The sequence below is a fragment of the Acinetobacter brisouii CIP 110357 genome (genome assembly GCF_000488275.1).
Lineage (GTDB): Bacteria > Pseudomonadota > Gammaproteobacteria > Pseudomonadales > Moraxellaceae > Acinetobacter > Acinetobacter brisouii.
Window position 1 is genome coordinate 57,672 of record NZ_KI530763.1, and the last position, 115,343, is coordinate 173,014.

The 115,343-nt window shown below is 43.3% G+C and carries 101 protein-coding genes, 1 tRNA gene, 1 pseudogene and 1 riboswitch (2 of these 104 cut by a window edge); of the genes and pseudogenes, 43 read left to right on the forward strand and 60 right to left on the reverse strand.

Going from position 1 to position 115,343, the window contains the following annotated elements:
* On the reverse strand, positions 1-224 hold the 5' portion of the coding sequence (ilvN, locus tag P255_RS11150; protein WP_004902274.1) for an acetolactate synthase small subunit. The gene continues 268 nt to the left of window position 1, outside the view; the window shows 224 of its 492 coding nt (coding positions 1-224); it begins with the start codon at positions 222-224; the stop codon falls past the left edge of the window.
* Positions 221-1,948 (reverse strand): acetolactate synthase 3 large subunit, encoded by a 1,728-nt coding sequence (locus tag P255_RS11155; RefSeq protein WP_004902276.1) that lies wholly within the window; start codon positions 1,946-1,948, stop codon positions 221-223. The genes ilvN and P255_RS11155 overlap by 4 nt, the downstream gene beginning before the upstream one ends.
* A gap of 484 nt (positions 1,949-2,432) precedes the next feature.
* Here P255_RS11155 and P255_RS11160 point away from each other — a divergent pair, with 484 nt between their 5' ends.
* From P255_RS11160 to P255_RS11190, 7 genes are all read left to right on the forward strand, one after another.
* Positions 2,433-2,798, forward strand: a complete 366-nt coding sequence (locus P255_RS11160) for a DUF4124 domain-containing protein (RefSeq protein ID WP_004902279.1) — start codon at positions 2,433-2,435, stop codon at positions 2,796-2,798.
* Between the two features lie 133 nt (positions 2,799-2,931).
* Positions 2,932-5,556 carry a leucine--tRNA ligase gene (gene leuS / locus P255_RS11165; protein ID WP_004902282.1) on the forward strand — a complete coding sequence of 875 codons (2,625 nt, stop codon included), beginning with the start codon at positions 2,932-2,934 and terminating at the stop codon, positions 5,554-5,556.
* A gap of 17 nt (positions 5,557-5,573) precedes the next feature.
* The gene (locus P255_RS11170; protein WP_004902286.1) at positions 5,574-6,155 is read left to right on the forward strand and encodes an LPS-assembly lipoprotein LptE; all 582 of its coding nucleotides are present in this window, start codon (positions 5,574-5,576) and stop codon (positions 6,153-6,155) included.
* Between the two features lie 12 nt (positions 6,156-6,167).
* On the forward strand, positions 6,168-7,157 hold the full coding sequence (gene holA / locus P255_RS11175) for a DNA polymerase III subunit delta (RefSeq protein WP_004902288.1): 990 nt from the start codon (positions 6,168-6,170) through the stop codon (positions 7,155-7,157).
* A 91-nt stretch (positions 7,158-7,248) separates the two neighbouring features.
* Positions 7,249-8,544, forward strand: coding sequence for an efflux RND transporter periplasmic adaptor subunit (locus P255_RS11180; RefSeq protein ID WP_004902289.1), 1,296 nt, complete (start codon positions 7,249-7,251; stop codon positions 8,542-8,544).
* A complete protein-coding gene (locus P255_RS11185) occupies positions 8,544-10,520 on the forward strand; it encodes a MacB family efflux pump subunit (RefSeq protein ID WP_004902292.1) in 1,977 nt (658 codons plus the stop codon). The genes P255_RS11180 and P255_RS11185 overlap by 1 nt, the downstream gene beginning before the upstream one ends.
* 9 nt (positions 10,521-10,529) lie before the next feature.
* Positions 10,530-11,957 carry an efflux transporter outer membrane subunit gene (locus tag P255_RS11190; protein WP_004902293.1) on the forward strand — a complete coding sequence of 476 codons (1,428 nt, stop codon included), beginning with the start codon at positions 10,530-10,532 and terminating at the stop codon, positions 11,955-11,957.
* A 24-nt stretch (positions 11,958-11,981) separates the two neighbouring features.
* Here the strand turns inward: P255_RS11190 and P255_RS11195 are convergent, their stop codons facing one another.
* The 4 genes from P255_RS11195 to orn all read right to left on the reverse strand — a co-directional run bounded on the left by P255_RS11195 (position 11,982) and on the right by orn (position 16,430).
* Positions 11,982-12,782 carry an enoyl-ACP reductase FabI gene (locus tag P255_RS11195; RefSeq protein WP_004749773.1) on the reverse strand — a complete coding sequence of 267 codons (801 nt, stop codon included), beginning with the start codon at positions 12,780-12,782 and terminating at the stop codon, positions 11,982-11,984.
* 144 nt (positions 12,783-12,926) lie between these two features.
* A complete protein-coding gene (locus P255_RS11200; RefSeq protein WP_004902295.1) occupies positions 12,927-13,655 on the reverse strand; it encodes a Bax inhibitor-1/YccA family protein in 729 nt (242 codons plus the stop codon).
* A gap of 316 nt (positions 13,656-13,971) precedes the next feature.
* Positions 13,972-15,387 (reverse strand): NAD(P)/FAD-dependent oxidoreductase, encoded by a 1,416-nt coding sequence (locus P255_RS11205; RefSeq protein ID WP_004902297.1) that lies wholly within the window; start codon positions 15,385-15,387, stop codon positions 13,972-13,974.
* A 488-nt stretch (positions 15,388-15,875) separates the two neighbouring features.
* On the reverse strand, positions 15,876-16,430 hold the full coding sequence (gene orn / locus P255_RS11210) for an oligoribonuclease (RefSeq protein ID WP_004902299.1): 555 nt from the start codon (positions 16,428-16,430) through the stop codon (positions 15,876-15,878).
* 120 nt (positions 16,431-16,550) lie between these two features.
* Between orn and rsgA the strand changes: the two genes are divergently transcribed.
* The 7 genes from rsgA to P255_RS11245 all read left to right on the forward strand — a co-directional run bounded on the left by rsgA (position 16,551) and on the right by P255_RS11245 (position 22,345).
* Positions 16,551-17,609, forward strand: coding sequence for a ribosome small subunit-dependent GTPase A (gene rsgA, locus P255_RS11215; RefSeq protein WP_004902303.1), 1,059 nt, complete (start codon positions 16,551-16,553; stop codon positions 17,607-17,609).
* Positions 17,610-17,701: 92 nt separating this feature from the next.
* A complete protein-coding gene (locus tag P255_RS11220; RefSeq protein WP_004749778.1) occupies positions 17,702-18,112 on the forward strand; it encodes a rhodanese-like domain-containing protein in 411 nt (136 codons plus the stop codon).
* A gap of 13 nt (positions 18,113-18,125) precedes the next feature.
* The gene (gene grxC, locus P255_RS11225; protein ID WP_035365490.1) at positions 18,126-18,383 is read left to right on the forward strand and encodes a glutaredoxin 3; all 258 of its coding nucleotides are present in this window, start codon (positions 18,126-18,128) and stop codon (positions 18,381-18,383) included.
* A 29-nt stretch (positions 18,384-18,412) separates the two neighbouring features.
* Positions 18,413-18,865, forward strand: a complete 453-nt coding sequence (gene secB / locus P255_RS11230) for a protein-export chaperone SecB (RefSeq protein ID WP_004902308.1) — start codon at positions 18,413-18,415, stop codon at positions 18,863-18,865.
* A gap of 224 nt (positions 18,866-19,089) precedes the next feature.
* Positions 19,090-20,460, forward strand: coding sequence for a sensor domain-containing diguanylate cyclase (locus tag P255_RS11235; RefSeq protein ID WP_004902310.1), 1,371 nt, complete (start codon positions 19,090-19,092; stop codon positions 20,458-20,460).
* Positions 20,461-20,537: 77 nt separating this feature from the next.
* On the forward strand, positions 20,538-21,839 hold the full coding sequence (locus P255_RS11240; RefSeq protein WP_004902312.1) for an ABC1 kinase family protein: 1,302 nt from the start codon (positions 20,538-20,540) through the stop codon (positions 21,837-21,839).
* A 173-nt stretch (positions 21,840-22,012) separates the two neighbouring features.
* On the forward strand, positions 22,013-22,345 hold the full coding sequence (locus tag P255_RS11245; RefSeq protein WP_004902314.1) for a HopJ type III effector protein: 333 nt from the start codon (positions 22,013-22,015) through the stop codon (positions 22,343-22,345).
* A gap of 331 nt (positions 22,346-22,676) precedes the next feature.
* Here the strand turns inward: P255_RS11245 and P255_RS11250 are convergent, their stop codons facing one another.
* The 5 genes from P255_RS11250 to P255_RS11270 all read right to left on the reverse strand — a co-directional run bounded on the left by P255_RS11250 (position 22,677) and on the right by P255_RS11270 (position 25,914).
* Complete coding sequence (locus P255_RS11250) at positions 22,677-22,997, reverse strand: DUF190 domain-containing protein (protein ID WP_004902316.1); 321 nt, start codon at positions 22,995-22,997, stop codon at positions 22,677-22,679.
* A 13-nt stretch (positions 22,998-23,010) separates the two neighbouring features.
* Positions 23,011-23,394: a fluoride efflux transporter CrcB gene (crcB, locus tag P255_RS11255; RefSeq protein ID WP_004749785.1), complete on the reverse strand. Its 384-nt coding sequence runs from the start codon at positions 23,392-23,394 to the stop codon at positions 23,011-23,013.
* 115 nt (positions 23,395-23,509) lie between these two features.
* Positions 23,510-23,576, reverse strand: a riboswitch (Fluoride riboswitch).
* Between the two features lie 50 nt (positions 23,577-23,626).
* Entirely contained in the window at positions 23,627-24,034 is a 408-nt protein-coding gene (locus tag P255_RS11260; protein WP_004902319.1) for a GFA family protein, read from the reverse strand.
* A 58-nt stretch (positions 24,035-24,092) separates the two neighbouring features.
* A complete protein-coding gene (locus P255_RS11265; protein ID WP_004902323.1) occupies positions 24,093-25,286 on the reverse strand; it encodes a TIGR03862 family flavoprotein in 1,194 nt (397 codons plus the stop codon).
* Entirely contained in the window at positions 25,276-25,914 is a 639-nt protein-coding gene (locus P255_RS11270) for a class I SAM-dependent methyltransferase (protein ID WP_171063636.1), read from the reverse strand. The genes P255_RS11265 and P255_RS11270 overlap by 11 nt, the downstream gene beginning before the upstream one ends.
* 82 nt (positions 25,915-25,996) lie before the next feature.
* Between P255_RS11270 and P255_RS11275 the strand changes: the two genes are divergently transcribed.
* Complete coding sequence (locus tag P255_RS11275) at positions 25,997-26,182, forward strand: DNA gyrase inhibitor YacG (protein WP_004749790.1); 186 nt, start codon at positions 25,997-25,999, stop codon at positions 26,180-26,182.
* Positions 26,183-26,292: 110 nt separating this feature from the next.
* On the opposite strand, the gene P255_RS11280 is transcribed toward P255_RS11275, so the two are convergent.
* The 5 genes from P255_RS11280 to P255_RS11300 form a co-directional block, all read right to left on the reverse strand.
* A complete protein-coding gene (locus P255_RS11280; RefSeq protein WP_004902328.1) occupies positions 26,293-26,937 on the reverse strand; it encodes an MBL fold metallo-hydrolase in 645 nt (214 codons plus the stop codon).
* Positions 26,938-26,945: 8 nt separating this feature from the next.
* Positions 26,946-27,962, reverse strand: coding sequence for a ferrochelatase (gene hemH, locus P255_RS11285; RefSeq protein ID WP_004902330.1), 1,017 nt, complete (start codon positions 27,960-27,962; stop codon positions 26,946-26,948).
* 32 nt (positions 27,963-27,994) lie between these two features.
* Entirely contained in the window at positions 27,995-29,002 is a 1,008-nt protein-coding gene (locus P255_RS11290; protein WP_004902331.1) for a DUF4062 domain-containing protein, read from the reverse strand.
* A gap of 80 nt (positions 29,003-29,082) precedes the next feature.
* On the reverse strand, positions 29,083-29,949 hold the full coding sequence (gene murI / locus P255_RS11295; protein ID WP_004902336.1) for a glutamate racemase: 867 nt from the start codon (positions 29,947-29,949) through the stop codon (positions 29,083-29,085).
* 45 nt (positions 29,950-29,994) lie between these two features.
* On the reverse strand, positions 29,995-30,606 hold the full coding sequence (locus P255_RS11300) for a DUF1285 domain-containing protein (RefSeq protein WP_004902339.1): 612 nt from the start codon (positions 30,604-30,606) through the stop codon (positions 29,995-29,997).
* Between the two features lie 166 nt (positions 30,607-30,772).
* On the opposite strand from P255_RS11300, the gene P255_RS11305 reads away from it, so the two are divergent.
* The gene (locus P255_RS11305) at positions 30,773-32,485 is read left to right on the forward strand and encodes an electron transfer flavoprotein-ubiquinone oxidoreductase (protein WP_004902340.1); all 1,713 of its coding nucleotides are present in this window, start codon (positions 30,773-30,775) and stop codon (positions 32,483-32,485) included.
* Between the two features lie 112 nt (positions 32,486-32,597).
* Here P255_RS11305 and P255_RS11310 read toward each other — a convergent pair whose 3' ends face one another.
* Positions 32,598-33,533 carry a DMT family transporter gene (locus P255_RS11310; protein ID WP_044450461.1) on the reverse strand — a complete coding sequence of 312 codons (936 nt, stop codon included), beginning with the start codon at positions 33,531-33,533 and terminating at the stop codon, positions 32,598-32,600.
* Positions 33,534-33,670: 137 nt separating this feature from the next.
* Here P255_RS11310 and P255_RS11315 point away from each other — a divergent pair, with 137 nt between their 5' ends.
* A complete protein-coding gene (locus P255_RS11315) occupies positions 33,671-34,525 on the forward strand; it encodes a LysR family transcriptional regulator (RefSeq protein ID WP_035365573.1) in 855 nt (284 codons plus the stop codon).
* Positions 34,526-34,663: 138 nt separating this feature from the next.
* Here P255_RS11315 and P255_RS11320 read toward each other — a convergent pair whose 3' ends face one another.
* From P255_RS11320 to tusA, 4 genes are all read right to left on the reverse strand, one after another.
* Positions 34,664-35,398 carry an HvfC family RiPP maturation protein gene (locus P255_RS11320; RefSeq protein WP_004902353.1) on the reverse strand — a complete coding sequence of 245 codons (735 nt, stop codon included), beginning with the start codon at positions 35,396-35,398 and terminating at the stop codon, positions 34,664-34,666.
* Positions 35,382-36,209, reverse strand: coding sequence for an HvfB family MNIO-type RiPP peptide maturase (locus P255_RS11325; protein ID WP_004902357.1), 828 nt, complete (start codon positions 36,207-36,209; stop codon positions 35,382-35,384). The genes P255_RS11320 and P255_RS11325 overlap by 17 nt, the downstream gene beginning before the upstream one ends.
* Positions 36,210-36,265: 56 nt before the next feature.
* Positions 36,266-36,529, reverse strand: coding sequence for a hypothetical protein (locus P255_RS11330; protein WP_004902359.1), 264 nt, complete (start codon positions 36,527-36,529; stop codon positions 36,266-36,268).
* Between the two features lie 357 nt (positions 36,530-36,886).
* Entirely contained in the window at positions 36,887-37,144 is a 258-nt protein-coding gene (gene tusA, locus P255_RS11335) for a sulfurtransferase TusA (protein WP_004749802.1), read from the reverse strand.
* Between the two features lie 174 nt (positions 37,145-37,318).
* On the opposite strand from tusA, the gene P255_RS11340 reads away from it, so the two are divergent.
* Positions 37,319-38,158, forward strand: a complete 840-nt coding sequence (locus tag P255_RS11340) for a CBS domain-containing protein (RefSeq protein ID WP_004902362.1) — start codon at positions 37,319-37,321, stop codon at positions 38,156-38,158.
* Complete coding sequence (gene lnt / locus P255_RS11345) at positions 38,155-39,714, forward strand: apolipoprotein N-acyltransferase (protein WP_004902365.1); 1,560 nt, start codon at positions 38,155-38,157, stop codon at positions 39,712-39,714. Before P255_RS11340 ends, lnt begins: the two co-directional genes overlap by 4 nt.
* Positions 39,715-39,762: 48 nt before the next feature.
* On the opposite strand, the gene P255_RS11350 is transcribed toward lnt, so the two are convergent.
* Positions 39,763-40,098 (reverse strand): hypothetical protein, encoded by a 336-nt coding sequence (locus P255_RS11350; protein ID WP_004902368.1) that lies wholly within the window; start codon positions 40,096-40,098, stop codon positions 39,763-39,765.
* Positions 40,099-40,353: 255 nt separating this feature from the next.
* On the opposite strand from P255_RS11350, the gene P255_RS11355 reads away from it, so the two are divergent.
* The 6 genes from P255_RS11355 to P255_RS11380 all read left to right on the forward strand — a co-directional run bounded on the left by P255_RS11355 (position 40,354) and on the right by P255_RS11380 (position 47,462).
* The gene (locus P255_RS11355) at positions 40,354-42,555 is read left to right on the forward strand and encodes a primosomal protein N' (RefSeq protein ID WP_004902371.1); all 2,202 of its coding nucleotides are present in this window, start codon (positions 40,354-40,356) and stop codon (positions 42,553-42,555) included.
* A gap of 135 nt (positions 42,556-42,690) precedes the next feature.
* Positions 42,691-44,532 carry a monovalent cation:proton antiporter-2 (CPA2) family protein gene (locus P255_RS11360; RefSeq protein WP_004902374.1) on the forward strand — a complete coding sequence of 614 codons (1,842 nt, stop codon included), beginning with the start codon at positions 42,691-42,693 and terminating at the stop codon, positions 44,530-44,532.
* 50 nt (positions 44,533-44,582) lie between these two features.
* Positions 44,583-45,458 carry an Hsp33 family molecular chaperone HslO gene (hslO, locus tag P255_RS11365; protein ID WP_004902377.1) on the forward strand — a complete coding sequence of 292 codons (876 nt, stop codon included), beginning with the start codon at positions 44,583-44,585 and terminating at the stop codon, positions 45,456-45,458.
* Positions 45,459-45,797: 339 nt separating this feature from the next.
* On the forward strand, positions 45,798-46,727 hold the full coding sequence (locus tag P255_RS11370) for a DnaJ C-terminal domain-containing protein (protein WP_004902379.1): 930 nt from the start codon (positions 45,798-45,800) through the stop codon (positions 46,725-46,727).
* Between the two features lie 11 nt (positions 46,728-46,738).
* The gene (locus P255_RS11375) at positions 46,739-47,071 is read left to right on the forward strand and encodes a chaperone modulator CbpM (protein ID WP_004902381.1); all 333 of its coding nucleotides are present in this window, start codon (positions 46,739-46,741) and stop codon (positions 47,069-47,071) included.
* Positions 47,072-47,243: 172 nt separating this feature from the next.
* A complete protein-coding gene (locus tag P255_RS11380) occupies positions 47,244-47,462 on the forward strand; it encodes an HP1242/YdcH family protein (protein WP_004902383.1) in 219 nt (72 codons plus the stop codon).
* A gap of 95 nt (positions 47,463-47,557) precedes the next feature.
* Here P255_RS11380 and P255_RS11385 read toward each other — a convergent pair whose 3' ends face one another.
* From P255_RS11385 to P255_RS11415, 7 genes are all read right to left on the reverse strand, one after another.
* Positions 47,558-48,403, reverse strand: a complete 846-nt coding sequence (locus tag P255_RS11385; RefSeq protein ID WP_004902386.1) for a Cof-type HAD-IIB family hydrolase — start codon at positions 48,401-48,403, stop codon at positions 47,558-47,560.
* A 248-nt stretch (positions 48,404-48,651) separates the two neighbouring features.
* Positions 48,652-49,875, reverse strand: a complete 1,224-nt coding sequence (locus P255_RS11390; RefSeq protein ID WP_004902389.1) for a magnesium transporter CorA family protein — start codon at positions 49,873-49,875, stop codon at positions 48,652-48,654.
* 90 nt (positions 49,876-49,965) lie between these two features.
* Positions 49,966-52,053: a polyribonucleotide nucleotidyltransferase gene (gene pnp, locus P255_RS11395; RefSeq protein WP_171063638.1), complete on the reverse strand. Its 2,088-nt coding sequence runs from the start codon at positions 52,051-52,053 to the stop codon at positions 49,966-49,968.
* 247 nt (positions 52,054-52,300) lie between these two features.
* A complete protein-coding gene (gene rpsO, locus P255_RS11400) occupies positions 52,301-52,570 on the reverse strand; it encodes a 30S ribosomal protein S15 (protein ID WP_004749819.1) in 270 nt (89 codons plus the stop codon).
* A gap of 895 nt (positions 52,571-53,465) precedes the next feature.
* A complete protein-coding gene (recD, locus tag P255_RS11405; RefSeq protein WP_035365496.1) occupies positions 53,466-55,208 on the reverse strand; it encodes an exodeoxyribonuclease V subunit alpha in 1,743 nt (580 codons plus the stop codon).
* Positions 55,209-55,309: 101 nt separating this feature from the next.
* On the reverse strand, positions 55,310-59,044 hold the full coding sequence (locus P255_RS11410; RefSeq protein ID WP_004902393.1) for a UvrD-helicase domain-containing protein: 3,735 nt from the start codon (positions 59,042-59,044) through the stop codon (positions 55,310-55,312).
* Positions 59,044-62,706 carry an exodeoxyribonuclease V subunit gamma gene (locus P255_RS11415; protein ID WP_004902395.1) on the reverse strand — a complete coding sequence of 1,221 codons (3,663 nt, stop codon included), beginning with the start codon at positions 62,704-62,706 and terminating at the stop codon, positions 59,044-59,046. The genes P255_RS11410 and P255_RS11415 overlap by 1 nt, the downstream gene beginning before the upstream one ends.
* A 167-nt stretch (positions 62,707-62,873) precedes the next feature.
* On the opposite strand from P255_RS11415, the gene P255_RS11420 reads away from it, so the two are divergent.
* Positions 62,874-63,383: a hypothetical protein gene (locus P255_RS11420; protein WP_004902398.1), complete on the forward strand. Its 510-nt coding sequence runs from the start codon at positions 62,874-62,876 to the stop codon at positions 63,381-63,383.
* 11 nt (positions 63,384-63,394) lie between these two features.
* On the opposite strand, the gene pap is transcribed toward P255_RS11420, so the two are convergent.
* The 8 genes and pseudogenes from pap to P255_RS11460 all read right to left on the reverse strand — a co-directional run bounded on the left by pap (position 63,395) and on the right by P255_RS11460 (position 71,403).
* Complete coding sequence (gene pap, locus P255_RS11425) at positions 63,395-64,813, reverse strand: polyphosphate:AMP phosphotransferase (RefSeq protein ID WP_035365499.1); 1,419 nt, start codon at positions 64,811-64,813, stop codon at positions 63,395-63,397.
* A 171-nt stretch (positions 64,814-64,984) separates the two neighbouring features.
* A complete protein-coding gene (locus tag P255_RS11430; RefSeq protein ID WP_004902402.1) occupies positions 64,985-65,773 on the reverse strand; it encodes an ABC transporter ATP-binding protein in 789 nt (262 codons plus the stop codon).
* A 10-nt stretch (positions 65,774-65,783) separates the two neighbouring features.
* Complete coding sequence (gene ssuC / locus P255_RS11435) at positions 65,784-66,563, reverse strand: aliphatic sulfonate ABC transporter permease SsuC (RefSeq protein ID WP_004749826.1); 780 nt, start codon at positions 66,561-66,563, stop codon at positions 65,784-65,786.
* Complete coding sequence (gene ssuD / locus P255_RS11440) at positions 66,560-67,735, reverse strand: FMNH2-dependent alkanesulfonate monooxygenase (RefSeq protein ID WP_004902404.1); 1,176 nt, start codon at positions 67,733-67,735, stop codon at positions 66,560-66,562. Before ssuD ends, ssuC begins: the two co-directional genes overlap by 4 nt.
* 46 nt (positions 67,736-67,781) lie before the next feature.
* Positions 67,782-68,774: an aliphatic sulfonate ABC transporter substrate-binding protein gene (locus P255_RS11445; protein ID WP_004902407.1), complete on the reverse strand. Its 993-nt coding sequence runs from the start codon at positions 68,772-68,774 to the stop codon at positions 67,782-67,784.
* 11 nt (positions 68,775-68,785) lie between these two features.
* A complete protein-coding gene (locus tag P255_RS11450) occupies positions 68,786-69,781 on the reverse strand; it encodes a sulfonate ABC transporter substrate-binding protein (protein ID WP_004902408.1) in 996 nt (331 codons plus the stop codon).
* A gap of 963 nt (positions 69,782-70,744) precedes the next feature.
* Positions 70,745-71,022, reverse strand: a pseudogene (locus tag P255_RS15645) (ABC transporter permease); the annotation flags it as partial.
* 150 nt (positions 71,023-71,172) lie between these two features.
* Entirely contained in the window at positions 71,173-71,403 is a 231-nt protein-coding gene (locus tag P255_RS11460; protein ID WP_004902412.1) for a hypothetical protein, read from the reverse strand.
* A 226-nt stretch (positions 71,404-71,629) separates the two neighbouring features.
* On the opposite strand from P255_RS11460, the gene P255_RS11465 reads away from it, so the two are divergent.
* Complete coding sequence (locus P255_RS11465; protein WP_004902415.1) at positions 71,630-72,094, forward strand: hypothetical protein; 465 nt, start codon at positions 71,630-71,632, stop codon at positions 72,092-72,094.
* A gap of 305 nt (positions 72,095-72,399) precedes the next feature.
* Here P255_RS11465 and P255_RS11470 read toward each other — a convergent pair whose 3' ends face one another.
* The 5 genes from P255_RS11470 to tpiA form a co-directional block, all read right to left on the reverse strand.
* Entirely contained in the window at positions 72,400-73,737 is a 1,338-nt protein-coding gene (locus P255_RS11470; RefSeq protein ID WP_004902416.1) for a D-serine ammonia-lyase, read from the reverse strand.
* Between the two features lie 18 nt (positions 73,738-73,755).
* Positions 73,756-75,006, reverse strand: a complete 1,251-nt coding sequence (locus P255_RS11475) for an NAD(P)/FAD-dependent oxidoreductase (RefSeq protein WP_004902418.1) — start codon at positions 75,004-75,006, stop codon at positions 73,756-73,758.
* A gap of 525 nt (positions 75,007-75,531) precedes the next feature.
* Positions 75,532-75,616 (reverse strand) — tRNA-Leu (locus P255_RS11480).
* Positions 75,617-75,668: 52 nt separating this feature from the next.
* Positions 75,669-76,001 carry a preprotein translocase subunit SecG gene (secG, locus tag P255_RS11485; RefSeq protein WP_004749838.1) on the reverse strand — a complete coding sequence of 111 codons (333 nt, stop codon included), beginning with the start codon at positions 75,999-76,001 and terminating at the stop codon, positions 75,669-75,671.
* An 11-nt stretch (positions 76,002-76,012) separates the two neighbouring features.
* Positions 76,013-76,810, reverse strand: a complete 798-nt coding sequence (gene tpiA / locus P255_RS11490) for a triose-phosphate isomerase (protein WP_004902420.1) — start codon at positions 76,808-76,810, stop codon at positions 76,013-76,015.
* A gap of 292 nt (positions 76,811-77,102) precedes the next feature.
* Between tpiA and pilB the strand changes: the two genes are divergently transcribed.
* From pilB to coaE, 4 genes are read left to right on the forward strand one after another with little or no spacing between them, the layout of a single operon-like run.
* Positions 77,103-78,809, forward strand: coding sequence for a type IV-A pilus assembly ATPase PilB (gene pilB, locus P255_RS11495; protein ID WP_004902424.1), 1,707 nt, complete (start codon positions 77,103-77,105; stop codon positions 78,807-78,809).
* Between the two features lie 31 nt (positions 78,810-78,840).
* Positions 78,841-80,067, forward strand: coding sequence for a type II secretion system F family protein (locus tag P255_RS11500; protein WP_004902427.1), 1,227 nt, complete (start codon positions 78,841-78,843; stop codon positions 80,065-80,067).
* On the forward strand, positions 80,067-80,927 hold the full coding sequence (locus tag P255_RS11505) for a prepilin peptidase (RefSeq protein ID WP_004902430.1): 861 nt from the start codon (positions 80,067-80,069) through the stop codon (positions 80,925-80,927). The genes P255_RS11500 and P255_RS11505 overlap by 1 nt, the downstream gene beginning before the upstream one ends.
* Position 80,928: 1 nt before the next feature.
* A complete protein-coding gene (gene coaE, locus P255_RS11510) occupies positions 80,929-81,537 on the forward strand; it encodes a dephospho-CoA kinase (RefSeq protein ID WP_004902433.1) in 609 nt (202 codons plus the stop codon).
* Here coaE and P255_RS11515 read toward each other — a convergent pair.
* The 3 genes from P255_RS11515 to ppnP all read right to left on the reverse strand — a co-directional run bounded on the left by P255_RS11515 (position 81,529) and on the right by ppnP (position 83,650).
* On the reverse strand, positions 81,529-82,452 hold the full coding sequence (locus P255_RS11515; RefSeq protein ID WP_004902434.1) for a DMT family transporter: 924 nt from the start codon (positions 82,450-82,452) through the stop codon (positions 81,529-81,531). The genes coaE and P255_RS11515 overlap by 9 nt on opposite strands.
* An 18-nt stretch (positions 82,453-82,470) precedes the next feature.
* Positions 82,471-83,220, reverse strand: a complete 750-nt coding sequence (gene rlmB, locus P255_RS11520; protein WP_004902437.1) for a 23S rRNA (guanosine(2251)-2'-O)-methyltransferase RlmB — start codon at positions 83,218-83,220, stop codon at positions 82,471-82,473.
* 106 nt (positions 83,221-83,326) lie between these two features.
* A complete protein-coding gene (ppnP, locus tag P255_RS11525; RefSeq protein ID WP_004749847.1) occupies positions 83,327-83,650 on the reverse strand; it encodes a pyrimidine/purine nucleoside phosphorylase in 324 nt (107 codons plus the stop codon).
* A gap of 589 nt (positions 83,651-84,239) precedes the next feature.
* Here ppnP and recN point away from each other — a divergent pair.
* The 3 genes from recN (at position 84,240) to ruvX (ending at position 86,994) form a co-directional block, all read left to right on the forward strand.
* Entirely contained in the window at positions 84,240-85,916 is a 1,677-nt protein-coding gene (gene recN / locus P255_RS11530) for a DNA repair protein RecN (RefSeq protein ID WP_004902439.1), read from the forward strand.
* A gap of 93 nt (positions 85,917-86,009) precedes the next feature.
* Positions 86,010-86,564 carry a YqgE/AlgH family protein gene (locus P255_RS11535; RefSeq protein WP_004902440.1) on the forward strand — a complete coding sequence of 185 codons (555 nt, stop codon included), beginning with the start codon at positions 86,010-86,012 and terminating at the stop codon, positions 86,562-86,564.
* Positions 86,557-86,994 (forward strand): Holliday junction resolvase RuvX, encoded by a 438-nt coding sequence (ruvX, locus tag P255_RS11540; protein ID WP_004902442.1) that lies wholly within the window; start codon positions 86,557-86,559, stop codon positions 86,992-86,994. The genes P255_RS11535 and ruvX overlap by 8 nt, the downstream gene beginning before the upstream one ends.
* Before the next feature lie 101 nt (positions 86,995-87,095).
* Here the strand turns inward: ruvX and P255_RS11545 are convergent, their stop codons facing one another.
* The 3 genes from P255_RS11545 to P255_RS11555 are packed head-to-tail and all read right to left on the reverse strand — an operon-like array spanning position 87,096 to position 90,418.
* Positions 87,096-88,112 (reverse strand): HlyD family secretion protein, encoded by a 1,017-nt coding sequence (locus tag P255_RS11545; protein ID WP_004902444.1) that lies wholly within the window; start codon positions 88,110-88,112, stop codon positions 87,096-87,098.
* 30 nt (positions 88,113-88,142) lie between these two features.
* Positions 88,143-88,349, reverse strand: coding sequence for a DUF1656 domain-containing protein (locus P255_RS11550; RefSeq protein WP_004902446.1), 207 nt, complete (start codon positions 88,347-88,349; stop codon positions 88,143-88,145).
* Between the two features lie 2 nt (positions 88,350-88,351).
* A complete protein-coding gene (locus P255_RS11555; RefSeq protein WP_004902449.1) occupies positions 88,352-90,418 on the reverse strand; it encodes an FUSC family protein in 2,067 nt (688 codons plus the stop codon).
* Positions 90,419-90,846: 428 nt separating this feature from the next.
* Between P255_RS11555 and P255_RS11560 the strand changes: the two genes are divergently transcribed.
* Entirely contained in the window at positions 90,847-91,635 is a 789-nt protein-coding gene (locus P255_RS11560) for an IclR family transcriptional regulator (RefSeq protein ID WP_004902451.1), read from the forward strand.
* 68 nt (positions 91,636-91,703) lie between these two features.
* On the opposite strand, the gene P255_RS11565 is transcribed toward P255_RS11560, so the two are convergent.
* From P255_RS11565 to lpxO, 5 genes are all read right to left on the reverse strand, one after another.
* Complete coding sequence (locus P255_RS11565) at positions 91,704-93,893, reverse strand: solute carrier family 23 protein (RefSeq protein ID WP_035365501.1); 2,190 nt, start codon at positions 93,891-93,893, stop codon at positions 91,704-91,706.
* A gap of 359 nt (positions 93,894-94,252) precedes the next feature.
* Positions 94,253-94,840, reverse strand: a complete 588-nt coding sequence (gene pgsA, locus P255_RS11570; protein WP_004902453.1) for a CDP-diacylglycerol--glycerol-3-phosphate 3-phosphatidyltransferase — start codon at positions 94,838-94,840, stop codon at positions 94,253-94,255.
* Positions 94,841-95,020: 180 nt separating this feature from the next.
* The gene (uvrC, locus tag P255_RS11575) at positions 95,021-96,820 is read right to left on the reverse strand and encodes an excinuclease ABC subunit UvrC (RefSeq protein ID WP_004902454.1); all 1,800 of its coding nucleotides are present in this window, start codon (positions 96,818-96,820) and stop codon (positions 95,021-95,023) included.
* A gap of 73 nt (positions 96,821-96,893) precedes the next feature.
* Positions 96,894-97,478 (reverse strand): DUF8200 family protein, encoded by a 585-nt coding sequence (locus P255_RS15730; protein WP_004902455.1) that lies wholly within the window; start codon positions 97,476-97,478, stop codon positions 96,894-96,896.
* Between the two features lie 132 nt (positions 97,479-97,610).
* Positions 97,611-98,528: a lipid A hydroxylase LpxO gene (lpxO, locus tag P255_RS11585; RefSeq protein ID WP_004902456.1), complete on the reverse strand. Its 918-nt coding sequence runs from the start codon at positions 98,526-98,528 to the stop codon at positions 97,611-97,613.
* Positions 98,529-99,233: 705 nt separating this feature from the next.
* Here lpxO and fadB point away from each other — a divergent pair.
* Together fadB and fadA are read left to right on the forward strand one after the other, a co-directional pair.
* Positions 99,234-101,387: a fatty acid oxidation complex subunit alpha FadB gene (gene fadB / locus P255_RS11590; RefSeq protein WP_004902457.1), complete on the forward strand. Its 2,154-nt coding sequence runs from the start codon at positions 99,234-99,236 to the stop codon at positions 101,385-101,387.
* 12 nt (positions 101,388-101,399) lie between these two features.
* The gene (fadA, locus tag P255_RS11595; protein ID WP_004902458.1) at positions 101,400-102,572 is read left to right on the forward strand and encodes an acetyl-CoA C-acyltransferase FadA; all 1,173 of its coding nucleotides are present in this window, start codon (positions 101,400-101,402) and stop codon (positions 102,570-102,572) included.
* A gap of 42 nt (positions 102,573-102,614) precedes the next feature.
* Here fadA and P255_RS11600 read toward each other — a convergent pair whose 3' ends face one another.
* The 3 genes from P255_RS11600 to P255_RS11610 form a co-directional block, all read right to left on the reverse strand.
* Entirely contained in the window at positions 102,615-103,091 is a 477-nt protein-coding gene (locus tag P255_RS11600; RefSeq protein WP_004902459.1) for a super-infection exclusion protein B, read from the reverse strand.
* Between the two features lie 118 nt (positions 103,092-103,209).
* A complete protein-coding gene (locus P255_RS11605) occupies positions 103,210-103,713 on the reverse strand; it encodes a GNAT family N-acetyltransferase (RefSeq protein WP_004902460.1) in 504 nt (167 codons plus the stop codon).
* A gap of 39 nt (positions 103,714-103,752) precedes the next feature.
* Entirely contained in the window at positions 103,753-104,844 is a 1,092-nt protein-coding gene (locus P255_RS11610) for an SLAC1 family transporter (protein ID WP_004902461.1), read from the reverse strand.
* Positions 104,845-105,262: 418 nt separating this feature from the next.
* Here P255_RS11610 and P255_RS11615 point away from each other — a divergent pair, with 418 nt between their 5' ends.
* The 5 genes from P255_RS11615 (at position 105,263) to P255_RS11635 (ending at position 109,693) form a co-directional block, all read left to right on the forward strand.
* Positions 105,263-105,958 carry a DsbA family oxidoreductase gene (locus P255_RS11615; protein ID WP_004902462.1) on the forward strand — a complete coding sequence of 232 codons (696 nt, stop codon included), beginning with the start codon at positions 105,263-105,265 and terminating at the stop codon, positions 105,956-105,958.
* A gap of 171 nt (positions 105,959-106,129) precedes the next feature.
* Positions 106,130-106,315 carry a hypothetical protein gene (locus P255_RS11620; RefSeq protein ID WP_004902464.1) on the forward strand — a complete coding sequence of 62 codons (186 nt, stop codon included), beginning with the start codon at positions 106,130-106,132 and terminating at the stop codon, positions 106,313-106,315.
* Positions 106,316-106,325: 10 nt separating this feature from the next.
* Complete coding sequence (locus tag P255_RS11625) at positions 106,326-107,603, forward strand: hypothetical protein (RefSeq protein ID WP_004902466.1); 1,278 nt, start codon at positions 106,326-106,328, stop codon at positions 107,601-107,603.
* 66 nt (positions 107,604-107,669) lie between these two features.
* Positions 107,670-108,602 (forward strand): hypothetical protein, encoded by a 933-nt coding sequence (locus P255_RS11630; RefSeq protein ID WP_228127516.1) that lies wholly within the window; start codon positions 107,670-107,672, stop codon positions 108,600-108,602.
* Between the two features lie 179 nt (positions 108,603-108,781).
* A complete protein-coding gene (locus P255_RS11635) occupies positions 108,782-109,693 on the forward strand; it encodes a cation diffusion facilitator family transporter (RefSeq protein WP_004902470.1) in 912 nt (303 codons plus the stop codon).
* A 70-nt stretch (positions 109,694-109,763) separates the two neighbouring features.
* Here the strand turns inward: P255_RS11635 and htpG are convergent, their stop codons facing one another.
* The 4 genes from htpG to P255_RS11655 form a co-directional block, all read right to left on the reverse strand.
* On the reverse strand, positions 109,764-111,686 hold the full coding sequence (htpG, locus tag P255_RS11640; protein ID WP_004902471.1) for a molecular chaperone HtpG: 1,923 nt from the start codon (positions 111,684-111,686) through the stop codon (positions 109,764-109,766).
* 100 nt (positions 111,687-111,786) lie between these two features.
* Positions 111,787-112,134 carry a lysozyme inhibitor LprI family protein gene (locus P255_RS11645; RefSeq protein ID WP_004902474.1) on the reverse strand — a complete coding sequence of 116 codons (348 nt, stop codon included), beginning with the start codon at positions 112,132-112,134 and terminating at the stop codon, positions 111,787-111,789.
* 162 nt (positions 112,135-112,296) lie between these two features.
* A complete protein-coding gene (locus P255_RS11650; RefSeq protein ID WP_004902476.1) occupies positions 112,297-112,923 on the reverse strand; it encodes an OmpW/AlkL family protein in 627 nt (208 codons plus the stop codon).
* 614 nt (positions 112,924-113,537) lie between these two features.
* Positions 113,538-113,894 (reverse strand): YMGG-like glycine zipper-containing protein, encoded by a 357-nt coding sequence (locus P255_RS11655; protein ID WP_004902478.1) that lies wholly within the window; start codon positions 113,892-113,894, stop codon positions 113,538-113,540.
* Positions 113,895-114,133: 239 nt separating this feature from the next.
* On the opposite strand from P255_RS11655, the gene P255_RS11660 reads away from it, so the two are divergent.
* Positions 114,134-115,343 carry the 5' portion of an amino acid permease gene (locus P255_RS11660; protein ID WP_004902479.1) on the forward strand. The gene runs 164 nt beyond the window's last position, so 1,210 of the gene's 1,374 nt are visible here — the first part of the coding sequence; the start codon lies at positions 114,134-114,136; its stop codon lies beyond the right edge, outside the window.

Here is a 115,343-nt window from a genome sequence, read left to right on the forward strand (position 1 = left end):
TCAACCACTTTTACAACTTCAATTAATTTATTCAGTTGTTTGGTAATTTGCTCAATTTTATGATCATCACCATACGTGGTTAATGTTAAACGAGACAAAGTTGGATCTTCAGTCGGTGCTACATTTAAGGTTTCAATATTATAGCCACGCTGACTAAACAAACCGACTAAACGAGAAAGCGCACCTGATTCATTTTCAATGAGTACAGAAATAATGTGTCTCATTTTGTACGCTCCCCTTTATGTAACCACATGTCCTTCATAGACTGACCAGCGATCTGCATTGGGTAAACATGCTCAGAACGGTCAACCATCACGTTAATAAACACGCACTTATCGTTAATCGCCATTGCTTCTTCAAGTTTGGCTTCTAACTCATCGGCATGATTAATTTGAATACCTACGTGTCCGTAAGCTTCCATTAACTTGGTAAAGTCTGGCAGTGATTCAACATATGAACTTGAGTGACGACCTTCATAGTTCATGTCTTGCCATTGTTTTACCATACCAAGCGCACGGTTATTCAAGCATAGAATCTTAACGTTTAAACCATATTGCTTACAGGTTGAAAGCTCTTGGATACACATCTGAATTGAAGCTTCGCCTGTGATACACACCACTTGCTGTTCAGGTTTTGCCAATTTGGCAGCCATGGCATATGGTAGACCCACACCCATCGTTCCTAAACCGCCAGAGTTGATCCATTGACGTGGCTGATCATACTTATAATAAAGTGCAGCAAACATCTGATGCTGACCAACGTCAGAGGTAATAATCGCCTCACCGTTCGTGATTTTATATAAAGTTTCAACCACTTGTTGCGGCTTCATACCACCGTCAACCGCAGGAGCATATTTCAGACCATGAACTTGACGCCATTCATTGATTTGATTCCACCACTGAGCTAAAGACTCTGGATTTGGCTTAGAGATATTGAGCTGTTTCAACTGACTCAACATTTCCTGCAATACAGGTTCAACTGCACCCACAATTGGAATATGCGCTGAAATAGTTTTAGAAATGGTCGCAGGATCAATATCAATATGCACAACTTTGGCATTTGGACAGAATTTTGCAGGGTTATTGGTAACACGGTCATCAAAACGTGCGCCTACTGCAAAAATCACATCGGCATTGTGCATCGCCATGTTGGCTTCATAGCAACCATGCATACCCAACATCCCGATAAACTGAGGATCAGTTCCAGGGAAACCACCCAAGCCCATAAGGGTATTGGTGACTGGGTAATTCAGCAAATGTGCAAGTTCAGTCAATAACTCGGCAGCATTGCCTTGTACAACCCCACCACCACTATAAATGACTGGGCGTTTTGCCAAGAGCAACTCTTCAACTGCTTTACGAATTTGCCCAGTATGTCCACGGTAAGGTGGCTGATAAGAGCGCATCTTCACCTTTTCAGGATATTCGTAAGCAAATTTTTCTGCTGGATTGGTTGCATCTTTTGGAATATCAACTACAACAGGTCCTGGACGGCCACTTGCAGCAATATAAAATGCTTTTTTGATAATGCCAGGAATTTCACTTGCATGACGAACTTGGAAGCTATGTTTTACGATTGGACGTGACACACCCACCATATCTGTTTCCTGGAAAGCATCTTCCCCGATAAGATGAGAAGCAACTTGTCCAGACAGAATCACCATAGGAATCGAGTCCATATAGGCTGTCGCGATTGGTGTAACAGTATTGGTTGCACCAGGGCCTGAAGTAACAAGTACGACCCCTGTTTTGCCTGTGACTCGCGAATATGCATCTGCCATATGCCCAGCAGCCTGTTCGTGGCGTACTAGGTAATGCTGAATTTTATCTTGTTTAAATAGCGCATCATAGATGTGCAAAACTGCGCCACCAGGATATCCAAAAACGTGTTCAACACCTTCGTCCGCAAGTGCACGAACGAGCATTTCACCACCAGATAGAAGTTCCAACGTGATTCACCCTAAATATCTTTTTTCTATGTAATGGGAGACATTACATATGTGTTTAATTCATACAAACTGTACTCTTATAGCACAAATTTCACGCCTAGGCGCTGCAATAGGATAAAAATCGGATGCAACAGCGATATAAGCTGTAAATACTGCATCTTTAAGGTAAAAACATGCTGGGATAAACATATTTTTAATTCAACATATAGCTCGGCTAGAGGATATATGCCTATTGCACAATTCGTTTACTTATCCGAAGGGTGATCAGATAAATAAGTGTAGCATTTTTCTTGTTTCATCCCCGATTGTCAAGACTTCTATGTGTTTTTTCACAAATTGCTTAGTGCCACAGACATGCTCACCGTTGATCTGAAGATAAAAAATCTGAAGTTAATCCCAATTTGACCATAGAAATTCATATTTTCAGTCAAAAAACACGCTAAAATTTAGGATGTGTGACTATTTAAAATCAACAAGGGTTTCTATGAAAACGCTAAAACAAATAATGATCTCAAGTATGATTGGATTGGGCTTAATGGGGTTAAGTCAGATCAGTTCGGCTCAGCCAGATTACTATAAATGGGTTGATGCTCACGGTTCGACTCATTACACCACCACACCACCGCCAAAAGCCAAAGGTGTAAAAACTCGCGGTAAAATTCAAACGCATGGTTGGGCAACTACTCCAGCACCAGCAACAACAAATACGAATAACAATAATACGTCTCAGAAAAATACGTCACAACCTGCGACAAATCATGCATCATCGACTCAAAATCAACCAGCAAATCAACAAGCACCTCTCAATAATCAAGAAAATTCACCCGTAAGCGCTCCTAAAGCACAGTAATCCATAAATTTGACTGCTGTTTTCTCGTATTTATGGATAGACAGACGAGTTTTTCTTGCGCAAAATTCACTTTTAGGTGCATTTTGCGCTATGCTTTGCGACAAACTATTTCCACATTGTTCTTATTACGTTTATGACTACACCTCATATTGACCCTGAATATCAAGCCAGTGCGATTGAACCTCAAGTCCAACAAGATTGGGAAAATCGTAAAGTCTTTAAAGTTGCTGACACAGTAGAAGGCAAGCATCGCTATATTCTGTCTATGTTTCCTTACCCAAGTGGTAAGCTGCATATGGGTCATGTGCGTAACTATACAATTGGGGATGTCATTAGCCGTTTCCACCGCTTAAAAGGCGAACAGGTTCTACAACCGATGGGTTGGGATGCTTTTGGTTTACCTGCGGAAAATGCAGCAATTGCCCACAAAGTTGCTCCTGCAAAATGGACATTTGAAAATATTGATTACATGCGTAATCAGCTAAAAAGTTTAGGGCTTGCGATTGACTGGGATCGTGAAATTGCGACCTGTACCCCTGAATACTATCGCTGGGAACAATGGTTATTTGTTCAGCTTTATAAGAAAGGTCTGATTTACCGTAAATCTTCAACTGTAAACTGGGATCCCGTCGATCAAACTGTACTTGCTAACGAACAAGTGGTTGATGGTCGTGGCTGGCGTTCGGGCGCATTGGTTGAAAAACGTGATATTCCAATGTACTACTTCCGCATTACTGACTATGCGCAAGAATTACTGGATGATTTAGAACAATTAAAAGCAGGTTGGCCTCAACAGGTTCTCACCATGCAGCGTAACTGGATTGGTCGCTCAGAAGGTATGGAAATCATCTTCCCTTCTGCCGACGAAAGCATTTATGCTGACAGCTTGATGGTATATACCACTCGCCCAGATACCTTAATGGGTGTGACGTATGTTGCAGTTGCAGCCGACCATCCTTTAGCGAAAAAAGCCGCTGAACTTCGCCCTGAACTCAACGACTTTATTGAAGAATGTCGTCATGGTTCAGTTGCTGAAGCAGATTTGGCAACCGCTGAGAAAAAAGGTCGTGCGACTGGTTTATTCGTAAAACATCCTTTAACAGGCGAAAATGTTGAAGTCTGGATCGCCAACTATGTGTTAATGACCTATGGTTCTGGCGCAGTCATGGCTGTTCCTGCACATGATGAACGTGATTTTGAATTTGCCAATAAATTTAACTTGCCAATTAAACAAGTGATTGATGCTCAAGGCAAAGATGATGCTGAGTTCAATGCAACCGAATGGCAAGAATGGTACGGTTCTAAAGAAGGTAAACTGGTTAATTCAGGTGAATTTGACGGTTTAGATTTCCAAGGTGCATTTGATGCTTTCCTTGCCAAACTAGAACCACAAACTTTAGCCAACAAAAAAGTTCAGTTCCGTTTACGTGACTGGGGTGTTTCTCGTCAGCGTTACTGGGGTTGCCCAATCCCGATGATCAACTGTGACGACTGTGGTCAAGTGCCAGTTCCAGAAGAACAACTTCCAGTGATTTTGCCAACTGATGTCGTTCCAGACGGTTCAGGTAACCCATTGGCAAAAATGCCAGAGTTCTATGAAACCACTTGCCCATGTTGTGGCAAAGCTGCAAAACGTGAAACCGATACCCTAGATACCTTCGTTGAGTCGTCTTGGTATTATGCACGTTATGCTTCACCAGATTACACCGATGGCATGATCAAACCTGAAGCTGCTCAAACTTGGTTACCCGTGAACCAATATATCGGCGGTGTAGAGCATGCGATCTTGCACTTACTTTATGCACGTTTCTTCCACAAATTGATGCGTGATGAAGGTGTGGTACAAGGCAACGAACCATTTGCAAACTTGCTTACTCAAGGCATGGTGTTGGCTGACACCTTCTACCGTGAAGATGAGTCTGGCAAGAAAACATGGTTTAACCCTGCTGATGTTGAACTTGAGCGTGATGAAAAAGGCCGTATTCTGTCTGCGACATATACAGCAGATGGTCAGCCTGTGATCATTGGCGGTCAGGAAAAAATGTCAAAGTCGAAAAATAACGGGGTTGATCCTCAAGCGATTATTGACCAATACGGTGCCGATACTGCACGTGTGTTCATGATGTTTGCTGCTCCACCTGATCAATCTCTTGAATGGTCAGATGCGGGTGTTGAAGGTTCAAACCGTTTCTTGAAGCGCGTATGGCGTTTAAGCAGCAACTTCTTTGAACAAGGCTATACAACAGTTGAGCTGGATAAAGCCAATTTATCTAAAGAAGCACAAGACTTGCGTCGTAAAGTGCATGAAACGATTGCTAAAGTGAGTGATGATATTGAACGTCGTTACGCATTTAATACGGCGATTGCAGCACAAATGGAATTGCTGAATGCAATTACCAAGTTTGAAGTAAAATCTGACAATGATGCAGCGGTTGCACGTGAAGCAGTGATTACTTTACTGACTTTACTTGCTCCATTTGCACCGCATTTAAGTCAAACCGTTTTGGCTCAGTTTGGCATCGACTTAACCACAACTGCGTTCCCAAGTGTAGATGAGTCAGCATTGACCCGTAATACACAAACGATTGTGGTACAAGTGAATGGTAAACTTCGTGGTAAATTAGAAGTGAGTGTCGATATTTCTAAAGAAGATCTATTGGCACAAGCCAAAGCTTTACCTGAAGTACAGCAATTCTTGACAGGTGAGACCAAAAAAGAAATTGTTGTGCCAAACAAATTGGTGAACTTAGTCGTTTAATTATTTGAGGAATACGCATGCACTTAGTCCCACGTTTAGCATCTGTCGTTTTAACTCTTGGCCTAAGTGCAAGCTTAGTCGGCTGTGGCTTTCATTTAAAAGGTCTCAGCCCGACCTCAATTCCTGTCGCTTACCCTCACATGAAGCTGAACTTGCCAAGTGAAGCCATGCATGTAACCGACAGCAACAACAATATGATCCCTCAAAAGAACACATTACAAATCAAGCTTAAAAGCTATTTATCGGGATATGGCATTCAGTTTGATGATGCCAAAGAAGCTTATACACTACACGTTTTGGACTATCATTATCGTCGTCAAAAACTCAGCGGCCGTGTAGCTGAGGTTATTTTATATTTAAATGTAACCTTCCAGATTGAAGATGCACAGGGCCGCCCTGTGACAACTCCACGAAGCATTAATGGTGTAAAAAGCTATCAATACAATGTCGCTAGTGTAAACGTGGATGATAACGAACAAGATGCTGTGATTAGTCTCTTGATTGATGATGTTGCTCAGCAAATGGCTCGTCAGATTGCAACCAATCGCCTTCCACACCTTCAACCTGCACCTGCTTCTACACCCACTGTAACACCTTAATTCAGTGTTGTTATGAAACTCGATTATCTCCAAGCCCTCAAACGCGTGACTGAAGCACAAGGGGCTTGGGTCATGCATGGTCAGGAACCTCTGCTTGAACAAAACCTGTTAGATGCGCTGCGCCGCCATTGGCAAAGTCAGGAAATTGAACGACAACGCTATGAAATTCAAAGTGTTCAGGACTGGAAAAATGTCTTTAATGCCTTAAATAGCCTGTCACTCTTTTCTCAACAACTGGCGATTGAAGCACATGGTAATATTAAACCCGATGCGGCGAGCTTAAAGTTACTCAAAGAGTATTTGCAATATAATGAGCAAAACCTGCTGGTCGTGGTCATGCCCAAGCAAGATACTCAAAGTTTAAAATCCAGCTTCTTTCAAACCATTGAAGCCAATGGTGTGCTGGTTTCCTTACAAGCCAACTACCCACAAGACCGTCAACGGATTTTAGCGACAGAAGCTGAAAAACTGGGAATTACCCTTAATCAAGATGCTTGGCAGTGGTTGCTTGAGCATCATGAACATAACCTGCTTGCTGCCAAAAACAGCTTGATTCGGGTCAGTGATACTTTCTCAGACTTACAACATATTGGTATTGATCAGCTCTATGCATGTTTACAAGATCAATCGCGTTATAGCACGTATGATCTCAATGACAGCATGCTACAAGGTGATTTGGCTCAATCTGTAAAAATTTATCAGTATTTATTGGCAACAGGTGAAGCCATGAGCCTGATTTTATGGTCGATCAGTAAAGAAATGCGTTTACTCATGCAACTGTATGAGCAGCCACAAAATGCCCTGCAACTTGGTATTTGGAAAACGCGCGTATCTTACTATCAGCAAGCTTTGCGGCGTTTATCACCACAGCGTTTTTTAGGCTGGTCAAACTTACTTTTACGAATTGATGCGGCAATTAAAGGTATCTCTGAAGAAAACGCTGAGCATTTATGCTTGCAAGCGGTTGCTGAGCTGTGCGGCAAGCAACTGTTTGACGGTTAACAAAATCACTGTAATAAAGCGCTAAAAACCGCATTTTTTCCCCTCCTTCACTCTTATACTAAAAATATTTTTTAATTTTTTTCAAACGTCCATGCAAATAAAAAAATCTGTCAAAGTGACGACCTTGGCAATCCTCTTGATTGCATGTGCCACAGCCAGTTGGTGGTATTTCAAACCCAAACAGACTCAGCCACAGTATATTACTGCAACAGCAACCCATACTGATCTTGAAGATGCGGTACTGGCAACCGGCACACTCGAAGCCAAGCAAATGGTCAGTGTGGGCGCACAGGCCTCCGGACAGGTCAAAAAAATGTATGTCCAGCTAGGTGACCATGTCAAACAGGGACAATTGATTGCCCAAATTGACTCGATTCGGCAACAAAACGACTTAAAAACAGCCGAAGCCAATATCAAAAACCTGCAGGCACAACTTGCTATCAAGGAAGCCAATCTGGCCAAGGTGGATGCCGAATATCAGCGCCAGCAGGCCATGTATGCTCAGGATGCCAGTTCCAAGGCAGACCTAGAAACAGCTTTAGCCAATTACCGTACCGCCAAGGCCGACATTGCTGCCACTCAGGCACAAATCGAACAATCAAAACTCAGTCTGGCCACTGCCCGTGAGAACCTGAATTACACTCGGATTGTCGCACCCTTAGATGGCACGGTAGTCGCCATCGTGGCGGATGAAGGTCAAACCGTCAATGCCAATCAAAGCACACCAACCATTGTTAAACTGGCACAACTGGACATCATGACCGTACGCGCACAGGTTTCTGAAGCCGATGTCATGAAAGTTAAGGAAGGTCAGACCGTCTACTTCACCACCTTAGGCAATAGCGAGCAGAAACATTACGCCAAATTACGCCAGATTGAACCTGCGCCTGATTCCATCAACACCGAAGGCAACTCCAAATCAACCACCACAACCAGCAGCAGCGCAATCTACTACAATGCCCTGTTTGATGTGCCTAATCCGGACAACAAGTTACGTATCGATATGACAGCCCAAGTGTCTATCGTACTTGCCAATGCTAAAAATGTTCTGACCATTCCTGCTGCTGCATTACAAAGCAAAAATCGCCCAAAAACGCAGAAAAATAGCCAGACCAGTAACGCAAAAACATCGGCTACACCACTGCAGTTAACAACGGCAGAAAAACAGCTGCTACAGAGTGGTCAGGTCAGTCTGGCAACGGTTCGAGTCGTTCAAGCTGATGGCTCGACCCGCCCTCAGTCAGTCCTTATCGGTTTGAATAATCGGGTCAATGCCCAGATTTTACGTGGTCTCAAAGAAGGTGATCAGGTGGTACTAGGGGATACCTCGGACACCTCCAACAATGCTGCCAAAAGCAGTACCCGCACAGTTGCGAGACTAATGTAATGCAAGCCATTCAACCAGAACCATTACTTGAAGTCCAAAATCTGACCCGTGAATTTCCTGCCGGAGAAGGCACGGTGCAGATTCTCAAGGGTATTGATTTAAAAATATATCCAGGTGAACTGGTGGCTATTGTCGGGCAATCCGGTTCGGGTAAATCCACTTTAATGAATATTTTAGGCTGTCTCGACAAAGCGTCCTCGGGGAGCTACAAGGTTCAAGGTCGTGAAACCAATACGCTCACGCCCGATGAACTCGCTGCACTGCGGCGTGAATATTTTGGTTTTATTTTTCAGCGTTATCATTTACTCGGAGATTTATCCGCAGCGGGAAATGTCGAAGTTCCTGCCATTTACGCCGGTGTAGATGCTGCTGAACGACGTAAACGCTCCAGCAAATTACTGACTAATTTAGGTTTAGGTGAACGATTACATCACCATCCGAGCCAGCTCTCAGGCGGTCAGCAACAACGGGTTTCCATTGCCCGGGCATTAATGAACGGTGGTGATGTCATTCTGGCAGATGAACCAACCGGTGCACTCGATAAAAACAGCGGCATTGAAGTGATGCGGATTTTACGCGAACTAAATGCTCAGGGTCACACCATGATTCTGGTCACCCACGACCATACCGTGGCTAAAAATGCGACACGGATTATTGAAATCAGTGACGGGAAAATCATTTCAGACCAGCCCAATATTCCCGAAAGTGAGCCAGAACAAATCCAGACGTTAAATCGTAACAAACAAAAGAAAATTTCTGCATGGCGCTCTGTACTTGACCGTTTAAATGAAGCCTTCCGTATGGCCATCTTTGCCATGAGTGCCCACCGGACACGAACTTTTCTGACGATGCTGGGCATTATTATCGGAATTGCCTCAGTCGTTTCGGTTGTTGCCTTAGGCAATGGTTCACAGAAAAAGATTCTGGACAACATTAGCAGTCTGGGCACGAACACCATTACGGTGTTTCAGGGTCGCGGCTTTGGTGACAATTCTAAAACTGCACAGAATAAAACACTCGTTCCTGCCGATGCTGATGCGCTGGCAGACCAGCCTTATGTGCAGGCTGTCAGCCCCAGCGTCTCGACCAATATGACCATTCGTTATAAAGAAATGGATGCTTCAGCAACCATTAATGGTGTCAGCGAGCAGTTTTTTGATGTCCGAGGTCTGACCTTTGAATCTGGACAACCTTTTGACAAGCAAGGCATCACAGAACGGACTCAGGATGTGGTCATTGACACCAATACTCGCGATACTTTTTTCAGTGACGGTCAAAACCCTTTGGGTCAGGTGATTCTGCTCGGCAATGTCCCGAGCCGGATTATTGGTGTGGTCTCGACACAGAAAACCGTGATGGGAAATTCCGACAGTCTGAATGTGTATCTGCCTTATTCGACAGTTCTTAGCCGAATGGTGGGACAGGCCAATGTGCGTAGCATTATTGTCCGCATTAAAGATGAATACCCGAGTACCGCAGCAGAAAATGCCATTTTGAGTTTACTGATACAACGCCATGGTGCACAGGATATTTTCACTCAGAATGTCGACAGCATTCGTGAAACGATTGAAAATACTACTCAAACCATGACCCTGCTGGTGTCTACCATTGCCGTGATTTCACTGGTCGTTGGCGGTATTGGTGTAATGAACATTATGCTGGTTTCCGTCACCGAACGGACACAGGAAATTGGGGTGCGCATGGCGGTTGGTGCACGTCAAAGCGATATTTTGCAACAGTTCCTGATTGAAGCTATTTTGGTTTGTATCCTCGGTGGGGTTCTGGGGGTATTGCTATCCCTTGCGATTGGGCAAATTTTTGGTCATTTTTCTGGCAACACCTTCCAAATGTCGTACTCACTCACTTCGATTATTGCAGCTTTTATCTGCTCCACCCTGATTGGCGTGTTATTCGGTTTCTTGCCTGCGCGGAATGCTGCGCAACTTGATCCGGTGACAGCACTGTCACGAGAATAGGGCTTATTTATGCATCAAAATATGATTCGAATGACTGCACTGCTTCTGCTGGCGGGGACATTTTCCGGCTGTGTAGCTGTGATTCAAACACCCTATCAACAACCTAAAGTGCAGATTCCAGAAAAGTTTCAATATGAAAAAAGCAGAAATCAGCAGCTCAATGCCAACCAGTATGCTGATCAATGGTGGACGTTATTTGCTGATGCACAACTCAACCAACTGGTTGAACAAGTCATTCAGCGCAATAGCAACCTGGCTGTTGCCGGCATAACGCTGCAACAAGCACGTTTACAGGCGGGCTTGGCTCACAATCAGGAATTGCCTCGGGTTAATGCGAATATTGCTACCGGACATAATATTGACCTGAATTCTGGTCAGCAGAACTCGCAAGGGATCACATTAACAACTGGGATCAGCTATGAGCTGGATTTATTCGGCAAACTTGCCCGCCAGACGGAAGCTGCTCAATGGGAAGCTGCTGCAACAACTGAGGATATACAAGCAACAGCACAAACTTTAATTGCGACCACTGCAACCTTGTACTGGCAATTAGGTTATTTAAATGATCTTTATAGCAGTGCACAGCAAAGTTTAAACAGTACACAAAAATTGTTTGCACTGGTTCAAGTACAGTACCGTGTAGGTGCGGTATCTGGCTTGGAACTCACACAAGCAGAACAATCGGTACAAAGTCAAAAAGCCAATTTAAGCCAGATTCAACAGCAGCGTGTTGAAACCCGGACTGCATTGGCCGTGTTGCTGCATCAGCCCGTGCAGCAGTTGAGCCTTGTTGAACCACAACATTTACCCATTGCGAGCTTACCGCCTATTTCTGCAGGCTTACCTGCTGAACTGCTGTCGCGCCGCCCAGACTTACGTGCTGCAGAACTACGATTACGCAAGGTTTTGGCCAACAAAGATGCAATGAAAGCCCGCTATTATCCTTCCATCAGCTTAACGGGGTCACTGGGATCAAGCAGTACGTCCTTAACCGAATTACTGAAAAATCCTGTACTGACCTTGGGTTCAAATCTCAGTTTGCCTTTCCTGCAATTCAACGACATGAAACGAAATATTAAAATCAGTGATTTGGATTATGAAAAAAGTATTTTGAATTATCGTCAGACCTTATATAAAGCATTTGGCGACGTTGAAAATGCGCTGTCTGCACGAACCGAACTCGACCAACAAATCCGCTTTCAGGAAAAATCGCTCGGTTTGGCTGAAAAAAGTGAACACCTAAATGAAGTGCGTTATCGTCATGGTGCCATTGCACTGAAAAATGTGCTCGATGCACAAGAAATTACCCGGAATGCACGCATTGCCTTGTTACAAACTCGAAAAAATCAATACAATGCCTATGTCACACTGATGCAGGCTCTCGGTGGCTCGCCTCTGCAAAATATCGCTGCAACAGAGATGAAAAAAGCACCCTAAGGTGCTTTTTTCAGGACAAGATACTTAGTCGTTACCCATCATCTCAGGGCTCATACCTACGGTATTGAAACCTGCATCTACATACATGATTTCACCAGTGATACCTGAAGCCCAAGGTGAGCATAGGAACAATGCTGCATTACCGACTTCATCAATGGTTACATTACGTTTAAGCGGAGAAATTTTTTCGTTCGCATCTAACATTTTACGGAAAGATTTGATCCCAGAAGCCGCCAAAGTACGGATTGGACCAGCTGAAATCGCATTGACACGAATGCCATCTGGACCAAGGCTTGATGCCAAATAACGTACGCCCGCTTCCAAAGATGCTTTTGCCATGCCCATAACGTTGTAGTTTGGCATTACGCGTTCAGAACCTTGATAAGTCAATGTCAACAAACAGCCTTGACGTGCTTGTAACAGTGGCTTAGCTGCACGTGCCATTGCAATAAAGCTATACGCACTAATGTCATGTGCAACACGGAAACCTTCACGATCCGTCACGTCAGTAAAGTCACCATCTAAAGTATGCGCTGGCGCAAAACCAATTGAGTGAACCACACCGTCTAAACCATCCCAGTGCTTTGCAAGATCAGCAAATGCTTGATCAATCTCTGCATCTACAGCAACGTCACAAGGAAACACCAATTTTGAATCAAATTGCTCAGCAAATTCATCCACACGTTTTTTTAGTTTTTCATTTGGGTAGGTAAATGCCAATTCAGCGCCTTCACGGTGCAAGGCTTGAGCAATACCAAATGCGATGGATAGTTTGCTTGCAACACCAGCAATTAAAAAGCGTTTTCCTGCTAATAGTCCTGCCATGAATTTTCTCTCATCAAGATGATTTATACATGCATAATGCCAATTCTTCAGACTTTTAGAAATTGCATAATGCGCCTATTTTTACGATTCCCCATAAAAAACGCACCTGATTTCGGGTGCGTTTTTTCTCAAAAATACAGTGCATTAATCACGTGACATACCAATCAGACGTAAAAATGAAATATACATCCAGACCAAAGTTGCCAATAACGCAATTGCACATGTCCATTCAAATGCTTGTGGAGCACGTTGAGCGGCTGCACTTTCAATCAAATCGAAGTCTAAAATCAGATTTAAAGATGCAATAACCGCAACAAATGCAGCAAAACCAAGACCTAATGCATTACTTTCAAACACATAAGGAATGCTTGAGCTAAAAATCATGCTCATCATCATTTGTACAACGAACACAATGCAGATTGCTAAAGTTGCTGAAAGCACAATCGCCTTAAATTTTTCAGTCGCGCGAATGATCCGCATTTTATACAGACCAAACAACACAAGTGTGGTGACGAAAGTTGCCAATAATGCCTGTAATGGTGCGCCAGGATATTTGGCTTGGAACACAAAGGAGATCCCGCCTAGAAATGCACCTTCAAACAAAGCATAAGGAATTGCGAGTGTACGGGCTGTTTCTGGCTTAAAAGTGGTAATCAGTGCCAAAATGAAACCACCAATGGCACCGACCATTGCACCCACACTGGCTAAACCAAAATTCATGCTCATCGCGCAGTAGAAAAAGAACACGAGGCCTAAACCCGCGGCAATACAGGTGAGCATGACTGACTTGTTAACAGCACCCTGAATGGTCATCGGGTGCCGATAATCGCTGTAGGTTTCTACACGCGTTAAAATAGGGTTATTACTTTGCATCATTGAACTCATTGTTATATTTAAATGGATACCCTTCAATTTTAATCGTTAACGCTGATTGAATATAGATTTTACGATGTATTTTTGTAACGATACTTGTATATTTTATTTTTTAAAATCAATGAATAACCATAAATCAAATACCTCGTTCATGCTTATTTAAAATAAAATTTCACATCTACATATAACGCAAAAAACCGCCCAATGTGGCGGCTTCGCTGCATTTATTCTGATGCATTCACAGTGACTTAAGAAGCAGGTTGCTTTTAAGCCAGCTTAAAAATTGGAATATATCCGCAGCTTTTATATTCTCCGATTAGAATGAAATCAGTTTCGCTGGATTAAAAAAGGCATTAATTTCATAAGCACCTTTTGCCAGAGGAATGGCTAAAGGCGCCAATTCGCGACCAAATAACATGTCTTTATGTGGAATTTTGGTCAGCATTTCATAATCATGCGATATACCAATAAAATCATCTGCGATGGCTTTCCCGATCCGTACAGTTTGCGCAACACCATGCCCGCTCCAGCCATGTACAGCATAAATCGGGTAAGTTTCACCAAACTTGCGGCAATCTGTTGCACCATTGTAGGTTAAATCAGTTTCACCACTCCAAACAAAATCCAGCTCAACGGATTTAAGTTGTGGAAAGACATACTGAATCCGTCTTTTCAAATATTGATAAGCACGATGTGGATTCCAGCATCGTCCTGTGCCCTCTCCACCAAACAACAGGCGGTTTTTAGGCACTCCACGGTAAAAATCGAGTGCAAATTGCGTATCATAAACGGCATAGCCCGATGGAATAATTTCTTTTAAATCAATTTCCAGAGGGGCTGTGGTACAGACATAAGTAAACAACGGAATGGTGGTATGATTATGCGACTCAAGTAATTTAAACGAAGCGTGATGCACTGCCAACACGACACTTTTACGCGCCTTAATTACCCCATGCGTTGTATGCACATAAACACCATCAGCCTGCGTTTTTAATTCTATAACTTCTGTCTGCTCAAAAACCTGACCACCATTTTTAGAGAAGCCATAAATTAAACCACGAGTCAGTGCCAACGGATGAATTTGCCCACCTAGGCTATCAATTAGCCCACCATAGTACGCTTCGCTGTTTACATAGTTATGTACTTCATGTTTCCCTATAATTTTGGTGTGATCTTCACCAAGAAACTTACGTGCATCTGCACCTTGTGTCAGCGCAATCAAGTGCCCTTCATGTACTGCTGTTGTGATATGCCCCCGCTTGCGGTCAAGCCCCAAATCATACTGATCAATAATATCATCAATGAGCTGCATGGCTTCATCGGCGGTAAAACGCCAAAGTTTTTTGGCATCTTCCACATTCATATGCTGCAGCATTTCGGAGGCTTCCCAACGTGCCAAACCTGGGGTAAGTTGCCCACCATTTCGTCCTGAAGCTGCGCTGCCAATTCGGTTTTTTTCCACCAAAATGGTATCAATACCGAGTTCAGACAAATGCAATGCCGTAGATGATCCCAGTAATCCACCACCAATCACAACAACATCACATTCCTGATCCGATGCTAAGGTGTCGAACGAGTGCCATTCTGCCAGTGAACTTTCATAATAATTGGCAGGTTGATCAATATCGGCACACTCAGGATTTAACCAAGTCCATTCCTTATCGAGTTGGTTATGAATACTTCGCTTATATTCAACATCCTCTAAAATGAGAGGTTTATCTATCTTTTGCATGTCGGACTCCAAATCTAGAATTTGCTTTTTTGATTGAGAGTTTTCTTCAAGAGGGTTCAATAGTTAGAAAACCAAAGAAACTATAAAGTGAACAGCTTTTTTATGACGTTCAGAAATAAAAAATGAGTGTACTGAACCATTAAATCGCTAATTGTTGACTGGGACTTAAACTTGCCTGACTGTCTCCATACATCTCAATGAAATGGCATTGAATGCTATTTATTGCGGCTTAAAGTATCCTGTAAATTTGAGTGTTTATTGCAAATGGAGCAATTCATATATCAGTAGTCCACTAACATTTGCTGTGATTTGGTTTCGCTTGGCTGACACTCAAAAATCACTATATGGCTCTATATTGTCGTATTTACATAGAATTTTCCATATATGACAATATTTTTATAGATACAGACAATCGCTCAGCCGACTCAATCTCCACAAAAAAGCCTGTCATCTAAAAGACAGGCTTTGACAGACTTCAATCATCTGAATTACTTGTTCATAATAAAGAAATATTCACGATAATATTTCAATTCACGAATTGAATCACGAATATCATCTAAAGCTAGATGTGAAGCTTCTTTTTTCAAGCCAGACATAATTTCAGGGCGCCAGCGTTTAGCCAACTCTTTAACAGAAGAAACATCCAAATTACGATAATGGAAGAACTGTTCTAATTCAGGCATTAAACGGTGTAAGAAACGGCGGTCTTGGCAAATCGAGTTACCACACATTGGCGATGCTTTAGCATTGACCCATTTTTTCAAAAATTCGATGGTTTGCACTTCAGCATCACGCGCCGTGAGCTGACTACGACGCACACGATTAATAAGACCAGACTGCCCATGCTGACGAGTATTCCATTCATCCATCGCGTTAATGACTGGGTCAGATTGATGTATCGCGAGCACAGGCCCTTCCGCCAGCACGTTTAAATGATCATCTGTAATAATTGTTGCAATTTCAATGATTTGATCATTATCTGTATCGAGACCTGTCATTTCAAGGTCAATCCAAATTAAACGTGTATCAGGGGTGCTGCTCATCGAGTCAATTCTTATCTGTTTAAAAATTCTCATCTTAGCAAATTTCTTGCAACTTCGCTGTAATTCATCAGGGCTTCATGCTATTTTTGCCATTCTCTTGTGTTGGTCTTTAGGATATGCATGGCTCTCATCCGTAAACGTCGCTTAACTGAGCAACAACAGCGACGGATTCAAAAACAGCATCAATCACGCCAAGAAGATATTGATACATCAAATGATCTCGAAGGCCTCGTGGTGCAACATTATGGACGTCAGTTAGAAGTCAAAGCATTATCCACTCCTGAACCACACCCTGAAAAACCGCATGTTGCTGAAGGTGAACCTGAACCTTTCTGGAAACCCATTGAACTGGGTAGCGTCTGGCGTTGTCATACACGTACCAACCTCGAATTGCTGGTTACAGGTGATCGGGTCAAATGGCAAGCTGACCCCAATACAGGTTTAGGCATTATTACCGCAATTCATCCGCGTCAGTCTTTACTGACCCGCCCTGACCGTTATCATAAAGTTAAGCCTGTTGCTGCCAATGTCAGTTTAATTGTGGTTGTATTTGCTGCCTTGCCTGAACCTGCGCCAATGCTCATCGACCGCTATCTGGTGGCTTGTCAAAACGCCGAAATTCCAGCGTTACTGGTACTCAATAAAACCGACTTATTAAAAGAAAATGACCCCATTTTAACACTGGTCGCAGAGTATGAAGCGCTAGGCTATGAAGTCATGCAAACTTGTCTAACAGGCGACATTTCAGCGCTAGCACAGCGTTTAGACAATGAAACCGTTGCATTTGTTGGGCAATCTGGGGTTGGAAAAAGCTCCCTGATTAACATCATTGCGCCTGAAGCAGCGCAAAAAACCAATATTATTTCGGAAAATTCAGCGCTTGGTCAACACACGACCACATCAACCCGCCTGATCAGTTTCGGTGAAACAGGCGCATTGATCGATTCTCCTGGAATTCGTGAATTTGGCTTATGGCATTTAACTTTAGATGCTGTTGAACAAGGTTTTCCTGAGATTGCCAATCTGCTCGGATCTTGTCAGTTCCGTAACTGTACGCATAAGCATGAGAAAAACTGTGCACTGCGACAGGCAGCCGATGCAGGTGAAATTTTGCCGCGACGTCTGGAAAGTTTTTTACGTTTATGCGACGAGATTCAAGAAGCGCAACAAAAAAATTAAGTTTGTTGAGATTTACCCTTGAAGCGAGGTTTTTGATCACTATTAATATAGGCTATACTCTAGCTCAATTTCTGATGGTTATAAGGTGAATTGTGGAACGTTGGTTTGAATTCATGGGGAACCACCCCTTTCTATTTGGTATTCTTGCCGTTCTTATCGTATTGTTTTTCGTATTTGAAGGACGACGCAGCGGTCGAAAAATCTCACCACAATCCCTTGGTATTTTAGTCAAAGTTAAAAATGCCATTCTCATCGATTTACGTGATGCTAAAGATTTCCGTGAAGGGCATATCAGCGGTAGCCGTAACATTCCGTACAGCCAATTATCTAGCCATATTGAAGAATTGAAAGGCTCAGATCGTCCATTGGTCTTTATTTGCAATTTAGGTCAGGTTGCGGGAAGTGCGTTACAACAAGTTGGGCACGCTGACAGCTATCGTTTAGATGGCGGTGTTTCCAACTGGAAAGCACAAGGTTTACCACTTGTAAAAGCAAAAAAATAATTTTGAGGAGAATATGATGGCTGAAGTAGTAATCTATTCAACAACCGTTTGCCCATACTGTATTCGTGCAAAACAGTTACTCGAACGCAAAGGCGTGGCATATAAAGAAATCAATCTTTCCAATGAAGCACCTGAAGTACGTGTGGAATTGATGCAGCGTACCAACCACCGCACTGTGCCACAAATTTTTATTAATGATCAATTTATTGGTGGGTTTGACCAACTTTACGCTTTAGAGCGTGAAGGTAAACTTGACCAGTTACTGGCATAATTTCTATCACACGAAGGATTTAACTTAAAATGAGTGAAGAACAACAAGCTCAATTGGCTTTAGAGCGTATTTATACTAAAGATGTTTCTTTTGAAGTTCCTGGTGCACAAGTTTTTACCAAAGAATGGCAACCAGAATTAAATATCAATCTTTCATCTGCTGCGGAAAAAATTGACCCAACTCACTATGAAGTTTCATTAAAAGTGGTTGTAGAAGCGCAAAATACAGGTGAAACTGCATTTTTAGTGGATGTGACTCAATCAGGCATTTTCCTGATTAGCGATATTGAAGATGAACGTCTTCCTTACATTTTAGGTGCATACTGCCCAAATATCTTGTTCCCGTTCTTGCGTGAAGCAGTGAATGACCTTGTGACTAAAGGTAGCTTCCCTCAATTGTTGTTGACCCCGATCAACTTCGATGCTGAGTTTGAAGCGAACATGCAGCGTGCGCAACTGGCTGCTGCTGAAGGTCAAGCATAAGTTTTATTCTAAATATAAATAAAAGCCACACTCTGTGTGCTTTTATTTATATATAAGTTAGCTATATAATTATTACGATTGTGACTATATTCACTTTCTATTGTTTTTACACGAACAAATATTATTCATTATTACAAATATATCCATTACAATCACTGTATAGAAATAGATCCATGGATGCGTGGCTATAAATACATTTTTCGTCTAGGTCAAAATAAATTAGAATGTCTAGTACCTCCATACGTACTCTTGATTCAACAGAGCTTTTAACCTTAGTAAACCAGCTGACCGATGCGATTCAGCAAAGTATTACGCCCAGTACTCTCTTAGAATATTGCTGTGCACAACTACAGACCAGTGAAGCATGGCTATTTGAACAATATCACCTTTGGGATGAATGCCATTTTTTTCACACGCCTGACAGCTCATTTTCAGAAAATGAGAGTCAGCAGCATATTTCCCAACATGAGTTTAAGCCATGCCATCCTCATATTGCGATGGCCTCAACAAGTAATTCGGCATCGAATTACTGTTCAAAGCTAACTTTTAAACTCACCACGCGTGAAAATCTGACCAGCATTTATTTATATTTACAATTTACAATACCGCAGCCACGGACGCTGTTCACCAGTATGGAATTTGTGTTGTTTCTCAACATTGTCCGTATGTACTTTTCAGAGCGGGCAAGTTTTAAAAATAATTTTTTTCATTCTTTAAATATTAGCGAGTTTTATCAAGATATTGTCGATAATGCGCCTGTCATGATTTACGCGCTTGATGAACAGCAGCGAATTGTGATGTGGAATAAACAATGTGAACACGTCTTCGGCTGGTCAAAACAAGAATTACAACAAGTTGAGCAACCACTAAAACTGTTCTATCCAGATAAAAAATACCGAGATCGGGTCTTAAAACAAACCACAGAAAATACAGGCTCAAAAAAACTCAAGGAATGGAATCCGCTACACCGTGATGGCAATATGCTCACCACCCTTTGGGCGCAGTTATTGCTACCTGACCAGACCACTTTAAATTTCGGAATCGACATTACCGAGCAGCGTAAAACTGAAAAAATCCTGAAAACCCGTGCCAGTATAGATGGATTGACCCAGTGCTTTAACCGTGATGAAATTTTGCATCAGCTTGAGCAACTGCTCGAAGATAGCCCAAATCAGCAGCAGCTTTTGCCTTTTTGTGTCTTTATGCTGGATCTGGATCATTTCAAAAACATTAATGATACTTGGGGGCATTTGGCAGGTGATGAATCCCTGATTCACTTTAGCCAGCTCCTGCGCTCTGCTCGCAAACAAAATATGACTGTTGGGCGTTTTGGTGGTGAAGAGTTTTTACTGATCATGAAAGTTTCGTCGTTGGATGAAGCAATGGAATTTGACAGCAGACTAAGAACAACCCTGCAAAACAATCCATTGACGTATCACGACCAGGCCATCAAACTTAATTACAGTGCAGGTGTAGTACTGATTGAGCAAGGATGCTGTAATTTAACCCACCTACTGACCAGTGTTGATCAAGCTTTATACCATGCAAAAAAAACAGGTCGTGGACGTACCATTCAAGCTGAAGAACATTTTTAAGTTAACAATTTTCTATCACACTGGGCAGAAAAGCGCTCTATGATCTAATTTTGTACAACAATAAGGTTTTTTTAAATATGGCAAATTCAGCAAACTCCCCGACTCGGCGTTTTTTAAAACTTGCAGGGATGACAGCGAGCATTGCCACCAAAACAGTTTCAAATAGCCTGCGCAGCCTAAATGCAGATCAAGACCAAAAAAATGCGGCCAAGTCTAAACTTTTTCAGGAAATTGGAATCCAAATTGCCGATACTCTCGGGCAAATGAAAGGTGCGGTCATGAAAGTGGGGCAAATTGCCTCGCAATACAAAGATATTTTCCCTCCTGAAGTTGCCCAAGCCATTAGTAAATTGCAACGCCAAGCCCCTGCCATGCCTTTTGCTGAAATTAAAATGCAGGTGGAATCGGAGCTAGGACAACCACTTGAAAAAATATTTACTTACTTCAGTGAAACGCCTTTTGCCGCAGCATCAATCGGGCAAGTGCATCGGGCAACCCTAAATAACGGTCAAGACGTAGTAGTCAAAGTCCAATATCCTGGCGTTGATCATGCCTGTGAGAGTGATCTGAAACAGATTCGGCTGGCGCTACGCATGATGGGAATGCTAAAAATTGATAAAGACTTGCAAGATCAGTTATTTAATGAAATTCAAGAAAGCCTTGCCAATGAACTCAACTATGAACTTGAAGCACAAAATCTTGAGATTGCACGAGCATTCCATAAAAAACTAGACTCAAAAGTTATTATTCCACAAGTATTTAAAGAATACTCGACTCGGCATATTTTAACCCTCAGCTTTGAAGCAGGTGAGAGTATTGAACATGCCAGTACATGGTCACAAGAGCTACGGAATGAGTTGGGTAAACGCCTGTTTACTGCTATGGGACAGGAAATTTTTTATTTAAAACGTTTTCACTGCGATCCTCATCCTGGCAATCTGGCATTTCGTCCCGATGGCAGTGTGGTCGTTTATGACTATGGCGGTGTCAAACAGCTTAGCACTGAGCAGGTGCAGTATTTCAAAAAACTGATCTATGCCGCCAGACAGAGCAATATTCTCGAACTGGAAAATGCGCTCACGGAGTTACAAGTCCTGACCGAAAAACAGCGCTTTCCAAACGAGTTGTATCATGATTGGTTAGAAATTCTATTACGCCCGTTAATCCAGCATTATGATTTTGCAGAAAACAGCGCACATCATGATGGGATGTTACTCATGAAGGCTTCTTTAAAATATTGGGATATTTTTAAGCCTTCACCAAACACCTTAATGTTAAATCGAACATTTACAGGGCATTACTGGAATCTGGTGCATTTGAAGGTAAAAGATGATCTCAACAGCCTATTTCATGAGCTAATTCCTGATAACATGTCATAAATCTCTTCTAGAATAAATCCATCTATTCAGAATTGGTTCATCTGATTTTAAACGAGTCGATTGAAACTCAATTTATTGCGAAGCCTAAAATCTATCCTCCTTTTAGGCTTCTTTTTTTATGTGTCAGAACAATGCTATGCTTCGCTGTATTTTGAAAAATCATCGAGGTTACTATGGCTCAAGCCCTGTTAGAGCAATTAAAAAATGGACAAGCTAAATTTGCAGATGTGATGAGTTACATCGAACAGCATTACACCCATACCCCAACCGCTTTTCAAAATGGCGCACAGCATAATGCCAGCACTGAAAATCAAGGCAGTGCTAAAGTCTTTTCGTTTGCACAGTTGAATGGCTTAAACCCAGAAGATACACTTGCATTGTTTGCGGAACATTATGCTGTGGTCTTAGCAACGCCTGAAAGCACTGACCATCAAAACATCCGTCAGTTTATGCAGCATGGCTGGCAAGGGATTAAATTTGAAGGTCAAGCTTTAGCAGCAAAATAATCCTGTATCGCTTTTTCATCAAAAGATAGGCGCTCAGTTGAATGCTGATCAGTTAAGGAGATGATCAATGATCTCCTTAACTTTTTGAAAAAAATAAAAAATAAATACTTAAATCTATGCTATTTTCTAATTTTTACGAATAATAAGCGAAGCCTCGCAAGGAAAGCTGCTTGAAGTGCGGTACTTCCTACCCTAAAACAGTTTTTTCTAAAGTGTTGTCACATTAAAGCATTGCCGAAACATCGCCACAAAATATATCACCACATCAGTTTAAAACTAAAATGCCAGCCAATTTCTTAACCGACCAGCATTCCGTTTTTAAGCGAGTCTTTTATGTTAATTGTCCAAGCGAACCAAATTCGACAGGAATTTTGACATAAAACAAGGACAGCTCTTGCTGCTGCAAATAATCCAGCAACTCATCTGCCTGCTGGGCAGTCACAACCAGCTCAACTTGAATCGGCTGATCTGCAAGCTCAAAAAAACGGCTCGAATGGCTTTCCCCTTGCCGACCTACACTTTCTAATGCACTCAAGATTGTTGCCCCTTGGATCTTAAACTGTTGGGCGACTCCAAGTAACCATTTAGACAACGGCTTACCTCGATATTGAACTTTTTGTTCCGTATAAAAACGCAATAAATAGCCTTGCATATCTGCCTCCAATTCAAGCCTGTGCGGTCAAATAATGATGTGCTGCCATTCCCAGAAAGGTACACAGTAATGAACCGATCAAATGCACCGAGATTGCAAGACACGCTAGGCTGAGTTTGCCATTTTGTAACAAATTCATAATTTCAGCAGAAAAAGTTGAAAATGTTGTCAGTGCACCACAGAACCCTGTAATGACAAATAATTTATAGTTTGGACTCAGGCTACTTTGTGCAAAAAATGCAATCGAAAAGCCAATAATAAAACCACCAATTAGATTGACTGCTACTGTTCCAAGTGGAATTTCTGGGTAAATCGCATTGAGTTTTAAGCCTAAAAACCAGCGTGTCCACGCACCAAGGACAGAGCCTAATGCAATTGAAATGAGCGAATAATACATAATGATCTGTCTCCTTTAGCACAGATCTAAAAGAGCATAAGCAAAGAATGGGTAACGCATAGAAGTACTCCTGACAGAGTACGTACACGAACCTACGTACCCTGTCTAGATGAAGGGTGACGTAGGCATCATTAGCCGATATGGCGGTTTGTTACAGGAGGAATGCCATCTCCTGATCAGGTTATCTTAGACGATTTTTCAACAACATGAAAAATCGTTTTTCCCGATCTTTTTACGGGCGCTCTGCATACTGTGGCAATGCATCACAAATATCATCCCACTCCGCTTTTGATGCTGCAAAAATATGCATGGTTGGTTTTTGTTGTAAAGGCGTATCCAGTGTTCCGATCCGCAAGCGATATAAGTCTGGAGTTTCTGCTTTGACACTGATAATCGGTGAACCACATTCACTACAAAAACAGCGCTGTGTCGTTGCAGTTGACTGATATTTTTTCAGTAAGTGTTCACCCTGCAAAATTTTGAAGTCCGCAACACGAATCGGGGCATTGACTGCATAAGCACTACCATTGGCTTTACGGCAACGCTGGCAATGGCATTCGACTAGATCACCAATTGCACCATGTATTTCGTATTGAATGCCTTGGCATAAACAGCTGCCACGATAGATCGTTTCAGACATTTGTTCTTCCCTCATGTTGTACTTATCATCGCGTCAGCATAACAAAAAAATGTAGGCTTTAGCTTAAAAACTCAACCACGCCTTGTGCCGCAGCACGCCCTGTTGCAAAACAGGCTGTCAGCAAATAACCGCCTGTTGGTGCATCCCAATCCAGCATTTCACCACAGCAAAAAATGCCTGCATGTTGTTTGAGTTGTAAAGCATCACTGAGAACATCTTGCTTCACTCCGCCTGCACAGCTAATCGCTTCATCAATCGGGCGAAAGCCTGTTAAACCAATCGGGAGTTGTTTAATCTGGGCGGCTAAAGCTTCAGGTTGTTGCCACAAGGCTTTCGGCACAAGCTCACGAACTAGATTGGCTTTTGCTGCGTCTAAACCCGCTTTACGCCAGATATTTGCCATGGACTGTTTTTTATGCGGCTGTAGCTTTTGAACCAATTCAACCTGCGTCAATTCGGGCAACAAATCCAAGTAAAGCTGCATGGCAGGCTGCTGGCGCAAGGCACGGTTAAATTTATAAATCAGCCCGCTTTCCAGACCATATTGGGTAATCACAATATCGCCAAGACTAGCCTGCTCAGCATGATCTACCCAAGCTTTAACCCGTTTTAAAGGCTGACCAAACACAGGTTGCATATAGCTTGACCAAACACGTTCCACACCCGCATTACTGGCTTGAAAAGGTTGAATTTCTTCAGGTTTCAGCCATGTTTGCCATACACCGTCACTGCCTAAACGTGACCATGACACTGCGCCACAGGCCAAAATAATCGCCGAGAATTTTTGTTCAATCACAGGAGCATCGGGTGTTTGAGTGTTCTGAAAACACAGCACTTGCTCAGGCTGAATGCCGACACAACGATGCCGATAATGAAACACCACACCTGCATTAGTTAAACGTCTGAGCCACGCACGAAGCAATGGTGCAGCTTTCATTTCAACAGGAAAAATCCGCCCCGACGTACCAATATAAGATTCGATGCCTAAACCACTCATCCATTGACGAATCCAAGTCGCATCCCATTGTTCTAGCCATGGTTTGAGCCAATCGGCATGGTCATAACGCTGAATAAATTCGGGTAAGGCTTCGGCATGGGAAATATTCAGCCCTGTTTTGCCAGCCATCAGAAATTTGCGTGCCGCCGAAGGCATCTGTTCAAACATTTCAACTGCATAACCTGACTGGCTCAACACTTCGGCTGCCATCAACCCCGCAGGCCCTGCCCCGACAATGGCAACTTTAGCCTGCATGGCTTTGTCCCAATAGCGGCATAAAATCATCAAAACGGGTGGTATAATCAGCGGGCTTGCGAATAATCAATTGCTGACACAATTCACCACGCTCCAAATATTTGACTTCAAAATGCGTGCGTGCTGAGTCAGAAGCAATCACCTGTTTTTCATACGGTAATTTCCAAATCTCTTTTAACTGCTGCTCTGCTTCCTCAATATATTCAGGAATATTGCTGGCCAGAGTGATTTGTCCTTCAAACTGTAAACGCGACAGAATGAACTCGAAAAATGGCATGTTCAACCAGCGCTGTGCGGGATTATGCGGTTCAGGATTTGGATACAAAATAAAGAACTGTTCCACCTGTGCAGGATACAGCGCGTGAGTAATCCACGGTAATGCATCGGCATGGATTGGAAATAAATTGTTTAAATTAGATAATTGATGCTGTTTTTGCATCGCTTCAAATTTTTCGCGAGTTCGTTCAATCGCATACAGCTTGGATTGAGGTTGCTGCTGGCCAAACAAAACCGCATGTTTTCCTTTACCTGCACCGATTTCCACACAAACAGGCTGATTTTCAATGGCTTGAAAATCACGGGGCGCTTGCATACGCTGGGCTTGAAATTGACGAAGATGCATAATCAGATCAAACTATTCACAAAATGGCACAAGTCTAACAAGTGCTTGCTCAAATGCCTACCCGAAAACGCTTTTGTAGGAGCTTCTCATGCCTCGTACCTTTCCTTGCCCACGCTGCGGTGAACCCAGTCAATGGGAAGACAATCCCTATCGTCCATTCTGCTCAGAGCGCTGCAAACTGATTGATTTAGGGGCATGGGCAAATGAAGATTATCGTCTGCCCACTCAAGATTCACCACAATCCGATATTTCGCAACAGGACGATGAATTTTAACCGATCATAGATTTCTTTCATCATGCTTCACATCCTCTTTATTTTTCTCTCAGAGAGCAAAATAGAATTGACTGATGAAAGATGCCGCCGATAAAAGCACAAAGCAGGTTTTAACCTGCTTTACTGGCAACAAAAGGATTGAATTGCTTTTCATAGCCAATGGTGCTGATTGGTCCATGCCCTGAAATAAACTGGGTGTCATCGGGCAGGCTAAAGCATTCACGCTGAATCGAATCCAGTAATTGCTGATGATTGCCACGTGGAAAATCAGTGCGACCAATCGAGCCTTTAAACAGGACATCGCCTGTCCAAAGTAGACCATATTCGGCACTATAGAACATCACATGACCTGGTGTATGCCCAGGCGCATAACGCACCTCAAACTGATGTGACCCCAAACTTAAGGTTTCCCCACCTTCAAGCCACTGCGTTACATGAACAGGCTCTGGAATCGGGAAACCATAGCGTGCTGAAACATCCTGCAAGGAATCCAGCCAGAACTGGTCTTCTTGCTGTGGGCCAATCACAGGAACTTGCCACACACGCGCCAGCTCTCCCACCGCACCAACATGATCTAAATGTCCATGCGTGACCCAAAGGGCTTGTACGGTTAGACCAAGTGCTTCGACTTCTTGTTGCAATTTTTGCGCATCACCACCCGCGTCAATCAACACAGCTTGTTTACTATCATCATCCCAAACAATTGAACAATTTTGTGCAAATGCGGTGACAGGAACAATTTTAACTTGAAGCATGGCGATTCTCAGTAACTGGCAAAGGTCTGTTGCAAAGCGGTAAGATGCGCCGACAACAATTGTTCAAACAACTGCAAATGCAGAGGCTGAGTATTTAAAGCAGGAATATAGGCATAAGACTGTCCGCCCTGGGCTTTGAACAGCTCGGCATTTTGAATGGCAAGCTCTTCCAAGGTCTCCAAACAATCTGCCGAAAAAGCAGGGCTGAGTACTTGTACAGATTTGACCCCTTGCTGTGCCCATTCAGTCAGCAAGGCATCGGTATAAGGTTTGACCCACTCTTGCTTACCAAAGCGAGACTGGAAACTGATGGCCCATTGTTCATCACTTAAACCCAAAGCCTGTGCCACTTTGTCTGCGGTGATGCGACAGCGCTCAGCATACGGATCGCCCTTGTCGGCATAAGGCTGTGGAATACCATGAAATGACATGAGCAGTTTTTCAGTGCGACCATGTTCAGCCCAGTAATTGCGTACACTTTCCGCCAATGCCTGAATATATAGTGGGTGCTGATAATAATCGCGAATAATTGTCAAGCCAGGTAAATTACGTTGCTGCATCACCCATTCTGCTAACTGGTCGTACTGCGGTGCAGTCGACGTTGCTGAATACTGCGGAAATAATGGCAAGACCAGCAAATGTTCTTGTGGTGGAAGTTGCTGTAACAGTGCTTTTAGTCCCGGATTGCCATAGCTCATGGCAGGCACAACATTCAGTTCAAAGTCAGGGTACGCCGCTTCAAGTCGTGGCTTTAACCATGCCACTTGCTGAAACATAATTTCTCGCATCGGCGAGTCTTCACCCCAAACAGAGGCATAAGCATGTGCCACCCGTTTTGGGCGAAATGGCAAAATAAAAGCCCGCAAAATAATTTGCCAAAGCAGTTTGGGGATTTCAATAACTCGAGAATCTGACAAAAACTCTTTTAGAAATTCACGTACTGCTGGTACGGTTGCCGCATCTGGCGTGCCTAAGTTGGCTAAAATGACAGTAATCTTGGGTTTATTCACACTGAACCTATCCATTCATGCGCTGATTGTACACTGCTTGCAACATATCATAAGGATGCTTTGTTTGCTGTCATTTTATCGAGCAAACTCAAGCCTTTCTCGGTAAATTTCCACAAGGTGCGTTGACGGTCATCACGCCCAACTGGGACAATCCAGTCACTTTGCCGTAACTGCTGCTTAATGTTTTGCAAGACTCGAAAATTAATCTGAGAACGCGCCACCGCGTGCGCACGTAACATTTGTAGCTGTGCATCCTTTAAACCAGTTTCGTTCAAATAATCATTGATGCGAATGGCAAAATATTCTTCTGGCGTTGGATTTTTGAAGACGCTATATAAGACCTGTAAAATGTCGAGCCACGTCATTCGGCGGCTTAATTTCAGCTCTTTAAAATTACCATCCTGATAAGCATGTAACTGATATTCACACTCAAAAGTGTCTTGACTGGTAATTTTAGGATAACTTAACAATGGATCTGGGGCTTTTTGTGCCAACTGCGTTTCAAGCCCTTTTATTTTTTCTTTAAGCGCAGCGATTTCATTATTTAAAGTTTGTGTATTTTGTGGGCGAACCCATCCCCAAGCAGGGTAGCGAATCAACATATTTGACATGTTCATTCGGACGGTCAATTCAAGCTCACGCGTATTGCGAAAATAAAAAATATGCTCCACTTCCTGCAACAGAATCTTGCGAAAGGCATGAAATTTTTCCTGCACGATATCTGGTTCTTTGGGCAAAAGATCGCGGCGTGACTCAGGGTCTGAATGTACAAAAACAATAATCGGTTTATCTTTACTGACCGCATAAATATATTCGAGCTGCATATAGCTCACGCCAGACATAGACTGCTCACCATAATGGCTGCCCAGCAACATAATCACGTAGTCACAGTCATCAATTTGGCGGCGTGCCAAAGCGGTACTTAAAGGGGTTCTTTGTTCGAGTCCCCAAGCAAAAAAGCCCATTCCAACCAAGGTCTGACACAGTACACTCCGTTCGGGTAACATTTCCTGCCCCGAAGTTGAAATAAACACTTGATATCGTTTATCGACCATAATTATGCTCTTGAGTGTACTGTAAGAAATAAAACAGACTTAATTATAATTCAGCTAAAAAAATAACGATTCAGTATAAATCACAGTACAGGATTTGCAATCTCCCAACGTAAATGTAACGGCATTAAGTGCTCAATCACTGTGACCAACTGAGGAGTCTTGCCACCACTGGCATAGCAGTAAATTTGCGTCCCAGACATCGGTTGATTATTGAGTAAGGCATGTTTGCTTAAAATACGTGATGTTTGTCGGGCTACAGCGACACCCGAATCAATCAGCTTAAGCTGGTTGCCAAAGACCTGCCGAATCGCTTCACTCAAAAATGGATAATGTGTACAGCCCAACACCAAGCAGTCTGCGCCCTGCTCAACGGCAGGAGTCAAACATTGCTTTAATACATCCAAGCAATGCGGAGTCATTTGCTGCCCTGCTTCAATTAAAGGAACCAGTTCCAAAGAGGTGACAGGCAAAACTTTAACGCCTGCCGGCTCTGCAAAATGCTGCATGACATCTTTAATCAGTTGTCCGCGAAAAGTCGCAGGCGTTGCAAGTACAGCAACCACTCTGCTTTTGGTTTGCAGGACTGCAGGCTTCAGTGCAGGGACTAAGCCAATAATCGGAAAATTTTCACCATAGTGTTCACGCAAATAGTCCAGACTAAACGCAGAAGCTGTGTTACACGCCACCACTACAGCTTTACATCCCTGACGATATAGCCATTCGATTGCATTTGCAGTCAACTCACGAATTTCCTGCCCTGAGCGTGGCCCATACGGTACATGTGCGGTGTCCGCAAAATACATAATACGTTCGTTGGGTAAATGTTTGGCAATTTCCTGTACAACAGATAACCCGCCAATTCCTGAATCAAAAATCCCGATAGGCGCATGGGCATCGGCTTTGGGCATGGCTTGGGAAACAAGCGGTCGAGGCTGTATTGCGGTCATGGTCAGACTTCAATGGCAATCAAATATATCTATAAAGCTTAAACCTCAGCTACGTAATTGCAAGAGTAAATCACCACTTTGTAAAGACAAAATGCTGTCCCCTTGCTCAGTTTCACCCAATATTCCATAGTCTATTAAATGATAAAAACAGCTGCGTTGAATCAGCGCATTTAAGCCAAAGCGCAGATGCACATAAGCACGCCACTCACCCTGATACTGCTGCATAAAAATCGGGTGTTCGGCATCCACAATCACAATATCCTGATTGGTGGTGGTCAATTGCAAATAACTTTTTCCATCAAGATTGACCTGATCGACCTGACTGATTTGTAACGGTGCATCCTCAACGGTAATCTCAATCTGCTCGGCAGGCGTCTTTAAAAAAAATGTATCGTTTTCTTTCCAAAGTACACTGGAAAACAGGTCAATCAGGCTTTGGCGCGTGATGCGTTGACCTTCGTGCCACCATTCTCCGTTGGATTTTATGGTTAAATCCATTTTGCCACAATGCTTTGGATGCCATTGGTCAAGAGGGGGAATTGACCTTTTGTGACTTTGCTGTCCATCTTTTAAGTATTGAGTAATCTGTTTAAAATTTTTATCATCGTGACTTGATGTTTTTTTGCTCATATCGGGGGAAATCTTTTGATTTGCCATCGCTTTTATGCCCTATTTGACAGAAAATACAGCCCTCTCAGTCAGTGGACTGAATGCGGTTTAAATCTATACTAACCGAAAATACTGATCTACACCCAAAGAACGCTCATGGCAGCACCAGCTTACAGATTTGGTTGCCACCTTTTTGCAATATGAGGAGTCCTACATGGAGCACATCGAACGTGAATCGATGGAATTTGACGTCGTGATCGTCGGCGCGGGACCTTCTGGTCTTTCTGCCGCAATCAAAATTCGTCAACTCGCAATTGAAAACAATTTACCCGATCTTTCCGTTTGTGTTGTCGAAAAAGGCTCCGAAGTTGGCGCGCATATTCTCTCTGGAGCGGTGCTTGAGCCACGCGCACTGAATGAACTTTTTCCAAACTGGAAAGAAGAAGGTGCTCCGCTGAATGTCCCTGTGACTCAGGACAAAACCTATTTCTTGCTATCAGACAGTACACATAAAGAAGCCCCGCACTGGATGGTACCAAAAACCATGCATAACGATGGCAACTATGTGGTGTCTTTGGGCAATGTAGTACGCTGGTTAGGGCAAAAAGCCGAAGAACTCGAAGTTTCAGTATTTCCAGGCTTTGCTGCATCTGAGATTTTGTTCCATGAAGATGGTTCGGTCAAAGGCATTCAAACAGGTGACATGGGCATTGGCAAAGACGGTCAGCCAACCCATAACTTTGCGCCAGGCTATGAGCTACATGCCAAATACACGCTGTTTGCAGAAGGCTGCCGTGGTCACTTGGGTAAACGCCTGATTGCCAAATACAATCTGGATAAAGATGCAGATCCACAGCACTACGGTATTGGTATTAAAGAACTGTGGGAAATTGATCCTGAAAAACATCAGGCAGGTCTGGTGATGCATGGCACAGGCTGGCCTTTTGCTGAAACAGGCACTGCAGGTGGCTGGTGGTTATATCATGGTGAAAACAACCAAGTGTCTTTGGGCGTGATTGCCGACTTGTCCTATGAAAATCCACATGTGTATCCATTTATGGAAATGCAGCGCTGGAAAACCCATCCACTAATCAAGCAAGTTCTGGAAGGTGGTAAACGTATTTCCTATGGTGCGCGTGCTGTAGTTAAAGGTGGTTTTAACTCACTACCGAAACTGACGTTCCCAGGCGGCTGCCTGATCGGTGATGATGCAGGCTTCCTGAACTTTGCCAAAATCAAAGGCTCACATACTGCCATGAAATCAGGCATGCTTTGTGGTGAGGCGATCTTTGAAGCCATCGCTGCGGGCGTAGCACAAGGTGGTGAAGTTGGTTTTGCCCGTGTCACTGAAGGCGATGATGTCTTTATTAAAGAAGTCATCACCTACACACAAAAATATGAAAATAGTTGGCTCAAAGAAGAGTTATATAACTCGCGCAACTTTGGCCCTGCGATGCATAAATTCGGCACTTGGATTGGCGGTGGATTCAACTTTATTGACCAAAATGTGTTCCGCATTCCATTTACGTTGCATGACCTGTTGCCTGACTTCCAAGCATTAAAAACGGTGGATGCAGTCAACTTTAAACCTGACTATCCAAAACCAGATGGCAAACTGACTTTTGACCGTTTGTCATCGGTGTTTATTTCCAATACCGTACATGAAGAAAATCAGCCATCACATTTGAAACTGGCAGATGCTTCGATTCCTGTGAACGTGAATCTGCCAAAATGGGATGAGCCTGCACAGCGTTACTGCCCTGCTGGGGTGTATGAGATTGTGGAAGAGAATGACGGTTCAAAACGCTTCCAGATTAACTCGGCCAACTGTGTACACTGTAAAACCTGTGATATTAAAGACCCATCACAGAACATTACCTGGGTGGCTCCTGAAGGTGGTGGCGGGCCAAACTACCCGAATATGTAAGGTTTAGAACCTGCATTTTATCTCTAAATCTTGCCCAGAGAGTGATGACCAAGTGTCATCACTCTCTGAAGTTCTCAATTACCTGTCATGTTGAACAGACCAGTCACCGCGTTTACAGATCTTTATCATTTAGACAAATATGCGCTGTTTTATGTTGATTGAAACTTCCTGATCCCGATCTTTTTAAAGAACAACTGATAATACCCAGACAGATAAAAACCGCACCCAGTAAAATATTCAGACTCAATGGCTCGTGCAACTGCACATGTCCAAAGAACATCCCCAATAAAGGCACACTCATAATTGAAATAGACGCGAGTGAAGCATCAATTTGACTGACAATCCAGTTCCACAGTAAAAATGCCAGCGCAGTCCCTAACACCGAACTATAGCCGACATACAGCAGTGTCATGTTGTTATGCCAAGCCAGATGGCTCAGATCTTCCGTGGCATATGCCAGCACATACAGCATTAGCCCGCCCATAAACAGTTGCCACATGGTCAGTTTGATTTTGTCATAACTTGCAAACTGCTTTTTCATATACACCGTTGCACATGCCCAAAAGAACGCTGCCAAAATAATTAATAGCTCGCCAAACAAGGTCAGATTAAATTTTAAATGTAATAACTGATTGGACAAAATAATCAGAATCCCCAACGTACCTAAACCTAGCCCGATCAGTTTTTGTGTATTTAGCCGTTCTGCCAGAAAATAGTGGGCTAACACCCCAATGATAATCGGCATGGTATACACCAAAATTGCAGACAGTCCCGAACCCACATATTGCATGCCAAAGGTTGAAAGTCCGTAATAACCAATACACATCAGACCGCTTAGCAACAGAATTTTTGCCCATTCATGCCGACTCGGAAAGATCGATTTTTTCAGGAAAATTTGCAACAGCAATAAACACAATCCGCCAATCAGCAAACGTAATGCTGTGAAGAAGAACGGGGGAAACGTGTGTAAACTAATTTTCATAGGCACCCACAGGTAGCCCCACGTCAGGCACAGCAGAAAAATTGCCGCAAATACTCGTGGATTCATTTCAATTACAGCCATCAAGTCAAATCAAGTACACAGCTTAGAGTGTTTTTAACATTAAAAAAAATGTTCTTAATTTATATATCCATCTATTTTTTTGATACCATAAATCTTCCCACTGTACAGAAGGTCTGAAGATGATCAACATTGATTTAAGCGATATTAAAGCCTTTGTGGTCACAGCAGATTTGGGTAGCTTGTCTGCGGCTGCACAGCATTTGGGGCATTTACAGTCCAACATGACGGTAAAAATCAAAAAAATCGAAAATTACTATAAATATCCGCTCTTTGTACGCCAACCTAAAGGTGTAGAACTGACCCCGAAAGGCCAATTGGTCTATGCCCAATATAAAAAGATGTTGGCCATTTGGGAAGAAACCGAGCAAAAAGTTGCTGCACAAAATAACATTTTAAAATTTGGGATTAACTCCACCATGCGTGGCAATCACTTTGCCGAAATGATTCATACGCTGTATCAGCAGTATCCAAAGCTTTCTTTGACTTTTAAGACAGGTATTACCAAATCTTTAGAGTCACAAGTGGCAGAAGGCTTACTGGATTTTGCCTATATTTTTGGAGATCCACTGAATAAAAAGCTGGATTATCTTGCCAATGGTGAAGAAGAGCTGGTGTTAATTGGCAAAGGCCTAGGTGCAGATCTTGCTGAAAATCTTTCCAATCATCAAATTTTATGTTTGTCGGAAGATTGCTGCTATATGACTATTTTAGATAGTTTGTACCAGTCGTATAATTTGCCACAGACTGAGAAAATTTATATTTCAGAATTAGAAGACCTGATTTGCTTCTCACAACTCGGACTTGGCATTGCCTTAATCGCCAGAAGCCTGATCAAAAAATATAAAATTGAGCATTATATTGAAATTCCAGAAAATTTAAGAATCATGAAAGGCTATATCATTTCTCGAAAGCATCACAAATTCAGCCCGATTGAAAAAGATTGCATTGCGCTCAGTCAGCGTTGTGCCCTGCTTTAATAACGCATTTGGATCAATGATTTTTGCGGATCAGAACAGGTTGACTGCCCTTCTGCATTAAGATTAAGAGTTTTTACTTCAATGTCGTGATGGTTTACTGTGACAAGCAATCTGGCAAATTTTAAAGGCATGAGTCTGTTATTGACGATCATGCAATAATTCACAGTCTTGTAAATAGACCAACAGTTGATCTAGTTGTTGCTGATACTGTTTTTCATTCCACTCTGGAAAATACTGCTCAAGCATCTGTGTTAACTGTTCAGTCGATTGGGAGGCTTGACTGAGTGGTTCGATTAAAATTGCCATGACAGGATGCAGCACATCAACCCGAATCTGATCTTGTGCATCACGCCACGCCATAATCGCGCTCGGCTGCGGTTGGCATTCATCGATAGACATGCCCGCCTGCCACTGATACACGGGATACTGATATACCAATACCCAAACTTGTGTTGTGAGTTGCCACTGTTCTGAGTTTTCTAATGTACGGTCTGATAATTCGATCGTATCCAGATACAGCTCCAGCCATTCATATTGCAACAGCTCAGCCAACCACGGATATTGCTCAAGGGTAGCGTGTTGCTCCCGATTGAGATAGTCACGAAATTGCAGGGAAATTTCATTATAAAATGGCGACGGACATTGTTCTTTGGCAAAGAAATCATGAATCAACTGCTGCCACAGTGACTCAGGGAGCAGACTTTTGGCAATCGGGTAAACATTGTCAATAAAACTGGCGATATTGTTCAACAGTAGTTCACGGTACAACTGCAAACGCTCAGGTTGTAGCTGCGGCAACTGCGCAGGATCAGCCTGCCGAATAGCTTGGCAAAACTGATGTTGAACCTGCTGAAAATCAGGCTTGGTTTGCATCTGCATACCCCTGCTGAATCTGTCGGATCTGTTGCAATTCTTGCTGTAACTCGAACCATGTAGGCAGATTAAAATCCCGCTCTAATAGTGTCGGACGCACACCAATGTGCTGATAGGTGTATCTCAATAAATCCCAGACAGGATCAACAATCGCAGCGCCATGGGTATCGATCAATAAATCAGGGCTAACCTGCTGATGCCCTGCAACATGCAGATAACGTACCCGTTCAGGCGGCATGGCACGAATAAATGCCTGCGCATCACTGCCGTGATTGATACTGTTGACATAGACATTGTTGACATCGAGTAACAACTCACAATCCGCAGCGTCAAGGACTGCAACAACAAATTCGGCTTCGGTCATTTCTGCCGCAGGTATGGCATAGGTTGAGACATTTTCTATCACCAAACGCTGCCCTAAAATGTCCTGTACCTTTAAAATCCGCTCGGCAACATAGCTGACAGCAGCTTCAGTCATCGGAATAGGCAGTAAATCATACAAATAGCCACCATCGTGGCTATAGCTTAAATGTTCTGAGTACAATAGTGCATTATGCTGTTTCAAGAACTGTTTAATCTGTCCGACAAATTCCAGATTTAGCGGATGCGACCCGCCAATCGACAATGATAAGCCATGACAAATCAACGGTGTTCGCTCAACACATGCCGCAAACTGTTTGGCATGTCGCCCGCCAAAACCCATCCAGTTTTCAGGGGCAACTTCGATAAAATCAGGTAACTGATTAGCCCGCAAAAATGCATCGATCAGCTCGCGCCGCAATCCCAAACCGACACCTGTCAAATTATGCATGCCATTCCTCAATACATCACCCTGTCAACAGTTGTCAGGTTAGCATCAGCTTTAGGTTAGTGGTTGCTACCACATGAAGCATCGCCAGCTTTATGACCACCACAAGAAGCATCAGCAGCTTTTTTATGCTGCACTGTTTTATGTTGCGTTGATTTTTTCATCATCGCGCGTTTGGCTTCACCACATTGACCATCTTTGGCTTTACTGCTTTGCACACTGCTGGCTGAAGCGGGCTGATTGTCCGCTGCATGGGCTGCTGTACCTGTTACTGACAATGCCAATAGTGCAGCAACTGAGGTCATACTATGTAATTTATTCATCGTGCTTTCCTAACTCAATCGGGATGTAAAAATGATCATGTACCAAGGTACACAAAGAGGCGGTTAAAGTACCGATTTGTGACAATCAGCATGCATTTTGCGACCCAGATACCATTTCAAGCTAAGTTTAATCTTTCAAGCTTAATGCTAAATACGCTTTCATTATTTTTTTGTAGCTTATTGCATTTTTCCTGATCGGATTAAGCATTTTGAACTCTTCAACGCTTAAAGGTACACCTGTATATTTTTCGGTTCCGATCTCAATCCTGTATATTTTATATCAGCATCAATGAGATCTGTAGAGAGCCATGCATTGATCTGGATGGCCCATTCAAGTAACCCATACTTTTGTCAGGCTTAACCCTTTTTCACCAAGTAATGGTATTCCTTCTTCTGTTGCTCATCGAGCTGCTCTTCCTGCAACAACAGTTCATGTCCCAAATGCATACAAAACTTTGGAATGTCCCATGAGGTTGAGGGATCAGTCGCAAACACCTCTACCACTTCACCTGATTTGGCTTTACGAATCGCTTGATGCAACATCATGACAGGTTCAGGGCAACGCAGCCCACGGGTATTGAGTTGAATGGCAGGAGTAACAGGAGCTTCAGACATGGTAAACCCAAGATAAAAAATCGACTTTATTTTAGCATAAAGTACAACAGGACTTGTTTTTTCTCAATTCGTTGTATTGTCGTTGCAAGATGCAGTTTATTAGATGCATCTCGGTTTTTTCTTCGGTATGATTGAGGCCCATTCAGTAAAAAAACACCCATTTTAGGAACAATCATGCACGAGGAATCAAGCCCATCGTGGGGGATGCGAGGCTTAAGAAAATGGTTAGGCACAGCGCCTGAAACCCGAGATGAATTATTAAAACTTGTCCAAGATTCTCGCCGTTTTTTAGAACCCGATACAGTGGCCATGCTTGAAGGCGTGCTGGACTTACCTGCCACCAAAATTCGCGAAGTCATGACACCCCGTACCGCCATGATCAGCTTACAAGAAGATGACGAACTGCTCGACATTTTGCATGTCCTGATTGATTCGGCACATTCACGCTTTCCTGTGTTTTCAACCGACCAGCCTGAAAATGTGGTGGGGATTTTACTGGCAAAAGATTTATTGCCATTTTTGATTGACCCGAAAGCCAAACTCGATATTCGTGCGATTATGCGCCAGCCTGTGTTCGTGCCTGAAAGTGCCCGTTCTGACCAAGTGCTGCGTATGCTCAAAAACACTCAGACCCATATTGCGATTGTGATTGATGAATACGGTGCAACCTCTGGTCTGGTTACGCTCGAAGATATCTTAGAAGAAATTGTCGGGGAAATTGAGGATGAACATGACACGGCAGATGAAGAAGCCAGTTATATTGTCCCTGACCCGAAACATAACACTGCCAACGCATGGCTGGTGCAAGCACTGACTCCAATTGAATATTTTAACAGTGTACTAGATGCCGATTTCTCAGATGATGAAGTTGAAACAGTTGGTGGTTTACTGTTACAAGAACTCGGTTTAGTTAATGATTTGCAGGGACAAGTGATTGAACTGAACCAATGGCAATTTACCATTTTAGAAGCTGATGCACGTACAATTCATCTAATTCAGGCTGTGCGTCAATGAGTCAAATCTTCATCGCAAAATCTTCTAAAAATAATAGCACGGCAAAACTTCCACTTTGGCTCGGTAGCCTGATTGCCTTACTGGCAGGTTCCGCCTTTATTTTCGCTTTAGCGCCCTATTATATTTGGATTGTGGCACTGATTAGTCCTGCCGTCTTATATGCTTGCCTGCAACATCGTTCTGCCCCTCAAGCCTTACTGATTGGCTGGTGTTACGGTTTCGGCTTGTGGTTTGTGGGTGCATTTTGGTTATACACCTCGATTCATGAATACGGCGATACCAGTGCCTTTGTCAGTGTGTTACTGATCGCAATTATGGCCAGCATTATGGCCCTGTTTAGTGCGCTACAAGCTTGGGTCTACCGACGCTTTTTCCCTGAAACACCGCTGACTTTTGCACCCCTCTGGGTGTTTTTTGAATGGGCAAAAACCTGGGTGTTTACAGGCTTTCCGTGGCTATTTGTCGGTTATGCATTTACCGAGCGCTTTTTAGACCAATATGCACCACTATTTGGGGTCTTTGGAATCTCGTTTATTGCGGTAACAATTGCCTGTGGTCTGGTGGAAATCATTCGGCGCAAATGGTTTTGGGCTGTACCGATCGTGGTCTTGCTGGCAGGTGCATGGGCCGCTTCGTTTGTGGTATTTGTACAGCCAAAAGCCGAGAAACCGCTACAGGTATCGTTGATTCAGGGCAATATCCCGCAAGATCTGAAATGGCTGACCAGCTATCAGAACCGTACACTGGACATTTACCACGACTTAAGCGCTCCTGAATGGGGTCGTGATCTGGTGGTTTGGCCAGAGTCTTCGATTCCGATGCCGCAAACTGCCATTGAGCCATTTTTACAAGACATTAACCGTCAAGCGCTTGCCAAACATTCGGCATGGGTGACAGGCATCCCTTACTTTGATGAAGCTGGTTCGATCAAGGCACAAAAACCGTTGTTCTATAATGCCCTGATGGCTTCTGGCGAACAGGCTTCTGGGTTATACCAGAAACAGCGTCTTGTGCCATTTGGTGAATACGTGCCACTGGCAGGCTTACTCAAGTGGGTTTTGCCATCACTGCAAAATGATGCCAGTGCAGGTGGATTTACCGCAGGTCAGTTAGGGCAAAAACCACTGTCTGTAAAGGGACACAATTTAGGTTCAGTGATTTGTTATGAAGTCGCTTATCCAAATCTGACCCGCCTGAACGCCGAACATAGTGACTTTATGGTGACAGTGTCCAATGATGCATGGTTTACAGGCACCGCAGGCCCTTGGCAGCATTTACAAATGGTTCAGATGCGTGCCAAAGAAAATGGACGCTGGTTTATTCGTGCCACCAATACAGGGGTGACTGCGTTTATTGATGCACAAGGACATATTGTCAAACAGGCACCTCAAGATAAAACCTTTGTATTGCGCGGTGACTTGCCTGCATATACAGGTCAAACCTTGTATAACCGTTTGGGCAATGCGCCTGTGCTGATCTTCTGTCTATTGTTGTTATTGCTGAGTTTGCGCTATCGTCCACGTCAGATTGACGTGTCGTTTAAGTCTCGTCGTTAATTCAAGCAACGTGTTGGTTGCATCTGGGTAGCCAACACGATCAATCATTTAATACTGAAAATTCATCACCAAATATGTGACTACACCAGCCAAAAACAGCATGGGTAGATGCTGATAGATGCGTATGATGCGTTGCTCAAATGGATATTTGATACCACTCACTGACAGCGTTAAAATTTGCAATGCACCAATAAAACCTAAACTTGTGCAGGATGCAAATAAACTCAGCGCAAAGAATCCCAAAACGATCTGACTTTCAGCATGACTGACATGCCATAAAACATCTGCCACATGCTTTGCGGGCAATAAACTGGCAATTAAACACACTGATTTAAGCATTTTCCAGTGCAACTCATGCACATCATCCAAGAATAAGGTTTTCATGCTTTATCTCTTCCGATAAAAACATTGTCTTTTGCATTATGCGAAGTTTTAAAACCAAGAAACAGCCTGATTTCCGTCCATCTTTAGAGTTTCTTGTAACTATTGGCTTTGATAATTATTCTTGTTCTAAATTAAGATGTTAAATTATTCTTGATGACTGCTTTTCAGGTAAATTTTGCATTTTTTCAGTGTCAGACTTGTCAACATCCAGACAAATCTTGCATAGTGCTGTCAAATTCAAAATAAGTGATGTTTATGCCTTTACCATTTCGGATTCGAGTTGCTATTCCTGTTCATTTATATGACTGTTTTGATTACACCTTGAGTGCAGAGCAGTATCAGCAGGCAGAAATGGGCGCACGTGTAGCAGTTCCATTCGGGGCGCGGCATTGTATTGGCATCATTGTGGAAAAACTGGCAGCCGATGAACCGCTTGACCCACGTTTTGAGTTAAAAGCCATTCATGCCTTACTGGATCAGCACAGCTTGCTGGATGCCAATCATCTGAAACTATTGCATTGGGCAGCGTTGTACTATCATTTTCCCCTCGGAGAAGTGTTGCCCGTGGCCTTTCCAACGCTGCTGCGTCAGGGCAAACCCTATGATGTTTTGGCAAAAATCTGGGTACTCACAGATCCTCAAGCTGACGTGGCATTTAAGAATGCGCATCGTCAGCAAGAAGCCTACAAAATTTTAAAACTCAAACCACACGGTACACCACAGCATATTTTAAATGCCAGCGGGATTGAAAATAAAACCCTTGAAGCCCTCGCCAAAAAAGGGATTGCTCATGCAGAATATCAGCATCAGGAGATTAAAAACGAGCCTGTACAACTGGCACAACTACCACTGAAAGCCAATACTGACCAAAGCAAAGCCATTCAAAGTATTTTAAAGGCACAGCAACAGTTTCAGGCATTTTTACTGGATGGGATTACAGGCAGCGGTAAAACCGAAGTGTATTTGCAAGTCATGTACGAAGTACTGAAAAAAGGCAAACAGGTCTTGGTGCTGGTGCCCGAAATTGGGCTGACCCCGCAAACCATTCATCGTTTTCAGTCGCGTTTTCACGGTCATACCGTGCTGCTCCATTCTGGGTTAAGCGATGCACAGCGTTTACAAGCATGGCAACAGGCACAAACGGGACACGCTTCGATTATTTTGGGAACGCGCTCTGCTATTTTCACCCCACTGCCCAATCTTGGCTTGATCATTTTAGATGAAGAACATGATCTGTCTTTTAAACAGCAGGAAGGCTTTCGCTATCACACCCGTGAAGTCGCCTTGTATCGGGCACATCTGCAACATTGCCCAATTATTTTAGGTTCAGCCACCCCAAGTATGGAAAGCTATGCCTTGGTCGAGCAAGGCAAACTGACACATTTGCAACTCAACCAGCGCGCGGGTCATGCTGTCTTACCGCAAATGCACATTATTGACCTGAAAATTGCCCAGAAACAACATGGGCTGAGTCAGCAGTTAATTCAGCAGATTCGGCAGCGGCTTGAGAAAAAACAGCAGGTTTTAATCTTTCTAAATCGGCGAGGTTATGCACCTGTTCTGATTTGCGAGCAATGTGCATGGCTAGCGAACTGCCCACGTTGCGATGCGCATTTCACCTTGCACACCAAGCCCTATCAGCATTTGCACTGTCACCACTGCGGTCTGGTACAGCGTTTACCTGAGCGCTGCCCTGCCTGTAACCATGAGAGCTTAAAACCGATTGGCATGGGCACAGTCAAAATTGAAGAAGCCCTCCAAGAACTGTTTCCTGAATACCCTGTGCTACGAGTTGACCGTGACAGTACCAGTCGGGTGGGAAGCTGGCAGAAAATTTATGATCAGATTCAGCAAAATCAACCGCTCATTTTATTGGGTACACAAATGCTGGCCAAAGGGCATCATTTTCCGTATGTCAGTCTGGTGGCACTTCTGGATATTGATGCTGGCTTGCTCAGCGTTGACTTTCGTGCCACAGAACGCACTGCGCAATTGATTATTCAAGTCGCAGGACGTGCAGGACGCGGTGAACACAAAGGTGATGTGCTAATTCAAACCTTACGCCCCGAGCATCCCCTGTTTCATATGCTGCTAGAAAAAGACTACCGCTACTTTGCCCAGCACACCCTCAAAGAACGCAAACTGGCACAATTTCCGCCGTATCGCTACACAATGCTGGTGCGTAGTCAAACTCGCAATGCCACCGACAATCAGGCATTTTTACAGCAGATTGCCAACCAGCTTCGTAACGCCGCAGGCAACGAAATCGAGATTTGGGGGCCAATTCCTGCGCCGATGGAACGTAAGGCGGGACGCCATCAGGCACATTTACTCCTGTTGGCAACAGATCGTACCCGCTTGCACATGCACGTGCGAGCTTGGTGGGCAGAAGTCATACAACAACAGCCGAAAAATATCCGAGTTTCGATTGATGTCGATCCACAGGAATTGAACTAACACAACTACGACCATTTACGGGCATTGTCTGCAATATTGCTGTTTATAATATATGGATCAAAGAGATAAAGTTGGCTACTTGACTCGATGTTTGGGTTTGGTTGATGTTCTGCTGTTCAATATTAAGGCTGATTCATGTCACTACTCCTGCAAATCACGATTTTTTTGGGTGCTGCCCTGTTACTGGTTCCATTGGGGAAGCGTTTTGGTCTGGCCACAGTTTTAGGCTATTTATTCACGGGAATTATTTTAGGGCCGAGTGTCTTCAATATCGCCAGTGACGCCGATGCGATTATGAACATGGCAGAGTTTGGCGTGATTTTGCTGATGTTCCTGATCGGGCTTGAGTTACGTCCGCAGCGTTTATGGCAGTTACGCGAATCCATTTTTGCGATGGGTAGCCTGCAAGTGCTCGGGACAGGCATCGTGATCATGCCAATTCTATATTTCGGGCTGCATTTGTCGCTTGCCAGTAGTTTTGTGATTGGTTTTGCCCTTGCGCTGTCTTCTACCGCCTTTGTGCTGCAACTGCTCAGCGAAAAACAACAGCTGAATACCACTTATGGGCAAAAAGCCTTTTCAGTGTTGCTGTTTCAGGATATTGCCGCCATTCCATTGCTGGCCACCATTCCAATTTTGGCAGGCAACCAGTCTGCTCATCACGGCATTGCCTATTTCGCAGCGATTCTTGCCACCTTTAGCGGTTTGTTTTTATTTAGTCGTTTTGTCATGCGCCCGTTTTTTCGCTTTGTTGCCAAAAGTGGCGCCAGTGAACTGATTACTGCGGTGGCACTATTTATTGTGCTGTCGGTGGTACTGCTGATGCAAACCCTCGGCATTAGCGTCACACTCGGAGCATTTTTAACAGGTGTGTTACTGGCAGATTCCGAATTTCGGCATGAACTTGAAGCCAGCATTGCACCATTTAAAGGCTTGCTACTGGGCTTGTTTTTTATGACCGTGGGCATGACCACACAGCTTTCTTTGCTACAAACCATGCCTGAAATCATCGTGGGTGGTGCGGTTGCCCTGTTACTGATTAAAGCCAGCATTATGACGCTGATTGGGCGTTATTATCATAACAACTGGAAAAACAGCCTGTTGCTGGGGACTTGTCTGGCGCAAGGTGGTGAATTTGCTTTTGTGGTGCTCACCACTGCCCAAGATGCGGGTGTATTGAAAAGCCATTTGCTCGAACCTGTCAGCCTGATCGTGACGCTTTCCATGACCTTAACCCCACTGCTGTACTGGGTGGTGAGTCGCTGGATTGCACCACGTTTTGACCGTCAGGAACAGCCTGCCTACGATGACATTCCCAATCAGCATAATCCGATGATTATTGCGGGGTTTGGGCGTTTCGGGCAGATTATTGCGCGGGTTGCCCGTCTGCAACATATTCCCTTTACCGCGATTGACCATAGCCTGCAACAAATCGACTTTGTACGCAAATACGGCGGCACACTGTACTATGGTGATGTGACCCAGCCTGAAATCTTGCGCTCGGCGGGCATTGAACATGTCAAAATTTTTATTCTGGCGATTGATGATGTCGAAGACTCGCTCAATGTGGCTCGGCACATTACCCTGAACTATCCGAATATTACCCTGCTGGCTCGGGCACGTGACCGCCATCATGTACATTTGCTACGAGATTTGGGCGTGCATTATATTTGGCGCGAAACCTATTTATCATCACTGGGTATGGCATATCGTGCCTTACGTGAACTGGGCATTGATGATGCCACGGCGTATCAGAAAATCGAGCTGTTCCGTGATTACGATGAAAAGCTGTTATTGGAACAGCAAAATATTTACAATGATGAACAGAAAATCTTTGAAACACACCGTAATGCACTGGCTGAACTGGAACATCTGTTTGAAAGTGATGCCTTTGCTGAAAATAAAAGCGATGATGTCAATTTACGTCGCGGTTTAGATCAACAACGCATCAATGTGGCACGGGATGAGTCTGAGTAACTTGTGTTTTATAATATCATCTCCATTAAGACAGGGTCTTGGAGAAATATATGTCTAATTTACGTCAACGCTTTTATATTGAAAACTGCCCTGTTCGTGGCGAAGTGGTTCATCTGGAAGAAACTCTGCAAACCATTTTGCAGCAGCGTCAGTATCCACAAGCTGTACAGATTTTACTGGGTGAAATGCTCAGTGCCACAGCGCTACTTGCCAGTACCTTAAAAATCAAGGGACGCATCAGCCTGCAAATTCAGGCACAAGGCACGTTTAAATGGGCGATGGCAGAATGTAACCATTTGGGTGAAGTGCGTGCTTTAGCCGACTTTGAAGCAGATCCACGTTTTGAACAGGCTACAGATAGCAGCACAGTATTATCTGCACTGCACCAACCAGTTTTGTTTATCAATATCGAACCTGAGTTTGGCGAGCGTTATCAGGGGATTGTACCTTTAGATCAGCCAAATCTGGCAAGCTGCCTGATGCAGTACTATGATTTGTCAGCACAAATTCCAACGCATATTGTCTTGGCAAGCAATGAAAAACGCACAGGTGGTTTACTGATTCAGCTTCTGCCGCGCAACAGCGAAGAAGAACAGCGTTTTGTCGATGAAGACTTGTGGCCTCGTCTGATTATGCTGACCGAAACTCTGAAAGATGAAGAACTCACCGACCTAAGCGCCAATGAAATTCTATACCGTTTATATAACGAAGAAGATGTGCGTTTACCGGAACTGGAACAACTTCAATTTGGTTGCACCTGTTCTAAAGAAAAATGTGCCAATGCCCTGATTCAGATTGGCGTTTCTGCAGTCAAAGAAACTCTGGAATTTCAAAACCCAATCGAGATGGACTGCCAGTTCTGCAACACCAAATATCAATTTACTGCTGAAGAAGCGCTTGGTTTGTTTGGCGAGCATCTCAGTTAAATGACTAAACCTAAGATGAATTGAAGAACTGCTTCAATTCATCTACTTACAGGTAGCATCCCTCACATGGGATATAAAAATTAATTTCATAAACTAATCTGCACCCATCAAATTTTCTACTGACGATAATCTGCCTTTAGCCACATTCAGCTCAATAGAGCAACTCATTGCATTGAGTCTCACAACAAAACCCAGAAACCATATTTTGTGAAAATACTTCTGTGCGATGAATTTTAAAATTTCACGATCTGTATATTCAATTGAATGCACAACGCCTGTTGAAATCTATAAAAATCGTTTCATAATGATGAAAAGATAACCATAAGCAGCGATGAAGCTATGCCAAAAAATTACTACGAAGAACTAGGAGTCAACCGCAAGGCGAGCGCAGACGAAATCAAAAAAGCCTATCGCAAACTGGCGCGTAAATACCATCCTGACATTAGCAAAGAAAGTGATGCTGAAGCCAAAATGCAAGCCATCAATGTCGCCTATGACACGCTCAGCAACCCTGAAAAAAAAGCAGAATATGATCAAATGTTAGATCATCCACAGGGCTTTGCTGGTTTTGGTGGGCAAGCAGGTCAAGGCGGTTTTGATGAAGCCCAGTTTTATCGTCAGGGCAATGCCTCAGATTTTCATGGTTTTGAAGATTTATTTGGGCGGTTTGGGTCAGGTTTTGGTGGGGCGCAGCGTAAGCAGTCTTCTTATCGGGGGGAAGATCAACATGCCAGCATAGAAGTGCCAATTGATGTGGCATATCACGGTACAACCCAACAAATTACACTACAGATTCCTACCATCAATGCCTATGGCGAACCTGAAGTCCAGCGTAAAACCTTGCAAGTCAAGATTCCCAAAGGCATGAAAGAAGGTCAGCAAATTCGCCTGTCTGGTCAAGGTCAGGTCGGAATACGTGGTGGAGCCAGCGGTGACCTGTATATTGAAATTCGTTACCAAGATACCGACAGCGTTCGGGTTGAAGGCAGTGATGTCTATGTGACTGTGCCAATTAGCCCTTGGGAAGCCGCACTTGGACATGGCATCACCGTAAATACGCCTGCAGGTGCGTTACAGGTCAACATTCCTAAAAATGCAAAACAGGGCCAACAATTACGTTTAAAAGACAAAGGCATTCCCAATAAAACCGCAGGACATTTATATCTAGTTCTCAATATCGTCTTTCCAACTGCTCACAATGAGCAACAGCAACATGCTTATCAACAATTGGCGGCAAGTTTTCCAGACTTTAATCCGCGTCAAGGCTAAGGAGTTGAGCTATGACTACTATCTATTATCGTGAAATTCTCTGTGATGACTGCACCGATTCGGAAATCATGGATGACCAACTCAGTTTCACTTTGGCCCAATTTGCTGAGACATGTGGGCAATCGCCAGAATGGATTCTGCAACTACTCGAATACGATATATTACCCACCCGTTCCGACACGGCAGAGCATGTTTTTTTAGGTGAAGATCTCAGTCGGGCACGCCGAGCCTATCGTTTACAACGAGACTTTGACGCCTCATTTTCAGCCGTTGCCATGATGCTCGACCTAATTGATGAAGTGCAAAAACTGCGTAAGCAGGTCAGACATGCAAACTTCGAATAAGCGGAGAATTTTTACAAAATACTGGAATATTTTTTATACAAAGTACTGTAAAAAAACCAAATAATCACATAAGATTTATAAGGAATTAAAAAACTCACAAGCAGTATAAATTGCGTTGCATTTGTTGATGCGGTGCAAATATAACAATCTAATATTTACACAAGGAGCAACCATGTTTCCAGAATATCGCGCACTCATTAGCAAGTTAAAACAGGAAGATGCTCATTTTTCCAAACTGTTTGACGAACACAACGCACTTGATCATGAAATCATTCGTTTAGAGCAAGATCCCGTGACTTCTGGACTAGAAGAAATTGAAACGCTCAAACTGAAAAAACTTAAATTAAAAGAAGAACTGTACGATATGTTGAAACGTGCAGATGATGTCTAATCAAAACAGACTTCGATGACATTAAAAAAGACGGGTAATAGCTCGTCTTTTTTTATTGTGGATCCAATAAGCTCAATACTCAGCATCAAGCCAGTTTAAGCACTCTTTTTATGTAACATCTGAAATAGCGACTCACCAAACAAAACCTGATCGATTACATCCAGAACCGCTTCTTGCTGGTTACTTTTTTCAGTGACAAAGTTAGCGGCCTGTTTCAGCTCATCGACGGCATTGGCAACTGCAAAGCCATAACCTGACTGTTTCACCATTTCAAGGTCATTGTAGTTATCACCAATCGCCAAGACTTGATCATTCGAGACTTTCCAGCGTTGTTGCAGCAACTGCAAACCGTGTGCTTTGTGACGATTTGGAACAATCAGGTCAATAAAGCCAAAACCACTCGATACCATTTTGACCGAACCATCTGCAATAAAGTCACACCATTGCAAGTCTTCGCAGAGTTCAGCAAAATCATAATCTCGGGTATCTAAAGTCACCTTACAGATATGGTCTTGCACCTGTGCCAAATCTGGAAGCTGTTGCAATGACTTAAAGTATTTATTGAGTTTTTCCAGATTTTGCTCTGGAACGGCATGATCAATATACGCGCCTTGCTTACCACATAAAATCAGTGAACTGGCATAACGCTCGGCAATTTGCGTACGCATACGCTCGACCAAGTCCGAAGAAAAATGTGCAAAGGAAACTTCTTCTTCAGCATCCATGACGTATGCGCCATTTTCAGAGACGAAAGCAATCTGGTGAGCAATTTCAGGAAAGTAATTTTTGAGAGTGGAGAGTTGATTGCCACTGGCAACAACAAAATGAATACCACGTTGTTGAAGTTGTTGATACTGTTTTAAAAAGCGTGCTTTGTTATATTTTTTATCTTCGTTAAGAAAAGTTCCATCCATATCTACTACAATAATTTTAACTGTCATTTACACCTCTGGTTTTGTTTTTGTTCATCCCATTATGCACACAAAGGATTGCGGTTTTGTGAAAAAAATTAGACTAAAGGCGAATATTTTTAAGTTTTATTACAAAAGCATCAGTAAATAACGTTCAGTCTTGGCGAATCGCATGAGAATAAACGGTACAACATCCCTTTGACTTAAAATATATGACCATTCCTATAAAGCGATGCGATTTAGGCTAAGCGACTCGGTAGCCCCATAGCCTACCTGCTTTATTTAAATTTAGTGATCTTTTCAACTTCTTTCAGGGTCTGCTTAATTGGTTCGTAATCTAAAAACCAAAATAAGTTTACGCTACGATGATGGTGCTGCTGTGCAAGCATATCAATCACACTCTTTTCACCACGCCCCACCAAATGACGGCGATAAAAATATATGACCAGCAGCACGGTACACATGAGCATCACGATCAGCATGACCCAAAAACCAACAGGTGATTTCAAGCCTGGAATAAATTCAAAATTCATTCCATAAACTCCCGTCAACAAAGTTAAAGGCGCAAATACTGCGGTAATGATGGCTAAAATTCGCATATTTTCATTAGTCTGATTGGAAATCGCCGAAAAATGCAGATCAATTGCTGCCTGAATCGAACTGCGCAAGCGTGCGGTATGTTTCTGAATCCGTTCAATATGGCTCACCAGATCGTTAATACGCACTAGCATAATATCGAGTGCTTCACGGTGTTGCTCGCCCACCAAATGGTGATAGTTTTCTACGATCTCATCCCGCAGTTCCTGCAAGGTTTCAATCTGTTCTTCACATAAATTTTCGACTTGCTGGAACGCCATGTTTTCTTGCAACAACTGATGCCATTGTTTGAAATTCCCATGCCCTTGTAACAGCTCACGCTGCCAATACTCTACACGGCGCGTCAATGGTGACCGCAATTCCAAATAATCATCAATCATGCTATTTAAAATGCGCAATGACAGATTCAGAGGGGTATTGGGAAGTTTACGTAGACGATTTTGTTCTTCAGGCGAACGATGCATAAACCCATGCAAACGCTCAATATAATTTTCAATGGCTTTGTTGCCCTTCTCACGCACGGTCACCAATGCCCGTGAACTCATACAAAACCCAACAGGGGTTGTCACCAAACCAAAATCACTACTATGAGTTTCCGAGTTTTTATCAGTGAGGTTAATGCGATCATTCAGTGTAATCAGTTTACGAAAGATCAGGAAATCATAATCTTCCATCGCATCAAAAGAACATGGATGCTCAATATTTAAAATATCCTGTACATGAAATTCATTTAAGGCCAAATTTGCCAAAGCATGTAGTTTTTCCTGCCATTCATCACTTTTACCGACCACATCCTGCCTTAAACAATCAACCCAGACAAAATCCAGCACATAAAATTCAGACTGTTCTTGGCTAATGAAGGCATAGTTTTCGTCGGGGTGATGGTAAAAGTAATAAATCTGCATATATTCACATTTAAAAATACATTAAAGTTTTTATCATGCCATAAAAAAAGCCCGCTTCAAGCGGACTTTCTTTATCAGACAACAGCGAGATTATGCTTGTGCAACATCTTTCATTGTCAATTTAATACGACCACGGTTGTCTACATCGGCAACCTGAACGTTAATTTCTTGACCTTCTTTCAATACGTCAGTCACGTTAGCAATACGCTCATTTGAAATTTGAGAAATATGCAACAAACCATCTGTACCAGGCATGATGTTTACAAATGCACCAAATTCTACAATGCGAATGACTTTACCTTGATAGATTTTACCTGGCTCAACTTCAGCAGTGAGTGCCTGAATCTTGGCAATTGCAGCACGTGCAGCCGCTTTAGATTCACCAAATACGCGTACTGTACCGTTGTCTTCAATGTCAATCGCCGCTTTAGTTTCTTCAGTAATTTGACGGATAGTTGCACCGCCTTTACCAATCACGTCACGGATTTTGTCTGGATTAATCGTAATCACTTCAAAAGTTGGTGCGTGCATTGAAATTTCAGGGCGAGCACGAGAAATCACTTTGTTCATTTCATTCAGGATGTGCATACGACCAGCAAATGCTTGGTTTAACGCAACTTCCATGATTTCTTCAGTGATACCTTCGATCTTGATGTCCATTTGAAGTGCAGTAATACCGTTGGCAGAACCTGCTACTTTAAAGTCCATGTCACCAAGGTGGTCTTCGTCACCCAAGATGTCAGAAAGAACTGCGAAACGTTCGCCTTCTTTCACTAGACCCATTGCGATACCCGCAACTGGGGCTTTAAGTGGAACACCTGCATCCATAAGTGATAGAGAAGCACCACATACTGAAGCCATTGAAGATGAACCGTTAGATTCCGTAATATCAGATACGATACGGATTACATACGGGAAGCGGTCTGCTGCAGGAAGAACAGCTTGTACACCACGGCGAGCCAAACGGCCATGACCGATTTCACGGCGTTTAGGTCCAGATTCACGACCAGTTTCACCAACAGAGTATGCTGGGAAGTTGTAGTGCAACATGAAGTTGTCAGTTTTAGTACCTGCAAGGGTATCAACCATCAATGCATCACGTGTGTTACCCAAAGTTGTTGTGACCAACGCCTGAGTTTCACCACGAGTGAACAATGCAGAACCGTGCGCACGGTCTAACACGCCAACTTGTACGTCAAGCGCACGAACTGTTTTAGTGTCACGACCATCAATACGTGGTTTACCAGACAAGATATTGTCACGTACAGTGCGATATTTAAGGTCTTCAAACAATTCGTTTACGTCGTCAGCGATACCATCGACATCTTCTTCTGGAACGAATTGAGCAACAGCTTCTGCTTGAAGCGCATCAAGTGCCGCATAACGGTCTTGTTTCACTGCAATGGTGTAAGCTTCAGAAATTTTTGCTTCAAATGCTTCTTTCAGTTTCGCACGCAATTCTTCGTTTTTGGTTGGAGCAACCCAAGTTGATTCTGCTGCACCAACAGCTGCTGCAAATTCTTTAATCGCTTGAATCGCGATTTGTTGTTCGTCATGACCAAACAATACTGCACCAAGCATTTGGTCTTCTGAAAGCTCTTTCGCTTCAGATTCAACCATCAATACTGCTGATTCTGTACCTGCAACGACAAGGTCAAGATCACTTTCTTTTAGTTGTTCATAGTTCGGGTTAAGAACGTATTCACCGTTGATTAAACCAACACGCGCACCACCGATTGGGCCACGGAACGGTGTACCTGCAATCGCAAGCGCAGCAGAAGTACCGAGCATCGCAGCAATGTCAGCGTCCATAGTTTTGTCAGAAGACACAACAGTGGCTGTCACTTGAATTTCGTTGTAATAACCTTCTGGGAACAACGGACGAATTGGACGGTCAATCAAACGTGAAATCAAAGTTTCTGCTTCAGAAGCACGACCTTCACGCTTACCATAACCACCAGGGATACGACCTGCAGCATATTGTTTTTCTTGGTAGTTCACTGTTAACGGGAAGAAATCCTGACCAGCTTTTGCAGTTGGCTGAGCCACAACTGCAACAAGAACAGTTACCCCACCCATAGTAATCAATACAGAATTGGCTTGGCGTGCAACACGACCAGTTTCCAAAACGACTTGGTATTGACCATACTGGAATTCTTTACGAACAATATTAAACATCGACATATATTGTATTTTCCTAGTTCTTTTTGAACAATTATTCTAGTGGAGACCCCTAAGGTTTGGCATTCACAACACAAAGCGGAAATAAATGACAAAGCTTAGAAGCCGACCTCACTAGATGTTAGACACGAAGAAGGAGCGAATATTCGCCCCTTCTAAAATAGCTTAGCAAGCTAAGCTTTGCTTGATTTTCAGCGACGAAGTCAGAAACATTCGAAATACCGAAAAATAAGCCTAAATCGAATTAACGACGTAAACCTAAAGCGCCGATCAAAGCAGTGTAACGACCATGATCTTTACCGTTTAAGTAGTCAAGTAATTTACGGCGTTGGTTAACCATACGGATCAAACCACGACGGCTATGATGGTCGTGTTTGTGTTCTTTGAAGTGACCTTGCAAATCATTGATTTGTGCAGTTAACAAAGCAACTTGTACTTCTGGTGAACCAGTGTCATTTTCTGCACGAGCAAATTTAGCAACGATTTCTGCGCGGTCTTGGTTAGTTAAAGCCATTCGATTACTCCGAGATGCTTAAAAATAAATAAAAAATGATATATATCAACAAACTAATATAATTAATTTACTGATTGCCGTGCATCACTACAGCAAGTCATCTATTTTAAGTCAAAAGCTAAGCGATTGCAAAAAAAGCGTGGGATTCAATCAATTTTTTATGAAAACAATAAAAAAAATGCAAAAGCCCAAACGGTGTTATTGGTTTGGGCTTTTGTACGCTGTAGTTTCTTGTTTTGCTTTGTTGTTATTCTGAGCGGTTGAGTCGCGCTTCTTAGTTAGTTATTTATTTAACGTCCTAATTTGGGCTTATCATGCTTCCTTAGCAACAATGTTCGCATAAAAATAGTGGGTCACCTATGGGCGTTATCTCAAGCTAATGTAAGCAAAAACTTACAAAACAAACACGATTAAAATACTCAAGAAACATAATTTCATAAAATTTATGAAAAAATATTCAATAAATTCAAATAAATAAAACCAAATAAAAGATTATACCTATAGTTTTATATATTTAAAAGAGTTGACCGTTCGATACAAATATTTACATGTTCAATTTCTCAACTTTACATAAAAACAAAATGGATCAGTGGTTCTGTATAGATGAATCAAAATGATTCACAGGTCTAAATCTTCAGGATATAAAAAAACCCTGTAGTCTCTCCCAAAACTACAAGGTTTAGTGGCTGTAAGTTTCCTGCGTATGACTCACGTCCCGTAAGTTTGCTGTCTATTGACTATTATTATTCTTATGCAGTTATAATTTAGCTCATCCATGCTAAATTAATTTGGCAAAACCATAGTATGAACATCTAACTGACTAAACTATTCGGCAATTTCCTTATTTAATGTAAGCCATTTCTTACATTAGCCCCTATTGTAAAATAAAACTTTACTATTCAATGGATTGTTCAATTTTTCTAATCAAACCACTGTGTCGAACCGTCTGACAGGTTAATGCCTGAGCGAAAGCTGCCCGATCTACCAGCAATGACACCGCTTTCTTTGCCCGAGTAATGGCCGTATAGATCAGCTCCTGACTTAATAGCTTTTCCGCTTGAGCATCAAGTACAACAGCCGTATGCGCAAATTCTGAACCTTGCGACTTATGGATGGTGAGTGCAAATGCTGTAGCAATATTTTTAGGTAAGCGCTGGGCAATCACCCATTTTTGTAAGCTTGGAAAAAACACCGAAAACTGCTGATGATCTTCTTTCTGAAAAAAGCAGATCCCGATATCACCATTGGCAAGTCCAAGCTGGTCATCATTTTCTGTCATCATGACAGGACGGCCAATATACCAATCCCCAACTGCCTGCGTATAAGGCAGTAGTATTTTGAGTAATTGCTGCTGCATAAACTGGTTGATACGTTCCAGACCAAACTCACCGTGATGAATCGCAGTCAAAATACGATAATGGTCAAAACAGGCAATGACTTGCTCGACCTCAGCCTGTGACTGTTCACCCTGCAAATAAGCCAGTAAACTTTGAGTATAGTCTTCAAAGCCTGACCATAATTGCTGCAATGCCTGTTCTATGGCAGTTTCAGCATTTAAATACTGTAACTGAACCAAATCTTTTTGAATGCTGTTTAGATCAAGAATCTGCAACTGTCCCGCCGCAACAACCTCTTGCTCAAATGTATCTAATACTTGGGCAGCATTCAGTTGTCGAGCCGTCACCTGCTGAATAAAACGTGCCATTTTCCCAATTAAAGCATCATCACTAAAACGCCGACTATTGAGCAAATTGACACGGTACGGCTGTAAGCGTTTAGGTTGCTGTAAATCGGCCAGCACCGACCCGACATCTACCGATGCCAACTGCTGTGCATCCCCCAACAAAATCAGGCGGGCATGATCAGGAATGGCCTCAAACAATAAGGTTGCCAGATTTAAATCCAGCATCGAGGCTTCATCGACAATAATCAGATCATACGGTAAGGGTTGCTGGGCGGTAAACTTTGCCTGCCCTTGCCTACCTATTCCAAGCAAGCGATGCAATGTCACAGGTTTTAATAACAACAGTTCAGGCTGAATCAGGCCTTGCTGTTGCAGATCAGGATCACTAAAAGAAAGCTGCAAAGCTTCCTGCATACGTTGGGCAGCCTTACCTGTGGGGGCAGCCATCGCAATACGCAAATGAGGCAAGCAATGGTTTAAAACTGCCACGATTCGTGCCAGCGTGTAGGTTTTCCCTGTCCCAGGCCCACCTGTAATCATATTTAAAGCGGACTGTCCAACCATCTGCAAAGCTTGCTGCTGATATGGATCAGGTAATAACGATAAATAACTGGAGGTATCGACCTGAGTGGGCTGCTGAGCAATCAGGCGCTGTACTTGATGAGCTAGACGTTGCTCAAGTGCAAAATAGCGATACAAAAATAAAGCCTGCCCATCGAAGATAAAAGGAGCAACCTGAGCTGGATGCATACTCACCAGTGACCCAAGTTGCTGCGCTTGCTGCTCCGTACAGCGAACACAACTGTCACCACAAGCTTTTGCCATAAACAATTGTGAAATGTAGAGTATAACATCAGCATTTTCGCTTGACTTTACAAGGCTTTTTGTCAGATACTTCGCCCACTTTTCAGCCCAGACAAAATTTTCCCGCTGCTCTGGCATGATTTCCTGCATTATCATCTAGTTATCCTCATACTTATTCACATAGATATCAACAGAGTTATACCCAAAGTTGTCCACAATTTAAGCTTTTGTTTTTTATCAACTTAGCCAAGTTATGCACTTTTTTGCACCCTGTTCTGTACATGCGTATAACCCAAAATGGCGTCTAGCCTTAAAATAAACTCAGGTTCTGGTCGCCAGTAATAACTGCCAAATCCAGCCTGAGCCGACATGCCACGCAAATACAGATAACTTGCCCCACCCAGATGCTGCTCAATCGCATAATTTTCCAAACGAGTTTGCAAATAACGGTGTAAGGCAACCAGATAAATACTGGCCTGTAGCCAATAGCTGCTTTGCGACATATTTTGCTGAATGCCCAGCGCACTATAATCTTGCAGGCTATCGCCCAAATAATTGCTTTTATAGTCGGCAATATAAAAGCGCCCCTGATGCTCATACACCAAATCGATTGCGCCATTTAAATAACGTGCAGATTCGGCAGGATTAAACTCAGGCATATATAAGCCATATTCTTGAAAGAGCGCATGTAAGCGTTGCACCGCAAAGACCTGATCCGACAGCGCCATAAAAAATGGAAACTCCGCCAGATGCTGTGCAGGCTCGAGCTGCTGCAAATAAAAATCACCATGAATAGGTGTCGTTAAAATCTGAGTCAACCATTGTTGAATTTCGGCAACCGCGCAGTCTTCAAGTGTCGTCTCAACATGCAAATCACTGCGCTGTTGATAACGCTCCAATAACTGTTGCCATAAGTAAATATCATCATTTTTAAAACGACGGCGAATTTCATAATGCCAGCTATCATTTTGCTGAAAATCCAGATGTTCAAAAATTCCATGCAAGAAATTCCCTGCATGTGTACCTTGTGGAAACTGGCGCTGAATCCACGGTAATTTGTCCCGTCCTTGTGAAAGCGCGGTCATTGGCATAAGTGGCTGCCATTCATCTTCTGCCGCTTGTTGTTCACCGCTATATTCTGCCAGTAAGTCTTTGGCTTGCTGTCTGGACAAATGCTGCGCCAACCCTGTAAAACTGGTTCGCACGCGTGGATAAAAGCGCTTTTGAGGCAATGGCAATACCTGTAGTTCAGTAACCGTTTCAGGTGTCGTAGAAACAATTGGCTTTGGACATTCGGTTAAAAAAACTGCTTCGCCACTGGCAGGATGCTGAAACGCTTCCGCCTGATTTTTCCAAAATGCCAAGCCTGTGGTGGATGTGCCTTTATGGTCTTGCAACACGGCATAGACCCGATAACTGGCACGGGTCAGCGCCACATACCAGAGACGATGCTGCTCGGCTTCAAGGCGCAGTTGATGCTGATCCAAATCGGTCTGTGGAAGATTATCCTTATCATGAATCGCAATCACACGCTGCGCTTCAAGTTGCTGAGTTTGCGGGTTGAGCTGTTCTACCGTCGAAAAATTCAGTTGTTTGTTGGGTTCACTGTGTTTGCCATCAGCATTCAGTAAAAATACGATTTTAAACTCCAGTCCTTTAGACTGGTGAATGGTCATGAGTTGCACACCCGCAGCCGTAGAGAGCTTACGTTCCAGTTCCCACTCCCGATCGCTCGGTTTTTGCACCTGCGTCATGTACCAGTGATACAGGTTTTGCGCCCCCTGATACTGCCCACTGTGTTGACTAAGCAGCTCGGTCAGATGACGTAAATTTACTACAACACGTTCATTGTCACGGCTTTGACTCGCCACCACAGTTTGCCACACCGCAAAACGCTGCAATAAATACTGCCACGCAGTCAAAAAATTACGCGCCAGCCACAGCTCACGCACATGGTCAAATTCTAAAATATATTGACTCAGACCATCGGCTTGGGCTTGTAAATCCATCAGTTCTTTCAGGGTCAGACCAAACAGACGGCTCAGCAATGCACGCTTGAGTTTGGCTTCATGATAAGGCTCTAAAATTGCGGTCAGGACTGCGGCAACATCTTTGGCAATCTGGCTATCAAATACACTGCGTTTGGCAGGGCGATTGACCCGAATATTCAAGCGTTCCAGTACATGTTGCACCTGATCCAAACCATCATGATTTTTGGACAGCACCGCAATATCATCGACAATCAACGCCCGTGAGCCTGAACTCTCGGCAAAATACAATTGTCCTTGTGCCGACTGATTCAGCAACTGTCGAATTTGCCATGCCACCTGTTCATGGGCAGGCTGTTTTTCAGGAATACTCAGCCAGCGTAAGGGCTGCGGGTTTTCCTGCGCATGATCAATCAAGGCAGGATGAGGACGATGCCCTGCCTGCACGGGATAATAGATGACTTGCTCACCAAAATCGGGCTGCTGCTGGAACAAGGCATCCACCACTTCAACCAAAGGTTGAATCGAGCGTTGATTATGAATCAGTTGATAGAACTTGCCTGCCTTTTGCTGTACATCCTGATGCGCTTTAATAAAAGTCAGCATGTCGCCGCCACGAAAACCGTAAATAGCCTGCTTACGGTCGCCAACCATAATCATGCAGCTTTGACCATAACGCTGCGGATGCCGCCAGATACTCGCCAGCATATCGTCCTGATCCTGGTTGGTATCCTGAAACTCATCCACCAAAATAAGCGGATAACGGTTTTGCACAAAAGCTGCAAATTTTTGCCCCTGCTCACCCTGTAAGGCTTCTGCCAGTGTGCGGATTTGCTGGGAAAAAGTGGTTTCGCCATGTTGTTGCAACAGCTGTGGCAAACGCTTTTTCACTTCCTGACACAGATAAAATTGCAAAGACGTATTAAATTGTTTTAAATCTTTTTGAATCTTAAGTTTTGTTTCTAAAATATTTTTTAACGACACAATCATAGGATGCTGATAAAAAGAATCCTGAATGTGTTGATCGCATTTATTAAAAATACTGGTTCGTGGTTTACCTTTTGAATCTAAAAATAAAACCTCGATGTCTTTCAATATGCGTTGATCAAAATATAGATGAACACCTTGTGTACGGATCTGCTGAATAATTCGTGGCAAACCTGTAGTAAAAATGCCATGGAAACGATCACTTGCAAACGCTTTCTTATTGATCAATTTATAATATGCGCCATCCAGCAAATAGTAATCTTGCAACTCTTCCCAATGTTGCGATGGTGTCGATACAAATTGATTTAAAGCCGACTCAAATTCAACAATACTGAAAGTAGGCACATCAACGCTTTTAAACTGGGCATTACTAAAATTCAGGCTTTTTTCAACCACCTCGACATAACTGTCAACTCGCCCAAGCTCACCACTGATATATAACCAGTCAACCAACTGCTGAGGCTGTGCCTGAATCCACTCACGTAAAATGTCATGCACCAGTTGCCGCGTATACTGCTTGGCCTGATCGGTAATTTCGGCATGTTCAATTTTGCCACTTTCAAATGCAAACTCGCGCAACAGCTTTTGGCTAAAACTGTCGAGCGTTCCCACGAACAGTTCATCCAGCTGATCAACAACCAGTTTGAGGCGTTCACAAGCATAACCGACCTGATGGGCAAACTGACCGAGAATCTTGGCTTGTAAGGGATCGCTACACTGTTGGGCAAACACCTGATTTTCTTGTTCTGTGAAACTACGCCGAGCATCAAAAAAACGCTGGCTTTCTTGTAAGCGCTTACGAATACGGGTTTTTAACTCTGCTGCTGCCGCGCGGGTAAACGTGGTGGCAATCACCTGACGCGGTAAATATTGCTCCAGTAAAATCCGCACCATCAGGCTGGATAAAGTAAATGTCTTGCCCGAACCTGCGGATGCTTCAATCCAGTGCAAACCGCTAAAATCAATATCGTGAATCGGAGTGGTTGAAATACTGGTTTTATTCTTATTCATTAGGCATGTTCTACTGCATGTTGATACTGGTAAATAGGCGCATACAAACTATAGGCAAAACGCTGACAAGCGTATTGCAGTAACAAATCAGCATCTTGTTCTTGCAAAATAAACTGCCAGTCGTCGTGATACTGCGTGGAACGATCTTCATGAATTGAAAAGAGGCTGTTAAAGTTTCCGCCACCTTGCCACTGTTTCAACAGATTTTTTTCAGGCTCCACGATCTGCATATTGCCCTGCTCATCGGCTTGCCATTCTAAGGTTTTACCCGCTTCGAGCGGTTTCAATAACAATGCCGCAGGCAACACCAAAGGTGAAGTTTGCCCATAATCCCATGCCTTCAACCATTCATCCAAATAAGCTTTTGCCTGTACTGAACTCAGCCCTTCACAAATCAGGGTGCTGTTGCTAAATACCACTATACGTTTCAGCTGCTTACCTTGTTCTCCAAGATTTAAATACGTCAACCACAGTAAGTATTCCAACCATGTTTTGGCACGGCGTTCAGCGCGGGCACTGGATGGGTTCAGACTGACCCAATCCTGCTGTGGCTGTTTGGGAATCACAATTCGCATGTGTAACTTGTCGCGCAGATGCAAAGTCTGTCCTGTGGTTTCAGTCGGTGCAGCAGCATATTGTTGTAACTGGGTCAAAAGTTGTTGATGTTCTAACTGACCGAGCTGCCACGCGCTGTGCTGAGTTTTACCGACAGGCAAACGGTCTTGCAACAGCTCGGTACTTGCAGCATCCTGCTGCTGTAAAAACTCGCGCAAGCTATAACGTCCCAAACCATCGAGTAACAATGGTTCAACTTCATCAGGTAAATCCTGCATACGCAGATTTTCAACCCCAAGGGTTTTTAAATACAACTGCGCAGGAAAGGCCATGTCATTTAACCACTGCTGACTGCTAAGCATAATTACATCGGTTTCAGGCAGCGTATAAGTTTGATTACTCCACGGCTGACGTTGCCCTGTGGCTTGCTGAATTTGCTGAGCTACAGTAAACCACTGGTCTTGATAGCGCAGATATTCGGCTGTAAAACCTTGCAAGTCAAAAGGTTGTAACGGGTGTACCCGATATAAACTCAGTACATGCTGTGGAATCTCCAAATCTGCATACTCTACAGTTGCATCAATCTCGGCATCGGGCTGCTCGGATGCCACAATGTAGCCAATATGATCCAGCAGTTCTTGCAAAACACTAGATGGCTGACGCACTTCACCATCGCTAATATCAAAACCATTATAAAATAGCCAGAGTTGCTCTTTGGCCAGCAGCAGCGCATCTAAAAATGCACCCTGATCATCTTCCAGACGCGAACGATCCCCCAACTGTGGTCGTAAACTTTGCATCAAATCAAACGGAGTATGTGTTTGTCGGTTTGGGAATTTTCCACTGTCCAGATTCAGCATGACCACCAGACGATACGGCAACGGGCGAATCTGCCCGATTTGACTAAAAGTAATCTGTCCGCTGGGTTCAGCCTGATCGAACTGGCTGTCGAGCTGCTGCTGAATTTCTTGCAAAACCACACCCAGTGGCAGGCTAAAATCCTGTAATGCCACCTGTGGTGAATGTTGCTGTTTTTGATAATGTACCGACAAGGTCAGCATACGAATGTGTTTACGCACCATGTCGTAGGCAGCACCAAGTGCAGTCACACCTGCCTGCTGGAACTCGTGAATATCTTGCTGAATCTGATACAGCCAGTGTTCAACGGTATGATTTTGACCGAGTTCATGCAAAATCAGCCAATCACGACGCTGCGCCAAATCTTCATAAATGTTGATCAGTGTCGCAATTAACTCAAAATCACTCGGCAACACTTGGGCATAGCTCAGCGTTCCTTCAAACAGTACATGCTCAGGAATCGCCACCCCAAGTGCCAAACGGTCTAAGGCAAATTTAAAACTAAAACGATAATCGCGATCTTCTGGGCTCAGCTGACGTGCCAGATGGGCGTCGTCCAACCCGCGCTTAAAACCTGCCTGAGTCAGCAACTGCAACGCTCGCTGGGTTTGTGAGGTATCTAAACCATAGCGCTGCTGCGTGGCAGGCAAACTCAACCAGTCGGCAAACTGTTCAAACTGGAAACGCCCATGTGGCAACTGAATCCGATCACACACTGCCTGCCATGCCTGACTCATATCCAGCTGTGCTACTCCACCAATTTTGACAGGCAGATACGGTGCTTGCTGGGCATTTTGTACCCGTGGTGGCGGTGCAAAGACACTGCGAATATGAGGCTCAAGTGCTTTGATGTCTGGCGTTAACACCAAAATATCATTCAGACGGTGCGGTTGTTCAGCCGTGCCCTGTGCCAGCCAGTGCAACAGTTGATCCTTCAAGACTTCAAGCTGACGCAATGCAGAATGACAAACATGAACCTGAATCGACTGATCGTCGGGAGAAAGCTCAAATTGATGCTTTTCGGGTTCCATCAGGTACAGTACATCCGACTGGATTTTACCGAGCAAACTCTCAGAATAATCTTCATCGAACAAATCAAGCCATTGTCCTTCTTCCCCCGAAGACAAATGTGATAACAACGAGAAATGGTCACGCGCCTGCTTGCCAAAACGGGTCAATAATGGATGACGTGACTCACGCGCTTCGGCATTAAAATTGAGGGTAAATTCATCAAAGAAACGTTGCAGATCGGCATCGGAGGCTTGCGGATGTTTTTGCAAAAAGCGCTGTTTGACCCCAAGGTCATAGCGTTTCTTCCAGTTCGGGTCGACACTGTCCGCCCAGTATTCCTGCGAAGGGTTGTAGTGCAAAATCACCACGTCCAAGTATTGCCCTAAACGTCGTAAAAATTGTAACTGAGTCGGGGGCAAATCCAGCACAGTAAAAATCAGCAATTGCTGTGGTAGGCGTTTTAGCGCGGCTTTACGCTGCTCTGGGTCATCAAGAATTGCCCAAAAATCGTGGTCGATCTGCTGCATTTGCACAAAGTCAGCATGAAAGACTTCCTGCCACAACCAGCGCTGCCATGCTTCAAGCTGCTGTACCTGTTCCAGTTGATACAGTGCGATGCCGTGTTCGTCAGCCTGAAATAATCGCTCGATATCCAGTTCTCGGTTATTGCCCCAAGCCTTAAGCCAGTTTTGCGGGCAACCACATGGCTCGTGCCAATGGTGCTGGCATTGCCCCCGGTAAACCATGTAATGGCTAAACACTCGTGACACCTGCTCGGATACCCAGTACAGCATGTTTTGTTTTTTGAGTTGCTGTTGCAAACCTTGTGTTAAATGCGCTGCACTGTCGTAAATGCGCTGCACAATGCTATACAGCGGATGCTCGGCAGCAAGGCTGAGCTGTTCGGGTTCAATATAGGGTTTTAACGCTTCATAAATACGCCACTGCATCACCAAACGTGGAATATTGGCTTGGCGCACTTGTTCTTTATTTTCTAGAACCTGTTGATAGGCGTACCATTGAAAGGTCTGAATCCGTTGATGATACAACTGGTTGGCACTAATGCCCTGATACTGAGAAATCTGCTGCTGTAGCCATTGTTCCACCGCAGCACTCGGCACCACAAAATGCTGCTGTTGTAACACCTGTAAGGGATGGCTTTCTGTCTGACTAATTTGGGCTAACAGCGTTTGCAATAACAGTTCTAATCGCTGACTTTGACAAACATGAATACCCATAAATCACTTTTCTCGCTGTATTTTTGCAGAATGGAGGCAATTTGCACAAATTGACACACAGATTGTACTATTTCTTTAACATGACTTATGTCATTTTAAAAAACAATACGTTGTGATCATAATGACTGTATTTCAAGTAAAATAGCACCTCAACTGGTAAAGACTTTATGAAAATTGATCATATTCCCGACTCAATTAATCCTGATTTGAATCTGGAACAGGTACGCCAAAACTGCTTGGCTTTAGCGAAAAAACGCGCCTATCTGTCTGCGGGAGCTGCGGTCATTCCTGTGCCTTTTTTAGATGTGGTGGTCGATGTCGGTATTTTATCGAAACTGATTCCTGAAATTAACCAGCAATTTGGACTCGACCCTGAACACATCAGCGTGTATGACCCGAAAACCCGTGAAATTCACTGGCAGGAACTGCGCAAACGCGGTGTGCAATTTTCAGGCTTAATGGTGGCACGCACAGGCGTCAAAAAATCATTGAACGGTTTTATTGGCAAAATGGTGACCAAACAAGTCTCCAAATTTATTCCTTTAGGCGGTCAAATTGTTGCTGCCAGTCTGGGTTATTTGGTCTTTAAAAAAATTGCATCTGCACATGTTGAAGACTGCTACCAACTAGCAAAACGCATTCAACTTAAACAAAAAGCCCAAACAGTTGTGGGCTAACATCAGGCGGATTACTCCGCCTTTAACTGATTTAAAATGGCTTGCATAATGTCCAGTCGCGCCTGACGCTTACTGTCGGTAGAAATCACATGCCACGGCGCGTAAGCTGTATTGGTCAGATAAAACATATCAGAGGCGGACTCCATATAGTCATCCCATTTTGCCCGATTACGCCAGTCATCACTGGTAATTTTAAAGCGTTTGTGTGGTGTTTCTTCACGAATTTTGAAGCGCTGTTCCTGCTCATCCTTACTAATGGCTAACCAAAATTTAATCACAATGGTCTGAGTATCGACCAAATCTTTTTCAAAGCGGTTAATTTCCTCATAAGCACGTTGCCACTCAAAATCTGCTGCCAGATTTTCAATGCGCTCGACCAGCACTCGACCATACCAAGAACGGTCAAAAATACTGATCGGGCTGGCATTTTCGAGTTTTGTCCAGAAACGCCACAGATATGGATGATGCCGTTCATAATGCTCAGGTGCAGCGATACAGTGAATATCGTATTCACGCGGATCGAGGTTTTTTACGATTCGGCGTATTGCTCCCCCCTTGCCTGCAGCGTCCATTCCTTCAAACACAATGACCACTTTACGCTGATTGTAACGCAAGCAATCCGCGACCTTACGCGAAAGCTTTTTAAGCTGTGCCCTATAGTCTTTTTTACTGATTTCAGGATGCGTAATTGCAGATAAATTTTGTGGAATTGGGGCTTGTGGCCATTGATTTGCGACTAGACCGCTATGTCTAGGCAAATCTTTAAATGCCAAGAGTAAATGCTGGGCAAATTCGCGGTTACGCTGATGCTGATCTTCGCAATCCAGTACAACCCAGTCCTCGCTATAGCGCTCACGTAAACGCTGGATGTTGTCATACTGTTTTTTATTGCGCCAGTCCAGACCATGCAATTTATGCCATTTCTCCTCAGAGGGATTCATATTGTCCAGACGTTTTTGCAAAGATTTCCACGACAAGTCAAACCAGAATTTGATGACATCGACCTGATTGTTTTTTAGATCCTGTTCGAACTTGCGCATTTGCTGAATATACGCATCGAACATGGTGTCATCCAAAGGCTTGGAGACATGCATGGCGGTATTGAGTAAGTCGTTGTACCAGTTACTAAACAGCACCACCACTTGCCCTTCGGCAGGAATCACCTGAGCATACGGCTGCCAAAAAGGTTGTTTGTTGTTAAAAAAATTCGGTGGCTCGGCATAGACATGCAAATAACGTGGATCAACCCATTCACGCAGTTGCTTGACTGCTTCGCCTTTACCTGCCAATTCAATACCACTCATAATGACTAGAACGCTTTTACCGTGATCACTCCCTCGACTATTTCGCAGGCGGTATTGGGCTTCAATGAGGTCAAAGGAAAGCTGATGATCATGTTTTATTTTTTCTGGTTTTACACTTTGATCCATACTGAGTGACCTATGCTTTTTCAATTCTTCTATCTGGCATGATACTACACTCAGTTCAGGCATATACCATCCACTCCCATCAAAAAACAAAAGGCAGGAATTCCCTGCCTTGTTTCTGTATCATTTTCAACATGTTAAATATCCCGACAAGCAAGATTCATAGTGTCGGATTTAGGTGGCTAAAACTGCTTGTAGCACCTGTTGTTCCAGTTCAGCAAAGCCAATACCTTTTTGACGGGGACGTGGCAGGTTCACTTTAAACTGCTGCGCAATATGCCCTTTATCCAGCAAAATTATACGGTCTGCCAGTTGTACTGCTTCACTGACATCGTGCGTCACCAAAATTGCGGTAAAGCCCTGCTCACGCCACAAGCGTTCAATCAGATTTTGCATGTCCAAACGGGTCAAGGCATCCAGTGCACCAAGTGGTTCATCCAGCAATAAAATCCGCGGACGATGCGCCAAGGCACGTGCCAATGCTGAACGCTGACGTTGCCCGCCCGAAAGCTGACTTGGCCACAATTTGGCTTTTTCTTTTAGCCCAACTTTTTCCAGTAAGGCTATCGCCTGCTCAGACTGCTGCTTAGGCAACCCGAGTTTGACATTGTCTTCTATGCTTTTCCACGGCAACAAACGCGGGTCTTGGAACATCACCCGAATATCATCTGCCTGAATCGTGGTACTGTGTGCAGGTGCTGTAAAACCGATTTTCCCCTGACTGGCTTGCTCCAAACCTGCAACCAGACGTAATAAGGTACTTTTACCACAGCCACTACGCCCGACAATCGCCAGAAACTCTCCTGCCTGAATATCCAGATCAAGATTTTCCAGTACCATGACACTGCCATAATATTTGTTGAGTTGCTGAATATGAATTTCAGCGCCTGTGGTCGGGGCAACTTTACACTGGGGCGAGATGACTAGCTCATCCGCGTAATCTGCAATACTTAAATCCGTCATGATGCTCTCCTCAATCGTGTTGATAACCCGCATGCCAGCGCAGTAAATAGCGTTCCAGATATTGGGCAAGAACATCTGCCAGTTTGCCCAGTAAGGCGTAAAGTAAAATACCGACCAAGACCACATCGGTTTGCAAGAATTCACGTGCATTCATGGTCATATAACCAATGCCTGCCTGCGCAGAAATGGTTTCTGCAACAATCAACAATACCCAGACCAGACCAAGTGCAAAGCGCAAACCGACCAAAATCGAAGGCATTGCTCCAGGTAAAATGATGTCTTTATACAATTGCCAACGGGTCAAACCATAGCTTTTACCCATTTCGATCAACTGTGGATCAACCGAACGAATGCCATGATAGGTGTTGATATACATTGGGAAAAATACCCCGATGGCGACCAGGAACAGTTTTGCCGATTCATCAATCCCGAACCACAAAATCACCAGTGGAATAAGCGCCAGTGCAGGGATATTACGAATCATCTGCAAGGTGGTATCCAGTAAATTCGAGGCAATTCTGGATGAACCATTGAGTAACCCGAGCAGCAAGCCCAAACCACCACCGACCAATAAACCGAGCAAGGCACGCCCCGCGCTAATCTTGACGTGATGCCACAGTTCACCACTAATTAACAGCGACCAAAAAGCACTGAGCACTGCAGTCGGTGCAGGTAAAATCCGGCTTTCCAGCCAACCTGTCACCGACGCCACTTGCCAGAAAATCACCAATACCACGGGCACCAGCCAAGGCAACGTACGTTGCCCCAGCCGTTTTACCACTTGGGTCATACAGCCTCCTCTGCCCGTTGACGTTTTTTGTCTTCATCAGGCACATAATTGTTGGCAATAATTTCGCCAAAAGGCCCAGTCAAATTCGGCTGTGACAATTTTTGGCGAGTTTCCAGTGGCAATAACGGGAACACCAGTTCGGCAAAACGGATCGATTCTTCCAGATGCGGATAGCCCGAGAAAATAAAGGTCCCAATACCCAAATCGGCATATTCTTGAATACGTGCCGCAACGGTTTCAGGGTCACCCACCAATGCCGTGCCTGCACCACCACGTACCAAGCCAATGCCTGCCCACAAGTTTGGTGACACTTCCAGTTTGTCACGGCGACCGCCATGCAAGGCTGCCATGCGGTGCTGCCCGACTGAATCCATTTGTGCAAATTTCTTCTGGGCTGCGGCAATGGTGCTGTCATCAACATATTGAATCAGGTCGTTGGCAGCTGCCCATGCTTCTTCATTGGTTTCTCGTACAATCACATGCAAACGGATACCGTAGTTCAAAGTACGCCCTTTAGCTTCTGCTTTGGCACGCACTGCTTCGATTTTTTCTTTCACCGCAGCAGGTGGCTCGCCCCAAGTCAGGTAGGTATCAACCTGTTCTGTCGCCAAATCAATTGCAACATCTGAAGAACCGCCAAACCACAGTGGTGGATGAGGGTGTTGCACAGGTGGATAAAGTAGTTTGGCATCATCGACATTTAAGTGTTTGCCGTGGAAGCTAAATGATTCGCCTGTGTGTGAGCGGGTTAAAATTTCACGCCAGATTTTCACGTATTCATTGGCAGTTTCATAGCGGGTGGTATGGTCTTCATACAAGCCATCGCCTTTGAGTTCTTGTTCATCACCCCCCGTCACCAAGTTAAGTAACACACGGCCATTGGACAAACGGTCAAAGGTTGCTGCCATACGTGCAGTCAACGCTGGCGTAGTCACCCCAGGGCGTAACGCCACCAGAAATTTCAGTTTTTTAGTGGCATCAATCAAGCTTGCTGCCGTAATCCACGGATCTTCACATGAACGTCCCGTCGGAATGAGCACCCCTTCATAGCCCAAATTATCCACGGCAACCGCAATCTGCTTCATGTAAGCGTGGTCAACCTGACGTGCGCCTTTGCTGGTACCTAAATAACGGCTGTCACCATGAGTGGGAATAAACCAGAAAATTTTCATTGTGTTGTTCCTTTAAATGTCTAAGTCTTTAAAACTCAGAGCGCGCTTAGTGCTGCGCCCAGATAATTTGGTTGATCTCGATGGAATTTGGGATCAACTTCTCTTGATAAAAACGATTTGCAATATCTTGCTGTGCCTTGACCACATCAGGGGTAATCGCCTGTGTTAGTGACGGTTTATAGCGTTTGTCGAGTACACGCTGTGCAATCTCGGCATTTAAGCCTGTAGCTTGTTGATACAAGTGCAATGACTCTTTTGGATGATCGACAATCCACTGTGCGGCATGGTTCAGTGCGGTTAAGAACTGTGTAGTTTCTTGTGAATGGGCTTTGACAAAGTCAGGATTGCCAATCACAAAGTTATAGGTCGTTTCAAAGGCTGTGCCGTCAATAATCGGGCGGGCATGTCCTTCCACTTCAGCCGCGCTACGGAACGGTTCCCAGATCGCCCATGCATCCACCGATTTTTTATCCAGTGCTGCACGGGCATCGGCAGGTGCCAACCAGATCGGTTGAATGTCATTCCAAGTCAGATTGGCTTTTTTCAGCACACGCCCGAGCAAGTCATGCGCACTGGAACCTTTTTGTACCGCAATGCGTTTACCTTTTAGGTCGGCAATGGTCTTGATCGGACTATCGTTCGGCACAAGAACCGCTTGCCATTTGGGATGCACATTTTCATAACCGACATAGACAATGCCTTTATTGGCCGCTTGGGCAAAAATCGGGGGAGTATTTCCAACCGAACCGAGATCAACTGCACCGACTGCCAAAGCTTCTAACATTTGCGGCCCTGCGGGGAATTCTTTCCATTCGATCTTGGTTTTTGGAAACTCTTTTTCCAATAAATGCTGCTGTTTTAAAACAATTGAATTTAAAGATGATTTTTGAAATCCAATACTCAGGGTTTTTAGCTCAGCTGCGTTCTTTGCTACTGGTGCAGATGCCTGTGCAGGGGCAGTTTCAGACTTCTGGCACGCTGCAAGTAACACCGTGACACTGGTCAAGGCTACAAGGCTGGTGCTTCGTAAATAGCTCATGTCTGCCTCCGTTATTTATTTGCTGCGCTTAAAATCGCATCTTGAATATGAATCTGATTTGGAATCAGTTTTTGTTGATAGAAGGCATCGGCAACTTGCTGCTGTTCTGCAATCACTTGGCTAGAAATAGGCGTCACGCCAAAGCCCATGCGCGAAATTGAAGTTTTCAGCACGCTATAATCTAGTCCAGTTGGTTTTTCTAATAATTTTGCAGCGTCATCCTGATGGGTCTTGACCCATTCAGTGGTCTGATTCAGCTCTTTGACTACCGTGTTAAACACTTGCGGATTGTTTTGCGCAAATTTGCGATCAGCCAAATAGAATTGGTGATTGCTCACCAAGTTCTGCCCTGTCGACAACACGCGTGCGCCCAGTTGCTGCTGTGCTGCGGCAAAGAACGGATCCCAAATCACCCACGCATCGACTGCACCTTTTTCAAACGCGGCACGGGCATCGGCAGGTGGCAGGTACACCACTTGGATGTCTTTTAAAGTGAGATGGTTAGCTTCCAAAACTTTCAGCAGCAAATAATGCACATTCGAGCCTTTGTTCAAGGCAACACGTTTGCCTTTTAGCTCCTGAATCGAATGAATATTGGAGGTTTTCGGCACAATCAGCGCTTCTGCCTGAGGTGCAGCAGGCTGGTTGGCGACATAAACCAGATTGGCATTCGCCGCTTGAGCAAAAATTGGCGGTGCTTCACCTGCCTCACCAATCACTACGCTACCGACATTCAGACCTTCAAGTAGCTGAGGGCCTGCTGGAAACTCGACCCATTTCACCTGAACCCCTTGAGCTTGCAAGGTTTTTTCTAGGTCGCCACGTGCCTTAACAATCGGCAAAAGACCATACTTCTGAAAGCCAATGCTTAAAGTTTTCAGTTCGGTTTTCGGCTGCGATGCTGCCTGTGCATTGCCCTGTTGTTGCTCAGCAGGTTTGCTACATGCGCTCAGTGCCAAGCTCAAACCTGCACAACCAATCACTGACCACTGTTGAATACGATTCATCTGTCTACATCCTAAATTCTGTGAGTTCATTCAAAAATATGTTTTTAAAATTCAGTTACATTCGAGCAGACTGACAACACATTGCTGGCATAACGGCAAAGGATTGAAGATGAATAGAAGACACCGCGAAGGTGCGAAGTGGTATACAGCGATTCATGGCTTTCTGCGCTCTTTCGACAAAAATGATCTAGAAGCCCATACCTTAAAGCTTTGTCTTTTTTAGCAAAATAAAGAAAAAATTGGATAATTATGAAATTTTCTGCATAAGAGATTTTCTGCAAAGTTTTACAGGTTTACTGCTAAAACCTCTGTCGGCTTAATTGAAGAAGTAGAGGGAAAATTTATTGTTATACATATATTTAGATACATTTAAACCAGATAAAGCCTTTCTGATTGCATAACTAAAATACCTCACAGCCACTATCCTTTTGGCTTTTTTACATATCCATAGCAGAATTGCAGATATAGCCTTTCGCGACTTTGCCAAAAACTCAATTGTAAAGCAGCAGTTTCCTGCTTCAGTTCAGCAGCACCGTTCATTGTCAGGCGCGACCTGTACCGCACCAAAAGGGTGATGCCTTAAAGAAATGGCGTGTTTATCCACATCATTGGACAAGCGTAAAAACGTAAAATTTGTTCAGGATTTGGTGCAGACACTGGCTTTCCTTGAGTTAAGCACGTGATGGCTCAGACTAATTCAATCGTATTGAAGTTTGTATATGGATACGTTTCGATATAAAAAATAGGTTGTGAAAATTGAAGCTCACGATATGAAAAAACTGAAGCTTATTCACAATGAATTTAGATGACAGGCGGCATGGATGCCGCCATTGTTGTACTGCGTTATAGGGACATAACATCAGTACAACAAAGGATTTTTGTTACTTTTCATCCATGAAAAGTAAAGAAGTACATTCACCTAAATATCAAATTTCTATCCCTAGATTCGATCCTCAACCCAAATTACGGCAAAAAGGTCTTACCTAACGAAGCAGGAAAATTCATCTTTAACAACTTCTGATCCCGAGAAATCAGCACCAACAGCAAAATGGTTGCGACATACAGTAACGCCGCAAATACCACCAGAGCAATTGCAATCCAGCCGCGCCCTGCCACCATGTTTTCAATCCACATCGGGGTATACAGGTCGATAAAAATGCACCACCAAATAACACCGCGCCATAGCGAATCGCCAACACGTGATAACTCATAGCATGCGCACTTTCAGGCGATTCTCCGACCCAAAACGCACTAAACACACTCAGATCGAACTGTACTGGCAGTGCAAAGCAGCAATTGACTAACCAGCATCATGCCTTCTACGCCAAGGGGTCGCAGCAGCAACGAGTGGTTAACATTGCGGTGACTTCTAACATATCTGTATTCTTCTTTTAGCCTTGCGTTGCAAACGCAGCTGCTTTGGTTTTCTTTTTCAAAAAACGGTACTTGTTTCCAATAAAGGCATTGGCTGCCAGTAAAAACATCAGCAATAAGCCTTGGAACACTCCTGCAATCGCAGCAGGAAGCTGTAACTGCATTTGTGCCATTTCCCCACCCAAGCAGACCGAGCCAGTCATGATGACCATGGTGGCAAATATTTTTAACTTCGATGAAATTGGCATTCTTGTATTCTCCCGATTGTTATTTATTGCAAGCTAAACCATTCACAGCATTTGTCTCAACATTCAAGCAATATCCATTCCATGTTGACTGGGCAGCAGCATAAATCTGCATTTTTACTGCCAGATCGCTGCAAAATTAGCGCTTTTCCAAAAAAAATTGTTAGAATGAAGAAGGGATTTCCTTAGATTAGAAAGCAATATTTTTTGTTATTTTTTGGGGTTTTAAATGAGTCATGTCCACACACTTAATCCAGTCATCGTACAGCAAGCCAAGCAACTGGCACTCGGGCTGTATGAGCAGCAACTTGCCAGCACACCTGAGCAATTTGCACCCGTCAGCGATTATCAACAACACTGTGTCCTTGCACTGAATATGAAAGATGCCATGGAACTTTATAATGAAAATAAAGTGTCCAAATTAGGGCTACCACCTTTGGCTTATGCTGAAACATTATTTGATGTCTTTGTTCATGACAGTCTAGACGCTGCGTTGCTCAATGATGCCAGCGCATTGGCACAGCACTTTATGGAAACCATTTCGGATACGGTATTTTTCCAGCTTAAATCTGGCACTTTAAACAATATCGATCAGGTGATTGCCGAAGTGAAAACTTTCTCATACTGGTCACCTGTCTGGGTGTTACTTGCAGAACAATGGCATGACACCTTTAATCAAAAACTTTCTGCCTAACCACAAAAAAGCTCTTATCCGGTGTAGATAAGAGCTTTCGGCTTGAACGATGTGAACAGCTTTATATAGGCTTAGAATCATTGTCTTTTCTGCATATACAGCAAAGCATTTCTAAAAAATAAAAAAAAATTTCCCAAAATTTAGAGTTGATTAGGCGCTCGTCATAAGCCCTTTTACTTTTTCTTGAAATTTTGATCAGAGAAAAAACAGCATGTAACTCATGATAAAAGCGTTCTATTGTTTAAACCCAAATTTAGAATGATCAACCCATTATCAAACACTTCTGCATGCGACTACAGATAGTATTAATTAACTGCCTGGCCTTGTGCCAAATATTTTTGCATCTCAGTTTCAGGTACCATACCTCCACCTGTTGCCCAGACCAGATGGGTCGCCTGCTGCAATTGCTGCTCTGAGAAATGCTGAGCATTCAAGTAATCTTGAGCACGTGATACCAATATCGCACCGTACATGCCTGCCAAAGCTGAGGGTTCAAGCTGAATATCTTCAACATCACTGAGCCAGCGCAGCATGTCATACAGGCGTTGATCATTCAGAGTGTAATAACCATCAATCAAACGCTGCATAGCTCGCCCAACAAAACCTGAGGCACGACCGACCGCCAGACCATCTGCGGCAGTCAGGTTATCAATCCCCAAATCCTGTACCGAAATCGCATCGTGTAATCCTGTATGTACGCCGAGTAACATACACGGCGAATGCGTCGGTTCAGCAAAAATACAATGCACATGATCGCCAAATGCCAGTTTCAAACCAAATGCCACACCGCCAGGCCCACCACCCACGCCACAAGGCAAATACACAAACAGCGGATGATCCGCATCCACTACCAGATTTTTTTGCTGGAACTGTTGCTTTAAACGTTCGCCTGCCACCGCATAACCCAAAAACAGGGTACGTGAATTTTCATCATCAATAAAAAAACACTGCGGATCTTGAGCAGCTAAAGCACGTCCCTGTTCAACGGCAACGCCATAATCCTGTTCGTATTCAACCACCGTTACACCGTTGGCACGTAACTTGTCCTTTTTCCACTGGCGGGCATCTGCCGACATGTGTACCGTGACTCGAAAGCCCATTTTGGCACTCATGATGCCAATCGACAGTCCCAAGTTACCTGTTGAACCCACCGCAATCGCATACTGGCTAAAGAACTGTTTAAACTCAGGCGAATACAACTTGCGATAATCATCTTCAATGCTGAGTAGGCCTGCATTGACTGCCAGTTTTTCTGCATGTGCCAGCACTTCATAAATCCCGCCACGTGCCTTGATCGAACCCGAAATCGGCAAATGGCTGTCCAGTTTTAACCAAAGCTGCCCAAAAATTTCTTGCTGATATTGTTGTTGCAAGCAATGTTGCATTGTAGGAATTGCCACACATTCCGACTCGATTTTCCCTTCAGTCGCTTCAAGCTCTGGAAAAGCCAACATCAGATACGGTGCAAAACGCTGCAAGCGCGCATGTGCCTGTGCTACATCTTCTGCGGTCAAACCGACATCAGCCAGTGCCACATCCAAAGTGGTACTGGCTGGGTTAAACCATACTGTTTCCTGCAAATTCTGTAACTGTTGCAGCAACGGGAATTCAGCAATAAGTTGATCGATTTGAATAGGTTGCATAACAGGTTTCGCTCTTGATTAAACTGCAATTCGGTTCGGTGAAAAAATATTCGGATCAGAAATTAACTGAACGTTTCCTGTCATCATTTCTGCCAATAAACGCCCACTGGCTGCGCCCAAGGTAAAACCCTGATGCCCATGTCCAAAGTTAAACCACAGCCCTTTGTGTCGTGGTGCCGCACCAATATACGGTTTCATATCGACACTGCAAGGACGGCGCCCCAGCCATGCAGGGCTTGGCAAGGCCTCGCCCAAATCCAGCCAGTCACGGGCACGTTGCTGAGTCTTTTCAAGTTGCACAGGCGTTGCAGGCGCAGAAAAATGCGCAAACTCGGCGCCCGTGGTCAGACGAGTGCCTTTTTTCATCGGTGCAAGCACATAACCATATTCGGCATCCAGCATTGGGCGGCTCAACTGACTACCGTGAGTATAATGTTGATGATAACCACGTTTAATAAATAACGGATTGTGATAGCCCAGTTCAGTTATAAATTTCGATGACCATGGACCAAGTGCCAGCACCACATTCGGTGCAGTCAAAGCCTGTCCATCAGTCTGGACTTGCCATCCATAATCTTGCTGTTGTAGTTGCTGAATCTGAGCTTGAACTATCGTACCGCCAAGCTGTTCAAATAATCGGGCATAACGCTGTACCAGTTCGCCAGGCTCAATCACACTCCACGGCTGCGTCCAGTGAATCCCACCAATTAAAGGGTGATTGGCTTTCAGATTCGGTTCAAGCTGATTGATTTGACTCGTATTTAAAATCTGACTCGGCACACCATAACGCTGCTGACGACGCTCAGCATCCTGAATAGCTTCTTGCAATGCTGCTTCACTACGGTAAAGCTGAATCCAGCCATTTTTTAAAATCAGATCTTCAGCCTGTGCCTGAGCAATCAACTGCTGATGCTCCGACAGTGCCACCCGTATCAGCACCGCATAATCCTGCGAGATGGCCTGATGAATTTTCGGACTGGAATTACGCCAGTATTGCAACAGCGGTGCAGCATAGTCTGGCAAGGCATTCAAATGATAATTCACCGCACTATCCTGTTTTAGCGCGACTTTAAATAAACTTGCCCATTCACGTGGAAAGGCATACGGCTCAACCGCTTCAGTTTGAATAATCCCAGCATTGCCATAGGAAGTTTCTGTGCCCGGCGCGGACTGGTCAATCACCGTGACAGCAAAACCTTGCTGTTGCAAATGGATAGCAGTGCAAATTCCGACCATGCCTGCACCTAGCACCAAAACTTCTTTTGACATTTCTTATCCTTTTATTTTGGCAATCACAGTAATTTCAATTTTTGCATCAATCAGCCGATCTGCTATCACTGTGATTCTGGCAAGATCTCACTGGGCAAAAACTCTCTGGGCTTGGTCAAATGTTGCAAAATTGGGCTTATCGGTCAAATATAAGTGACACTGATCAGATCATTTCAACTGATCAGCTATTGTGACAGCTTGCAATCAATCGTTGCCAAGTCGGCCAGTTAAATTCTAGGCCAATTATGATTTTGATCAAGGCATTCATTGAACGGTAAATGCTTGGCACATCACTAATGATCCAGTTTTTGATTCATTTCAAAATTTAGCAGAAATTTATGGTCAGTTTATAAAAGAAAATAAAGCAATTCGATACTTCAAAATACATTACATAAAATGATTAATTTCAATCTCTTAATTAATTATTGTGATGATTTTTATTTTTCTATAGACAACAAAAAAGGCTAAGTCTTATTCAGACTGAGCCTTTCTGTTTGGTAACAACATTTCATATCTTTGAAATGTTGGTGCGGAAGGGGGGACTTGAACCCCCACGCCCGAAAGCACTACCACCTCAAGGTAGCGTGTCTACCAATTCCACCACCACCGCATGTGCGTGCATTCTATTCGCTTCATTCAAAAAAGAAAAGTCTTTCTTGGCATTAATTTGCAGTTTTCTGCGTATTTGATGAAGTTTCAGTCGAATTTTTTACGGGTGTTGTTACAGGTGCTGCAGCTGTTCCCAAGCTATACGCTTCTGCTGTTTGCTTCTTGGCAAGTACAGCTAAAGTAATACTGGTCACAAAAAATAGCGCCGTTAAAATTGCAGTTAAACGGGTCAGAAAATTACCTGAACCTGAAGCACCGAACACCGTAGCAGCACCGCCGCCACCAAAAGAAGCTCCTGCTTCTGCGCCTTTACCTTGCTGTACCAAGATCAGGACAATCATCATTACAGCCAATAAAATATGCACAACCAGTATAAATGTATGCATGTTGAATCTCCTTAGGATTGGTTTGCAGCAAATGCTTGAGCAATTTGATAAAAAGACTCTGCATTTAATGAAGCGCCACCCACCAAAGCACCATTAATATCAGGGCATGCTGCAAGCTCTTGAGCATTTTCAGGTTTCACGCTACCACCATACAAAATGGCGACCTGCTGACCTGCTGGGCTTAACTGCGCCAGACCTGCGCGAATTTTTTCATGCATGGCTTGAGCATCTTGTGCGGAAGCGGTTTTACCTGTGCCAATTGCCCAAATCGGCTCATAAGCAATAATCATCTGGTTTTGCCAATGCTGCTCAGAAATCACCGTGGCAACATCACAGATTTGTTGTAATACCACTTGCTCAGCCACGCCTTGCTCACGCTGTTCAAGGGTTTCACCGACACAATAAATCACGGTAAGACCTTCTGCCAATGCTTGTGTGATTTTTGCTTTTAGCACATCGGGTGTGTCGCCTAACAACTCGCGGCGTTCTGAATGCCCGATCAGGACATAACCGATTTGACTATCGGCAAGTAAAGTCGCGCTGATCTCACCTGTAAACGCACCTGTTCCAGAAAAACGTGAAACGTCTTGGGCAACAGTATGCACAGTCCGTGGCGCGTTGTCTAATTGCACCTGTACTCGATTTAAGGCAATTGCAGTGGGTGCAACAGCTAAATGGCATTGTTGTTCTAAAATTGGAGATTGCTGTAAATGTTGCTTAAATTGTTCAATCCATTGTTGGGAACTCGCCCAAGCAGGGTTCATTTTCCAGTTACCAATCACCCAAGGCACAATTGTCGAACCCGACATACAAGAAAACCCTTTCACCAAAATGGGCTTATTTTACACAGTTTTTCTCAAATTGACGCTTTTTTTGCTTTTTTATACAATTTAATCTCACAAAGCTATTTTTTCTGTCAAAATAAACAACGCTGTATGCTCAGTAAGTTCTATATTTTTTATAATTAGGTTAAATACTCGTAATTCAGTGTTGTAACATACTGTTAGCTTGCATTCTCGCATGGCGCTTTGTGACAGCAACCGTATAATTTTTTTAATATCGAGTATTCGCAAACGATCAAATCATAAGGCAAATACATTTATGGCAGACATCTCTATTACGCCACGTTTATCAGGCTTTGCCCGTCGTTTAGTTGAAGATGGTCATATTTCTGAAGATAAAATGCTACAGGCTGTTGAGGGGGCAAAAAAAGCTCGGCAAAACCTTGTACCTTATTTGATTGATCATTTGCATCTTGGGTCGTTAACCATTGCAGAAGCGATTGCAATCGAATTTAATGAGCCACTGTTTGATCTTTCTAGTTATGATCCGATACAGCTACCTCGTGATTTGGTTGAAGATAAACACATCTTAAAGCACCGAATTGTGCCGCTCATGCGACGGGGCAATAACATCTATGTGGCGATCAGCAACCCGACTGATTTAGAAGCCATTGATGCTGTCCGCTTTAACAGCAAGCTCAACCCAGAGATGGTAATTGTTGAGCATGATAAATTAGAAAAATTCATTGAAAAGTATTTCACCGAAGAAGAGCAATTTAACTTCGATGACGAAGAGCTAGATATTTCACTGGATGGCTCTTCACCCACAGAACCTTCTGAGGATGAATCTAAAGAAGACGAAGCACCTATTGTTAAATACATCAATAAATTGCTCGTTGATGCGATTCGTATGGGTGCATCAGATTTGCACTTTGAACCTTACGAAAAATCTTATCGAGTCCGTTACCGTGTCGATGGTGTGTTACGTCAGATTGCCACTCCACCACTACAATTGGCAAACCGTCTTGCCTCTCGCTTAAAAGTCATGTCTCAAATGGACATTTCAGAAAAACGTATTCCTCAAGATGGTCGTATTAAACTCAAACTCTCAAAAACTAAAGCCATTGATTTTCGTGTCAACTCTTTGCCGACCTTATTTGGTGAAAAAATTGTATTGCGTATTCTTGATCCATCAAGTGCAATGCTGGGGATTGATGCGCTCGGTTATGAAGAAGAGCAAAAAGAGCTGTTTTTAGAAGCACTACACAGACCTCAGGGGATGGTGCTGATTACAGGTCCAACAGGGTCTGGTAAAACCGTATCACTTTATACAGGTTTGAATATTCTCAACACTGAAAATTCCAATATTTCTACTGCCGAAGACCCTGTCGAAATTAACCTAGAAGGGATTAATCAGGTCAACGTCAACCAGAAAGTTGGTTTAAGCTTTGCAGCAGCCTTACGTTCTTTCTTGCGTCAGGATCCTGATATTATTATGGTCGGGGAGATTCGTGACCTTGAAACTGCCGAAATTGCGATTAAGGCAGCACAAACAGGCCATATGGTGCTGTCAACCCTACACACCAATAGTGCACCAGAAACCCTGACTCGTTTACGTAACATGGGTGTGCCATCATTTAATATTGCAACATCTGTAAATCTAGTGATTGCACAACGTTTAGCACGTCGTTTATGTTCTAAATGTAAAATCCCCGCTGATATTCCACAAAACAGTTTGTATGAAATGGGATTTACTCAGGAAGACTTAGAGAACCCAGAATTTAAGCTTTATCAACCTGTGGGTTGTCCTGAATGTCGCGAAGGCTACAAAGGTCGTGTGGGGATTTATGAAGTGATGAAAATCACACCTGAAATTTCCAAATTGATTATGGAAGATGGCAATGCTTTACAAATTGCCGAAACAGCGAAAAAACTGGGATTTTCTGACCTTCGTCGCTCAGGTTTAAAGAAAGTAATGCAAGGGGTAACTTCTTTACAAGAAGTCAATCGTGTCACTAGTGAATAATGCATAGCGAGATTAAAAAAAGGATAATACTATGGCGGTAAAAAAAGCTCAGGCGATGCCAATATTTGCCTATGCGGGGGTTGACCGCAAAGGTATTAAAGTCAAAGGGGAACTTTCAGCGCGCAATATGGCTTTGGCTAAAATTACGCTACGAAAACAAGGTGTTGATGTTAAGTCAATTCATGAAAAACGCAAAAATCTGCTTGAAAATGTTTTTAAAAAGAAAGTCTCTACTCTCGATATCACCATTTTCACTCGTCAGCTTGCAACCATGATGAAAGCAGGTGTCCCACTGGTTCAAAGCTTTGAGATTGTTGCTGAAGGGCTGGATAATCCTGCCATGCGTGACGTGGTTTTAGGGATTAAAGGTGAAGTAGAAGGCGGTAACACATTTACAGGTGCGCTGCGAAAATATCCAGAGTATTTCGATCGGCTATTCTGCTCTCTCGTTGAATCAGGTGAACAATCTGGTGCGCTTGAAATTATGCTGGAACGTGTCGCAACCTATAAAGAAAAAAGTGAAGTTTTAAAGCAAAAAATTAAAAAAGCCATGAAGTATCCAATGACAGTGGTTGTAGTAGCAATTATCGTCACCATTATTTTGATGGTCAAAGTCGTTCCCGTTTTCCAAGACCTATTTAGCTCATTTGGTGCGCAATTACCTGCATTTACCCAAATGGTCGTGAACATGTCAAAATGGATGCAGAAATACTGGTTCATCTTGATTATTGGGATTGGCTTAGCTGTGTATGGCTTCCAGGAAACCAAAAAACGCAGTCAGAAATTCAGAGATAGCCTCGACAAACTCGCCTTAAAACTCCCTATTTTTGGCGATTTGGTCTATAAAGCGATTATTGCTCGTTATAGTCGCACGCTTGCAACCACTTTTGCAGCAGGTGTCCCTCTGATTGATGCTTTAGAATCTACGGCTGGTGCAACAAACAACATTGTGTATGAAACAGCCGTCATGAAAATTCGGGACGATGTCGCAACAGGGCAGCAGCTACAATTTGCAATGCGCACTGCCAATATTTTCCCTTCTATGGCCATTCAAATGGTGGCGATTGGTGAAGAATCAGGTTCTCTGGATGCCATGCTCGACAAGGTTGCCAGTTACTATGAAAATGAAGTTGACAATGCTGTGGATGGTTTAACCGCAATGATGGAACCCTTGATTATGGCAGTTCTTGGGGTTCTTGTGGGTGGTCTGGTGATTGCCATGTATCTTCCAATCTTCCAGATGGGTTCTGTGGTCTAATGTTGGAACTCATCAGTTATTTTGCACAGAACTCTATAGCGCTCTATCTCGCTATTGGTTTAATCAGCTTATGTGTGGGCAGTTTTTTAAATGTCGTTATTTTTCGCACGCCTCAAATGATGGAACAGGAGTGGAAGCAGGAGTGCCAACTTCTACTGCATCCTGAGCAACCGATCATTGAACATGCAAAACTGACTTTAAGCAGCCCACCTTCAACCTGCCCGAGTTGCCATACAGCCATTCGCTGGTATCAGAATATTCCTGTTGTGAGTTGGTTAGCATTGCGTGGACGCTGTGGCAGTTGCCAACATCCCATCAGCAAACGCTATCCACTCGTTGAACTGCTCACCTGCCTCTGTTCTTTGGTTGTCGTTGGCGTGTTCGGTGCAACATGGCAAATGTTGTGTGGTGTAGTACTGACTTGGGTACTGATTGCTCTTACCTTTATCGACTTTGATACGCAACTGTTACCTGACCGCTTTACGTTAACTTTGGCAGGTGCAGGTTTAGCCATTAACAGTTTTGGCATTTATACATCACCAACATTGTCAATCTGGGGAGCTGTGATTGGTTTTCTATGCTTATGGATTGTCTATATCCTGTTTAAGTTGATTACAGGTAAAGAAGGCATGGGCTACGGAGACTTTAAGCTTCTTGCAGCACTTGGTGCATGGATGGGTCCCATGATGCTACCGTTGATTATTTTATTATCGTCTATGGTGGGTGCTGTCATCGGGATCATTTTGCTGAAGATACGCAAAGAAAATCAACCTTTTGCCTTTGGCCCCTATATCGCAATTGCAGGCTGGATTGCTTTTTTGTGGGGTAATGACATTATGAAAATCTACTTGGGTCAATAAGATGTATGTGATTGGTCTCACAGGTGGTATCGGTAGTGGTAAAACAGTTGCCAGCGACTGGTTTACTAAACAAGGCATTCAAGTGGTCGATGCCGATGTGGTTGCACGTGAAGTGGTACAAGTTGGACAACCTGCCCTACTACAAATTCAACAGCAATTCGGTGACTGGGTCATTTTGGAAAATGGTGAACTGAATCGCCGTGCTTTACGTGAGTATATTTTTCAGCATCCCGATGCGAAAAAGACACTCGAAAATATTACACACCCCATAATTCGGCAAAGCATCATCCAGCAGCTACAAACTGCTGCAAGTCCTTATGTGATTTTAGTATCGCCCCTATTATTTGAAACAGGGCAAACCCATCTGACACAACGTAATCTACTGATTGACACACCAGAGCATTTACAATTACACCGAGCGACTCAGCGTGATCAAATTTCACATCAGCATATTCAAACCATTATGTCACATCAAATGCCACGTGAAGAAAAACAACAACGCGCCGATGATATTGTGGTTAATGATGGAGAGCTTGCACATTTATATGCACAACTCGAACCCTTGCATCAGCAATATTTAAACTATGCAAAAAAAACAGCCTCAATGTGAGGCTGTTTTTTTCTGTGCATTTAGTTGCTGTTGCAATGGGTCTTTACGGTTAAACCAGCGCCAAGGCTGTAACGCCCCCACCCCCATACCAACCAGTCCAAAAATCATTGCAGTATTTAGGGGTTCACCCAAAAGTGGCACGGCGACAAGCGCCGCCATAAATGGGGCGAGCGTCACTATACTGCCCGTTTTAAATGCGCCTAAACGCTCAATGGCTGCAACATAGCTCAGGGTTGCAACGATCACAACCAAAATGCCATGAAAGAAGCCTTGAATCGCTAAATGCATCAGGCTGGCTTCCTGAAAATGTTTTGGCAGAAACAGGATATAAATTGGCAAATAAATCAGTGCCGACCAAATTGCCACACCACTCATGGATTGCCAAGCGGATAATTTCCAGTGTTTCAGTAATACGGTAAAAATACCCCACCAAATGGCAGACAGGAAAAATAAGCCATCACCAATACTCAGGGCAACATGCGTCTGTTCATACATCATGAGACTCATGACTGAAATTGCACCCAGCATAATGATCAGGCTGATCCAGGTGTGTTTATCAAAAGGTTGCTTAAACAATAGATAAGCAGCAACTGCGGTACATAATGGAATACATCCATTGAGGAAAATCGCAGCGTGCGCTGCAGGCACATAATGAAACGCCGAATACGACGTCAGGCAGTATGCAACTCCACCAAGTAACCCTAAAATAAATGGCTCTTTTTTCCACAAAAATGCAGTTTCGCGTCGCCAGATTAAAATCGGCATTAAAACTGTAAAGCCGATGGTAAATCTTAGCGCACAAATATCCCATGCGCTGATATGCCAACCAGCATTCAGTCGGGAAAAGATGGTGAAACCACCCCAAATCAACATGGTAATGGCAACAAATAAATACCCTTGGGTACGTACAGTCATTAGCAGCTCAAACTTGACTTAAACGAGATTACGCTGGCGGCAAGCTTCATAGAGTGCCATACCAGCCGCCACACTGACATTTAAACTTTGTAGATTACCTGCCATTGGAATATAAACCGTTTGATCACACTGGCTTTGGGTAATCGGACGTAAACCCGTATCTTCTGCCCCCATGACAATCGTTACTGCACCAGTAAAATCAAATTTTTGAATTGGTAATGCTTTTTCATCCAGCATGGTGCCAACCACACGCATATGATGTTGGTCTTTGATATGCGCCAAAGTACGTGCCAAGTTCGTCACCTGAATAAACGCCACTTTTTCTGCCCCACCTGCAGCAACCTTACGTGCCGTTGGCGTTAAACTTGCAGAACGGTCACGCGGCACAATCACTGCCTGCACGCCCATTGCGGCAGCAGTACGAATACATGCGCCCAAATTATGTGGGTCAGTCACCTGATCAAGTGCCAACAACAGTGCATCTGGCTGCTGCTCAAGCAACTCATCAAGGTCTTTTTCATTTAAAGTTGGATGTGGACGTACAGCGGCCACCACACCTTGATGAAAAGGCAAACCTGCCAGTTTTTCCAAACTGTCACGGCTGGCTTTTTGCACACTAATTCCAAACGGCTCAGCCAACTGCAAAATACGCTGCAAACGCTGATCATCACGCCCTTTGAGGGTAAATAAAGTCAGTACCCGTTCTGGCTCAAGTTCCAACAGTGATTCCACTGAATGTACGCCATAATAGTATTCTGGTTTTGCCATGAACGGATGACCTCAAAAACGATACAAATAAAAAAATAAAATCCTGCAAAGCCAACTTTACAGGATTGATGATGAGCATAGTTTAACGGATTTTACCGTGATTTGCTTAACCTTCTAGGTGGCAAACATAGTCCAGTACATCGTCGGTTTCAATTTTGAATTTGCTGTTGCCTGGCACATAAAATGATTGTCCTGCGCGGAAAAGCTCGCTAGTTTCACTGTCTGCAATTTTTACGCGACATTCGCCTGAAATAATTTCCATACGTTCAGGAACATGCGTTTCAAATGTAAGTGGCTGTTCTGTTGGTAAAATAACACCAAGTGTTTTTTTAGTGCCATCTTCAAATTGAACCGTATGGCTAATACATAAACCACCAAAATAAACATTTGATTTTTTTACGACCGAAACATGATCATACTGAGCAGACATGCATATTCTCCAAATAATGTGCATTTATTGTAAATACGTGGATCTAGTTTAAATAGGGCTGCGGTTTGAATCAATCATCATCTGATTTTAATGTCAATTCACATGGATTTAGATGAAAAATTTTACTCAACCTATTGAAAAAAAATAAATCATAATGACCAAGCCTTACTGTTTTGATTATTATCTCAGGATTGATCCCCTTAGCTCGACCTGAGAAATGCAACTTTACAAGGCTTTCAAAATGAATAGCATCGCTGCACAAAGACAACCCTCTTGCACACTTTGTCAGATACCATCATCCTTTTAATGCATTGAGAAACAATACTTTAACAATGCAGCCCTGACCTCAAACATAGAATAGCGGTTTTTGCACACCCTGTTCTTTCTATACAGTTCCTATTGAACTCAGATTAAATTAGCAAATCCTATACCAAACTGGCTGTTTTACTGTACGAATTGCAGATTGATATAAAAATCTTGTTTACAGTGCCAAGATGTTTTGTATGATCGTTGTCAAAGATGAAGCCGTTATGACTTAAAAACTCATTTATTTCAAACATCATTTCTCGCAGTCTGGATGCGTCCATATATGTTGACTCACTTAACTCTGATTAACTTTGCTTTGGCTGATCATTTAGCCTTGGATATTGAAGCAGGCTTTCATGTCCTCACGGGAGAAACGGGTGCGGGTAAATCCCTGCTACTCGATGCACTTTCTGTCTGTCTTGGGGAACGTACAGACAGCCATATGGTACGTTATGGTACAGATAAAGCCGATGTCACTGCCATTTTTAGCTACGCAGAACATTCTGCCGAAGCACAGTGGCTGGCGACACATGAACTGGCTGATGAATCTGGCGAGATTCATCTACGTCGGGTGATTTTTGCCACAGGACGCAGTAAGGCATGGATTAATGGACGTCCAAGCAGTCTGGCAGAACTTAAAGATCTCGGGCGTTTGCTGGTTCAGCTTTACAGTCAGCACAGTCAGCAACAACTGCTTGAGCCGCCTTACCCAAAACAGTGGCTCGACCGTTATAGCAACTTTGCTGAACCTGCCCAAATCGTACGCGATGCCTACAGCGCATGGCAAAAAGCCATTCGTCAGCATGAGCATGCCTTACACGCTCAAGCCACGCGCCTGCAACGGATTGCCACCCTTGAGCTGCAACTTGAAGAGCTCGAAGATACCTTGCAGTACAACTATGCCGAAATTGAGCAGGAATTTGATCGGCTCAGCCATCATGAACACATCATGCAGGACTGTGCTTATGGTTTAAATGTACTTGATGAAGCTGAGCAAAACCTGACTCAGGAACTGGCAAGTGTAGTACGCCGCTTTGAAAACCACGTCGGACGCAGTGAGCAACTCTCTAACATTTATACGGCGCTAGTCAACGCACAAAGTGAACTCGAAGATGCAACAGCAAACCTTCGCCAGTTTATTGACCGTCAAAGTTTTGCCCCTGAACGCATGGAACAGCTCAATCAGCAGCTTGAAATCTTTCACCGCTTGGCGCGCAAATACCGCACCCAACCCGATGAGCTACATACTGAATATGCCACATGGCAGCAGGAACTGGAGCAGCTACAACAACTGGATGATCCTGAAACCCTTGCCGAACAGGTGAAGCAAACCGAACAGGAATTTCTGGCTTTGGCAGAGCAACTCGATCAGCAGCGTCGTGATGCAGCAGGACCACTTGCCAAATTACTCACCGAACAAGTCAAACCATTGGCATTACCCGAAGCCTATTTTGAATTTAAGTTTGAACCTCTGGAACAACCCAATGCTGAGGGGCTAAGTTTCATTCAACTACTATTTACTGCCAACAAAGGCATTCCAGCACAGCCGCTGGCTCGTGTTGCCTCAGGTGGTGAATTGTCACGGATTGCCTTGGTCATGCAAGTCATGAACGCTGAAAAAACCGATGCCGAAGTCTTGGTGTTCGATGAAATTGATGTCGGGATTAGCGGTGGTACAGCCGAAATTGTTGGGCGTTTACTTTCAGATCTGGCTCAACATGTGCAAATTCTATGTATTACGCATCAAGCGCAGGTTGCTGCACAGTCCGATCATCATTTACTGGTTCAAAAACAACAAAGCGACCCTGCCAGCAGCACCATTTTTGCCCTGAACGAAGAGCAGCGTATTCAGGAGCTGGCACGTATGACAGGTGGGGTTGAAATCAATGACACCACCTTGCAACATGCCAAGCAGTTACGCCAATTGAAATTTCAGCACACGAAGATCGAAAAATCCTGAGTAAAAACTATTGGCGAAAGCGATTTACTCTTGTATGTTGATAAAAGGTCTCAATATAACATTGAACAACTAGATTTTAGGAGAACGGCTTAGGTGAGCAAACAATATTTGACGCATCGTTGTCTCATTGCTCCCCCTGATATGGCAGATGATTTTTTTGCCAACACCGTGATTTATTTGGCACGCCACGATGCCGATGGTGCACAGGGAATTATTATTAATCGCCCTGCAGGGATTCAGGTTAAAGAATTACTCAATGACCTGGAAATTGACGCAGACAATGTACAACCGCACGAGGTGCTACAAGGCGGACCACTACGCCCTGAGGCAGGTTTTGTCTTACATACTGGACAACCCGTCTGGCATTCCTCAATTGCGGTTGGTGAAAATCTGTGTATTACCACCAGCAAAGATATTTTAGATGCGATTGCTCACAATGAAGGCGTTGGACGTTATCAGATTGCGTTGGGCTATGCCAGTTGGACCAAAAACCAGCTTGAAGAAGAAATCGCCCGCGGTGACTGGCTGATGTGTGATGCCGATATGGATCTGATTTTTAACTTGCCGTACACTGACCGTTGGGACGCTGCCTATAAAAAAATCGGCATTGATCGTAACTGGCTTGCCTCCGAGATTGGTCATGCCTGAAACCATGCAAACCCTTATGGCATTTGACTTCGGCACACAAAAAATGGGCATTGCCGTGGGTCAGTCGGCGATTCAGAATGTGAATCCCCTCCCTCTTTTTCCCATGAAAGATGGTATTCCCAATTGGAATGAGTTGCTCAAACTGGTCAAGCAATGGCAGCCAGATGTATTTCTGGTGGGGCTTCCTTTAAATATGGATGATTCAGAATCTGATTTATCCATGCGCGCACGCAAATTTGCCCGCCGCTTACGCCATCAAACCAACATTACGACATGGATGCTGGATGAACGTTTGACCACACGTGAAGCCCGTGAAGAGCTCAGTGCCTTTCAGCGTCAAGGGCGCGCCAAACGCGTGGCTGCCGATAGCCTTGCAGCAGGCTTATTACTGGAAAGCTGGTATCGTGAACCCGAAGGAATCACACCCTAAAACTCGAAATTCAAGACATAAAAAACCTGCAATCTAATGCAGGTTTTTTATTGGGAAAATAAGACAAAGTCAAAGTTTAGGTGATGTGCCCAAAGACCAGCTTATTTTTTGGCAGGCTTATTCTCTAAAATGTGAATCGTTGCAGTACGCCCCGCCACAAATGCCAATGTATTTTTGGGCTCTTCATCCAAAATAAATTTGACAGGTACACGCTGTGCCAAACGTACCCAAGTAAAGGTCGGATTTACATTTGCCAGCAAATTTGAACTGGTTGAACGCTCACGGTCATCAATCCCCGAAGCGACCCCTTGCACATGTGCTTTAATTTTTTGTGAATCACCCATCAACTGGATGGTGGCATGATCACCCAAATGAATACGATTGAGTTTGGTTTCTTCAAAATAGCCCACCACATACAATTGTTTACGGTCAATCAATGCGGCAACATTATCACCCACTTTGATATAACTGCCTGCACGTAAACTAAAGTTCGACAAGGTTCCATCTGCTGGTGCAACCACTTGTGAACGGTGCAAATTCAAGGCTGCCAGATTTAAGGTACTTTGAGCAACATCAACCGCTGCTTTTTGCTGCTGAATATTGGCTTTGGCTTCTTCAATTGCCGCTTTGAGCTGACCTTCTTCGGCATGTGACTGATCACGTGTGGCAAACATTTGATCCTGTTCCTGTTTGGACACCGCACCATCCATTAAACTCGAATAGCGTTCTGCATTTTTTTCTGCCAGATGAGTATTGGCTTGTGATTTCACCAAATTTGCATTGGCTTGCAGCAAATTCGCCTGCATTTGTGCCAGACCTGCTTTCGCTTTGGCAAGATCGGCACGGGCTTGTTCAACATCCAGTTGCTGACGGGCAACATCGATTTTGAACAAGACCTGACCTTTCTTCACCGTCTGGTTATCTTGTACCAACACATCGGTCACTAACCCAGAAACATCAGAAGACACCTGAATCACATCACCACGCACACGACCATCACGTGTCCATGGCTCGGCATTGTAGTAATCCCACAAATGCACCGCGGCATAAATTGCGATGAGCAATGTCACCAGTGTCACGATAGGTCGAACGACTTTACGTGCATCAAACGAATTCATAACTTTATCCTAAATGTTCATCACCTAAAATTAATACGAAAACTGAGCAAACACCCAGTGTGTCAGCAATAGACAAACCATATACAAACTCAGGTTAAATATGCCTGGAAAGGCAACCCAGTCACGTTGAATCAGGCGATCTGTCCATTTACTCACTAGCATAAAAACAATATATGCCATCAGTGCCTGAATGAGCAGACTCGGCACAAAAACACCATATAGATTGAATTCACCCATGCTTATGCCCCTGCCTGCGTGGTTGAAATATGAAAAATACTGCTGCGGATATTGTTAAGACTAATGCGTAACCGTTGCTCAATATCGGCTGGAGTTTCTTGCTGAAGTTGTTGTTCTAAGCGGGTAATTTGCTGTGTGACTTGTGCAAGAATATTCTCTGCCAAATGCAACTGCTTTTCCTGATTGCGAAAAGCGTCGTCTAATATGCTTTGCAATTCACCAATCGCTGTTTTCAATTCTGTCGGTGTTTCTGCCCGATTCGCCAGCTCATCCAAGCGGCTCAAATCCACAATGGCACTGGTTTCAATCAACGCCAGATTCATGGCTTGCTTTAACTCGGCAGACTGCACCAACTTGGTATTCAGTACGCCGATTCGATCCAGCATACTGCGTAAATGAATTCGGAATTCAACCCCATAAGGCAAGTACAGTGCTTCGCGCATGGCTTTATAGTGGAGGGATAAAATTCGGCTGGCACTTTGTTCGGGTGAAATGGCGCGAATAAAATACACAGCCAGTACCGCAATAATAGGACCTGCTACACTCCCCAGACAACCTTCAAAGGACTTTACAGGATCAATAATATAACGGTTTTGCAAATTCAGACTCATGATGAACGTCACCATGGTCGGCAATGCCAAACCTGCCAAAGGTGGATGTGGATATAGCATGACAAAGAAAATCAGGACTGGCGCAAGAACTAACCCTAACTGCCAGAATTCCTTGACCTCAGGCATAATCCCCAAGATATAAATCACCGTTAAAATTCCTGCATAAATACTGCCACGAATAAACAGTTTAAGTGCGGGAACAGGGTTATCCATTGCAGTTAAAATACACGCTGAAACTGCCGCCAGCTGTGCCATCATGTAACCTGCACTCCAGCCGCTATACACCCACAGCGAAAACGACACAAGAATTGCCACCATCGCTGCAAGTGCCCCACGCAGTGCCATACCATGATCGCGATGCAAACTTGGATAACTGGTGGTCAAAGTCGCGATTGATTCAGGAATATGCTTGTCACCACGTTGAATTAATTGCCAAATGAGTTTCACTGTAAAAACATTTTGAATCAGATGGCGAATATCCATTTTCAGACCATCCAGTATGATCTGTTGTTCGGGGCGTGCCAGCTGATGCAGATGCTGAAAATCCTGTTCAAATTCGGCAGGTAATGCAGTTAAATCAGATTCTTGAACATCTATTTTACTTTGAATGAATGCTCGGATGTGTTGATGTAAGGTCAGCACCCCTTGCTGATAATGGGCATCAATGGCATTGAGCTGACGAATGCGTTCTGCTGTTGCTGTCAGATTCGAAACAATCATGGTGACCTGATGCAGTAACTCCTGAATCGGCTTGGTCATTCCTTGCAGTTCGCCTTTTTCATAGGCCAAGTGTGCTGCCAAAGCATGTATATCTGCAATATCACTGGTGATTGCACCGAGCAACTGGGTATAGTTATTGTCAGCAATATGCTCAGTTAAAATTTTCTGAAAAATCTGGCGAGTATCATTTAAGGTTTTATCAACCCGCTGCTGAATGGCCGGTCCCAGATGCACAGGGAAAATCGTGGCAAAGACGACCGCCGTACAAACGACCGCCAGCGAAATTTCAAGTACGCGTCCCAGTGCCATGTCAAAGACACTCACGGTTTCAATGCTATTAATCGAGTTACATACAATCATGGCGGTGGTATAACCTGCCAGCATGAAAACATAACTACGAGGTGTGCGGTCTAGTAAAGAGATATATAAACAGAAGCCTACCCAAGCAGCCAAAACGGACATAAACAAAAATGGCGTATTGATTAAATGGGGGGTAATCAGCGTTGCGACCACTGCCCCTGCAGCAGTACCCAATAAACGGTAAATCGCTTTGGAGGACACCATTCCCGAGTAAGGATTGACAATAATCATCACGGTGCCGATGGCCCACATGGGATAGGTTAAATCTAAACAAAAGGCGAGATACAGTGCCAACATGCCTGCAATAAAGGTTTTTACCGCAAAGATAAAATCCATTTTTGAAGGACGAAACGCCAACAACTGTTTATAGAGCAACATGCATATCTCTCGAATACTCGGTTAGATTTTGATGATGTATCACTCTTTGCTCAAATAAAAGACAATAAAGCTCTAACATTTGCTCAACAAACAGCAAATGCATGATTTGTCACAATGCCATAGCATACTTAACCCATAGGCTTTTCTACAGGCGCTGTATCTGGTCGGAGGTTTTCTTGCCTGTTTGAGGTGCAAGAAAGCAAAGAGTTGAATTCGTTTCATGCAAAGAAGATGCAATTTAACGTCTTCATTCGATATTTGGTTTGCCGATTTTTTCAAAAAAAAACATATTCGTCAACACTAATATCTTAATTTGATAATTTATGTTATTTTATACAAACATCTTATGTTTTTTTTATGCGAAAAGATGTACCGTTTTATAAAATATAACGACTTTGCCACCTTTATTCTTGGGAAATCTATTCTCTATGGCTGTTACGAGCTTTGGTAAAATTTTAACCGTTTTAGATTTATTCTCGATTTCTCGACATGTCATCAATGTCGATATTATTAGTCAGGAACTCGGTTTGTCCCGACCGACAAGCTATCGTTACTTAAAAGAGCTGGTGTCAGCAGATTTATTGCAACGTATTAGCGGTACTTCAGGTGACTATACCCTTGGACCGAAAATTGCGGTACTGGACTATATTTCACGTACAACTGACCCATTGGTGCAAGTCAGTATTCCGTATATGAAAGATATTGTTGAGCATACCGAACTCAGTTGCCTACTCACTTTCCTAAACCATGATTACTGTATCGACATTCATGATGAGTCTTTTCAAGGCAACTTACTGGTGTCGTATGGTCGAGGTAGCCCACGCCCTGTCTATATGGGTGCTTCACCCAAAATTATTGTGGCGCACATGAACAAACAAGGCTTGCACAACTTCTATGAGCATTATGCAGCACAACTTGCCACAGTCGGTTTTGCTCAGGACGAAAGCCAGTTCATTCAGCACATGCGGAAAATTAAAAAGCAGGGTTATTATTTTTCTCAAGGTGAAGTCAATCCGCTATATTCAAGCTTGTCCGTACCGATTAAATATTCCAGCAAAATTGCACCTGTTGCCCTAACGGTTGTTGGTTCTAAAAACCGCTTTGAATACGTCAATCTGGAAAAAATTATTCAGACGTTGAAAGAACATGCTACGGAAATTGAGAAAAAATACTTAAGTCTTGCCGAACAGGTCGAACAGCAGTCTCATCGCGACTAACCCACTTTTTAAAAATCACAAGGCGGATGTAAACATCCGCCTTGCTTGCATCAGATAAGATCTCGTGGTTACTCTAGAAAATCAACTTGACCCGTTTTCACATCGTAAATTGCGCCGACAATTCCAACTTCACCCTTCTCGACCATTTCACGTAGCACATTGCTATGTTTCAGAATATACGCCATGTTGTTTTTGACATTCATCATGGTCACTGCATCAATAAAACTGCGTCCTAGCTGATCATCGGTCATCTGATTTTTAACTGTATCAATTGCCGACATAATCGGTTTCAGTACATATTGAATGTTCGGTGTATTTTGAGCTTGGCTGACATCGAGTTGCTGCTGATGCATCTGACATGCTGCCGTTACTGCACCACAATCCGTATGCCCAAGAACCACAATCAGCCGAGAACCTTTACTTTTACAAGCAAACTCCAGTGAACCAAGTACTTTCTCACCTGCAATATTGCCCGCAATGCGCAAACTAAACAGATCGCCTACGCCAACATCAAACAGCATTTCCGTCGGAGCACGCGAATCCATACAACCTAATACTGCAGCAATCGGATGCTGTCCATATTTGGCAGTAATCTGGATTTGTCGGGCAATATTGTGTTGCAAACGCTGTTGCGAAACAAAGCGCTGATTGCCATCTTTGAGTTTTTGCAAAACCAGTTCAGGCGTGAGTTGCTGCTGCATTTCACGAGTGCTGACATCGACATCAATCACATCATCTTCATGCAATTCGGGATAATGTGCCTGAAAGCCAATCAGCTTCAGATCAATCTGCTGTTGCTTGGCTCTATCCTGCTGAAACTCCTGAATCACCTGATACAAATCAGGATCGATATATACAGTGTTACTGGCATCAATCACCACCGTTTCATGGCGCTTAATTTTGTTGAGTACAGACAACAGCGCAGCGCGGTTTAAAAAGCTGACATTTTGCGCCAGTTCAATCCGCGTCAAATTGCCATGCAAATGCTTTTCATGAATCACTTTGACACCACTATGCATATTGCTATGCAAAATAAATAGCGCACTCAACACTAAGCCGATCATGATCCCGATCAGCAAATCGGTCAGCAGAATTGCAACAATGGTCACAATAAACGGAAGAAACTGCTTCCAGCCCTTTTGGTACAACTGAATAAACAGCTTCGGCTGTGCCAGTTTATAACCTGTGAGTAATAGAATCGCTGCCAGTGCTGACAGCGGTACAACATTCAGCAAGGGCGTTAAAAACAGAATCGCAATAATCAGCAAAATGCCGTGAAAAATGGTCGACACTTTGGTTTTGGAACCACTGGTGGCATTGACCGAACTGCGTACAATCACCGAAGTCACAGGCATTCCTCCCACAAAACCCGACAAGGTATTCCCAATCCCCTGCGCCAGCAATTCACGGTTTGGCGGCGAACTGCGCTTTTGCGGATCCATTTTGTCGGCAGCTTCCAGATTCAGTAAAGTTTCCAACGATGCAACCACGGCAAGCGTCACCGCGCCCACATAAATTTGCGGGTTATTCCAGTAAGAAAAATCTGGAAAATAAAAAATTTTCTCTTCCGAAGAAAACAAACTCGGTAAATCAATCAAATGCTGATTACCTACCGCAAAGCTTGAACCAGACTGAATCAACAACCAGTTCAGAACGCCTGCAAACACCACCGCCACCAATGCCGATGGCAACTGCAACTTCTTTAAAGGCGTTTGATCCCATAGCAAAATCAATGCGACGGACAGTACACCAATCATGGCTGCGCCCACATCAATATATTGCAAAACCTGAGGGAAGTTTTGCAGCCCCAACTGTTTGATCGTTGCCATATGCAAACCAAACAGGTTCGGTAACTGATTGATCATGAGAATTAAACCAATCGCCACCAACAAACCCAAGATCACATTGGTCGGGACAAAATTGGCAAAGCTGCCCAGCTTTAAACAGCCAAAGAGCATTTGTAGCAGACCTGCCAAAATCACACACAGCAAAAATGCCGAATACTGACCATCCAGCGCGATGAGCTGTGTCAAAATAATCGCGGTTAAACCCGCAGCAGGACCTGAAACACTAATATGTGAACCGCTCAATGCACCGACGACAATTCCGCCGATCACACCTGCAATCACACCTGACAACAACGGCGCTCCCGATGCATGAGCAATCCCTAAACACAACGGCAACGCCACCAGAAACACCACCAAACCTGACATTAAATCGCTCGGATAAAACTTCCGATCTAAAAACATTGTTTTCATAAATAACCGTCTAAAATGAAAGAATAAGACAGCTCGTTATTTGTTATTCCTATCTCTTCCCTGTTTGACAACACATCATCCCTAATCCTTGAAGGAAAACTTCACGTGCCGCACAGCATCTTGACAGAGCTCTTTTTAAAAAAAGGTAGTTTTTCTCAACACAGTTGTCAGCATCTGTAATGTTATACAGTGTTATTGCTAACAGCTCTTGCATAAATCCAAGTTTTTCAATAAGGATTATTTTTATAAAATTTTACGTTATAAATCATTTAGCTATTTTTTCCATACATACTATTTCAGCAAATACTTATACCAAAAAACAGGCACAAAAAAGCCCTGAACATACAGGGCTTTGGCGCTCAGGGCTGTTTTAAATACGGCCATGCCGCCTTGAGATAAATAAACATCGACCAGAGTGTCAAAATCACGGCAGTATACAACAGGATATAAGCAAAGGTATCGAGAGGCTGCCAGTTGAGCAAGAACACACTAATCGCAATCATTTGAAAAGCTGTTTTGTATTTTCCAACCGTGGACACTGCCACACTGGTGCGCGCACCAAGTTCAGCCATCCACTCACGCAGTGCAGAAACTGTAATTTCACGCGAAATAATCACAATCCCCGCAAATGCCATAATAATGGTCGGTTTCCACTGCACCAATACCACCAAAGCGGCTGCTACCATCAGCTTGTCTGCAACAGGGTCAAGAAAGCGTCCAAATGCCGAGGTCTGATTTAAAGCACGTGCCAGATAACCATCAAACCAGTCAGTGATTGCTGCCAAGACAAAAATGGAAGTCAGCAGAACGTGGCGTGAGAAACTCCCAGTATGTCCTTCGACACCAATTGCAGGTGGCCAGTACGCCACAAGTAAAAATACGGGAATGAGCACAATTCGTGCAATGGTGAGAATATTTGGAATATTCAGGATTCGCCCTGTTGTCATAGCCACCGCCAATATAGCCCTTGCAAAGTCCGCATAGAGTGATTTTTAAACGTATTTTTGACTGATCAATACAGTCACACTTTATACGAAATGCACAGATGTGTCGACTATAAAGCCAATACAGCAAGGCAAAAGATTCATCGACCAGACCTTTCAGGAATAACCGTGAATTGATACACATCACTCATGCAATACCTGATAAATCGTGCGTGCCATGACCTCTCCAAGCCCAGGCACCAAAGTCAGTTCTTTTTCCGAAGCTTTCAGCACTCCTTGTATCCCACCAAAATGTGTTAGTAAATCGCGGCGGCGCTTAGGCCCAAGCCCTGGAATCACTTCTAATACAGAACCTGCACGGCGTTTATCACGTTTGGCACGGTGCTTGGTAATCGCAAAACGGTGTGCTTCATCACGTACCTGTTGAATCAGATGCAACGCTTTATGATCTTCTGCCAACTGGATTTTTCGCCCATCGGTAAAGTGCAACGTTTCCAGTCCTGGTTTACGTCCTTCACCTTTAGACACACCAAGCATGAACGCTTCAAGCCCCAAATCTTGCATCACCTGCATCGCCATGTGCAATTGGCCTTTACCGCCATCAATCAACAATAAATCAGGCAAAGGTGCTTTTTTATAACGGCGGGTCAAAGCTTGACGCATGGCAGCGTAGTCATCCCCTGCCTGAATATCTTCAATTGCAAACTGGCGATAATCGCGTTTACGTGCCCCACCCTGATCGAACACCACACAGGATGCAATGGTGGCTTCGCCCATGGTATGACTAATATCAAAACATTCAATACGGTCGATCGGACGTTCAATAATTTGCTCTAACTGATAAAAACGCTCGTGCAATTCCTGATGCTGATTGAGTTGCCCCTGAATCGCATGTTGCACATTCATTTGTGCCAGCTCAAGCCATTCGGCACGGGTTTCCCGCACATTCGGCTTAATCTGGATTTTCTTCTGGAACTGCTGACTGAGTGCCTGTTCCAGCTCGCCACGATCAGGCAGATCGGTATTCACAATCAGTTCCTGTGGAATTTCATCGGCCACCTGAAAGTAAAAATTGGCCATAAAATCACTGAGCATTTGCCCGAGGTCATCACTGAGCATATCAGGGAAATAGCTTTTTCCTCCGAGCATCCGTCCATTGCGTACATACATGATCTGTACACAGGTCACGCCTGCCTGTTGTGCAATCGCCAGAATATCGGCTTCACCCTTGATTTTATACACGGCTTGCTGTGCTGAGACTTCACGCAGCAATGCCAGTCTGTCACGATAAAACACGGCTTTTTCAAATTCTAACTGTGCTGCCGCTGCTTCCATATTTTGAATCAGTTCCTGATTTAACTCTTTCGTGTCACCCTGCAAAAAGCGAATCGAATTTTGCACATCCTGCGCATAGTCTTCAGGAGAAATCAGCCCGACACACGGCGCGGTACAACGTTTAATTTGATACTGCAAACAAGGCCGTTTGCGCTGAGAAAAATAACTGTTTTCACACTGCCGCACATTAAACAGTTTTTGCAAAATCAATAAGGTATCACGCGCTGCATACGCACTCGGATAAGGCCCAAAGAACTTACCAATCTGATGTTTGCCCTTGCCACGTCCACTGGCAATCCGTGGATAAGGCTGATCGGCTGAAATGAAAATATACACATAGGATTTATCGTCCCGCAGCATGATGTTATACGGCGGGCGATGTAGCTTGATCAGGTTTTGTTCAAGCAATAACGCCTCGGTTTCAGAACGCACCACCAGCGTTTCAATATCATAAATGCGTGCAACCAACGCCTGAGTTTTCGGATGTTCAATGGTTTTGACAAAGTAACTCGACACCCGATTTTTCAGATTTTTAGCTTTACCCACGTACAGCAGCTCACCCTCCTTGCCCAGCATTTTATATACCCCTGGCAATTGGGTCATTTTGGCAAGCAGTTGCTCAATATGTTCGCGGGCGTTTGGGTTCACGGCTGGCTCAGCAATCAAAACAGGTATGACAGTATGTAGCGCCTGAACCCGCAGATTTCAAGAATAAAATGATTTAACGTGCCGCTGCATTACAACTCGCAAGCTCTCGTGAACCACTGCGCCACTCCGCACCTGCCGAATTGCTATAGGCACTGATACGCCCGACTTTCGCTGCCAAATTACGGCAAGACTCAACGGACAAATCATTGCCCCAAGGGCCTGACATGCTGCACTCGTGTCCATTGCAGTCCCAAATCACCCATGCACCGCCTGAAATTTGAGTTTGAACTTTACCCCGATAATGACTTGCAGCATACCATACGGTTTCCCCACGGTTGCTTGGGCGACTGGCTGCCTGATTACACTGATTCAAAGCAGGTGAACCCGCTGACCACATCCGTCCCGCAGAGTTGCCGTAATAACGCAGCTCACCGACTTGTGCCGCCAGATTCTGACAAGACTCCAAAGACAAATCATTGCCCCAAGGGCCAGACATTTGACATTCACGACCATTACAGTTCCATGTTACTCCTGCACCTCCTGAGATACGGATATTCACATTACCGCGATGCTCCGAACCCGCAAACCATGTCGTGGCATGCCCCAGTACACTCAACCCCAATGCGCCCAATAAAAGCGCTAGTTGTTTGGTTTTCATTTGTATTTTTCCTACCATTGTTTTTGATGAATTTCTCTCCAATTTTATGGATTATTTATTTTTAAACAATAAAAAGAATATTTTTTATCCATAAAAAAACGCCCATTACTGGGCGTTTTAGATCACATATTTTTATTTAAATACATAAGGGCGAATAAAAATCAGGAAGAAAATACCGAGCATCAGTACCCATTTTAAAACGTAGTACAACTGACGATTGGTTTTTTTCAACGCTTTGGCTTTTAAACGAATCTGATACACATAAGCAAAGGCTTTATTTAAGCCGCCTGTTTGATCATTTGTATCATTCGGAGAGCTTGCCGCAGTCATGACATTTTTACCAAACCAGTGGTTAAATTTCTCCATCAAACGGCTTTTGAGAGGGCGTTCAACATCGGCAAAAAAGATGATGCGGTTCTGTTCCGTGGCATTTTCAGCATAATGAATATAAGTTTCGTCAAATACGACACTTTGCCCGTCACGCCAAGAATAGCGTTGCCCATCGACATCAATAAAACAATGATCATCATTCGGGGTCATTAAACCTAAATGGTAACGCAATGAACCCGCATACGGGTCACGGTGACGAACCAGACGGCTGTTTGGGGCAAGTTCAGTAAACATTGCGGCTTTAATGCTCGGCAATGTTTTCAGCAAGGCTGTGGTTTTTGGGCAAAGCTCGGCTGCTGAAGGATGTGCAGAGTCATACCATTTTAGATAAAAACGCTTCCAGCCTGTTTTAAAAAACGAGTTAAAGCCTAAATCATTATAGGTATCTGCTGCCTTAATGCCGCCACGCGAATACAGTGCTTTGGCTTCATCACGAATCATTTCCCAGTTTTCATCGAGGACTTTCAGATCTTTAAAGTATTGCGTTTCGATATACGGCTGATTGGGTACTTTCGAAAAGGCATACATTAAAAAATTAATCGGTGCGAGCAAGGTTGAATGGTCAAAGAACTGACGATAAAACGAATGACGCACTTTGCCGCGATATTGGATATACAGTGCTGATATCACAAAAATCGCTAAAATAATCCATTTAATCATAGTATTACTCAGAATTAATCAATGATTCGATCAGCCTTAAAAAAAGCAACTGATTATCATGTTGTGAAATTTTACCAAAAAAATAAAAACTTACTAGAGAAAAGGCTATTCTTAGAGGAATGTTTAAAAATAATTCTAACTTTGATTTTTATAAATTCAGGCAAAATCATTTTCGTTGATTATTGGGTAGATTGATCAATCACGCAATGATTATGCTGCTTTCATCACGATTTAGCTCATGTTTATTGTTGGATAATACCTCTTTACATGACTTCAGTGTGCAGTCTTAAACATCCATCTAAATGAGTTGATCAGTATTTTCTGGCGAGCCGTGTATTCGAGTTAAAGCTCTGTGGAATTTTGTATGCATCCTCCTTGTAGACCATCTATAGAATTGACTCAAATGACAAAAAATACATTTTTATAATTTTTTTAAAATTCCCAGATGATATTTTTTCAAGCCAATGATTTACATCATGATAAATTCTAGAAACCTGTATTTTGCGTATGCATATTCAACAAAAAAACTGCCCAGTTCGCTTTCGATGTAAAAAATCAGTGACCATTGCGTCACGGCTTGATACAACTCCAAGCATATTTTTTGTTTAGAGTTATCGTAAGATGAAAAGCACTCCAGATGCGTGCTTTGCACCATAACCCAATAACATCAACGTACAAGTCCTCCAAAATAAAGGAGATCAGGGCATGATCCACGCTGGCAATGCCATTACCGTCCAAATGTTACAGGACGGAATTGCAGAATTCCGCTTTGACTTACTCGGTGAGTCGGTTAATAAATTCAATAAAGCCACCATTGATGACTTCCAAGCCGCAATCGCTGCGGTACAGGCGCATCCTGAAATTCAAGGATTGGTAGTCACTTCTGCCAAATCGACATTTATTGTCGGTGCAGACATTACTGAATTTGGGGAAAATTTTGCTCAAGGTGAGCAAGTAATTCAGGACTGGCTGGTAAGCATTCATCAAGTGTTTAACAGCTTTGAAGATTTGAATATCCCGAAAGTGGCTGCCATCAATGGCATGGCTTTGGGTGGCGGTTTTGAAATGTGTCTGGTCTGTGACTACCGCGTGATGGCACAATCGGCACAAGTCGGCTTACCTGAAATTAAACTTGGTATCTTCCCTGGCTTTGGTGGCACAGTCCGTTTAAGCCGCATCATCGGGATTGACAATGCGGTTGAATGGATCGCTATGGCTGTCCCTAAAAAACCGGATGCAGCACTCAAAGATGGTGCCGTTGATGCTGTGGTTGCCGATGACAAAGTCGTTGCCGCTGCCCTTGATTTGGTGAAACAAGCGATTGCTGGACGTCTGGACTGGAAAACCAAACGTCAGGAAAAACTTGATCCTGTTAAGCTTAATCAAATCGAACAAATGATGGCATTTACCACCGCCAAAGCTGCGGTGCTGTCTAAAGCCAACCCTGCCCAGTACCCAGCACCCAAACTGATGCTGGACTCATTGCAAGCAGGTGCAACACTCACTCGTGATGAAGCCGTCAAAATCGAAGCACAAGGCTTTGCTAAAGCTGCGGTGACGCCACAGGCAGAAGCCTTGATTGGTTTATTCATCAACGATCAGGTTGTGAAAAAAGCCTCGAAAAAACACGAAAAAGGCGCACATCCGATCAACCAAGCTGCAGTTTTAGGTGCAGGGATCATGGGTGGTGGTATTGCCTATCAGGCTGCAAGTAAAGGCACACCAATCATTATGAAAGACATTGGCAATCCACAGCTGGCATTGGGGATGTCTGAAGCCAATAAACTACTCACCAAACAAGTCGAACGTGGCAAACTGACAGCGGCAAAAATGGGTGAAACCCTGACCCGTATTCGCCCATCTTTAAGTTATGACGAATTTAAAGAAGTCGACATCGTCATTGAAGCCGTGACTGAAAATCCAAAAGTCAAAGAAATCGTTCTTGCCGATGTTGAAAGTAAAGTTCGTGACAACACCATTCTTGCATCCAACACATCGACTATTTCCATTACCCGTTTAGCCAAGGCACTCAAACGCCCAGAAAACTTTGTCGGCATGCACTTCTTTAACCCTGTGCATATGATGCCACTGGTCGAAGTCATTCGTGGTGAACACACTTCTGAAGAAGCGATTGCAACGACTGTGGTATTGGCTCAGAAAATGGGTAAAACCCCAATTGTCGTCAATGACTGCCCAGGCTTCTTAGTTAACCGCGTTCTGTTCCCTTACTTTGGCGCGTTCGATCTGTTGCTTAAAGACGGCGCAGACTTCCAGCAAATCGACAAAGTCATGGAAAAATTTGGTTGGCCGATGGGCCCTGCTTACCTCATGGATGTGGTCGGTATCGATACAGGCGTACACGGCGCTGAGGTCATGGCGGAAGGTTTCCCTGATCGTATGAAACCAGACTTCAAAGGTTCAATCGAAACTTTATATGAAGCAAAACGCCTCGGTCAGAAAAATGATGTCGGTTTCTACAAGTACGAACTCGACAAGAAAGGCAAAAAAGCCAAAGTTGTTGATGCTACAACCTATGACTTGATTGCTGCTGTGGTCACAGGTGAGAAACGTGAGTTTGACCCTCAGGAAATTATTGACCGTATGATGTTGGCACTATGCAATGAAACAGTTCGTTGCCTAGAAGATAAAATTGTTGCTACACCACATGAAGCAGATATGGCAATGATCATGGGTATTGGTTTCCCTGCCTTCCGTGGTGGGCCATGCCGTTATGTCGACCAGACTGGCGTCGCTGAATACGTGGCACTGTGCAACACTTATGCACATTTGGGCAAAGCCTATGAAGCACCGCAATTGCTGCGTGACATGGCTGAAAACAACAAGAAATTTTACGGTTAAGGAGCAGCGTGAATGACTACTTTAAATCCACGTGACGTTGTGATTGTTGATGGCGTACGTACCGCCATGGGCAAATCCAAAAACGGAATGTTCCGCAATGTGCGTGCCGAGCATCTGTCGGCTGCCCTGATTCGTGCGTTGGTGGCGCGTAACAGCTTTGACGTGAATGAAGTTGAAGATGTACTTTGGGGCTGTGTCAACCAGACCCTTGAACAAGGCTGGAACATTGCCCGTAATGCCAGCTTGCTGGCTGGTTTGCCAAAAACCGTTGCAGGTCAAACCATCAACCGTTTGTGTGGTTCATCCATGCAGGCGATTCATACTGCAGCAGCTCAAATTGCAACGCATCAAGGTGAAATTTTCATTATTGGTGGTGTAGAACACATGGGTCATGTCAACATGATGCATGGCGTTGACCTCAATCCTGAAGCGTCTAAGCACTATGCCAAAGCCTCAAACATGATGGGCTTGACCGCAGAAATGCTGGGTCGCATGAATGGCATTAGCCGTGAAGAACAAGACGCTTTTGGGGTTGAATCACATAAACGCGCTTGGGCAGCCACCCAAGAAGGTCGTTTTAAAAATGAAATCGTCGGTGTCGAAGGTCACAATGCCGACGGCTTTAAAATCTTCTGCGATGTCGATGAAGTGATTCGCGCCGATGCCAATCTGGCGGCTTTCCAAGCGCTTCGCCCTGCATTTGACCCGAAAGGCGGAACAGTGACCGCAGCAACTTCATCGGCGTTGTCTGATGGTGCATCTGCCATGTTACTCATGTCTGCTGAACGCGCCAAAGATTTAGGTCTCAAACCTCGTGCCGTAATTCGCTCAATGGCAGTGGCAGGTTGTGATGCGGCAATCATGGGTTATGGCCCTGTGCCTGCAACACAAAAAGCCTTAAAACGTGCGGGATTAAGCATGTCTGACATTCAAACTATTGAACTGAATGAAGCCTTTGCGGCTCAAGGTTTGTCGGTACTCAAAGGCTTAGGTCTGTATGAGAAACAGGATATCGTCAACCTCAATGGCGGTGCAATTGCACTTGGTCACCCGCTCGGTTGTTCAGGTGCGCGTATTACCACGACCTTGCTCAATGTCATGGAGCAAAAAGATACTCAAATTGGTCTTGCGACCATGTGTATTGGTTTAGGTCAAGGTATTGCGACGATTATTGAACGTATTTGATTTAAGCTTCAAAGAAAATCCCCGCTTAATGCGGGGATTTTCTTAATATAATAAGTTTGGGTTTTTTCTTAATTCATTCATGACTACAGGATCTATCCTAAAGACTTTTTTATTTTCCTCAGTTTTGAGTGTATTAATAATAAATTTCATATTCTCTAACCAAACCACATTCGGATTGGTTGAATTTAATGCCTTTTCAGTTTTTTGTTCACTCATAAACAATGACAAAATATATTTTTCATCATAGTTAAGGGACTTCAACTTATCCTTTAACTGTTGGCTTTGCTTGATTTGCTTTCTTTCTTCCTTTACTAACTGAATTTTATCTTGAAAAACCTCAAGCAAGATAAAAGATAAGCTGGCTAAAGCTAACAGAATCAATATAGTTCTGTATTCAATTAAAATAAAATTTGATAAATTTTGATCTACTTGAGGAATATTTGCTGTAATAAACAAAAGAATCAAGAAAATAAAAAATACATAATTATATTTTCCTAAATTAAGCTTAGCTTTATCCATAATTACCCCATTAATCCGAATTTTTAGCTAAATATTTTATCTTATGATCAAAAAAATTCTCATGCATTAAATCTTATCTTTTAAATAATTAACATTCTATCAGCCAATTTATCTATATTTATATATTCTTCACCAAATGCAACAACCGAATATCCTCAAATAACGGCTGTCCTACATTCGCATCGATTGGATAATCTTCAGTTTCACCTGTCAGCACATACCCCCGACGCAAATAAAACTCGATTAACTCGATACGGCAAGACAGCACCGACATTTTAAACCCTGTAACTGCAAAATTTGCGTGAGCAAAATCTTCTGCAAACTGCAACACCTGTTTACCCAAACCCTGATTTTGCCACTGTGGATGTGTGGTCAACATGCCAATATAGGCCTGATCTTTATGTTTCTGCACATGCACACAGGCAATCAGTTCAGCAGCATCAAACCACAACAGGATTTTAGAGTCAGCAATAAATAAATCCTGAAGCTGTTGAGCCGATATCCGATCTCCTTCAATCACATCGGCTTCAGATGTCCAACCCCGCAGATCTTGTGAGCGGTAAGATAGATTTACCAACTCAACAATGTCTGGAATATGCTGTTTTGTTGCTTCAATAAACATGATCAATTCTGGCTTCTTGTATTTTATTTCAGCATTAGATCATGCTTTTTCAAGCATTGACATTAAACATGGTGAAAAAAACAATGAACCCCGATAAACGCCTTGTATGGTTTTAACCATCACCATTGCCCATAACAGCACGATACATCCTGCAAAGCCGAAACCGATATACAACAAAGCCTGACTCTGGATTTGCTGGGCAAGATTTAAAATCGCCAGATCAAACACCCCCAAAGGAAAAGTCAGCCCCCACCATCCCAGATTAAAGCTCAACCCTGTACGGCTATGTTTATAGATCGTAAACAATGCGATAGCAAACCACCACAACCCAAAGCCCAGTAAAATAAAACTGATCCAAATGCCTGCATAGTGCATCAAATGACCGAGTTCAACCAAATGACACGCTGCCAAAATACGTGGGGCTTGTTGTCCCAACAGTAGCAATGCCAGTGCGCCTGTACCAATAGGCCCTAATGCTAGACAAACCGACATTGCCATTTGCACTTCAGGCAACCGATGCAGTGCCAAACGCAGCAATAAAATCGTCAATACTGCAAATGCAGGTAAAACTGACATTCCCCATAAAACATAGCAGCCAAAGAGCAAATTCATCGCAGCTTGACTGGCAGGCAAATGTGCAAGCAGAACACCTCCAGAGCTTGCCACCACTTCCGCAGTCACAATGGGCAATAACCAGATCGCAGTCATGGTATTTAACTGATGTTGCTGATAGACAAACATCAGCATCGGGACACCCACCGCCACAATCACCGCCAAGATGACGTCGACTCCCCATAAGAACTCAGCCAAAGCCAAATGTTGCGGCATGAATTTAACCAGACCATTGATGATGGTTGCCAATCCCATTGGAATCGCGCCAAAGAAAAATGCCATGCTTGAATGTTGAAAAATCTGTTTGGCTTCATGAAAATAAAACAGCCAACGTAAGCTATACAACACGACAAATAAGATAAACAGCACAATATTGACCAGCCACAATATACGCGCCAATTCCTCACAAGATGCTGTCATGATCGGCGATGCACTCAAGAGTAGTGCAACGACTCCCGTTCCCATATTGACCGTAAACCAGTTCGGTGTGAAATGTCGAATCAACTGTTGTGGCTGCATCACAAACATCCTATGAGTATTTAGACTCATCTTAAAACAAACTAATTATCAATAAAATTGATTTATTTTTATTTAAAAAATAAGATTTATAAATATAAGATACCTAAATCAAGCGTTCTACAAAACCATAACATCTGAATGAAAATCGGAGCATAAAAACAAATCCAAGCGGCCTATCCATCTATATATATTTATTCATCCGTCGACTATCCCGAGGCTTTCAATTGCCCGCTTAAAGCACTCATGTCAACACACTCATAGCCCCGTCTTTTTCACTAGAGAGAAAATCGACTATCTTGCTAATAAAAATAAATACCGCGCTGTGATCGCTTAAATATCAGCAAGCTGTTATGGCACAGCTTTTCATTCCCCGATCTAAGCTTTACTATGCAAAGTCTATTTATCAGAGAATCTGAATATGCGTGTAGATATTTGGTCAGATGTGGTCTGCCCATTTTGCTATATTGGCAAAAAGCGTTTAGAACATGTCGCACAAGAAGCAGGCATTGAACTTGACATTCATTGGCATAGTTTTGAACTTGACCCAAATGCACCTGCAAAACATACGCTGAGCAACACCGAGCGTTTAGCACAAAAATACGGACGTAGTTTTGCCGAAATGCAGGAAATGGAACGAAATGTTGCGGCACTTGCTGCCAGCGAAGGCATTGACTTCCAGTGGGAAAAAGCCAATTCAGGCAATAGCTTCAATGCGCATCGCATTATTCATCTGGCACAAAGTAAAGGTCTGGGGAATCAAGCCAAAGAAGCATTCTTTCATGCCTACATGACCGAAAGTTTGGCGATTGGTGAACGTGAAGTCATCGAAGAAATTGCCTCACGTATTGGCTTAGATCATGCCGAAGTTGAGTATGTACTCGATTCAGACGAGTTTGCCGAATTTGTACGTCATGATGAAAAAATTGCACATGAACAGCTCAATATTTCAGGTGTGCCTTTTTTTGTCTTTGAACAAAAGTTCGCACTTTCAGGTACTCAGCCGCGCGAAATCTTCTTACAAGCCCTGCAGCAAGCGACTCATATTCAACAAGATACCGATGCAGCTCGTTGTGATGATGAGCAATGTCAGATCCCACCTTCAGGAGCGCAGTAAATCTGCGCTTTTCAAAAACCAGAAAATACCACACTATTCATATTAAATATTAATTATATAAATGAGTTATCAATTATTTAACGATCTAAAAATGTTTTTATTAAACATATGTTTTAAACTGAATGAACTTGTTTATAATTAAAGCCATCTGTGCTTTTTCGTCAGGCTACCATGCTAAAGTTACAAGAATTTTTACAAGAAAAAGTTCGCTATGATCAGCTGAATTTAGACGAACTGATCGAACTTGCAAATCACCATACAGATCAAGAGACTAAAGAATATCGGATGCTGGAATTAGCCCTGAATCAGATACTGACACAATATCTCAACAAAGCTAAAAACTATATTAGCAAGTGAGCTATTAACAATGAATTTATTAGAAAAAGCATTGCTGATTAAAGATATTCATCAAACTATTGCCATGATTGACAATGAGCATCTACCACTATTTAAGCGTGCTCAGGCAACCCACCATCTCAAAGAAATTTTTCAACTCTGTGAAAAACCGATTACCTTTCGGACACCGAAAGGCGCACATATTCCTTCTGAAGCACATGTACATTTAAGCAATGAGCTGCTGAAGCTATCCAAATTTAAAAATAGCTATCGGGGGCTGTTTTATGACCGCTCCTTACTGTTACAGGCGCTGAATCAGAATCCCAACATGGGATGGGCAATTTTATACGATCAGGAACAGCGACTCTGGCAAGTCTGGCTGATTCCGCAAGCACGACGCGGGGCTATTCACTGTAGCTGGAAAGGTCATTTAAACGAAGGCTATCAATGGATGCTACAGCAACAAAACCTGTTGCAGTGTTTACTGACAGATGATGAGTTTAATGAACGTCTAGGGATTCAACCCCCTGTTCGGGCAGAACAGCAAACGTCCGAGCAGTTGCCGAACGTTGAAATACCCGATGACATTCATCAACAGCCTTCTGCAGAAAAAATCGATCATTCAATCAATATTCACCAAACTTCCCCTATTCGAATCGAAGGTTTTAGCCAGTTATGTTTTGAAGTCATTTTTCAAAGTCATGACCATATTTCAAACTACCTCACCTGCTTTAGTTTGTCTCAGCGGGTCAATGAAATGCAGCAGGCACCGACCGTCGTTGCTGAACGCATAAATACAAACGGACAGTTTTTAGGCTATATTGCCATTTTAGGCATTCGTGATATTCAGACAGCGGGGCAGCTCGCACAGCAATATTGTTTGCAGACCGATACGATCTTGGCCAGCGTCAAAACTCTCTCATGGGGCCAGTTTCAGGCCAGTTATGAACGCATTGAACTCCTCTTCAATGAGTATTTACATGCCAAAAATCTGTGGCAGCAGCAATATATGTACCCGTTTATTCCAGCCTCAATGATTTTGCCGCAGCGTTTTATTCCTTTTGAAGAAAGCGAAGCCAATTTAGAAACACCTTTGCTCCTGATTAAAGAACGACAAAAGTATCGGGTCTTGCATGGTGAAAAACGGCTACAACTTGACCCTGACGAGCTTGGTTATCCGTGTATTTTGTTTTCACGCCAAGATGGTGTGAGTTGGCAACTATTTCGTGAAATTATCGAGGTATTGCCTCAACCCATTCGTGCAGAAACTTTATATGCTCAAACCCAAAAACTGTTGGCAGAACATTAGTTTTTAAGCAGCGTTTAAAATAGCGGATTTATTCTCATATGCGACATCAATGCTTTTGATGATTTTATGCCCATGATTTATTTCCATGCTTTTATAAATCGAAAATTGCTGATTACGGCACTCTGTGTTTCTACAAATACGTTTGCAAACCAATTACTGAACCAAGAACAACAACATCACTTATTTTCATTTTCCAATGAAAATATCTGTCGGCTAGACAATCTGCAAGCCTCACGTTTATGGCCACCTTCGCCATTTCAAAATTTACCTGAAAATCCGTATGCACCTGAGTTTGACCCCTACTCACCACAGCTCAGTGATGAGCTGATGGCGGTATTTTCTCAAGATTCTTTGGCAGAAAAAGCACAAAAAGCTGAGCAGAATCATCGTAAACGCCGCGTATTTGGTGAAAACCGTACACAGAAGACCGTACGTAAAAAAATCAGCACAGACAACCACTGGGTCAAACATGTGCTGTCAGATTTATCCAAAATGTTACCTTTTCAAAATGATATGAACCTCGGCTCAAATTCACCTTCTGATGTTTATGTTGAGCTCAGCGCTGAAAAAAACTGGAAACTTACCCCCAAATTTAGCTTTAATGCGGCGCAAACTTTTCGCTATGGCGCACAAAGCCGTAACTACTCGGAAACCAATTTCAAACTTACACAGCAAGAGTCTAAAACAACGCTGGCATCAACACAGTTTTCAGTCGTCAAAACCTTTGATGAAACCTACACTTGGGATAACCATCTATTTCGCCAGCAGAAATTCCCTAACGACAAGCGTTTAACCTATGGTATTTATTCGAGCGGTATTTATGACAAGACCAAACGTGATATCGAATTACAAAGCTGGGGACCTTATGTCTCTTGGCGAAGACCATTACTGTACAACTGGATTTATATCGAAAACGAAGTCTCTTATTACAAGGAGTTAACCAATAATGAGGGAAAACATGTTTTTAGTACCTCACTACAATTTGAAACTAACTTCTAAACCAATGAATGTGTTGATCAAGATAAGAAGCATTTCCAAAGTGAAATTATTTTCAATATCCTCAAGATTATTATTAATTAAATAACTGATTTTTAAATATTTTTTAAAAAATACCAATTCAATTTGGTTAAAAAATAGCGTAAACTTGGCTTTCCTTCTGCAGCTATTTCATTTTACTTATGTTAATACCGCATTTTGATGATACTCATGAAGATGATTTGATTCATCCAGAACAACGGGCTAAAGCTGCCAGTAAAACCACTTGGGTCAGCGTGGTCGTCAATTTATGTCTATCTATTTTGCAAATCCTGATCGGTATTTTTTCTAAATCGCAAGGTCTAGTTGCCGATGGTATTCACTCTTTAAGTGATTTAGTTGCTGACTTTATTGTATTAATTGCCAATCACTTTAGCCAGAAAGATGCCGATGATGATCACCCATTTGGGCATTATCGCTTTGAAAATGCAGCCTCTTTTGTGCTAGGGCTTCTATTGATCGGTGTAGGGGTTGGCATGTCGATTTCTGCGATCAATAAAATTATGCATCATGAACAGATTGCACAAGTACATAGCGTTGCGATTTATGTTGCAGCGACTGCCCTGATCGCTAAAGAACTGCTATTCCGTTACATGCTTCGTATCGCCAAACAAGTCAAATCCAGCATGCTGGTCGCAAATGCCTGGCATGCACGTTCGGATGCTGCCTCATCCTTGGTGGTGATGGTCGGGATTATTGGTAACCTCATGGGTTATCCGATTTTAGACCCGATAGCAGCTTTGATCGTTGGCTGTATTATTTTAAAAATGGGTGTTGAGTTTGGTTGGGAAGCGCTGAGCGATTTGATGGATCGTGCTGCCGATGAACATGAAGTCGAGGCCATTCGCCAAACCTTTTTAACAACAACAGGCATCAGTGGCGTACACAACATTCGTAGCCGTAAAATGGGCGACATGATTATTGTTGATGCACATATCGAAGTTGAAGGTTCACTCAGTGTGCGTGAAGGTCATGATATTGCGGTCAATGTCCGAAACCAGATTATGCAAAAACATCGGGTAATCGATGTCATTACCCATATTGACCCTGTATAAATTTCACTTTCTGTCTTTAGAAAAATAAAAAGCCTCTGATTTACAGAGGCTTTTTAGATTGAACAAGCTGTTATTTTAATAACAGGCTGTTAATCCGTTTTACATATGCTGCAGGGTCTTCAGGTAAGCCACCTTCTGCAATCACTGCCTGATCAAAGATCACATTGGCTAAGTCATCAAACTGCTCGGAGCTATCGAGTTTTTTCACCAATGGATGTTCAGGGTTAATTTCAAGAATCGGCTTGCTTTCAGGCACTGCCTGACCTGCCTGTTTCAACATACGGAGTAGCTGAGGAGATAATTCACCTTCACTGGTCACCAAGCATGCAGGTGAATCCACCAGACGAGTCGTTACACGTACTTCTTTGGTTTTGTCTTTGAGTGAGTCAGACAATTTTTCAACCACTGGTTTGAAATCTTCAGCAGCTTTTTCCAGTGCCTTTTTCTCTTCAGCATCTTGCAAGTCGCCCAAGTCTACTGCGCCTTTAGACACACTTTGCATTGGCGTACCATCGAACTCATGAACAAAGTTCATTGCCCACTCATCGACACGGTCTGCCATCAACAATACTTCAATGCCTTTTTTCTTGAAGACTTCCAGTTGTGGCGAGTTTTTCGCAGCCGCTAAACTGTCAGCAGTCACGTAGTAGATGGCTTTTTGCCCTTCTTTCATACGTGCCTTATAGTCAGCTAAAGAAGTGCTGATTTCATCGTTATTTGATGTCGCAAAACGTAAGATTTTTAAAATACGCTCGCGATTACCAAAATCTTCACCCAAACCTTCTTTGAGTACAGCACCAAATTCAGCATAGAATTGCTTGAATTTTTCCTGATCTTTTTCGTCTTCTGATTTGGCTAAACCATCAATCACAGTCAAGATACGGCGAGCGTTACCTTCACGAATCGTTTTGACATCGCGGCTTTCTTGTAACAATTCACGGCTAACATTCAGTGGCAAGTCAGCACTGTCCACCACACCTTGTACAAAACGCAAATAGTTTGGAATCAGGTTGTCCGCATCATCCATAATAAACACGCGTTTTACGTACAGCTTGATGCCTGCTTTCGCTTCACGTGTGAAAATGTCTTGAGGTGCTTTGCTTGGAATATATAAAAGCTGAGTATATTCAGTATTGCCTTCAACACGGTTATGCGCCCACGCCAGTGGTGCTTCATAGTCATGGGTCAAGTTTTTATAGAATTCAACATATTGCTCTTCAGTCACGTCATTTTTGTTACGTGTCCACAGTGCACTTGCCGAGTTAACCGCTTCCCATTCGTCAGTTTTGACGTACTGACCTGCTTTCGGCTCTTCACCTTCAGCCGCTTCTTCTTGCTGCCAAACTTCTTTTTGCATTTGAATTGGCAAGCTGATGTGGTCAGAGTACTTATTGATGATTTGCTTAACTTTATAAGATTCTAAGTAATCCAGCTTATCTTCACGCAAATGCAAAATAATGTCTGTACCACGCGAAGCTTTTTCAATTTGTTCAACTTCAAACTCGCCTGTACCGCCACTAATCCAGCGAACACCTTCAGATGTGGCTACCCCAGCACGGCGTGACTCGACTGTAATTTTATCGGCAACAATAAAGCCCGAGTAAAAGCCAACACCAAACTGACCGATCAGCTGAGCATCCGATTTTTGATCGCCTGTCAGTTTAGACATAAAGTCTTTGGTACCTGATTTGGCAATTGTTCCTAAGTTTTCAATCGCTTCTTGTGCCGTTAAACCAATCCCGTTATCCGAAATGGTAATGGTTTTTTGTTCTTTGTCTAAACTGACACGTACATGCAAATCAGCATCATCTTCATAAAATTCTGGATGATTAATGCCTTCAAAACGCAATTTATCACATGCATCTGACGCATTTGAAATCAATTCACGTAAGAAGATTTCTGGGTTGGAATATAGTGAATGTGTCACGAGATGCAAAAGCTGGGCAACTTCTGCTTGGAAACTATAATTTTGTGACGCTTTTTGTTCGCTCATGAATCACTCCTTTAAATATACAACAGTATTTTTTCTTGAATGCTTTATGAATGGAGTAATTCTGAAATTTTTCAATGCTTACAAGATAATTTTTTTCACCCTAAAAAGGCCCATGATTCAAAATACGCTGCTGAATGATTGTATCAAGCTGTTGTTGGCGCTGCTGATATGCTTTGCTTAAGCAAGGAACATTTGCTCCGCAGGCGTTACGTGATTTGAGCCATTGCCATTGAATTTCTTTCTGTTGATCACGCCCACCCATTGGCAAAGCATGCAGGATAATTTGATAGGTGGTTGCCATTTTCACGTCAGCATCATTCAGCGAACGTCGCTGGCAAATGGTTTTTTCTGCCTTTAAACTGGCTCTGTCACAAGAAAAACTGGCAGCCTGAGCTTGCGAATAAACGCTAAAAACCAAAATACAAAATCCGATAGATAATCGAGTCATCACACTTTTCTCTGCAATCCATTGGGTCACTCCAGTCTAAAGTTTCAAGCCGATCCAACCCATTATATTTATAGGGCAATTCAGTACATCTAATGTATCAGGCATAAAAAAACCTCATTCAAATGAATGAGGTTTTTAATTCTAACTCTGTTGCAAAGAGACTTAGAAACGGTAGCTATAACCGATTGTATAAACCCAAGGATTTACATCTAAAGTACCAATTTTTGTACCATTAAGTTTAAGGTCAGAGCTGATATCTGCATAACGAACATCGGCGAAAACACCCCAGTTTTTCGCATCAGCAGGTTGGAAGTTAAAACCGACTTGACCTGCTACACCATAAGCATTGTCTGCTTTAAGCTTTGTCCCAGTGATTGATCCTGTGGTTTTCTCACCCCAAACGATCACAGCTGTTGCACCTACACCAATATATGGTGTAAAGCCTGTTGAGTTTTTAAAGTTATATTTAACAGTTAATGTTGGTGGTAATTGTTTAAAAGAGGCAAGCTTTTCATTTGCTCCACCGAGAAAGCTTCCTTTTACATCATGTTTTAAAGGAGTAGCAAGTAATAATTCTGTAGAAATATTACTATTACCAAAGAAGTATTCTACAGATGGTGTAAAGCTATAAGCATTGTCAGCTTTTGCATGAGTTACTGCGCCATCTGCCAATGTATTATTATCTTCTGATGGAGCAACAACGCTACCACCAACTTTTACTTGCCAGTTACCTGCAAATGTTGCAGAAGAAGCAGCTAATAATGCTAGGACTAATGTTTTTTTCAACATGTTTATAACCCCTTTTATAAATTAATTAAATATTAAAAGCTGATTTAAACGAATGCAATACATTTTTTAACAACAACCAGAACATTATTTACAATATATTGTTTTAATTAAAATTTATTTTTAAATCATATTGATTTAGTTGGATTTTTAAATAACAATTTATTATATCAAACTATTTTAATCTGATTTAAAAACCATTAATCCGACCTTTTTAATCTGATTATAATATTATTATTCCAACCATTTTAATCTGATTTAAAATAATTAATTTGCAATTGATTATGATAAATAAAATAGATTATGAAACAAGTTTATTTTAAATAATATTCGTGATTATTATGCTGAGCTTATTTTTTAATTTTTCAAAAACAGCATCTCTCATACAAGATTCAACCTGTACCAAGATCTGCCCCAAGGCATTTGATAGCACGGCACAACTGTTTCAATTTGGCAGATCTGGATTGATTTAAATCGCTAAATAGGTGTTCATCAAGCTGATGTTGAGTTAAAAAATGAAGGTATCTATTGTTCTAATGAGCGTTTATAACATGATCATTGATCAAAAAATAAAGGGCTATCCGAAGTATAGCCCTATGAATTAACACGGAAAACGTTTATTTGTTTTCTTGGATGGCAGCACCAGCACCCCCACCAATTGCACCACCGATTGCTGCGCCTGCATCACCACCTAATACCGCTTTACCAATGACCGCGCCCACACCTGCGCCAATTGCGCTACCTGTTGTGGTTCTTGAACTACCATTTTGGGTATGACTAGCGATACCTGCACCTGCAGCAGCACCAACGCCTGCACCTAGACCACCGCCTACATGGTTCCCTGCACCACCACCGATTGCACCACCTAACGCTGCCGCACCAATACTTTGCTCAGAAGGTGACATACTTTGGCAACCAACCAGCATCATGCCAGATAAGGCAGTAAGTGCGCATAAACCGAGTAATTTTTTCATCATTTTGCTCCTAATAGACTATGCTGTTGTTCAGTATCAGACTAAACTTTTTTGTAGTAAAAAATCATCACATTTTGTTACAACCAATCGTTTTATTACTTTTTTTTGTAATTGATCAAAAGACACGCATATAGCACAAATTCTCCAGTATTCATCAGGAAATACTGGAGCTGGGCAAATATTGTGTGAACTCACAGTCAAGCTTCTATACAATATGCGCGCATGAATTGGAGTGAACAATGTCAGAGACATCTACTTTACGGCGCGGGTTAAATACGCGTCACATCCGTTTCCTTGCGCTAGGTTCAGCGATTGGAACGGGGTTATTTTATGGTTCGGCATCTGCAATCAAGCAGGCAGGACCATCCGTTTTACTTGCCTATATGATTGCAGGTGTAGCCATTTATATCGTGATGCGTGCACTCGGCGAGATGGCGGTACACAACCCTGTTTCAGACTCATTTAGCCATTATGCCTCTGAGTATCTCAGCCCATTGGCAGGTTTTACCACGGGTTGGACATATGTCTTTGAAATGGTCATTGTGGCAATTGCCGATGTAACTGCATTTGGTATCTACATGGGCTTTTGGTTTCCCGATGTTCCGCGCTGGATTTGGGTCCTCTCGGTCATTTTATTCTTGGGCGCGATTAACCTGATTCATGTCAAAGTCTATGGTGAAGTCGAATTCTGGCTGTCTATTATCAAGGTCACTGCGATTATTGCCATGATTTTAGGTGGGTTTGGCATCATGTTGTATGGCATGCACATACCTCATAGTGACTTTACTCCAGGCATTGCCAACTTGTGGCAACATGGCGGCTTTATGCCAAACGGAATTTCTGGCTTTATTGCCTGTTTCTCCGTAGTGGTGTTTGCGTTTGGTGGAATTGAAATTATTGGGGTGACTGCGGGTGAAACCCAAGACCCGAAAACTGCGATTCCACGTGCCATCAATGCCGTGCCGATCCGTATTATTCTGTTCTATGTCCTGACGATTTTTGTATTGATGTCAATTTTTCCATGGAACCAAATTGGAACTGCAGGTAGCCCATTCGTTCAGATTTTTGAAGGTCTAGGTATTAAATCAGCCGCAGCCATCCTGAACATTGTGGTTATTACTGCGGCTATTTCTGCTATTAACAGTGATGTATTTGGCGCAGGTCGCATGATGTACGGCATGGCACTCAAAGGTCATGCACCAAAAATTTTCTGTAAAACCTCAAAAAATGGTGCACCGCTCATGCCTGTTGTGGTCATGACTGTCGTGCTTTTGGTCGGCGTGGTTTTAAACTATCTGATTCCAGAAAATGTCTTTGAAATCATTGCTTCAATTGCAACATTTGCAACGGTTTATGTATGGCTCATGATTTTGCTGGCACAAATGGGGATGCGGAAAAAACTTAGTGTAGAAGACATCAAGAAACTGGATTTTCCAATCATCGGCTGGC

What these genes read in the sequence shown, in the direction of transcription:
- P255_RS11160 (WP_004902279.1), top strand. Translation starts at nt 2,433, where the DNA reads ATGAAAACGCTAAAACAAATAATGATCTCAAGTATGATTGGATTGGGC.
- leuS (WP_004902282.1), top strand. Translation starts at nt 2,932, where the DNA reads ATGACTACACCTCATATTGACCCTGAATATCAAGCCAGTGCGATTGAA.
- P255_RS11170 (WP_004902286.1), top strand. Translation starts at nt 5,574, where the DNA reads ATGCACTTAGTCCCACGTTTAGCATCTGTCGTTTTAACTCTTGGCCTA.
- holA (WP_004902288.1), top strand. Translation starts at nt 6,168, where the DNA reads ATGAAACTCGATTATCTCCAAGCCCTCAAACGCGTGACTGAAGCACAA.
- P255_RS11180 (WP_004902289.1), top strand. Translation starts at nt 7,249, where the DNA reads ATGCAAATAAAAAAATCTGTCAAAGTGACGACCTTGGCAATCCTCTTG.
- P255_RS11185 (WP_004902292.1), top strand. Translation starts at nt 8,544, where the DNA reads ATGCAAGCCATTCAACCAGAACCATTACTTGAAGTCCAAAATCTGACC.
- P255_RS11190 (WP_004902293.1), top strand. Translation starts at nt 10,530, where the DNA reads ATGCATCAAAATATGATTCGAATGACTGCACTGCTTCTGCTGGCGGGG.
- P255_RS11195 (WP_004749773.1), bottom strand. Translation starts at nt 12,782, where the DNA reads ATGGCAGGACTATTAGCAGGAAAACGCTTTTTAATTGCTGGTGTTGCA.
- P255_RS11200 (WP_004902295.1), bottom strand. Translation starts at nt 13,655, where the DNA reads ATGCAAAGTAATAACCCTATTTTAACGCGTGTAGAAACCTACAGCGAT.
- P255_RS11205 (WP_004902297.1), bottom strand. Translation starts at nt 15,387, where the DNA reads ATGCAAAAGATAGATAAACCTCTCATTTTAGAGGATGTTGAATATAAG.
- orn (WP_004902299.1), bottom strand. Translation starts at nt 16,430, where the DNA reads ATGAGCAGCACCCCTGATACACGTTTAATTTGGATTGACCTTGAAATG.
- rsgA (WP_004902303.1), top strand. Translation starts at nt 16,551, where the DNA reads ATGGCTCTCATCCGTAAACGTCGCTTAACTGAGCAACAACAGCGACGG.
- grxC (WP_035365490.1), top strand. Translation starts at nt 18,126, where the DNA reads ATGATGGCTGAAGTAGTAATCTATTCAACAACCGTTTGCCCATACTGT.
- secB (WP_004902308.1), top strand. Translation starts at nt 18,413, where the DNA reads ATGAGTGAAGAACAACAAGCTCAATTGGCTTTAGAGCGTATTTATACT.
- P255_RS11235 (WP_004902310.1), top strand. Translation starts at nt 19,090, where the DNA reads ATGTCTAGTACCTCCATACGTACTCTTGATTCAACAGAGCTTTTAACC.
- P255_RS11240 (WP_004902312.1), top strand. Translation starts at nt 20,538, where the DNA reads ATGGCAAATTCAGCAAACTCCCCGACTCGGCGTTTTTTAAAACTTGCA.
- P255_RS11245 (WP_004902314.1), top strand. Translation starts at nt 22,013, where the DNA reads ATGGCTCAAGCCCTGTTAGAGCAATTAAAAAATGGACAAGCTAAATTT.
- P255_RS11250 (WP_004902316.1), bottom strand. Translation starts at nt 22,997, where the DNA reads ATGCAAGGCTATTTATTGCGTTTTTATACGGAACAAAAAGTTCAATAT.
- crcB (WP_004749785.1), bottom strand. Translation starts at nt 23,394, where the DNA reads ATGTATTATTCGCTCATTTCAATTGCATTAGGCTCTGTCCTTGGTGCG.
- P255_RS11260 (WP_004902319.1), bottom strand. Translation starts at nt 24,034, where the DNA reads ATGTCTGAAACGATCTATCGTGGCAGCTGTTTATGCCAAGGCATTCAA.
- P255_RS11265 (WP_004902323.1), bottom strand. Translation starts at nt 25,286, where the DNA reads ATGCAGGCTAAAGTTGCCATTGTCGGGGCAGGGCCTGCGGGGTTGATG.
- P255_RS11275 (WP_004749790.1), top strand. Translation starts at nt 25,997, where the DNA reads ATGCCTCGTACCTTTCCTTGCCCACGCTGCGGTGAACCCAGTCAATGG.
- P255_RS11280 (WP_004902328.1), bottom strand. Translation starts at nt 26,937, where the DNA reads ATGCTTCAAGTTAAAATTGTTCCTGTCACCGCATTTGCACAAAATTGT.
- hemH (WP_004902330.1), bottom strand. Translation starts at nt 27,962, where the DNA reads ATGGATAGGTTCAGTGTGAATAAACCCAAGATTACTGTCATTTTAGCC.
- P255_RS11290 (WP_004902331.1), bottom strand. Translation starts at nt 29,002, where the DNA reads ATGGTCGATAAACGATATCAAGTGTTTATTTCAACTTCGGGGCAGGAA.
- murI (WP_004902336.1), bottom strand. Translation starts at nt 29,949, where the DNA reads ATGACCGCAATACAGCCTCGACCGCTTGTTTCCCAAGCCATGCCCAAA.
- P255_RS11300 (WP_004902339.1), bottom strand. Translation starts at nt 30,606, where the DNA reads ATGGCAAATCAAAAGATTTCCCCCGATATGAGCAAAAAAACATCAAGT.
- P255_RS11305 (WP_004902340.1), top strand. Translation starts at nt 30,773, where the DNA reads ATGGAGCACATCGAACGTGAATCGATGGAATTTGACGTCGTGATCGTC.
- P255_RS11310 (WP_044450461.1), bottom strand. Translation starts at nt 33,533, where the DNA reads ATGAATCCACGAGTATTTGCGGCAATTTTTCTGCTGTGCCTGACGTGG.
- P255_RS11320 (WP_004902353.1), bottom strand. Translation starts at nt 35,398, where the DNA reads ATGCAAACCAAGCCTGATTTTCAGCAGGTTCAACATCAGTTTTGCCAA.
- P255_RS11325 (WP_004902357.1), bottom strand. Translation starts at nt 36,209, where the DNA reads ATGCATAATTTGACAGGTGTCGGTTTGGGATTGCGGCGCGAGCTGATC.
- P255_RS11330 (WP_004902359.1), bottom strand. Translation starts at nt 36,529, where the DNA reads ATGAATAAATTACATAGTATGACCTCAGTTGCTGCACTATTGGCATTG.
- tusA (WP_004749802.1), bottom strand. Translation starts at nt 37,144, where the DNA reads ATGTCTGAAGCTCCTGTTACTCCTGCCATTCAACTCAATACCCGTGGG.
- P255_RS11340 (WP_004902362.1), top strand. Translation starts at nt 37,319, where the DNA reads ATGCACGAGGAATCAAGCCCATCGTGGGGGATGCGAGGCTTAAGAAAA.
- lnt (WP_004902365.1), top strand. Translation starts at nt 38,155, where the DNA reads ATGAGTCAAATCTTCATCGCAAAATCTTCTAAAAATAATAGCACGGCA.
- P255_RS11350 (WP_004902368.1), bottom strand. Translation starts at nt 40,098, where the DNA reads ATGAAAACCTTATTCTTGGATGATGTGCATGAGTTGCACTGGAAAATG.
- P255_RS11355 (WP_004902371.1), top strand. Translation starts at nt 40,354, where the DNA reads ATGCCTTTACCATTTCGGATTCGAGTTGCTATTCCTGTTCATTTATAT.
- P255_RS11360 (WP_004902374.1), top strand. Translation starts at nt 42,691, where the DNA reads ATGTCACTACTCCTGCAAATCACGATTTTTTTGGGTGCTGCCCTGTTA.
- hslO (WP_004902377.1), top strand. Translation starts at nt 44,583, where the DNA reads ATGTCTAATTTACGTCAACGCTTTTATATTGAAAACTGCCCTGTTCGT.
- P255_RS11370 (WP_004902379.1), top strand. Translation starts at nt 45,798, where the DNA reads ATGCCAAAAAATTACTACGAAGAACTAGGAGTCAACCGCAAGGCGAGC.
- P255_RS11375 (WP_004902381.1), top strand. Translation starts at nt 46,739, where the DNA reads ATGACTACTATCTATTATCGTGAAATTCTCTGTGATGACTGCACCGAT.
- P255_RS11380 (WP_004902383.1), top strand. Translation starts at nt 47,244, where the DNA reads ATGTTTCCAGAATATCGCGCACTCATTAGCAAGTTAAAACAGGAAGAT.
- P255_RS11385 (WP_004902386.1), bottom strand. Translation starts at nt 48,403, where the DNA reads ATGACAGTTAAAATTATTGTAGTAGATATGGATGGAACTTTTCTTAAC.
- P255_RS11390 (WP_004902389.1), bottom strand. Translation starts at nt 49,875, where the DNA reads ATGCAGATTTATTACTTTTACCATCACCCCGACGAAAACTATGCCTTC.
- pnp (WP_171063638.1), bottom strand. Translation starts at nt 52,053, where the DNA reads ATGTTTAATATTGTTCGTAAAGAATTCCAGTATGGTCAATACCAAGTC.
- rpsO (WP_004749819.1), bottom strand. Translation starts at nt 52,570, where the DNA reads ATGGCTTTAACTAACCAAGACCGCGCAGAAATCGTTGCTAAATTTGCT.
- recD (WP_035365496.1), bottom strand. Translation starts at nt 55,208, where the DNA reads ATGCAGGAAATCATGCCAGAGCAGCGGGAAAATTTTGTCTGGGCTGAA.
- P255_RS11410 (WP_004902393.1), bottom strand. Translation starts at nt 59,044, where the DNA reads ATGAATAAGAATAAAACCAGTATTTCAACCACTCCGATTCACGATATT.
- P255_RS11415 (WP_004902395.1), bottom strand. Translation starts at nt 62,706, where the DNA reads ATGGGTATTCATGTTTGTCAAAGTCAGCGATTAGAACTGTTATTGCAA.
- P255_RS11420 (WP_004902398.1), top strand. Translation starts at nt 62,874, where the DNA reads ATGAAAATTGATCATATTCCCGACTCAATTAATCCTGATTTGAATCTG.
- pap (WP_035365499.1), bottom strand. Translation starts at nt 64,813, where the DNA reads ATGGATCAAAGTGTAAAACCAGAAAAAATAAAACATGATCATCAGCTT.
- P255_RS11430 (WP_004902402.1), bottom strand. Translation starts at nt 65,773, where the DNA reads ATGACGGATTTAAGTATTGCAGATTACGCGGATGAGCTAGTCATCTCG.
- ssuC (WP_004749826.1), bottom strand. Translation starts at nt 66,563, where the DNA reads ATGACCCAAGTGGTAAAACGGCTGGGGCAACGTACGTTGCCTTGGCTG.
- ssuD (WP_004902404.1), bottom strand. Translation starts at nt 67,735, where the DNA reads ATGAAAATTTTCTGGTTTATTCCCACTCATGGTGACAGCCGTTATTTA.
- P255_RS11445 (WP_004902407.1), bottom strand. Translation starts at nt 68,774, where the DNA reads ATGAGCTATTTACGAAGCACCAGCCTTGTAGCCTTGACCAGTGTCACG.
- P255_RS11450 (WP_004902408.1), bottom strand. Translation starts at nt 69,781, where the DNA reads ATGAATCGTATTCAACAGTGGTCAGTGATTGGTTGTGCAGGTTTGAGC.
- P255_RS11460 (WP_004902412.1), bottom strand. Translation starts at nt 71,403, where the DNA reads ATGCCAATTTCATCGAAGTTAAAAATATTTGCCACCATGGTCATCATG.
- P255_RS11465 (WP_004902415.1), top strand. Translation starts at nt 71,630, where the DNA reads ATGAGTCATGTCCACACACTTAATCCAGTCATCGTACAGCAAGCCAAG.
- P255_RS11470 (WP_004902416.1), bottom strand. Translation starts at nt 73,737, where the DNA reads ATGCAACCTATTCAAATCGATCAACTTATTGCTGAATTCCCGTTGCTG.
- P255_RS11475 (WP_004902418.1), bottom strand. Translation starts at nt 75,006, where the DNA reads ATGTCAAAAGAAGTTTTGGTGCTAGGTGCAGGCATGGTCGGAATTTGC.
- secG (WP_004749838.1), bottom strand. Translation starts at nt 76,001, where the DNA reads ATGCATACATTTATACTGGTTGTGCATATTTTATTGGCTGTAATGATG.
- tpiA (WP_004902420.1), bottom strand. Translation starts at nt 76,810, where the DNA reads ATGTCGGGTTCGACAATTGTGCCTTGGGTGATTGGTAACTGGAAAATG.
- pilB (WP_004902424.1), top strand. Translation starts at nt 77,103, where the DNA reads ATGGCAGACATCTCTATTACGCCACGTTTATCAGGCTTTGCCCGTCGT.
- P255_RS11500 (WP_004902427.1), top strand. Translation starts at nt 78,841, where the DNA reads ATGGCGGTAAAAAAAGCTCAGGCGATGCCAATATTTGCCTATGCGGGG.
- P255_RS11505 (WP_004902430.1), top strand. Translation starts at nt 80,067, where the DNA reads ATGTTGGAACTCATCAGTTATTTTGCACAGAACTCTATAGCGCTCTAT.
- coaE (WP_004902433.1), top strand. Translation starts at nt 80,929, where the DNA reads ATGTATGTGATTGGTCTCACAGGTGGTATCGGTAGTGGTAAAACAGTT.
- P255_RS11515 (WP_004902434.1), bottom strand. Translation starts at nt 82,452, where the DNA reads ATGACTGTACGTACCCAAGGGTATTTATTTGTTGCCATTACCATGTTG.
- rlmB (WP_004902437.1), bottom strand. Translation starts at nt 83,220, where the DNA reads ATGGCAAAACCAGAATACTATTATGGCGTACATTCAGTGGAATCACTG.
- ppnP (WP_004749847.1), bottom strand. Translation starts at nt 83,650, where the DNA reads ATGTCTGCTCAGTATGATCATGTTTCGGTCGTAAAAAAATCAAATGTT.
- recN (WP_004902439.1), top strand. Translation starts at nt 84,240, where the DNA reads ATGTTGACTCACTTAACTCTGATTAACTTTGCTTTGGCTGATCATTTA.
- ruvX (WP_004902442.1), top strand. Translation starts at nt 86,557, where the DNA reads ATGCCTGAAACCATGCAAACCCTTATGGCATTTGACTTCGGCACACAA.
- P255_RS11545 (WP_004902444.1), bottom strand. Translation starts at nt 88,112, where the DNA reads ATGAATTCGTTTGATGCACGTAAAGTCGTTCGACCTATCGTGACACTG.
- P255_RS11550 (WP_004902446.1), bottom strand. Translation starts at nt 88,349, where the DNA reads ATGGGTGAATTCAATCTATATGGTGTTTTTGTGCCGAGTCTGCTCATT.
- P255_RS11555 (WP_004902449.1), bottom strand. Translation starts at nt 90,418, where the DNA reads ATGTTGCTCTATAAACAGTTGTTGGCGTTTCGTCCTTCAAAAATGGAT.
- P255_RS11560 (WP_004902451.1), top strand. Translation starts at nt 90,847, where the DNA reads ATGGCTGTTACGAGCTTTGGTAAAATTTTAACCGTTTTAGATTTATTC.
- P255_RS11565 (WP_035365501.1), bottom strand. Translation starts at nt 93,893, where the DNA reads ATGAAAACAATGTTTTTAGATCGGAAGTTTTATCCGAGCGATTTAATG.
- pgsA (WP_004902453.1), bottom strand. Translation starts at nt 94,840, where the DNA reads ATGACAACAGGGCGAATCCTGAATATTCCAAATATTCTCACCATTGCA.
- P255_RS15730 (WP_004902455.1), bottom strand. Translation starts at nt 97,478, where the DNA reads ATGAAAACCAAACAACTAGCGCTTTTATTGGGCGCATTGGGGTTGAGT.
- lpxO (WP_004902456.1), bottom strand. Translation starts at nt 98,528, where the DNA reads ATGATTAAATGGATTATTTTAGCGATTTTTGTGATATCAGCACTGTAT.
- fadB (WP_004902457.1), top strand. Translation starts at nt 99,234, where the DNA reads ATGATCCACGCTGGCAATGCCATTACCGTCCAAATGTTACAGGACGGA.
- fadA (WP_004902458.1), top strand. Translation starts at nt 101,400, where the DNA reads ATGACTACTTTAAATCCACGTGACGTTGTGATTGTTGATGGCGTACGT.
- P255_RS11600 (WP_004902459.1), bottom strand. Translation starts at nt 103,091, where the DNA reads ATGGATAAAGCTAAGCTTAATTTAGGAAAATATAATTATGTATTTTTT.
- P255_RS11605 (WP_004902460.1), bottom strand. Translation starts at nt 103,713, where the DNA reads ATGTTTATTGAAGCAACAAAACAGCATATTCCAGACATTGTTGAGTTG.
- P255_RS11610 (WP_004902461.1), bottom strand. Translation starts at nt 104,844, where the DNA reads ATGCAGCCACAACAGTTGATTCGACATTTCACACCGAACTGGTTTACG.
- P255_RS11615 (WP_004902462.1), top strand. Translation starts at nt 105,263, where the DNA reads ATGCGTGTAGATATTTGGTCAGATGTGGTCTGCCCATTTTGCTATATT.
- P255_RS11620 (WP_004902464.1), top strand. Translation starts at nt 106,130, where the DNA reads ATGCTAAAGTTACAAGAATTTTTACAAGAAAAAGTTCGCTATGATCAG.
- P255_RS11625 (WP_004902466.1), top strand. Translation starts at nt 106,326, where the DNA reads ATGAATTTATTAGAAAAAGCATTGCTGATTAAAGATATTCATCAAACT.
- P255_RS11630 (WP_228127516.1), top strand. Translation starts at nt 107,670, where the DNA reads ATGCCCATGATTTATTTCCATGCTTTTATAAATCGAAAATTGCTGATT.
- P255_RS11635 (WP_004902470.1), top strand. Translation starts at nt 108,782, where the DNA reads ATGTTAATACCGCATTTTGATGATACTCATGAAGATGATTTGATTCAT.
- htpG (WP_004902471.1), bottom strand. Translation starts at nt 111,686, where the DNA reads ATGAGCGAACAAAAAGCGTCACAAAATTATAGTTTCCAAGCAGAAGTT.
- P255_RS11645 (WP_004902474.1), bottom strand. Translation starts at nt 112,134, where the DNA reads ATGACTCGATTATCTATCGGATTTTGTATTTTGGTTTTTAGCGTTTAT.
- P255_RS11650 (WP_004902476.1), bottom strand. Translation starts at nt 112,923, where the DNA reads ATGTTGAAAAAAACATTAGTCCTAGCATTATTAGCTGCTTCTTCTGCA.
- P255_RS11655 (WP_004902478.1), bottom strand. Translation starts at nt 113,894, where the DNA reads ATGAAAAAATTACTCGGTTTATGCGCACTTACTGCCTTATCTGGCATG.